This is a genomic window from Streptomyces sp. UF-297 (assembly GCF_058245575.1).
Map to the genome: position 1 here is coordinate 1 of NZ_JBSIBZ010000015.1, position 112,796 is coordinate 112,796.

At 71.7% G+C, this 112,796-nt stretch carries 99 protein-coding genes and 2 tRNA genes (1 of these 101 running past the window's edge); 34 read left to right on the forward strand and 67 right to left on the reverse strand.

Going from position 1 to position 112,796, the window contains the following annotated elements:
• Nucleotides 1–333: 333 nt before the first annotated feature.
• Nucleotides 334–975, forward strand: coding sequence for a GntR family transcriptional regulator (locus AC4IJH_RS11485; RefSeq protein ID WP_490851509.1), 642 nt, complete (start codon nt 334–336; stop codon nt 973–975).
• Nucleotides 976–1,056: 81 nt separating this feature from the next.
• Nucleotides 1,057–1,878 carry an SDR family NAD(P)-dependent oxidoreductase gene (locus AC4IJH_RS11490; protein ID WP_490851510.1) on the forward strand — a complete coding sequence of 274 codons (822 nt, stop codon included), beginning with the start codon at nt 1,057–1,059 and terminating at the stop codon, nt 1,876–1,878.
• Between the two features lie 61 nt (nt 1,879–1,939).
• Here AC4IJH_RS11490 and AC4IJH_RS11495 read toward each other — a convergent pair.
• A tRNA-Pro gene (locus AC4IJH_RS11495) sits at nt 1,940–2,013 on the reverse strand.
• A gap of 189 nt (nt 2,014–2,202) precedes the next feature.
• On the opposite strand from AC4IJH_RS11495, the gene AC4IJH_RS11500 reads away from it, so the two are divergent.
• Nucleotides 2,203–2,496 (forward strand): YiaA/YiaB family inner membrane protein, encoded by a 294-nt coding sequence (locus tag AC4IJH_RS11500; RefSeq protein WP_490851511.1) that lies wholly within the window; start codon nt 2,203–2,205, stop codon nt 2,494–2,496.
• Here AC4IJH_RS11500 and soxR read toward each other — a convergent pair.
• The gene (gene soxR, locus AC4IJH_RS11505; protein ID WP_490851512.1) at nt 2,477–2,959 is read right to left on the reverse strand and encodes a redox-sensitive transcriptional activator SoxR; all 483 of its coding nucleotides are present in this window, start codon (nt 2,957–2,959) and stop codon (nt 2,477–2,479) included. The genes AC4IJH_RS11500 and soxR overlap by 20 nt on opposite strands.
• A 55-nt stretch (nt 2,960–3,014) precedes the next feature.
• On the opposite strand from soxR, the gene AC4IJH_RS11510 reads away from it, so the two are divergent.
• Together AC4IJH_RS11510 and AC4IJH_RS11515 are read left to right on the forward strand one after the other, a co-directional pair.
• Nucleotides 3,015–3,776, forward strand: coding sequence for a thiamine pyrophosphate-binding protein (locus AC4IJH_RS11510; RefSeq protein WP_490851513.1), 762 nt, complete (start codon nt 3,015–3,017; stop codon nt 3,774–3,776).
• 98 nt (nt 3,777–3,874) lie between these two features.
• On the forward strand, nt 3,875–4,777 hold the full coding sequence (locus tag AC4IJH_RS11515) for a transketolase family protein (protein WP_490851514.1): 903 nt from the start codon (nt 3,875–3,877) through the stop codon (nt 4,775–4,777).
• 103 nt (nt 4,778–4,880) lie between these two features.
• On the opposite strand, the gene AC4IJH_RS11520 is transcribed toward AC4IJH_RS11515, so the two are convergent.
• On the reverse strand, nt 4,881–5,243 hold the full coding sequence (locus AC4IJH_RS11520) for an MmcQ/YjbR family DNA-binding protein (RefSeq protein ID WP_490851515.1): 363 nt from the start codon (nt 5,241–5,243) through the stop codon (nt 4,881–4,883).
• A gap of 46 nt (nt 5,244–5,289) precedes the next feature.
• Nucleotides 5,290–6,177, reverse strand: coding sequence for an alpha/beta fold hydrolase (locus tag AC4IJH_RS11525; RefSeq protein WP_490851613.1), 888 nt, complete (start codon nt 6,175–6,177; stop codon nt 5,290–5,292).
• Nucleotides 6,178–6,512: 335 nt separating this feature from the next.
• Between AC4IJH_RS11525 and AC4IJH_RS11530 the strand changes: the two genes are divergently transcribed.
• On the forward strand, nt 6,513–9,767 hold the full coding sequence (locus AC4IJH_RS11530; protein WP_490851516.1) for an amidohydrolase family protein: 3,255 nt from the start codon (nt 6,513–6,515) through the stop codon (nt 9,765–9,767).
• Between the two features lie 16 nt (nt 9,768–9,783).
• Here AC4IJH_RS11530 and AC4IJH_RS11535 read toward each other — a convergent pair whose 3' ends face one another.
• Nucleotides 9,784–10,968, reverse strand: a complete 1,185-nt coding sequence (locus tag AC4IJH_RS11535; RefSeq protein ID WP_490851517.1) for a Gfo/Idh/MocA family protein — start codon at nt 10,966–10,968, stop codon at nt 9,784–9,786.
• Nucleotides 10,969–11,514: 546 nt separating this feature from the next.
• On the opposite strand from AC4IJH_RS11535, the gene AC4IJH_RS11540 reads away from it, so the two are divergent.
• A complete protein-coding gene (locus AC4IJH_RS11540) occupies nt 11,515–12,765 on the forward strand; it encodes an acyl-CoA dehydrogenase family protein (RefSeq protein ID WP_490851518.1) in 1,251 nt (416 codons plus the stop codon).
• A gap of 34 nt (nt 12,766–12,799) precedes the next feature.
• On the opposite strand, the gene AC4IJH_RS11545 is transcribed toward AC4IJH_RS11540, so the two are convergent.
• The 8 genes from AC4IJH_RS11545 to AC4IJH_RS11580 form a co-directional block, all read right to left on the reverse strand.
• Entirely contained in the window at nt 12,800–13,423 is a 624-nt protein-coding gene (locus AC4IJH_RS11545; protein WP_490851519.1) for a GAF domain-containing protein, read from the reverse strand.
• Nucleotides 13,420–14,040, reverse strand: coding sequence for a GTP-binding protein (locus AC4IJH_RS11550; protein WP_490851520.1), 621 nt, complete (start codon nt 14,038–14,040; stop codon nt 13,420–13,422). The genes AC4IJH_RS11545 and AC4IJH_RS11550 overlap by 4 nt, the downstream gene beginning before the upstream one ends.
• Nucleotides 14,018–14,425, reverse strand: coding sequence for a DUF742 domain-containing protein (locus AC4IJH_RS11555; protein WP_490851521.1), 408 nt, complete (start codon nt 14,423–14,425; stop codon nt 14,018–14,020). The genes AC4IJH_RS11550 and AC4IJH_RS11555 overlap by 23 nt, the downstream gene beginning before the upstream one ends.
• Nucleotides 14,426–14,427: 2 nt before the next feature.
• Nucleotides 14,428–14,880, reverse strand: a complete 453-nt coding sequence (locus AC4IJH_RS11560) for a roadblock/LC7 domain-containing protein (protein WP_490851522.1) — start codon at nt 14,878–14,880, stop codon at nt 14,428–14,430.
• Complete coding sequence (locus AC4IJH_RS11565) at nt 14,870–16,927, reverse strand: sensor histidine kinase (RefSeq protein WP_490851523.1); 2,058 nt, start codon at nt 16,925–16,927, stop codon at nt 14,870–14,872. The genes AC4IJH_RS11560 and AC4IJH_RS11565 overlap by 11 nt, the downstream gene beginning before the upstream one ends.
• 156 nt (nt 16,928–17,083) lie before the next feature.
• Nucleotides 17,084–18,271 carry an MBL fold metallo-hydrolase gene (locus AC4IJH_RS11570; RefSeq protein ID WP_490851524.1) on the reverse strand — a complete coding sequence of 396 codons (1,188 nt, stop codon included), beginning with the start codon at nt 18,269–18,271 and terminating at the stop codon, nt 17,084–17,086.
• Between the two features lie 371 nt (nt 18,272–18,642).
• Entirely contained in the window at nt 18,643–19,503 is an 861-nt protein-coding gene (locus tag AC4IJH_RS11575; RefSeq protein WP_490851525.1) for a GNAT family N-acetyltransferase, read from the reverse strand.
• Nucleotides 19,504–19,575: 72 nt separating this feature from the next.
• On the reverse strand, nt 19,576–20,973 hold the full coding sequence (locus AC4IJH_RS11580) for an NAD(P)/FAD-dependent oxidoreductase (RefSeq protein ID WP_490851526.1): 1,398 nt from the start codon (nt 20,971–20,973) through the stop codon (nt 19,576–19,578).
• A 118-nt stretch (nt 20,974–21,091) separates the two neighbouring features.
• On the opposite strand from AC4IJH_RS11580, the gene AC4IJH_RS11585 reads away from it, so the two are divergent.
• Nucleotides 21,092–22,090, forward strand: coding sequence for a carbohydrate kinase family protein (locus tag AC4IJH_RS11585; RefSeq protein ID WP_490851527.1), 999 nt, complete (start codon nt 21,092–21,094; stop codon nt 22,088–22,090).
• On the opposite strand, the gene AC4IJH_RS11590 is transcribed toward AC4IJH_RS11585, so the two are convergent.
• The 3 genes from AC4IJH_RS11590 to AC4IJH_RS11600 are packed head-to-tail and all read right to left on the reverse strand — an operon-like array spanning nt 22,063 to nt 24,050.
• Nucleotides 22,063–22,836 carry an SAM-dependent methyltransferase gene (locus AC4IJH_RS11590; RefSeq protein ID WP_490851614.1) on the reverse strand — a complete coding sequence of 258 codons (774 nt, stop codon included), beginning with the start codon at nt 22,834–22,836 and terminating at the stop codon, nt 22,063–22,065. The two genes, AC4IJH_RS11585 and AC4IJH_RS11590, sit on opposite strands and share 28 nt — an antisense overlap.
• Nucleotides 22,837–22,895: 59 nt before the next feature.
• A complete protein-coding gene (locus tag AC4IJH_RS11595) occupies nt 22,896–23,180 on the reverse strand; it encodes a DUF397 domain-containing protein (RefSeq protein ID WP_490851528.1) in 285 nt (94 codons plus the stop codon).
• Nucleotides 23,181–23,183: 3 nt separating this feature from the next.
• Nucleotides 23,184–24,050 carry a Sco1979 family transcriptional regulator gene (locus AC4IJH_RS11600; protein WP_490851529.1) on the reverse strand — a complete coding sequence of 289 codons (867 nt, stop codon included), beginning with the start codon at nt 24,048–24,050 and terminating at the stop codon, nt 23,184–23,186.
• 135 nt (nt 24,051–24,185) lie between these two features.
• Between AC4IJH_RS11600 and AC4IJH_RS11605 the strand changes: the two genes are divergently transcribed.
• Entirely contained in the window at nt 24,186–24,638 is a 453-nt protein-coding gene (locus AC4IJH_RS11605) for an ATP-binding protein (RefSeq protein ID WP_490851530.1), read from the forward strand.
• 20 nt (nt 24,639–24,658) lie between these two features.
• Here AC4IJH_RS11605 and AC4IJH_RS11610 read toward each other — a convergent pair whose 3' ends face one another.
• Complete coding sequence (locus AC4IJH_RS11610) at nt 24,659–25,459, reverse strand: SGNH/GDSL hydrolase family protein (RefSeq protein ID WP_490851531.1); 801 nt, start codon at nt 25,457–25,459, stop codon at nt 24,659–24,661.
• A 275-nt stretch (nt 25,460–25,734) separates the two neighbouring features.
• Between AC4IJH_RS11610 and AC4IJH_RS11615 the strand changes: the two genes are divergently transcribed.
• Nucleotides 25,735–26,544, forward strand: a complete 810-nt coding sequence (locus AC4IJH_RS11615; RefSeq protein ID WP_490851532.1) for a tyrosine-protein phosphatase — start codon at nt 25,735–25,737, stop codon at nt 26,542–26,544.
• Here AC4IJH_RS11615 and AC4IJH_RS11620 read toward each other — a convergent pair.
• From AC4IJH_RS11620 to AC4IJH_RS11705, 18 genes are all read right to left on the reverse strand, one after another.
• Nucleotides 26,534–27,757, reverse strand: coding sequence for a serpin family protein (locus tag AC4IJH_RS11620; RefSeq protein ID WP_490851533.1), 1,224 nt, complete (start codon nt 27,755–27,757; stop codon nt 26,534–26,536). The two genes, AC4IJH_RS11615 and AC4IJH_RS11620, sit on opposite strands and share 11 nt — an antisense overlap.
• Nucleotides 27,754–29,136, reverse strand: coding sequence for an aspartate aminotransferase family protein (locus AC4IJH_RS11625; RefSeq protein WP_490851534.1), 1,383 nt, complete (start codon nt 29,134–29,136; stop codon nt 27,754–27,756). The genes AC4IJH_RS11620 and AC4IJH_RS11625 overlap by 4 nt, the downstream gene beginning before the upstream one ends.
• Entirely contained in the window at nt 29,133–31,034 is a 1,902-nt protein-coding gene (gene dxs / locus AC4IJH_RS11630; protein WP_490851535.1) for a 1-deoxy-D-xylulose-5-phosphate synthase, read from the reverse strand. Before dxs ends, AC4IJH_RS11625 begins: the two co-directional genes overlap by 4 nt.
• Nucleotides 31,035–31,072: 38 nt before the next feature.
• A complete protein-coding gene (ispG, locus tag AC4IJH_RS11635; RefSeq protein WP_490851536.1) occupies nt 31,073–32,239 on the reverse strand; it encodes a flavodoxin-dependent (E)-4-hydroxy-3-methylbut-2-enyl-diphosphate synthase in 1,167 nt (388 codons plus the stop codon).
• A 4-nt stretch (nt 32,240–32,243) separates the two neighbouring features.
• The gene (gene hpnH / locus AC4IJH_RS11640; protein ID WP_490851537.1) at nt 32,244–33,272 is read right to left on the reverse strand and encodes an adenosyl-hopene transferase HpnH; all 1,029 of its coding nucleotides are present in this window, start codon (nt 33,270–33,272) and stop codon (nt 32,244–32,246) included.
• 5 nt (nt 33,273–33,277) lie between these two features.
• Nucleotides 33,278–33,934, reverse strand: a complete 657-nt coding sequence (locus tag AC4IJH_RS11645; protein WP_490851538.1) for a phosphorylase family protein — start codon at nt 33,932–33,934, stop codon at nt 33,278–33,280.
• A gap of 5 nt (nt 33,935–33,939) precedes the next feature.
• Nucleotides 33,940–35,964 (reverse strand): squalene--hopene cyclase, encoded by a 2,025-nt coding sequence (shc, locus tag AC4IJH_RS11650; protein WP_490851539.1) that lies wholly within the window; start codon nt 35,962–35,964, stop codon nt 33,940–33,942.
• A 105-nt stretch (nt 35,965–36,069) separates the two neighbouring features.
• Complete coding sequence (locus tag AC4IJH_RS11655) at nt 36,070–37,185, reverse strand: polyprenyl synthetase family protein (RefSeq protein WP_490851540.1); 1,116 nt, start codon at nt 37,183–37,185, stop codon at nt 36,070–36,072.
• Nucleotides 37,182–38,627, reverse strand: a complete 1,446-nt coding sequence (gene hpnE, locus AC4IJH_RS11660) for a hydroxysqualene dehydroxylase HpnE (protein ID WP_490851615.1) — start codon at nt 38,625–38,627, stop codon at nt 37,182–37,184. The genes AC4IJH_RS11655 and hpnE overlap by 4 nt, the downstream gene beginning before the upstream one ends.
• A 112-nt stretch (nt 38,628–38,739) precedes the next feature.
• Entirely contained in the window at nt 38,740–39,693 is a 954-nt protein-coding gene (gene hpnD / locus AC4IJH_RS11665) for a presqualene diphosphate synthase HpnD (protein WP_490851541.1), read from the reverse strand.
• A complete protein-coding gene (gene hpnC / locus AC4IJH_RS11670; RefSeq protein WP_490851616.1) occupies nt 39,690–40,556 on the reverse strand; it encodes a squalene synthase HpnC in 867 nt (288 codons plus the stop codon). Before hpnC ends, hpnD begins: the two co-directional genes overlap by 4 nt.
• A 404-nt stretch (nt 40,557–40,960) precedes the next feature.
• On the reverse strand, nt 40,961–41,746 hold the full coding sequence (locus tag AC4IJH_RS11675; protein WP_490851542.1) for an ABC transporter ATP-binding protein: 786 nt from the start codon (nt 41,744–41,746) through the stop codon (nt 40,961–40,963).
• Nucleotides 41,739–42,668, reverse strand: a complete 930-nt coding sequence (locus AC4IJH_RS11680; RefSeq protein WP_490851543.1) for an ABC transporter permease — start codon at nt 42,666–42,668, stop codon at nt 41,739–41,741. The genes AC4IJH_RS11675 and AC4IJH_RS11680 overlap by 8 nt, the downstream gene beginning before the upstream one ends.
• A gap of 95 nt (nt 42,669–42,763) precedes the next feature.
• Nucleotides 42,764–43,636, reverse strand: a complete 873-nt coding sequence (locus AC4IJH_RS11685; protein WP_490851544.1) for a glycosyltransferase family 2 protein — start codon at nt 43,634–43,636, stop codon at nt 42,764–42,766.
• 14 nt (nt 43,637–43,650) lie between these two features.
• Nucleotides 43,651–44,430: a CDP-alcohol phosphatidyltransferase family protein gene (locus AC4IJH_RS11690; RefSeq protein WP_490851545.1), complete on the reverse strand. Its 780-nt coding sequence runs from the start codon at nt 44,428–44,430 to the stop codon at nt 43,651–43,653.
• Nucleotides 44,408–45,469, reverse strand: coding sequence for an iron-containing alcohol dehydrogenase family protein (locus tag AC4IJH_RS11695; RefSeq protein WP_490851546.1), 1,062 nt, complete (start codon nt 45,467–45,469; stop codon nt 44,408–44,410). The genes AC4IJH_RS11690 and AC4IJH_RS11695 overlap by 23 nt, the downstream gene beginning before the upstream one ends.
• Nucleotides 45,457–46,209, reverse strand: a complete 753-nt coding sequence (locus AC4IJH_RS11700; protein ID WP_490851547.1) for a phosphocholine cytidylyltransferase family protein — start codon at nt 46,207–46,209, stop codon at nt 45,457–45,459. Before AC4IJH_RS11700 ends, AC4IJH_RS11695 begins: the two co-directional genes overlap by 13 nt.
• Nucleotides 46,206–48,008, reverse strand: coding sequence for a DUF5941 domain-containing protein (locus AC4IJH_RS11705; RefSeq protein ID WP_490851617.1), 1,803 nt, complete (start codon nt 48,006–48,008; stop codon nt 46,206–46,208). The genes AC4IJH_RS11700 and AC4IJH_RS11705 overlap by 4 nt, the downstream gene beginning before the upstream one ends.
• A 565-nt stretch (nt 48,009–48,573) precedes the next feature.
• Between AC4IJH_RS11705 and AC4IJH_RS11710 the strand changes: the two genes are divergently transcribed.
• Both AC4IJH_RS11710 and idi read left to right on the forward strand, forming a co-directional pair.
• Nucleotides 48,574–49,521, forward strand: a complete 948-nt coding sequence (locus tag AC4IJH_RS11710) for a cation diffusion facilitator family transporter (RefSeq protein ID WP_490851548.1) — start codon at nt 48,574–48,576, stop codon at nt 49,519–49,521.
• A 53-nt stretch (nt 49,522–49,574) separates the two neighbouring features.
• A complete protein-coding gene (gene idi / locus AC4IJH_RS11715) occupies nt 49,575–50,186 on the forward strand; it encodes an isopentenyl-diphosphate Delta-isomerase (RefSeq protein ID WP_490851549.1) in 612 nt (203 codons plus the stop codon).
• Here idi and AC4IJH_RS11720 read toward each other — a convergent pair.
• The 4 genes from AC4IJH_RS11720 to AC4IJH_RS11735 all read right to left on the reverse strand — a co-directional run bounded on the left by AC4IJH_RS11720 (nt 50,161) and on the right by AC4IJH_RS11735 (nt 53,374).
• The gene (locus tag AC4IJH_RS11720; RefSeq protein WP_490851550.1) at nt 50,161–50,652 is read right to left on the reverse strand and encodes an ATP-binding protein; all 492 of its coding nucleotides are present in this window, start codon (nt 50,650–50,652) and stop codon (nt 50,161–50,163) included. The genes idi and AC4IJH_RS11720 overlap by 26 nt on opposite strands.
• A gap of 99 nt (nt 50,653–50,751) precedes the next feature.
• Nucleotides 50,752–51,450: an HdeD family acid-resistance protein gene (locus tag AC4IJH_RS11725; protein WP_490851551.1), complete on the reverse strand. Its 699-nt coding sequence runs from the start codon at nt 51,448–51,450 to the stop codon at nt 50,752–50,754.
• Between the two features lie 140 nt (nt 51,451–51,590).
• A tRNA-Met gene (locus AC4IJH_RS11730) sits at nt 51,591–51,664 on the reverse strand.
• A 63-nt stretch (nt 51,665–51,727) separates the two neighbouring features.
• Complete coding sequence (locus AC4IJH_RS11735; protein WP_490851552.1) at nt 51,728–53,374, reverse strand: ABC-F family ATP-binding cassette domain-containing protein; 1,647 nt, start codon at nt 53,372–53,374, stop codon at nt 51,728–51,730.
• Nucleotides 53,375–53,429: 55 nt separating this feature from the next.
• Here AC4IJH_RS11735 and AC4IJH_RS11740 point away from each other — a divergent pair, with 55 nt between their 5' ends.
• Nucleotides 53,430–54,191 carry an enoyl-CoA hydratase/isomerase family protein gene (locus AC4IJH_RS11740; protein ID WP_490851553.1) on the forward strand — a complete coding sequence of 254 codons (762 nt, stop codon included), beginning with the start codon at nt 53,430–53,432 and terminating at the stop codon, nt 54,189–54,191.
• A 111-nt stretch (nt 54,192–54,302) separates the two neighbouring features.
• Nucleotides 54,303–56,477, forward strand: a complete 2,175-nt coding sequence (locus AC4IJH_RS11745) for a hypothetical protein (protein ID WP_490851554.1) — start codon at nt 54,303–54,305, stop codon at nt 56,475–56,477.
• 52 nt (nt 56,478–56,529) lie between these two features.
• Here AC4IJH_RS11745 and AC4IJH_RS11750 read toward each other — a convergent pair whose 3' ends face one another.
• Nucleotides 56,530–57,168, reverse strand: coding sequence for a DJ-1/PfpI family protein (locus AC4IJH_RS11750; RefSeq protein WP_490851555.1), 639 nt, complete (start codon nt 57,166–57,168; stop codon nt 56,530–56,532).
• Between the two features lie 60 nt (nt 57,169–57,228).
• Entirely contained in the window at nt 57,229–58,278 is a 1,050-nt protein-coding gene (locus AC4IJH_RS11755; protein WP_490851556.1) for a GlxA family transcriptional regulator, read from the reverse strand.
• 191 nt (nt 58,279–58,469) lie between these two features.
• Between AC4IJH_RS11755 and AC4IJH_RS11760 the strand changes: the two genes are divergently transcribed.
• Entirely contained in the window at nt 58,470–59,354 is an 885-nt protein-coding gene (locus AC4IJH_RS11760; protein ID WP_490851557.1) for an SCO6745 family protein, read from the forward strand.
• A gap of 408 nt (nt 59,355–59,762) precedes the next feature.
• Entirely contained in the window at nt 59,763–62,237 is a 2,475-nt protein-coding gene (locus AC4IJH_RS11765; protein WP_490851618.1) for a Tex family protein, read from the forward strand.
• Between the two features lie 131 nt (nt 62,238–62,368).
• Here the strand turns inward: AC4IJH_RS11765 and AC4IJH_RS11770 are convergent, their stop codons facing one another.
• The 3 genes from AC4IJH_RS11770 to AC4IJH_RS11780 form a co-directional block, all read right to left on the reverse strand.
• Nucleotides 62,369–62,818 carry a lamin tail domain-containing protein gene (locus AC4IJH_RS11770; RefSeq protein WP_490851558.1) on the reverse strand — a complete coding sequence of 150 codons (450 nt, stop codon included), beginning with the start codon at nt 62,816–62,818 and terminating at the stop codon, nt 62,369–62,371.
• A 110-nt stretch (nt 62,819–62,928) separates the two neighbouring features.
• Complete coding sequence (locus AC4IJH_RS11775; RefSeq protein ID WP_490851559.1) at nt 62,929–64,887, reverse strand: FUSC family protein; 1,959 nt, start codon at nt 64,885–64,887, stop codon at nt 62,929–62,931.
• A 233-nt stretch (nt 64,888–65,120) separates the two neighbouring features.
• Entirely contained in the window at nt 65,121–66,164 is a 1,044-nt protein-coding gene (locus AC4IJH_RS11780) for an oxidoreductase (protein WP_490851560.1), read from the reverse strand.
• A gap of 283 nt (nt 66,165–66,447) precedes the next feature.
• Between AC4IJH_RS11780 and AC4IJH_RS11785 the strand changes: the two genes are divergently transcribed.
• Complete coding sequence (locus AC4IJH_RS11785) at nt 66,448–67,416, forward strand: FAD-dependent oxidoreductase (RefSeq protein WP_490851561.1); 969 nt, start codon at nt 66,448–66,450, stop codon at nt 67,414–67,416.
• A gap of 72 nt (nt 67,417–67,488) precedes the next feature.
• On the opposite strand, the gene AC4IJH_RS11790 is transcribed toward AC4IJH_RS11785, so the two are convergent.
• From AC4IJH_RS11790 to AC4IJH_RS11800, 3 genes are all read right to left on the reverse strand, one after another.
• The gene (locus AC4IJH_RS11790; RefSeq protein WP_490851562.1) at nt 67,489–69,261 is read right to left on the reverse strand and encodes a BCCT family transporter; all 1,773 of its coding nucleotides are present in this window, start codon (nt 69,259–69,261) and stop codon (nt 67,489–67,491) included.
• 75 nt (nt 69,262–69,336) lie between these two features.
• Nucleotides 69,337–70,677 carry a M14 family metallopeptidase gene (locus AC4IJH_RS11795; protein ID WP_490851563.1) on the reverse strand — a complete coding sequence of 447 codons (1,341 nt, stop codon included), beginning with the start codon at nt 70,675–70,677 and terminating at the stop codon, nt 69,337–69,339.
• 92 nt (nt 70,678–70,769) lie between these two features.
• Nucleotides 70,770–72,749, reverse strand: a complete 1,980-nt coding sequence (locus AC4IJH_RS11800; RefSeq protein ID WP_490851564.1) for a Xaa-Pro dipeptidyl-peptidase — start codon at nt 72,747–72,749, stop codon at nt 70,770–70,772.
• A gap of 163 nt (nt 72,750–72,912) precedes the next feature.
• Here AC4IJH_RS11800 and AC4IJH_RS11805 point away from each other — a divergent pair, with 163 nt between their 5' ends.
• Both AC4IJH_RS11805 and AC4IJH_RS11810 read left to right on the forward strand, forming a co-directional pair.
• Nucleotides 72,913–74,415, forward strand: coding sequence for a M1 family metallopeptidase (locus AC4IJH_RS11805; protein ID WP_490851565.1), 1,503 nt, complete (start codon nt 72,913–72,915; stop codon nt 74,413–74,415).
• 210 nt (nt 74,416–74,625) lie between these two features.
• Nucleotides 74,626–76,131: an aldehyde dehydrogenase family protein gene (locus AC4IJH_RS11810; protein ID WP_490851566.1), complete on the forward strand. Its 1,506-nt coding sequence runs from the start codon at nt 74,626–74,628 to the stop codon at nt 76,129–76,131.
• A gap of 150 nt (nt 76,132–76,281) precedes the next feature.
• Here AC4IJH_RS11810 and snpA read toward each other — a convergent pair whose 3' ends face one another.
• A complete protein-coding gene (snpA, locus tag AC4IJH_RS11815) occupies nt 76,282–76,983 on the reverse strand; it encodes a snapalysin (RefSeq protein ID WP_490851567.1) in 702 nt (233 codons plus the stop codon).
• A gap of 311 nt (nt 76,984–77,294) precedes the next feature.
• On the opposite strand from snpA, the gene sph reads away from it, so the two are divergent.
• Nucleotides 77,295–78,323, forward strand: coding sequence for a sphingomyelin phosphodiesterase (sph, locus tag AC4IJH_RS11820; protein ID WP_490851568.1), 1,029 nt, complete (start codon nt 77,295–77,297; stop codon nt 78,321–78,323).
• A gap of 134 nt (nt 78,324–78,457) precedes the next feature.
• Here sph and pip read toward each other — a convergent pair whose 3' ends face one another.
• From pip to AC4IJH_RS11835, 3 genes are all read right to left on the reverse strand, one after another.
• Complete coding sequence (gene pip, locus AC4IJH_RS11825) at nt 78,458–79,411, reverse strand: prolyl aminopeptidase (protein ID WP_490851569.1); 954 nt, start codon at nt 79,409–79,411, stop codon at nt 78,458–78,460.
• A gap of 159 nt (nt 79,412–79,570) precedes the next feature.
• Entirely contained in the window at nt 79,571–81,052 is a 1,482-nt protein-coding gene (locus AC4IJH_RS11830; RefSeq protein WP_490851570.1) for an amino acid permease, read from the reverse strand.
• 117 nt (nt 81,053–81,169) lie between these two features.
• The gene (locus AC4IJH_RS11835) at nt 81,170–82,999 is read right to left on the reverse strand and encodes an AMP-dependent synthetase/ligase (RefSeq protein WP_490851571.1); all 1,830 of its coding nucleotides are present in this window, start codon (nt 82,997–82,999) and stop codon (nt 81,170–81,172) included.
• A 92-nt stretch (nt 83,000–83,091) separates the two neighbouring features.
• Between AC4IJH_RS11835 and AC4IJH_RS11840 the strand changes: the two genes are divergently transcribed.
• Nucleotides 83,092–83,823, forward strand: coding sequence for a MerR family transcriptional regulator (locus AC4IJH_RS11840; protein ID WP_490851572.1), 732 nt, complete (start codon nt 83,092–83,094; stop codon nt 83,821–83,823).
• A gap of 51 nt (nt 83,824–83,874) precedes the next feature.
• On the opposite strand, the gene AC4IJH_RS11845 is transcribed toward AC4IJH_RS11840, so the two are convergent.
• The 5 genes from AC4IJH_RS11845 to AC4IJH_RS11865 form a co-directional block, all read right to left on the reverse strand.
• Nucleotides 83,875–86,061 (reverse strand): 3-hydroxyacyl-CoA dehydrogenase NAD-binding domain-containing protein, encoded by a 2,187-nt coding sequence (locus tag AC4IJH_RS11845; RefSeq protein WP_490851573.1) that lies wholly within the window; start codon nt 86,059–86,061, stop codon nt 83,875–83,877.
• A 32-nt stretch (nt 86,062–86,093) separates the two neighbouring features.
• The gene (locus AC4IJH_RS11850; protein WP_490851574.1) at nt 86,094–87,308 is read right to left on the reverse strand and encodes an acetyl-CoA C-acetyltransferase; all 1,215 of its coding nucleotides are present in this window, start codon (nt 87,306–87,308) and stop codon (nt 86,094–86,096) included.
• Between the two features lie 60 nt (nt 87,309–87,368).
• Complete coding sequence (locus AC4IJH_RS11855; RefSeq protein ID WP_490851619.1) at nt 87,369–88,511, reverse strand: acyl-CoA dehydrogenase family protein; 1,143 nt, start codon at nt 88,509–88,511, stop codon at nt 87,369–87,371.
• Nucleotides 88,512–88,535: 24 nt separating this feature from the next.
• Nucleotides 88,536–89,669 (reverse strand): CaiB/BaiF CoA transferase family protein, encoded by a 1,134-nt coding sequence (locus AC4IJH_RS11860; protein WP_490851575.1) that lies wholly within the window; start codon nt 89,667–89,669, stop codon nt 88,536–88,538.
• Between the two features lie 214 nt (nt 89,670–89,883).
• Nucleotides 89,884–90,264, reverse strand: a complete 381-nt coding sequence (locus tag AC4IJH_RS11865; RefSeq protein WP_490851576.1) for an MmcQ/YjbR family DNA-binding protein — start codon at nt 90,262–90,264, stop codon at nt 89,884–89,886.
• 148 nt (nt 90,265–90,412) lie between these two features.
• Between AC4IJH_RS11865 and AC4IJH_RS11870 the strand changes: the two genes are divergently transcribed.
• Nucleotides 90,413–91,165 (forward strand): MgtC/SapB family protein, encoded by a 753-nt coding sequence (locus AC4IJH_RS11870; protein ID WP_490851577.1) that lies wholly within the window; start codon nt 90,413–90,415, stop codon nt 91,163–91,165.
• A gap of 54 nt (nt 91,166–91,219) precedes the next feature.
• On the opposite strand, the gene AC4IJH_RS11875 is transcribed toward AC4IJH_RS11870, so the two are convergent.
• Together AC4IJH_RS11875 and AC4IJH_RS11880 are read right to left on the reverse strand one after the other, a co-directional pair.
• On the reverse strand, nt 91,220–92,716 hold the full coding sequence (locus AC4IJH_RS11875) for a sialate:H+ symport family MFS transporter (protein ID WP_490851578.1): 1,497 nt from the start codon (nt 92,714–92,716) through the stop codon (nt 91,220–91,222).
• Complete coding sequence (locus AC4IJH_RS11880; protein WP_490851579.1) at nt 92,713–93,654, reverse strand: dihydrodipicolinate synthase family protein; 942 nt, start codon at nt 93,652–93,654, stop codon at nt 92,713–92,715. The genes AC4IJH_RS11875 and AC4IJH_RS11880 overlap by 4 nt, the downstream gene beginning before the upstream one ends.
• Nucleotides 93,655–93,947: 293 nt before the next feature.
• Between AC4IJH_RS11880 and AC4IJH_RS11885 the strand changes: the two genes are divergently transcribed.
• Nucleotides 93,948–95,159, forward strand: coding sequence for a saccharopine dehydrogenase family protein (locus AC4IJH_RS11885; protein ID WP_490851580.1), 1,212 nt, complete (start codon nt 93,948–93,950; stop codon nt 95,157–95,159).
• Nucleotides 95,160–95,318: 159 nt separating this feature from the next.
• Here the strand turns inward: AC4IJH_RS11885 and AC4IJH_RS11890 are convergent, their stop codons facing one another.
• A complete protein-coding gene (locus AC4IJH_RS11890; protein WP_490851581.1) occupies nt 95,319–96,209 on the reverse strand; it encodes an endonuclease V in 891 nt (296 codons plus the stop codon).
• Between AC4IJH_RS11890 and AC4IJH_RS11895 the strand changes: the two genes are divergently transcribed.
• Nucleotides 96,208–96,507, forward strand: coding sequence for a YciI family protein (locus AC4IJH_RS11895; protein ID WP_490851582.1), 300 nt, complete (start codon nt 96,208–96,210; stop codon nt 96,505–96,507). The genes AC4IJH_RS11890 and AC4IJH_RS11895 overlap by 2 nt on opposite strands.
• A gap of 31 nt (nt 96,508–96,538) precedes the next feature.
• On the opposite strand, the gene AC4IJH_RS11900 is transcribed toward AC4IJH_RS11895, so the two are convergent.
• The gene (locus tag AC4IJH_RS11900) at nt 96,539–98,056 is read right to left on the reverse strand and encodes an MFS transporter (RefSeq protein WP_490851583.1); all 1,518 of its coding nucleotides are present in this window, start codon (nt 98,054–98,056) and stop codon (nt 96,539–96,541) included.
• Between the two features lie 249 nt (nt 98,057–98,305).
• On the opposite strand from AC4IJH_RS11900, the gene AC4IJH_RS11905 reads away from it, so the two are divergent.
• The 4 genes from AC4IJH_RS11905 (at nt 98,306) to AC4IJH_RS11920 (ending at nt 101,838) form a co-directional block, all read left to right on the forward strand.
• Nucleotides 98,306–98,878 (forward strand): MmyB family transcriptional regulator, encoded by a 573-nt coding sequence (locus tag AC4IJH_RS11905; protein WP_490851620.1) that lies wholly within the window; start codon nt 98,306–98,308, stop codon nt 98,876–98,878.
• 182 nt (nt 98,879–99,060) lie between these two features.
• Nucleotides 99,061–99,984 carry an SIS domain-containing protein gene (locus AC4IJH_RS11910; protein WP_490851584.1) on the forward strand — a complete coding sequence of 308 codons (924 nt, stop codon included), beginning with the start codon at nt 99,061–99,063 and terminating at the stop codon, nt 99,982–99,984.
• A gap of 107 nt (nt 99,985–100,091) precedes the next feature.
• Nucleotides 100,092–101,009, forward strand: coding sequence for a class II fructose-bisphosphate aldolase (locus AC4IJH_RS11915; protein WP_490851585.1), 918 nt, complete (start codon nt 100,092–100,094; stop codon nt 101,007–101,009).
• 31 nt (nt 101,010–101,040) lie between these two features.
• Nucleotides 101,041–101,838, forward strand: coding sequence for a DeoR/GlpR family DNA-binding transcription regulator (locus AC4IJH_RS11920; protein ID WP_490851586.1), 798 nt, complete (start codon nt 101,041–101,043; stop codon nt 101,836–101,838).
• A 66-nt stretch (nt 101,839–101,904) separates the two neighbouring features.
• On the opposite strand, the gene AC4IJH_RS11925 is transcribed toward AC4IJH_RS11920, so the two are convergent.
• A complete protein-coding gene (locus tag AC4IJH_RS11925; protein ID WP_490851587.1) occupies nt 101,905–102,786 on the reverse strand; it encodes a sigma-70 family RNA polymerase sigma factor in 882 nt (293 codons plus the stop codon).
• Nucleotides 102,787–102,860: 74 nt separating this feature from the next.
• Here AC4IJH_RS11925 and AC4IJH_RS11930 point away from each other — a divergent pair, with 74 nt between their 5' ends.
• Nucleotides 102,861–103,565 carry an FMN-dependent NADH-azoreductase gene (locus AC4IJH_RS11930; protein ID WP_490851588.1) on the forward strand — a complete coding sequence of 235 codons (705 nt, stop codon included), beginning with the start codon at nt 102,861–102,863 and terminating at the stop codon, nt 103,563–103,565.
• A 309-nt stretch (nt 103,566–103,874) separates the two neighbouring features.
• Here AC4IJH_RS11930 and AC4IJH_RS11935 read toward each other — a convergent pair whose 3' ends face one another.
• From AC4IJH_RS11935 to AC4IJH_RS11945, 3 genes are all read right to left on the reverse strand, one after another.
• Nucleotides 103,875–104,837, reverse strand: coding sequence for a COX15/CtaA family protein (locus tag AC4IJH_RS11935; RefSeq protein WP_490851589.1), 963 nt, complete (start codon nt 104,835–104,837; stop codon nt 103,875–103,877).
• A 183-nt stretch (nt 104,838–105,020) separates the two neighbouring features.
• The gene (locus AC4IJH_RS11940; protein ID WP_490851590.1) at nt 105,021–105,482 is read right to left on the reverse strand and encodes an SRPBCC family protein; all 462 of its coding nucleotides are present in this window, start codon (nt 105,480–105,482) and stop codon (nt 105,021–105,023) included.
• Complete coding sequence (locus tag AC4IJH_RS11945) at nt 105,479–106,255, reverse strand: SDR family oxidoreductase (RefSeq protein WP_490851591.1); 777 nt, start codon at nt 106,253–106,255, stop codon at nt 105,479–105,481. The genes AC4IJH_RS11940 and AC4IJH_RS11945 overlap by 4 nt, the downstream gene beginning before the upstream one ends.
• Before the next feature lie 167 nt (nt 106,256–106,422).
• On the opposite strand from AC4IJH_RS11945, the gene AC4IJH_RS11950 reads away from it, so the two are divergent.
• Nucleotides 106,423–107,028: a TetR/AcrR family transcriptional regulator gene (locus AC4IJH_RS11950; protein ID WP_490851592.1), complete on the forward strand. Its 606-nt coding sequence runs from the start codon at nt 106,423–106,425 to the stop codon at nt 107,026–107,028.
• Between the two features lie 7 nt (nt 107,029–107,035).
• Here the strand turns inward: AC4IJH_RS11950 and AC4IJH_RS11955 are convergent, their stop codons facing one another.
• Entirely contained in the window at nt 107,036–108,001 is a 966-nt protein-coding gene (locus AC4IJH_RS11955; protein WP_490851593.1) for an SDR family oxidoreductase, read from the reverse strand.
• Nucleotide 108,002: 1 nt separating this feature from the next.
• Nucleotides 108,003–108,851, reverse strand: coding sequence for an SDR family oxidoreductase (locus tag AC4IJH_RS11960; RefSeq protein WP_490851594.1), 849 nt, complete (start codon nt 108,849–108,851; stop codon nt 108,003–108,005).
• Nucleotides 108,852–108,940: 89 nt separating this feature from the next.
• Here AC4IJH_RS11960 and AC4IJH_RS11965 point away from each other — a divergent pair, with 89 nt between their 5' ends.
• Genes AC4IJH_RS11965 through AC4IJH_RS11980 form a run of 4 tightly spaced genes read left to right on the forward strand, consistent with a single transcriptional unit; the run spans nt 108,941 to nt 112,539 of the window.
• Entirely contained in the window at nt 108,941–109,729 is a 789-nt protein-coding gene (locus AC4IJH_RS11965; RefSeq protein WP_490851595.1) for an enoyl-CoA hydratase family protein, read from the forward strand.
• Nucleotides 109,730–109,757: 28 nt separating this feature from the next.
• Nucleotides 109,758–110,702, forward strand: coding sequence for a CoA transferase subunit A (locus tag AC4IJH_RS11970; RefSeq protein WP_490851621.1), 945 nt, complete (start codon nt 109,758–109,760; stop codon nt 110,700–110,702).
• On the forward strand, nt 110,699–111,451 hold the full coding sequence (locus AC4IJH_RS11975) for a CoA-transferase subunit beta (RefSeq protein WP_490851596.1): 753 nt from the start codon (nt 110,699–110,701) through the stop codon (nt 111,449–111,451). The genes AC4IJH_RS11970 and AC4IJH_RS11975 overlap by 4 nt, the downstream gene beginning before the upstream one ends.
• Nucleotides 111,448–112,539 (forward strand): NAD(P)H-dependent flavin oxidoreductase, encoded by a 1,092-nt coding sequence (locus tag AC4IJH_RS11980; RefSeq protein ID WP_490851597.1) that lies wholly within the window; start codon nt 111,448–111,450, stop codon nt 112,537–112,539. The genes AC4IJH_RS11975 and AC4IJH_RS11980 overlap by 4 nt, the downstream gene beginning before the upstream one ends.
• On the opposite strand, the gene AC4IJH_RS11985 is transcribed toward AC4IJH_RS11980, so the two are convergent.
• A protein-coding gene (locus AC4IJH_RS11985) for a sensor histidine kinase (RefSeq protein WP_490851598.1) crosses the window boundary here: on the reverse strand, nt 112,502–112,796 show its 3' end. 881 nt of this gene lie beyond the right edge of the window; only the last 295 of its 1,176 coding nucleotides appear in the window; its start codon lies beyond the right edge, outside the window; the stop codon is at nt 112,502–112,504. The two genes, AC4IJH_RS11980 and AC4IJH_RS11985, sit on opposite strands and share 38 nt — an antisense overlap.

The following is a 112,796-nucleotide window of genomic DNA, read 5'->3' on the forward strand; positions in this document are numbered from 1 at the left end:
CAGCCCCCCGCGGCGTGCTCGGCCGCGGCCGAGCACGCCAGCGAGGAGGCCACAACTGCCCTGCGTGCCGGTCCTGTTGGCACCGCATCCCCCTGCCGCCCGGGTTTCCCTCACCCCTGTGGTGTCGTGCTGTAATGCGGTGTGCCGTGATGCTGTATTCAGCACACTGAATGACGGTGTCGCCCGGCACAAGGTAGGCCCCGGGTGCCTCTCGGGAAACGCGCGTTTTGGCCAACACCGCGCACGACTCCCTGACGTACCATCAGTCACCGTGCGCCATCTGCTTGTTCCCCCCACACCGTCCGAGAGGAACGAGAGAAGAGAGCCGCCACCATGCCCATCGAACGGCGTCCGCTGCGCGAGCAGGTCAAGGAGGAACTCCTGGAGCGCCTGCGCCAGGGGGAGTTCACCACCGGCGAGACCATCAACGAACTGCGTCTGGCGGCCGAGCTGGGCGTCAGCCGCACCCCGCTGCGCGAGGCCCTGATCACGCTGGAGCGGGAGGGAGTGATCACCAGCGAGCGCGGCAAGGGCTTTCGCTTCGCACCGATGAGCCCACGGGAATTCTGCGAACTCACCGCGATCATGGCCGCTTTGGAGTCCCTCGCACTGGAGCTGAGCGACCCGGAACAGCTGCGCGCCACCGCCCCGCGCCTGCTGGCCGAGGCCCGCGCCTTCTCCTCCCACAACGCCCCGTACGAGGTCATCGAGCGCCACGACGACGCCTGGCACGACCTGCTGCTCTCCGGCTGCCCCAACGACCGGCTGATGGACCTGATCACCTCCCTCAAGCTCACCATGCACCGCTACCAGCGGGTGGTCGTCGGCGACCAGAACAGCCTGGAGCGCGCCGCGGAGGAACACGAGCGGATCGCCGACTGCCTGACCCACGGCGACCTCCCGGGCGCCGTCGCCGCCCTGAAGGCCAACTGGAACAGCGGCATGCAACGCATCCTGGCACGCCTCACCCCTTGACCACGCCGCCCCGCCCCTCCGGCCTCCCCCTACGTACGATCGAACCCCCTGCACCCGACCACCTGCGGAGGCTGAACGACCATGGCGGACCAGCGAGTTTTCATCGTCACCGGCGGAGGGACGGGGATCGGCGCCGCCACCGCCCGGCTCCTGTGCGAGGCCGGCCACCATGTGGTGATCTCCGGGCGGCGCCCCGAGCCGCTGCACCGCCTCGCCGAGGAGACCGGAGCGCTGGCCCACCCCGCCGACACCACCGACCCCGGCGCCGTCACCGGCCTGATCGAGGCGGCACTCGCCGCGCACGGCCGGATCGACGGGCTCGTCCTGAACGCGGGCGTGGCACGCGGCGGAGCCGTCGGCGACCTGTCGATGGAGGACTGGGAGACGGTCCTGACCACCAACCTCACCGGCCCCTTCCTGCTCCTGCGCACCGCACTCCCCCACCTGCTGGAGTCCCGCGGCTCGGTCGTCGCGGTCGCCTCCGTCTCCGCCCTGCGCAACGGCGTGGCCAACGCCGCCTACGCGGCCTCCAAGGCGGCCCTGCTCCAGCTCTGCCGCTCCCTGGCCGTCGACTACGGCCCCCGCGGCCTGCGCGCCAACACCGTCTGCCCCTCCTGGGTACGCACCGACATGGCCGACCGCCGCATGACCCGCTTCGCCGAAGAGGCCGCCCTCGGCGACGGCGGCAAGGACGCCGCGTACGAGGAGGCCTCCCGCCTGATCCCCGCCCGCCGCCCCGGCGAGCCCCACGAGGTGGCCGAGGCCATCGCCTGGCTGCTCTCCCCCGCCGCCTCCTTCGTCAACGGCGCCACCCTCACCGTCGACGGCGGCGTCACCGCCGTCGACCCGGGCACCGTCGCCTTCGACTTCCGCATCGACCCGCGCGCCGCAACGGGACGCTGAACAGCGAGAAGGCCGTATCGGATCTCTCCGATACGGCCTTCTCGCTCACGACTCGCAAAAGTCGGGACGACAGGATTTGAACCTGCGACCCCTTGACCCCCAGTCAAGTGCGCTACCAAGCTGCGCCACGTCCCGTTGCCCGTCCGGCCCGGGTTTTCCCCGGCTGGCCGCGCACGAGAACAATACCGCATGTCAGAGGGTGGGCGCCGCCAGGTTTGGGCACAGGGGGCCCGAAACCCGGCGCGGCGGGCCGACCGATCGGGCCATCGGCAGTTGAGTAGCCGTACTCATGTGCTCACCGCACGGCGCCGGGACGCTACGCGCATGACTACTCCTTCGATCCAGCGGCCGACCACCACCGCCTTCTTCGTGCAGGCCGCGATCTCCTTCGGACTGTCCCTGGTGGCGCTCATGATCGGGATTCTGCGGCTGCCCGTAGGGCCGTGGGAGCGGTCCTTTCTCGCGCTCGGTCTGGTCTTCGTGGTCTCGTCGGCCTTCACGCTGGCCAAGTGCGTACGGGACCGGCAGGAGGTCCAGGAGGTGACCAACCGCGTCGACAAGGCCCGGATCGACAAGATCCTCATCGAGCAGGACGTCTTCAAGTCCGGGCCGGTGTGACGCCCGCCGAGTCCGGGGTGTCACCCATCAGGTAGCGGGCGCCCGCACCCATGCCCGCCGCCTTGTCCTCGGGGTTGTAGAGGCCGCATTTACGCAGGCTCAGACAGCCGCAGCCGATACAGCTGCTCAACTGGCCGCGCAGACGCTGGAGTTCGGCGATCTGGTCGTCGATGCGGTGGGTCCAGGTGCGGGCGACGTTGTTCCACTCGCCCGCGTTGGGCGCGCGGTCCTGCGGGAGCTTGGCCAGGGCCGCCCGCGCCTCGTCCAGGGAGAGGCCGACGGTCTGGGCGGCGCGGATGAAGGCGATCCGGCGCAGCGTGGCGCGCTCGAAGCGGCGCTGCCCGCCGGCCGTGCGCTCGGAGCGGATCAGCCCCAGTTCCTCGTAGTAGCGCAGGGCGGAGGTGGCCAGTCCGCTGCGGGCCGCGAGCTCGCCGATCGGGAGGCGGTCGTGTTTGGAGGTCATGCACCGGAGAATAGCGCTTGACTTCAAGTCGGCTTGAAGTTGCAAGCTCTCTTGCATGACGAACGCGACGGCGAACCAGACGACGAACACCACGACGACACCGGTGCTGCCCCTCGCGCAGAAGCCGGTGCCCGCCCCTCCCGGCTTCGGCGACCTGCCCGCGCTGATGAGTCTGATGACCGGCGACGAGAAGCACGGCCCCGCCGCCACCTCCACCCTGGACGCGGTGTGGGTCCTCTACGACCGGGTGCTGCGCATCTCCCCCGAGACCGCCCAGGCCCCCGACCGGGACCGCTTCCTGCTCTCCAAGGGCCACGGCCCGATGGCCTACTACGCCGTACTGGCCGCCAAGGGCTTCTTCCCCACCTCCTGGCTGCCGGGCTTCGGCTCGTACGACTCGCCGCTGGGCCACCACCCGGACCGGATGCTCGTACCGGGCGCCGAGATCGGCAGCGGCTCGCTGGGGCACGGCCTGCCGCTGGCCGTCGGCACGGCGCTGGGCCTGCGCGCCCAGGGGCTGACCGACCCGGCGGTGTGGGTGCTGATCGGCGACGCCGAGCTGGACGAGGGCAGCAACCACGAGGCGATCGCCTACGCGGGCTCCGCGGGGCTTCAGCGGCTGCACACCCTGGTCATCGACAACTCCTCCGCCACCCACGGCTGGCGCGGCGGCATCGCCTCGCGCTTCGAGGCGGCGGGCTGGTCGGCCACCACCGTCGACGGCCGCGACCACCAGGCGCTGTACGAGGCCTTCACCGCCGAGCACCCGGGCCGGCCGCACGCGGTCGTGGCCCGTGTGGAGCCCAAGAACGGCTGAGCCGTCCCCTGGCCCCCCACATCCCCCGACACCGGACATCCCCCGGTACCGACTCCCCCGACACCGACAATCCAGAGCAGAACGAGAGGGTCTTCCTGATGGACACCATGCGTGAGCGCTTCGCCTCGGTCACCACCCGCCTGCTGGACGAGGACCCGCGGCTGGCCGTCGTCCTGGCCGAGATCGGCGTGGACGGCTTCGCCACGGCCAAGGAACGGCACCCCGACAGAGTGGTGAACGTCGGGATCAGGGAGCAGCTGCTGGTCGGCGTGGGCGGCGGGCTGGCCCTGACCGGGCTGCGCCCGATCATGCACACCTTCGCCTCCTTCCTGGTGGAGCGCCCCTTCGAGCAGGTCAAGCTGGACTTCGGCCACCAGGGCACCGGCGGGGTGCTGGTCAGCGCGGGCGCCTCCTACGACTGGCCGGCCGGCGGCTTCACGCACATGGCGCCGGGCGATGTCGCCCTGCTGGACACCCTGGACGGCTGGACCGTGCACGTCCCCGGCCACCCGGACGAGGCCGAGACGCTGCTGCGGCACGCCGCGGCGGCGGGGGACGACAAGGTCTACGTACGCCTGTCCGTACAGACCAACCAGGCGCCGCGGCCGGTGGACGGCAGCCGCTTCCTGACCCTGCGCGAGGGCCGCGCCGGGGTCGTGGTGGCCGTCGGGCCGATGCTGGACAACGTCCTGGCCGCGACCGAGGGCCTGGATGCGACGGTCCTGTACGCGACGACCGTGCGGCCCTTCGACGCCGAGACGCTGCGCACCGCCGTCGGTGCGGCCGACGCCGCCGATGTGGTGATCGTCGAGCCGTATCTCGCCGGCACCTCCACCGGCGCGGCGAACGACGCCCTGGCCGCCGTAGCGCACCGCGTCCTGGGCCTGGGCGTCGGCCGCCGGGAGCTGCGCACCTACGGGCAGCTCGACGAGCACCTGGCGGGGCAGGGGCTGGACGCGGGGGCGCTGCGGGAGCGGATCACGGCCTTCCTCGGCCGGTGACAGCTGCCGGTGACACGGGGGCCCTTCCCCCCCCGCCCACCCACCCCGCACCCCGCACCAGACTCCGTCCTACGCCGGCCCCCGCCCCACCTCCCCCTCAGGCTCAGCCTCCGGACGCCCCCCATGGATCAGGGTGGGCGTCCGCGAGTGTGCGCGGTGCCGTCTGGCGCCAGGCGTCCAGGAGGATGGAGCGCAGCTCCTCCTCGCTCTCCACGGCGGCCAGGCGCACCCGCAGCCAGGCGTAGTTGTCGTCGTGGCCGGGACGTATGGAGAACTTCTCCGGCTCGGCGGCGATCAGCTCCGCGCGGTCCTCCTTGGGGCACTTGACGCCCATGGAGGCATCGTCGTCGTCCAGAGCGGCGAAGATCTTGCCCCGGACGCGGAAGGTGGGCATCCCCCAGGCGAGCTTCTCCTCCGTCGCGGGGAGCCCGAGCGCCTGGGTGCGTACGTCATCGGCACTGACCATGGGAAAACGGTAGACCCGGGCACTGACAACGGCGCGTCCTCGCAGGTCACACCCGTTCCTCCAGCCAGGCCAGCAGGTCGCGCTGCACCTCGTCGCGGTTGGTCTCGTTCAGGATCTCGTGGCGGGCGCCGGGGTAGGCCTTCCAGGTGAGGTCGCGGGTGCCCAGGTAGCGGAAGTCCTCCAGGAGCTCGTTGACCAGGGTCAGACGCTGATGGCAGGGGTCCTGGTCGCCGACGGCGATGTGCACGGGCAGCTCGCGCGGGACGCGGGCGAGGTGGGCCGGGTCGTTGACCTTGCGCACCGCCCGTACCCAGTCCAGGGCCAGACCGGCGCAGAAGGGGAAGCCGCAGTTCCTATCGGCGGCGTAGCGCGCCACTTCCGCGGGATCGCGGGAGAGCCATTCGAAGCCGGTACGGGGCTCGTCGGGGTGGTGGTAGGGGTCGTTGAAGGACGCGAAGAGGCGGGGGATGAAGGGGGAGAGCGCGGTGCGGCCGCGGGCGGCGATCTCCGTCTCCAGCTCCGCGATGGAGGTCTCGACCTCGGCGGCGGGCAGCGAGCGGAAGGTCCCGGTGAGGATCAGCCCGGACAGCCCCGCCCCGTACTCCTGCGCGTAGTCGCGGGCCAGCATCGAGCCCATGCTGTGACCCAGCAGGACCAGCGGCAGGCCGGGGTGCGCGGCGCGGGCCGTATCGCCGATGGCCTTCAGGTCGGTGACGACGGCGCGCCAGGCGTCCTCGCCGACGACGCCGCGGCCTCCGGTGGACAAGGCGGTGGCGCCGTGACCGCGGTGGTCCGAGGCGACGACGGCGAAGCCGTGGCCGGTCAGGTGGCGGGCGAACCGGTCGTAGCGCAGGGCGTGTTCGGCGGCGCCGTGTGCGATCTGCACCACGGCGCGCGGGCGGGCGTGCGCCGGGAGCCAGGTGTACGTGGCGATCCGGACGCCGTCGAGGGACGGGTGGAAACCGTGGTGGGGCTGCGGGCCGGGCGCCCCTTGGGGCGCCCCCTGCGCCGTGGGGTCGCCGGGTGCGGCGCCGTAGGCGGTCACGATGGCGTCTCCTGTCTGTCGGAGGAGGTGGAAATGTCTGCCGGAGGGAGTGGAAACCGCAGCGGCGGAAAGAGCCGGGTGGACGGGAGCCACTCTCCCGTGGGCGGCGTGCGCGTCCAAGAGGCAGGTGGCACTGCGGTGTTGACCCCGGGGCCACGCCTCGTGACAAGATCGGGCGGTTCCACCCGCTCCTGAGCCACAACACCCTTGTCGCAGGAGGACCGTTGGACACCACGGACAGATCCGCAGCGTCGTTGCCCGACTCGCCCGACCCCGGCTCCCCCGGCTCCGCCCCGCGCCTGTCCCGGCGCGGATTCCTGCAGGGCACGGCATCGGCCGCCGCAGCGGTGGGCCTGGCCGGTATCGCCCCTCCCGCCACCGCCACCGCCGCCACCGCCGCCACCGCGGCGACCGGCACCAGCACCTCGCTGTCCTTCACCGGTGCCACCAACGGCGCCGCCACCCTCTCTCCCTCCGGCGACCGGCTGGTCGCCGAGGTCCAGAACGTCCTGTGGTCGCTGCCGCGCTCCGGCGGCGAGGCGGTGCCGCTCACCCCGGCAGACCTGGAGCCCACCCGGCCCGTCTTCTCGCCCGACGGGCGCCGCCTGGCCCTGTGCGCCTACAAGGGCGGCAACTTCCACCTCTGGACGCTGCGCCCGGACGGCTCCGGCCTGCGGCAGCTGACCGACGGCCCGTGGGACGACCGCGGCCCCGCCTGGTCCCCCGACGGCACCCGGCTCGCCTTCGCCTCCGAGCGCGGCGGCGACTCGGTGACCGGCAGCCCGTACCGCCTCTGGGTGCTGGACGTACGCAGCCACCGGCTGACCCGCGTCACCGGGCTCCCCGGCCAGGGCGGCCCTCATCAGGACGGCGCCTGGGAGGACTTCGACCCGGTCTGGTCCCCCGACGGCGAGCGCCTGTGGTTCGTGCGCGGGCGGCTGTCGGGGACCGCGCTGCTCTCCCGTACGGTCGCCTCCGTACGGGCCGACGGCAGCGGAGAGGTACGCACCGAGCACACCGAGACCGCCACGGCCCAGGTCCTGGCCCCGGCCCTGTCCCCGGCCGGGCGGCTGGCCTACCTGCGCACCACGGACTACCCGGGGCCCACCTGCACGCTGGTCGTGGACGGCGCCGCCGTGCCGGTGGACGGCGATGTGATGCCGGTGCCGCCGCGCTGGGTCTCGCGCGAGGAGCTGCTGCTGACCGTCGGCGGGCAGTTCCGGATTCTGCGGCCCGCCGCGCCCGGCGACGCGGGCGAGCGGATCCCGTTCGCCGCCCGGCTCCCCCTGGACCGGCCGCGCTACCGGGTCAAGGACTACGGCTTCGAGCGGACCGGCGTGCGGCCGGTGCGCGGCATCCACCTGCCCGCGCTCTCGCCCGACGGCCGCCAGGTGGCCTTCGCCGCCCTGAACTCCCTGTGGCTCGCGCCCACTTCGGGCGGCGGCGCGCCGCGCCGGATCGTACGGGCCGGTGCCACCCGCTATGTCACGGCCCCGAGCTGGTCGCGGGACGGCCGCCATCTGCTGTACGCGGACGACCGGGACGGGCTCTTCGCCGTCCGCCGCCGCGAGGTGGCCGGCGGGCAGGAGATCGTGCTCGCCACCGGGGGCCGGGTACAGCCGGCGCTGTCGCCGGACGGCAAGCGGCTCGCTGCCCTCGACATGTCCGGAAATCTCGTGGTACGCACCCTCGACGACGGCAAGGAGACGGTGGTCGCGACACCGATGGGCGCGGGCGGGCTGCCCGGCCGCCCCAGCTGGTCGCCCGACGGCCGCTATCTGGCCTTCTGCGACCGCGGCCGCCTCAACCGCCGCTTCCGCGAGGGCTACAACCTCATCCGCGTCGTCGACACCCGCGACGGCACGAGCCGGCTGCACGCCCTCGCCCCGCATGTGTCCGTGTCCGACCGCTACGACTCCGGACCGGTGTGGTCCCCGGACGGCAGGTGGCTGGCGGTGATCGCCGAATCGGCGCTGTGGCTGCTGCCCGTACGCCCCGACGGCACCCCCGACGGCGTGCCGCGCCGGCTGACCGACGAGCCCGCCGACCACCCGTCCTGGTCCGGCGACTCGCAGAGCCTGCTGTACCTCTCGGCCGGGCGGCTGCGGCTGACCGGTGTGCACGGCGGCACGGCGCGTACCGTCAACGTCCGTATCGACCACCGCGGTTCGGCGCCGCGGGACACGGTCGTGCACGCGGGACGCCTGTGGGACGGCACCGGCGAGCGGGTCCGCGAGGACGTCGACGTGGTGGTGCGGCGGGGCCGGATCACCGCCGTCGAGCCGCACCGCGCGAGCCGTACCCGCGCCGCTGCCCACGTGGTGGACGCCTCCGAACGGACCGTGATCCCCGGCCTGTGGGACTCCCACACCCACCCGTGGCAGATCACCTACGGCGGCCGCCAGATGGCGCTGCCGCTCGCGTACGGCATCACCACGACCGTCTCGCTGGGCGGCTTCTCCTACGAACAGGCCCGGCTGCGCGAGGCCATCACCTCCGGCACCCTGACCGGCCCGCGGCTGCTGACCAGCGGCGAGCTGCTGGACGGGTCCCGGGTGGCGTACAGCATGGGCCGCGCGCACCGCACTCGCGAGGGGCTGCGCCGCTCCCTGGAGCGCGGCGCGGCGCTGGACTGGGACTTCGTCAAGACCTATGTCCGCGCGCCCGGTTGGGTGATGGAGGAGGCGGCGCGCTTCGCGCACCGGCGTCTGGGCGTACGCGCCGGGAGCCATCTGCTCTCCCCCGGCGTCCAGCTGGGCCAGGATCTGACGACCCATCTGCAGGCAACCCAGCGCCTGGAGTTCGGGCACGCCGTCTCCGGCTCCGCACACTCCTACCAGGACGTACGGGAGATCTACACCGGCACCGACTTCCACCTCATCGCCACCCCCTTCTCCGCCGCGGCACTGCTCGGCCTGGACCCCGCGCTGGCCGAGGACCCGCGGGTCACCCGGCTGATGCCGCCGTGGGACGTGGCTTTGGTCCGCGAGGGGGCGCAGCAGAAACCCACCGACACCCAGCTGAGCGACATCGACACCGAGGTGGCGATCTACCGCGGGGTGCTGGACGGCGGCGGTCTGGTCGCGCTGGGGACGGACCAGCCGCTGGAGCCGGTGGGCCTCCATCTGCACCTGGCGCTGCGGGCGCTGCACCGCAGCGGGCTGACCGCCGCCCAGGCGTTGCGCACCGCGACGGTACTGCCCGCCCGGGTCTTCGGCGCCGACAAGGACCTGGGCACCCTTGAGGCCGGGAAGCTGGCCGACCTCACGGTCGTGGACGGCGACCCGTTCACCGACTTCGACTCCCTGACCCGTACGGTCTGTGTGCTGCGCGGCGGCCGCCGCTACGACCAGCGGGACCTGGTGAACTCCTTCCCCTCCCCCAACGGCCGCTCACCCGGGGCCGACGGGAAGGAGGAGGACTGGCTGGAGGTGGGGCGCCAGCACCGCAAGGAGTCCTGCTGCGGCCCTGAGCACTGACCCCGCGCCGCCTCCGTCACACCTGGCCCCGCTCGAAGTACGCCACGAGAGCGGGGTCCAGGCCGGGCACCTCGTGCGGGGCGCCGCCGGCGCGCAGCGAGGCGGTGGCCCGCTCCCCGGCGGCGACGGCCATCCGCGCCGCGACGGGCGAGGTGTCGGTGGGTCCCCCTTCGCGGACGAAGCGCAGGAATTCGTCCATCAGCAGGGGGTCGGCGCCGCCGTGCCCCGCCTCGTCGTCGACGAGCGGTACGCGGTGCTCCGCGTCCGCGTCCGTGCGGTACTCCGACTGGCGCGCGTTCCACACCTTCACCACCGCGCCCGGACCGTCGCCGAAGTTCTCCAGCCGCCCCGCGTCGCCGATGACGGTGTAGTTGCGCCAGTAGTCCGGGCTGAAGTGGCACTGCTGGTAGGCGGCCAGCACCCCGTTGTCCAGGCGCAGGTTGACCAGCGAGACGTCCTCGATGTCGATGACCGGGTTGAGTCCGCGCTGATCGCCCGGCGGCCAGTGCGCCGCGTGGTCCAGCCAGTCGGCGGGCCGCGGCTCCCCGGGCGCGCGCCGCATGGCGTGCGCGCCGTAGACCATCAAATCGCCCAGCGCCTGCACCGTGCGCGCGTACCCGCCCGCGAGCCAGTGCAGCACGTCCAGGTCGTGCGCGCCCTTCTGCAGCAACAGGCCGCCGGTGCAGCGGCGTTCGGCGTGCCAGTCCTTGAAGTAGTAGTCGCCGCCGTGCGAGACGAAGTGGCGTACCCACACCGTCCTGACCCGTCCGATGTCGCCGCGCGCGATCACCTCGCGCATCAGGCGGATCACCGGCATATGGCGCATGTTGTGGCCGACGTACAGGCGGGTGCCCGTCTCGCGCGCCGTGCGCAGGACCGTGTCACAGCGCGCCGCGGAGATCTCCAGCGGCTTCTCGACGAAGACCGGCACTCCGGCGCGCAACGCCCGGCAGGCGAGGTCGGCGTGGGTGTGGTCGGGGGTGAGCAGCAGGAGCGCGTCCAGGTCCTCGCTCCCGAGCAGTACGCCGGGGTCGGCGACCGTCCGCACACCGGGGATACGGCGGGCGGCGTGCTCCCGCGCTGCCGGGTCGGGGTCGGCCACGGCCACAACCCTGGCTCCGGCGCCGGGCCGGTGGGCGGTACGCACGAGGGATCCGCGCATACCGAAGCCGAGGACTCCAAGGCGCAGGTCGTCGGTCATGGCGCTACCTCCACGAGGGATGTCGTACGGGTGCGGTCAGGGTTCCAGGCGAAGTCAACAAGAGGCGACACCGCGGCGGGCCGGGACTGCGTATTCATTCCGCGCCACCCCACGCCACCCCGCCTTCGGGGCCGCCCCGGCGGCGCGGCAACCGGATCATCAGCCCCCTCGATCCCATGCGCCCCGCAGGGGGAATACCACAGGGGTGGTGAATCTTTACAGCGCACTCCAACTCTGCACATAAATGCAGGGAGTTGATGTTTTATGCGCTGTGCAGTAGGTATGCCAACGGGTATTGCACCGGGTAAGCATGACGCAACAGTCCGCAACGACCGAGGACCGGGAGCGGCCGGCCATCGGCGGGAGGTGCGACCGGCAACCGACCCGACAGCGACGCGACGGCAATCAGCCACGAAATCTGGTCCGGACCAAGGGTGCCCCAGGCATCAACCGGGCACCGGCCGGACAGTCTCAAGCGGCACCATCCGTGCCGCACAACGGCAAGGAGCAGCAAGCGCGGGGAAGTTCAGCGGAGGAGGGTTCGTCTTGCATCGCTACTTCACAGACCAGCGGCATGAAGCGCTTCGGCGCCGGGTCCGCGAGTTCGCCGAGTGCGAAGTCCGGCCCCGCATAGCCGAGATGGAGGCGACCCGTACCGTCTGCCACGACCTGTCGCGCCGCATCGCCCGCCAGGGGTGGATCGGCGTCACCGTGCACCGGGCCTACGGCGGCATGGGGGCGGGGCATCTGGCCAAGACCGTCGTCATCGAGGAGCTCTCGCGGGTCAGCGCAGCCATGGGAGCCATGGTCCAGGCGTCCCAGCTGGGAGCAGCGAAGATCATCCACTTCGGCAACGAGGAACAGCGCAAGACCTGGCTGCCCGCGATCGCCTCGGGCGACTGCCTGCCGACCATCGCCGTCACCGAGCCGCAGTCGGGCGGCCACGTACTGGGCATGACCAGCACGGCGGTGCGCGACGGCGACGACTACATCCTCAACGGCCGCAAGGTCTACGTCGGCAACAGCCACGTCGGCGATCTGCACGGCGTGGTCGTGCGCACCTCCGAGGGCCCCAAGGGCCTGTCGGCGTTCCTGGTGGAGTCGGACCGGCCCGGCTTCCACCTGGGCGAGCAGCGGCCCGCCATGGGGCTGCACGGCTTCAGTTTCGGCGAGCTGTTCTTCGACAACTGCCGCGTCCCGGCGGCCAATCTGCTCGGCCGGGAGGGCGACGGACTGTCCGTCGCGTACTCCTCCAGTGTGTTGTACGGGCGGCCGAATCTGACCGCTGTATCCCTGGGAATCCACCAGGCGGTCCTGGACGAGACCGCTCGCTTCTGCGCCGAACGGGAGCGTTACGGAAAGCCGCTGTCCAATCTGGCCAACATCAAGCTCAAGCTCGGGCGCATCCAGTCACGGCTGCTCATCGCCAGACTGGCCGCCTACCACGCCGTCCATCTCCTGGACCAAGGGGCGCCGTGCGACGCCGAGCTGATGAACGCCAAGCTGGTCAACGTGGAGTCCGCACTGGAGTCGGCGCGCGACGCGATGGACATCCACGCCGCGTGCGGGCTGTTCACCGACCGGCCCGTGGAGCGCTATCTGCGCGACGCGCACCACATCTTCGCACCGGCCGGCACCTCCGACGTCCAGCTGCTGCGGCTGGGCGAACTGGCGCTGGGCACGGCCAAGGGCGACTGGTCCAGCCGCCTGTCCGAGCTGGTGCGCCTGCCGGAGGAGGAGCACGGCATCCCGGCCCAGCGCACCGAATTCCACGCGGCGTTGGCGCCCGCGAGGTGAGGGCGCCCGCCGGCCGCGGGTGACACGCGAAAGGTCAGAGCTCGTCGGGCCGCTGCTGCCGCTCCATGCGGTGGATCTGCTCGACGAGCTCGGCGGCCATCGCCTTGATGGTCTCCAGGCCCTGCCGCCCCCAGGGCCTCGGCTCCAGGTCCACGACACAGACCGTGCCCAGCGCCATGCCGGTGTGCTCGATCAGCGGCGCGCCCAGATAGGAGCGGATACCGATCTCGTCCACGACCGGATTGCCCGCGAACCGCGGGTAGTCGCAGACGTCCTCCAGCACCAGCGCTTTGCGGCGCACGACCACATGCGGGCAGTAGCCGTGGTCGCGGGCCATGACCCGGCCCGGCTGGGCGCTGGGCGGCGCGGGTCCCAGCTCGACGGGCGCCTGGTCCTCGGAGGGGGTGTAGAGCCCGGCGAAGTACTGCCGGTGCTCGTCGATGAAGTTGACCATCGCGTACGGCGCGGCCGTCGTACGCGCCAGTTTGCGGGCGAACTCGTCGAAGGCCGGCAGCGGGGACTCGCCGATCCCCAGGGCGCGCAGCCGGGCCACCCGCGCCGGGGCCTCGTCGTCCTGAGGGGTCAGCAGCAGATGCCGGGTGGGGTCGTAGGACACGTACGGGACGCGGGACGCTGGGTAGTTCGCGGGCAGGTTCATGGCAGCTCCGGGGTCACGGCGAGGGCAGGAGTGAGCAGATGCTGGACGAGCGAGACCAGAACGCCGGTGGCGGAGCTGCACTGGCGGGCGTCGCACAGCACGACCGGCGTGTCGGGGTCCAGGTCTATGGCGGTGCGTACCTCGTCGGCGTCGTAGTGGTACGAGCCGTCGAACTCGTTCACGGCGATGATGAAACCGATGCCGCGCCGCTCGAAGAAGTCGACGGCGGCGAAGCACTGGTCCAGGCGCCGGGTGTCGGCCAGCACGACCGCGCCCAGCGCGCCGTTGGACAGTTCGTCCCACATGAACCAGAAGCGCTCCTGTCCGGGGGTCCCGAACAGGTACAGGATGTGCTCCTGGCTGATGGTGATCCGGCCGAAGTCCATGGCGACGGTCGTGGTGTTCTTCTCCTCGATGCCCGCCAGGTCGTCGTGGCCCACGCTGACCTGGGTCAGCAGTTCCTCCGTACTCAACGGCTCGATCTCGCTCACGGCCCCGACGAAGGTCGTCTTGCCCACGCCGAATCCGCCCGCGACCAGGATCTTGAGCGCGGACGGAAAGGGGTCCGGTGCCCCGGTGTCATAGGGCAGCAGGTCACAGCCGTTTACGGAGTCCATGCAGCACCGCCTCCAGAAGTGCTCGGTCGATAGTGGCGAGGGAACCGGCCGGGGCCTGGGCGGGAGCCCGCGCGGTGAGCGCGCCGCACTCGACGAGATCGGCGAGGAGCACTTTGGTGACCACGGCCGGCAGACGTATGTGGGCGGCGATCTCGGCGACCGACACCGGGCCACCGCATAATCCCAATACCTGCGCGTAGTCGGGTCCTTGGCAGCTGACGGGCCGCTGCCCGGTGGCCATCACCAAGGTCAGCAGATCGAGCTGGGCGGTCGGGTGCGTGCGGCCGTTGCTGACGGTGTAGGGGCGGACCAGACGGCCCGCCTCGTCGTCGAGCCAGGGCATCTCCTGGCCCGCCCGCCCGCGCCGACGGCGCCGCGCCGTCATGCTCAGCGACCGCCTGCCTGCGCCTGTTGCCGCACGGGTGTCGCCAAGTACGGCCGTACGCTCTTGACCAGCATGCCCATCTCGTAGCCGAGCACGGCCACATCGGCCTCCCGGTCGGCCAGTACCGCCAGACAGGCGCCCGATCCGGCCGTGGAGACGAACAGGAAGGTGGACTCCAGCTCGACGACGACCTGGAGGACCTCGTCGCCCCCCTCGCCGAAGCGCGCTCCGGCACTGCGGGCCAGGGAGTACAGGCCGGAGGCGAGCGCCGCCATGTGGTCCGCGCTGTCCGGGTCGAACCCGTGGGCGGCCTTGACCAGGCCGTCGGAGGACAGCAGGAGCGCGCTGGAGGCATGCGGCACGCGCTGCACCAGGCCGGTCAACAGCCAGGAAAGGTCATTCTGTTGGCCCGTCTGAAGCTGTGACTGAGCCTGCACACGCACATCACTCACCATGGTTGGGGTCGTCTCCTCGGGGGCGGACCTGCGGGGGGTCGTAGCTGGCGTCTCGGCCGCCGTCGTAATCGCCGTATCCGCCCTCGCGGGTGGCGGCGTAACTGTCGTCGGCGAGGCTGATGCCACGGCGGAAGGCGGCCATCAGGCCGGGGTCGTGCTCGGGTTCGGGCCCGCCGTCGGGCCGTCCCGCCGAGGGAAGGATGGGCTCGCCGCGCAGCTGCGGGACGAGGTGCTCCTGCTTGCGGCGGCGCGGGAGGGAGGGCCGGAGTCCGTCGGCGGGCGGCGCGGGCGGCAGCACGACCGGGCCGGGCCCGGTGTCCACCGTGGAGCGGTAGGCCGCGGATCCGGCCTCCGTCTCGGCGCCGCGGCCGTGGCCCGCGCTCTGCGCGCTGCCGCGGTCGGCCGCCGCGGTGGCGGCCAGGTGGGTGGCGGCCCGCTTGTCGGCGGCGTGCTGCGCGGTGGTGTGGGCGGTGTGGGCCATTCCGGCGTACGTTCCGCTCTGCCTCGCTGCGGTGGTGGTCTCCTCGGCGTACGAGGTGCCCGTGGACGCGTACCGGTCGGTGCCGGGCAGCTGGCCCTCGCCGCGGACGGTGGCCGGGGACTGCTCCCCGGTGCGCGGCGTCGGCGCGGGCAGGTCCGCCACGGGGTCGACGGCTGCGTGGGGGGCGCGCACCAGGCGGCGGCGCGGCTCCTCGGTGACGGCGGAGCGGCCGGACCGGGCGGCCCGGTGGTCCTCGGGAGCCGCTTCCTGGTCCTGCGGTACGCAGTCGGCGCCGAGCAGGCCCTGGGGCAGGATGAGGACGGCCTGGACGCCGCCGTAGATGTTGCTCTGCAGGCGGACGACGATGCCGTGCCGGCGGGCCAGGGAGGAGACCACGAACAGTCCGATGCGGCCGTCGCTGAGCAGCTCGGCGACATCGACGTGCTCGGGGTCGGCGAGCAGCGCGTTCATCTGGGCCTGCTCGTCCAGGGGCATGCCCAGGCCGCGGTCCTCGACCTCGACGGCGAGCCCCGCGGTGACCAGCTGGGCGCGCAGCAGGACGTGGGTCTGCGGGGCGGAGTAGACGGTGGCGTTCTCGACCAGCTCGGCCAGGAGGTGGATGACGTCGGCGACGGCGTGACCGCGCAGCGTGCCCTCGATGGGGGGTACGAGCTTGACCCTGGGGTACTGCTCGACCTCGGCGATGGAGGAGCGCAGCACCTCGGTCATGGTCACCGGGCGGCTCCACTGGCGGCGCGAGATGGCGCCGCCCAGGACGGCGAGGTTCTCGGCGTGCCGGCGGATGCGGGTGGCCAGGTGGTCGACGTGGAAGAGGCCCTTGAGCAGGTCGGGGTCCTCGACCTGGTTCTCCAGCTCGTCCAGCAGCTCGATCTCGCGGTGGACCAGGGACTGCAGGCGCCGGGCGAGGTTGACGAAGACCTCGACCTTCTGCTCGCTGCCGCTGGCGTTGGAGCGGGCGATGGCGACGGCGTCGATGACGGCGGACTCGGCCGCCCGGCCGGCCGCGGCGACCTCGTAGGCCAGCAGGTCCAGGGTGTCGCCGGAGGGCAGGGCGGGCGGCTGGTGGTCGCGCTGCTGGAGCCATTCGCCCTGCCGTACGCGGTGCAGCAGGTCGTACAGGTCGGACTGGCTGCGGGCGCAGACCTGGCGGAGCCGGGCGTAGCGGGTGACCTGGGCGCGCGCCTCGGCGCCCGCCGCGACGCCCGCCACCAGGACGATGCCGCAGACCAGCGCGAGGCCGCCGAGCAGCACCACCCAGTCCCTGGCGGCCAGTTGGGCGCCGCCGGCCCGTACGACGAAGGCCAGGGCGGCGGAGCAGGTGGCGGCGACCAGGAGGCAGGGGATGGCCGCCAGCCGTACCAGGCGGGACCGTATGGCCGAATCGGCGGCGGAGTCGCGCAGCAGGGACCGGCCGTGGCGGCCGCCCTCGCGCTCGCGGCGCCGTCCGCCCGAGGGCACGGCGGCTGCTCCCCGGGGGGCCTCGGTCCCATGGGGTCCCTGGGCCTCCTGGGACGTCGGGGTCCCTTGGGGGTATGGAGCAGGCATCGGCGCCCTCCGGATCGGCCGTCGGCAGTTCACGGAAGACGCACGCTAGTGGTTGCCGGGGCGGGGTTTAGACCCCCTTCCGGGTTTCGCTACCCCTCGCCACCTCCTTGGGAGGGGAAACCTCGCACTGGGTTTCGCTTCTATACGAACTACCGTTCATCCGGCGGGAGTTGAGGCCTCCCGATTGGCGCTCGGCAGCGCCCTGCGCGCCGGGGGCCAGCTCGGCCACCCCTGTACGGGGGGAACGGCGATGGCCCGCCACCACGGCTCCACGATCTGCTCGTCGGCCGGCTCGAAGGGCTTGCCGGGAGGGGGCGCGGCGACTTTCGCGCCCGTTGAGTGCGCCGCTGCAACCGTTCGCTCCACGGGGTCCGCCCACGGGTGCGGGGCGAGGTTGAACGTCCCCCAGTGGATGGGGAGCAGGGTGCCCGCCGGAGCGCCGCCGCCGAGGTCACCGTGGGCGCGCAGCCCTTCCTCGGGGGTCATGTGCACATCGGGCCAGAACTCGCTGTAGGCCCCGATCTGGATCATCGTGGCGTCGAACGGGCCGTGCTCGGCGCCGATCTGCGCGAAGCCGCCGAAATAACCGGTGTCGCCGCTGTGGTAGATGCGGTGCTCGGGCCCGGCGACCACCCAGGACGCCCACAGGGTGTGCTGCGGGCCGCGCAGCCCGCGGCCGCAGAAGTGCTGGGCGGGGGCGGCGGTCAGCCGCAGTCCGCCGAGCCGGGTGGACTCGTGCCAGTCCAGCTCGGTGATCCGCTCGGCCGGTACGCCCCAGAACTCCAGGTCGGCGCCGACGCCCAGCGGTACCACGAAGGCCGCGCCGGTGCCGCTCAGCGCCTGGACGGTGGACATGTCCAGGTGGTCGTAGTGGTCGTGCGAGATGACGACCACGTCCACCGGCGCCAGCTCGCCGAGATCGACGGGCACCGGGTGCAGCCGCTTGGGCCCGGCCCAGGTGAACGGCGAGCAGCGCTCGCCCCAGACCGGGTCGAAGAGCACCCGCTGCCCGTCGATCTCGGCGAGGACGCTGGAATGCCCCATCCAGGTGAGCCGCAGCCCGGAGGCGGGCGGGCGGCCCCAGTCCCGGCCGGTGGGCCGGTGCACGGGGATCGGGCCGACCGGCGCCCTGCGCAGCCGCCCCTCCCGGCTCAGCTGCGTACGGGCCATGGGCAGGGCGGATCCCTGGAGCAGCTGGCGGGTCGGCGCGGGGTTGCGGAACTGGCCGTCGACGAACTGCGGCGACCTGCGCATCCTGGCCAGCCGCTCCCCTGTGGGCTCGGCGCCGAAGCTCGCGGGGCGCAGGGCGGAAAGACTCACGCGTCGGGAGTGGGAACCGGTCACGGAACCTCCAGGATCGGGTGCGGTCGCGAGGAGAACGGGCCGCGTGGGCGGCGGGTTCCTGCAGGCCACAGCGGTGCGCGGCCGGTGGCGCGGGGGCGGCGCCACCCGGACACCACTCACCATCGCCCGTGGAGCCGAACCGCGCGACCGGCCGCCGCATTCCGCGCGGGGCGCCCGCGGCAACCGCCCCGCGGACGCGGCGGCGGCGCGCGCACGCCTCCCCGGGCCCGCAGGCGCCCACAGCCCGCACGCCGACCCTAGGGACGGGCGCTCACGCCCCACTCATGGCGCCCTCATGCCGCCGCACACCCCGGCCCGCTCCCGTACGCTCCGGACCGCCTCAGCGAGCCCCCCAGGGACCGTGAAGCCAGCTAGTCCGCCCGCACGGCCCCCAGGTCGAGGACGACGTGGTCCTCCACGGGGCGGTAGCCCAGCCGCTGGTAGAGGGCGTTGCTGGTGGGGTTGGCCAGGTCGGTGAAGAGCAGGACCTCCCGGGCCCCGGCCGCCAGCGCGCCGCGGGTCACGGCCGTGGTCACCGCGCTCGCATAGCCGCGGCCGCGCAGCTCGGGCGGGGTGTAGACGGGCGCGACCCGGGCCGTCCCCTCCAGGGTGCGGGTGGCCCCGGCCAGGGCCACGGGCCGGCCGCCGGCCTCCCACAGCGTGCATCCGCCGTAGGAGAGGCGGTCGTCGATCAGCCGGGTGTGCGGCTCGGGCGGCTGGCCGATGTCCCGGTTGAAGGCGGCGAACCAGTCGATCAGCAGCTCGCGGTCGGAGCGGGTGGCGACCCGGGCCGCACCGGGCGGCGGCACGGCAGGCGCGGTCAGCTCGCCCAGGCGGTACAGCCGGTGGCGGGCCCGGAGCCGCGCGCCTTCGCCGGTCCGGGCCCGCCACTGCGCGGCGAACGCCTCGGCCGCCTCCTGCCCGCCGTTGATCCCCGGCACCGGCTCCGGTCCGCCGGCCAGCGCCCCGGCCAGTTCGGCGGCGGCTTGCGCGGGCATCGGGGAGAGCAGTACGGGCCGGGGCGGGGTCCACACGAAGGCGCCCGCCGTCGCGCCGCCCGGCCCCCGCCACCAGCCGTACAGCGGGGCCGTGTCGCCGTACGCCCCGGGCCCGTTGGCGCGCAGTGCGGCCGTCACCGACAGCAGTACGGTGTGCCGGTCCGGCCGGGAGCGCACAAATCCCTGCGCCGCGGCCCGGAACTCCTCGATATCACCTGTCGTCGTCCATCCCATGCCTCACCCTCGCGGCTGCCGCCCGGCCGGTGCATCTGTATTTCCGCAGGATGAAGCGCCCCGGCGGCGCCCTCACGCCCGCTGCCGGGTGAGCCCGGCGGCCGGGGGCGGTGCGGGCAGGGCGCCGCGCCGTGGGAGCAGGAGGGTGCGCAGGGCGACGCGCGGGGACAGGAGGCGGGAGACGGGGGCGGTGAGGCAGAGGACGTCGCGGAAGGCGGCGCCGACGACGGGGTCGATGGCGGCGCGGGCGGTGAGGCGGTCCACGTACCGGGCACCCAGCCGCTCGCCGGGGCCCGGCCGGGTGTCCTGGGCGCCCGCGTAGGGGCGGTCGGCGCCGACGGCCGCGAGCCAGGCGGGGTCGGCGGCCCGGGCCACGGCGCGCTGGGCCCGCGCGGCGAGCCCGGGGCGCAGTCCGCCGCTCTCCAGGGCGGTGCGCAGCGCCAGCGCTCCGAGGGCGGCGACCGACATGCCCTGGCCGTAGACGGGGTTGAAGGTGCAGGTGGCGTCGCCCAGGACAACGAACCCCTCGGGCACGCCGCCGGGGCGCTCGTAGTGGCGGCGGCGGTTGAAGGTGTCGCGGAATCCGTGGATGGGCGAGATCGGCTCGGCGTGCGCGAGCAGCCGGTGGATGCAGGTGTCGCCGACGGTGGCGGTGAAGGCGGCGAACGGCTCCTCGTCGGTGGAGGGGTGGTGGCCGCGCACCCCGGACAGGGTCAGCATCCACTTGCCGTCCTCGACGGGGAGGTAGGCCGCGCCGCGCGGACTGGCGGGCCAGGCGGGGATGTTGATGCCGGCGCCGGGCGCGAGCGCCGGGTCGGTGGGCCGGAACATCCGGGTGGCGTAGGCGATTTCGGGGTCCAGCAGCTGTTCGTAGGGGGCGCTCCGGCCCAGTTCGGCGTACCAGCGCGGGGTGCGCGAGCCGCGCCCCGAGGCGTCCACGACGAGGGCCGCGGGCAGCTCGCGTCCGGCCGTCCGCCCCTGGCCGCCGCCCTCGCGCGGGCGGACGCGTACGCCGGTGACCCGGCCCGCGTCGCCGCACAGCCCGATCGCCTCGGTCGCCTCCAGCACCTCCACACGGGTGGGCGAGGCCGCGGCCGCCCGCAGCACCCGCTCGCGGACCACCGCGTCCAGTACGGGCCGGGTGACGCTCAGGCAGGGGTGGCGGCGCTCGTCGAAGGGGTGCTGCCAGCCAGTGGGGGTGCGGGTGAGGAGCTGGCCCGGCAGGTACAGGCGGCGCGCCCCGGCCCCGGTGAGGGCGGTGACGGTGCCGGGCAGCAGGCTCTCCAGGGCGCGCTGGCCGCCGCTGAGGAAGAGGTGCAGATGGCGGGCCTGCGGTACGCCCTTGCGGAAGGCGGGCCCGTCCGGATAGCGGTCGCGCTCGACGACGGTGACCGTATTGGCGTGCCCCAGCAGGGCGGCGACGGCGAGCATCCCGGCGAGCCCGCCGCCGATCACTACCACGTCCGGCATGCCATGCCCCTCTCGTCCCACGGACCGCCCTCACCCTTCCCTAAAATCCTCAAGGCGCTCCCCGGCCGGGGAGACTTCCCGCCACGGACACCCACCAGCCAGGCACGCGAGGACAGTTGTGACACTCCAGCAGGAAACCGCGCCGCACGATCCCTACGACGTGCTGGTCGTGGGCGGGTCGGGGGTGGACACGATCGTCAGCGTCGGCGCGCTCCCGGTGCCGCACGCCGACTCCTACGGCGTTCCCCCCATCCGCGAGTGGGCCGGGCACACGGGCACCGGCGTCGCTTTGGGCTGCGCCGCGCTCGGACTGGCCACCGGCTTCGTCGACTTCATCGGCGAGGACCACCCGGGCTCCCTGGTCCGCGAGCGGCTGGCGGGCACCGGCGTCGCCTTCCACCCGCTCCTCTCGCCGCACGGCACCCGGCGCGCCGTGAACCTGGTGGCGCCCGACGGCCGCCGCACCTCCTTCTACGACGCCCGGGACCCGCTCGATCTGCGGATGCCGCCCGAGCACTACCTGCCGCACCTGCGCCGCGCCCGCCACGTACACCTCTCGATCGTGCACTTCGCCCGTTTCCTGTACGACGACATCCAGGCGCTCCGGCTCCCGGTCTCCACCGACCTGCACGACTGGGACGGACTGGCCGACCACCACCGGGAGTTCGCGCTCCGCTCGGACCTGGTCTTCCTCAGCGCGGCGGGGGCCGGTGAGCGCATCGGCCAGGTGATGCGGGAGATCCTGCGCGAGGGGCGGGCCGAGGCGGTGATCGCCACGGCGGGGGCGGGCGGTTCCTATCTCCTGACCGCCGACGACAGCACGCCACGGCACATCCCGGCCGCCGCCGCGCCGGGCCCCGTCGTGGACAGCAACGGCGCGGGCGACGCCTTCGTCTGCGGCTTCCTGCACGGCCGGCTGGCGGGCCGCGCGCTGGAGGACTGCGCGCGCCTGGGCGCCGTCGCGGGCGCGTACGCCTGCACGACGCAGGGCACCCACACCTCGCTCATCAGCGCCGAGGAGCTCGCGGCCGCGGTCGGCGGGCAGGACGCCGGGCAGGTTCCCGCGCCCCCTGCCCCTGCGCCTGCCGCTCAGCCCTTCGTGCCCACCCCGCCGTAGAACACCACGTCGTTGATCTCCCGGGCGCCGGGCACCGCGGTGTCCGGGCGCCACAGCGGGACCCGTACGACCCCGGGGTCCAGCAGCTCGAACGGGCCGAAGAGCGGCTCGATCTCGGCCTTGGTGCGCAGGGTGAGCATGGCGGTGGCGTTCTTGTAGACGTCCAGCACCTCGTCGCGCCGCTCGACGTCCGTGCGGCCCTTCTCGTACTCCTCGTACGGCTCGCCGGTGGCGTGCGAGAGCACCAGGCAGCTGCCGCTGGGCAGCGCGTCGGCGAGGGTGGCGACGATCCGGGCCGGGTCCTCGGCGTCCTTGACGAAGTGGAGGACGGCGACGAGCATCAGCGCCACCGGCCGGTCGAAATCGATCAGTTCGCGGACCGTGGGGTGATCGAGGATGGACTTCGGGTCGCGCACATCGGCCAGGACGAATCCGGTGTCGGCGGTGTTGGTCAGCCGTGCCCCGGCGTGCGTGGCGACGATGGGGTCGTTGTCGACGTAGACGACCCGGACGTCCTCGGCGGCCTCGCGGGCGACCTCGTGGGTGTTGGGGGAGGTCGGGATGCCGGTGCCGATGTCGAGGATCTGCCGGATGCCGCCGCCGACCACCGTGCGCACCGCCCGGTGCAGGAAGGCGCGGTTGGCGCGGGCGCTGTCGCGGGCCTGCGGGTGGATCTGGATGACCCGTTCCGCGGCCAGCCGGTCCACCTCGTAGTTGTCCCGGCCGTCCAGGTAGTAGTCGTACATCCGCGCCGGATGCGGTCTGCTGGTGTCGATCTCCTCGGCCGCGAAGCCCCGTTCCGTACTCACGCCGTCCTCCGTTCGGTGCCCCTGCACGGTGCCGCGGTCAGCAGGAAGTCGGCCGCGCCGTTCTTCGCCCCGCGGATGAAGGTCTCGATCTCTCGGTGGGTGTAGATCAGGGCCGGGCCGTCCGGGTCGGTGGACTGGCGCAGCGCCACCCGGCCGTCGCTCAGCCGCATGACCTCGACGCACTCGCCGCCGTTGCCGCCGCTCCACGGCTTGTGCCAGCCCTCGGTGCCCAACTCCTTGGCGGGCATGCCGTTGTAGATGCGTATGCGATCCCGATCCATGGTTCAGATCTCCTTGCGAAAGCCACCCAGAAGGGCCTCGGTGGTGTGTGCCGGCGCGGCCTGCGCGCACATCCGGTCCAGGGCCTCCAGGAACTGTGAGACATCGTCGCGCTGGTCGAAGTACCGGGCGCTGACCAGGTCTTCGGAGTAGGCGATGTCCGGCAGCTCGGGGAGCGGGAACCGGAAGATGTGGAACGGCCCGTACATGGCGGGGTGCGGGCCCGCGGCGAACGGGATGATCTGCAGGCGCACGTTCGGCCGCTCGGCGGCTTCCATCAGACGGGTGATCTGGTCGCGCAGTACGCGCGTTCCGCCGATGGGGCGTCGAAAGACGGTCTCGTCCATGACGACCCACAGCATCGGGGCGTTCTCCCGGTCGAGCAGGGCCTGGCGTGCCATGCGCAGGTCGACCAGGCGGTCCAGCTCGGTGTCGGCGGCGTGCGGCATTCCGGCGCGCAGCACGGCGCGCGCGTAGTCCTGGGTCTGCAACAGGCCCGGGACGTAGTGTGGTTGGTAGGACCGGATCAGGTTGGCTGCGGTCTCCAGGCTGACGTAGGCGCTGAACCAGTCGGGCAGTACGTCCCTGAACTTGTGCCACCAGCCGGGGCGGTTGGCCTCGCGGGCCAGGCAGACGAAGCCGTCGATCTCGCCCTGGTCACACACTCCGTAGGTGGCCAGCAGCTTCTCGACGTACGGGATCTTGAGGCCGACCTCGGCCTTCTCCATGCGCCGTACGGTGGCGTGGGTGACGTCCAGGGCCGCGGCGGCCTGTTCGTAGGACAGTCCCGCCTTCTCGCGCAGGTCCTGGAGGCGCTTGCCGAGCACCACCCGCAGGACGGTGGGGGCGCCACCCGACCGTGCGTCCGCCACTGCTGATCCCCTCCAACCGGTCGAGTGATCAGCAGTGTGTCATGTCGCGGGCAACACGAACAGACTGTGGTTGCGATTCTGCAAATTACAGACTGATCCTTGCCATCGGTGACCAACATCGCACATAGTTTTGGCGTGGCTTACTCCGACAACGCTGCATCGTTCGGGCGCTGCGGCGGCTTTGTCGCCGAGCGACTCCAGAGCGCGTTCCATCTGCCGGCGCGGCGCACGTCCGTGCCGGAGGCGCGCAGACGCGTACTGGCGGCACTGGATGAATGGGGCGCGCACCAACAGGTGCGCGAGGACGCGGAGTTGGTGGTCTCCGAGCTGTTCACCAACGCGGTGTGCCACACCGAGAGCGAGAAGGTCTCCTGCGAACTGACCCTGTCCGGCGCGCGTTTGCGGGTCTCGGTCACCGACCAGGGCCGCGGCTGTTCCGTACCGCGCGCCCGCGTCGGCACCATGGACCAGGAGGGCGGGCGGGGCCTGCTGCTGGTCGGCGCCCTGTCCCGCGACTGGGGCGTACGGCCCGACGACACCGGCCGGGGCCGGGTCGTCTGGGCCGATCTTCCGTGTGACCGTATGTGACCGGAAGTGACCGCCGGTACCTACAGGGGCAGCAGGTTCGGGCGCTTCGGCTCGACGTGATCGCCGGAGGACTCGCCGCGCAGCCGGCGCCCGATCCACGGCACGAGGTGCTCCCGCGCCCAGTGGATGTTGTCCCGCCGCAGTTCGGAGGCGGACTTCTCGGCCTCCGGCGGCCAGGGCTGGTCCGGGTCGGCGGGCACGTCCAGGCCCAGCACCTGGGCCGCGCGCAGCGCCACCCGGGTGTGCCCGTCGGGTGACAGGTGGAGCCGGTCCTCGCTCCAGGCCCTGCGGTCCTGCACGGACTTCAGCGACCACAGGTCCAGCACCGGGCAGTCGTTGCGGTCCGCGATCGCCCGTACGTGTGCCGTGTACGTAGCGATCTTGCCGCGCAGATGCTTGAGCACCGGCATGTCGCGGGTGTCGAAACCGGTGCACACCAGCACCGTGCCGACCGACTCGCGCAGGCTGACCACGGCCCCCTCGTAACGCTCCGCGACGGCGTCCGGGTCGGAGCCGGGGCGCAGAATGTCATTGCCCCCGGCGCAAAAGGTCACGAGCTCGGGGCCGAGTTGCTTCGCGCGGGGCACCTGCTCCTCGATGATCTGGTCCAGGAGCCGTCCGCGCACCGCGAGATTGGCGTACCGGAAGTCGTGCTCCGCCCGCTCTTCCGACAGGAGAACCGCGAGGCGGTCCGCCCAGCCGATGTACGCCCCGTCACTGCCGGGGTCCCCGACCCCCTCGGTGAAGCTGTCCCCGACGGCTGCGTACGACCCGATGGCGCCACTGGCGCCACTTGCGTTGTTCTTCGAATCGTCTGCCACGTCAGAACATACTTCCTTCCTCGAAGTGACCTACGCCACCGTAACCAGGGGTTGACGGCAAGTGATTAATGCCACCTGGTCAAATTCTGATCAAGTCGGAATACGCGTCGGTCAGCATCCCGCCGATCCTTCCCCGGATCGGGTGTCGAACCCGCCCCAATCCTTCCGGGATCAGTACCTCTTCGCTCTGATTGCCGTTTGCACCAATGTCGTATCGTCAAAAGACCCCGAACTCGTCGACGAGCAGCGTCGGCGGCCGACACCGAGGAGTGCCCGTGACGCAGCAGACGCCGCAGGTCCCGTGTACCGAGCCCGAGCTCGCGGAGGTCCGTAATTTCCGCGATGTCGGTGGGCTTCCGACCACGGACGGGCGTCGGGTGCGCCATGGCCGGCTGTTCCGCAGCGGGCATCTGGCCCACGCCACCGAGGAGGACACCCGCTTCCTCGCGAGCCTGGGCCTGCACACCGTCTTCGACTTCCGCAACGCCGCCGACATCAAGCTGGAGGGCCCCGACGTCGCCCTCCCCGGCGTACGGAACATCAACATCCCGCTCACGGACCCGGCCGACGGCGCGGAGTTCTGGGCCATGGTGCGCGACGGCGCGCTGGGCGACCTGCGGACCGCGCTCGGCGACGGCCTGGCCGCGGGCCGGATGTCCGACACCTACCGCCACATCATCACCACCCGCACCGCCGACCACAGCAGAGTGCTGCACGCCCTCGCCGAGGACAGCGTCCCCGCGCTGATGCACTGCGCGGCGGGCAAGGACCGCGCGGGGCTCTCGATCGCCGTCACGCTCCTGGCCGTGGGCGTCGAGCGGGAGGCCGTGGAGGCCGACTACCTCCTGTCCAACGACCCCAGCCGCCGCTACAAGGTCCGCCGCGGCGACTCCTCCGCCGCCGGTATGTCGCCGGAGGTCATGGAGCTGCTCGCGCCGCTGTTCGACGCCCGCGCCGAGTACCTCGCCGCCGCCTTCGACACCATCGACCGCACCTGGGGCTCCACCGAGGACTACCTCACCCAGGGCCTGGGCCTCTCGCCCGAGACCCGCGAGCGCCTGCGCGACCAGCTGCTCACGGACTGAACCGGCCGAACCCGTCGGGGTCGGTGATCCACCCCGCGGCCGTCACCAGGCGCGAGGCCCGGTGCACGGCCAGGAAGCCGAAGGGCCGGTCGAAGTCGGCGCACACCCGCTTCGACCGGTACGGCGCCTCCACCGGGACGCCGCCGTAGCGCGTGCCCAGCGCGGTGACCGCGGCGGCCTCGAACCCCCGCGCGCCGAAGCTCGCGACCGCGCTCTGCCGCGCCGCCGACACCGCGAGCGGCACGTCACTGATGCCGGGGAAGTGGTCCGGCGCCGCCCGGCGCGCACTGCGCAGGCCGAACAGCCGCGCGTGGGCGAGCAGATCGTGCTCCCCCTCCACCGTGAACGCGGCGGTCCGCACATCGAGCCGGGCCTCGCGGTGGTGGCTCCTGGCCTCGGCCACGGTCAGCCCGGGCCCGGCCGTATCCCGCTCCCCGTACGGCAGTTCCGCGCCCCGCACGGTGGCGTACGAGCCGTCCAGCGCGGCCACGCCCCGCGCCAGCACCTCGCCGCCCGCCATCGCCTCGCCGCCCAGCAGCAGCCGCACGTCGATGCCGTTGCCGCCCTCCACCCGCAGCACCGTCAGCGGCCCGGACGGCGTGCGCACCACCGCGAGCGTGTCATCCAGGGCGCCGGTGCGCCGCAGCCCTGTGAGCTTGCGCCCGGCCCACGGCCCGCGCTGCACGCTCACCATCAGCTCGGTGAACGGCGCCCGCCATGTGGTCGCCACACGAAGGGCGTTGGCCAGCACCAGCAGGGTGTCCCCCGCGACCACCGGCGGCATCCGCTCGATCAGCCCGCCGGTGTGGCGGGCGGCCCACCGGCTCATCGCCGCCAGGTCCGCCGCGGCGTCGCCGGTCAGCTCTCCCTGGACGTCCAGGGGGAGTCCGTCCCGCCACGACTGCCTGACCGGCAGCTCCCGGCGGGTCCACAGGCCGATCGCGGCCTCCACGCCCGCCATCCGGCCCAGCGCGCCCAGCAGTTCACGGCCCTGCCCCGCGGCGTCCGCGGCGTCGGTGCCCAGCGCCGCGGACAGCTCCTGGCGCACCCGGCCGTGGGCCGGCCCCGCGAGCAGGGCCAGCAGCGGCCAGACACCGGCCGCGGTCAGGACCGTGCCGCGCTCCCCCACCGCCTCGCGCGCCCAGGCCGCCGTCATGGCGTTGACGGCGGCCACCGTCGCGGCGCCGGGGAGCCGCTCCCCCGCGGGCGTCACCGGTTGGCGACCGCCTGCTTGACCAACGTGCGGCCGAAGTCCCACATCAGCGAGCCGCCGCCGTGCGCGTCGTCCATGACGGCCGTGAACGCCTCGACGAAGCGGTCGACCTCCTTCTCACCGATGACCAGCGGCGGGATCAGCTTGATCACTTCGAGGTGATCGCCGGAGACCTGGGTCAGGATGCGGTGGCGCTGGAGCAGCGGAACCACCACCATCTGCGCGAACAGGCCCTTGCGCGCCGCCTGCAGCATCGCCCAACGGCTGCGCAGGCCCAGCGACTTGGGCTTGCCGAACTCGATGCCCACCATCAGTCCGCGGCCGCGCACATCGTGCAGCAGCTCGTACTTGGGGATCAGCTCGGCCAGCCGGCTGCGCAGCAGATCACCGGTGTGCCGGGCGTTGGCGACGATCTGCTCGTCCTCCATGACCGTCAGCACCGCCAGGCCCGCCGCCATGGCCTGGGCGTTGGACCCGAAGCTGGCGGAGTGCACCAGTACGCGGTCCATGGAGGAGTACACCTTCTTGAAGATCCACTCCTTGCCGAGGGTGGCGCTGACCGGCACATAGCCGCCCGAGAGCGACTTGGACACGCACACCAGGTCCGGCTCGACGCCGTCCTCGTGCTGGTAGGCGAAGAAGTCGCCGGTGCGGCCGAGCCCGGTCTGCACCTCGTCCGCGATCAGCAGCGCCTTGTGCTTGTGCAGCAGCTCCTGTGCGGCGCGCAGGAATCCGGGCGGGGTGGGGTGCACGCCCTTGCCCTGGATCGGCTCGACGACGAAGCCCGCCACGTCCCCGCGCTTCAACTCCCGCTCCAGCGCGGCCAGATCGCCCATCGCGATGGCGGTGTCCGGCAGCAGCGGCGCGAAGCCGTCGCGGAAGCCGTCCTCGCCGTTGACGGAGAGCGAGCCGGTGGTCAGTCCGTGGAAGGCGTGCGTGCAGTACAGCACGCGCGGCTTCCCCGTCGCACAGCGCGCGAACTTCAGGGCCGTCTCGACCGCTTCGGTGCCGCTGTTGCCGAAGAAGACCCGCTCCAGGTGCGGTGTGTAGCTCAGCAGCTTCTCGGCGAGCAGGCCCGGCAGCGGCTGGCAGTCGAAGCGGGTCAGATCGGCGAGGTTCGCGTCCAGTACGTCGTGCAGGGCCTGCCGTACGACCGGGTGGTGTCTGCCGACGCCCATCACACCGAAGCCCGCAAGCATGTCGAGGTAGTCCTGGCCCTCGGAGTCCCAGAAGTAGGCGCCCTCGGCCCGCTCGTAGACCTTGTCGAAGCCGATGGTGTGCAGCATGCGCGGCAGCTGGTGGTTGAGGTGCTTGGTGTGCAGGTCATAGCGCTCCCCGCCGCGCTCGGCGAGCAGTTTGCGCAGGTCGAATCCGGTCACGAGAGGTTCTCCTTACCCACCGCGATGGCCTCCTTGCGGGCCAGCGCGGCACTGATCTGCCCGGCGATCTCGGCCGGTGTCAGGCCGATGTCGGCCAGGACCTCGCCGCGCTTGGCGTGTGCGAGGAACTGCTCGGGGATGCCGAAGGTCCGCAGCGGGACGTCCACCTCGGCGTCGCGCAGCGCCTGCGCCACCGCCGAACCCACGCCGCCGTTACGGCTGTTGTCCTCCACGACCGCGGTGGCCGCGTGGTGCGCCGCGAGCCGGGGGATCGCGGCGTCGACGGGCTTGACCCAGCGCGGGTCCACGACCGTGCAGCCGATGCCCCGCGCGGCCAGCAGCTCCGCCACCTCCAGACAGACCGGGGCCATCACCCCCACCGCGACCAGCAGCACGTCCTCCCGCTCGCCGCGCGCCAGGACGTCCACGCCGCCGACCCGCTCCAGCGCCAAAAGCGGCTTGCCCACCGACTCCTTGGGGAAGCGGATCACCGTCGGCGCGTCGTCGACCTCGACCGCCTCGCGCAGCTGCGCCCGCAGCTGGTCGGCGTCGCGCGGCGCGGCTATCCGCAGACCCGGCACGACCGAGAGGATGGACATGTCCCACATGCCGTTGTGCGAGGCGCCGTCGGTGCCGGTGACCCCGGCCCGGTCCAGGACGAAGGTGACGCCGCATTTGTGCAGCGCCACGTCCATCAGGACCTGGTCGAAGGCGCGGTTGAGGAAGGTGGCGTAGACGGCGACCACCGGGTGCAGCCCGCCGGTCGCCAGCCCCGCGGCGGAGACCGCGGCGTGCTGCTCGGCGATGCCCACGTCCCACACCCGGTCGGGGTAGGCCTCGGCGAACTTCCCCAGGCCCACGGGCTGGAGCATCGCCGCCGTGATCGCCACGATGTCCGCGCGCTCGCGGCCCAGTTCGACCATCTCGTCGCCGAAGACGGAGGTCCACGACGGGCCGCTGGGCGGCGTCACCGGGGCGCAGGTGAGCGGGTCCATCACACCGACGCTGTGGAAGTGGTCCGCCTCGTCCTCCAGGGCGGGCTGGTAGCCGCGGCCCTTCTCCGTGAGGCAGTGCACCAGTACGGGGCCGTGGAAGCCGGCGGCGCGGCGCAGCGCGGCCTCCACGGCCGCGATGTCGTGCCCGTCGATGGGCCCCTCGTACTTCAGCCCCAGGTCCTCGAACATGCCCTGCGGGGCGAAGGCGTCCTTGAAGCCCTTCTTGGCGCCGTGCAGCGACTCGTACAGCGGCTGTCCCACCACGGGGGTGCGCTGGAGCACGTCCTTGCCCCAGGCCAGGAACCGCTCGTAGCCGTCGGTGGTGCGCAGTGTGGCCAGGTGGGCGGCCAGTCCGCCGATGGTCGGCGCGTAGGAGCGCTCGTTGTCGTTGACCACGATGATCAGCGGGCGGTCCTTGGCCGCGGCGATGTTGTTCAGCGCCTCCCAGGCCATGCCGCCGGTCAGCGCGCCGTCGCCGATGACGGCCACGACGTGGTCGTCCTCGCCTCTGACCTCGTTCGCCTTGGCCAGGCCGTCGGCCCAGCCCAGCACCGTGGAGGCGTGCGAGTTCTCGATGACGTCGTGCTCGGACTCCTCGCGCGAGGGGTAGCCGGACAGGCCGCCCTTGCCACGCAGCTTGGAGAAGTCCTGACGACCCGTCAAAAGCTTGTGTACGTACGACTGGTGGCCGGTGTCCCACAGGATGCGGTCGGCCGGCGAGTCGAAGACCCGGTGCAGCGCGATGGTCAGCTCGACCACCCCGAGGTTGGGTCCGAGATGGCCGCCGGTCCGGGCCACCGCGTGGACGAGGAACTGCCGGATCTCTTCGGCGAGTTCGTCCAGTTTTTCCCCGGGAAGCGCTTTGAGGTCGCGTGGTTCCCTGATGTTCTCCAGCATCGACATGCTCGGTCCCCCTCTACAGGCCTGCAAGCTCTACACGTTCAGCTGACGGTCACTTCGGGGGTGCCTGCCAATGCGCCCTCGGCTTCCATGGCGTCGGCGATCTTCATCGCCTCTTCGATCAGCGTTTCCACGATCTTGGACTCGGGGACCGTCTTGATGACCTCGCCCTTGACGAAGATCTGGCCCTTGCCGTTGCCGGAGGCGACCCCCAGGTCCGCCTCCCGCGCCTCGCCGGGACCGTTGACGACACAGCCCATCACCGCCACCCGCAGCGGCACTTCCATGCCCTCCAGCCCGGCCGTCACCTGGTCGGCGAGCTTGTAGACATCCACCTGGGCGCGGCCGCAGGACGGGCAGGAGACGATCTCCAGCCGGCGCCGGCGCAGCCCGAGCGACTCCAGGATCTGGATGCCGACCTTGACCTCCTCGGCGGGCGGGGCCGAGAGGGAGACGCGGATGGTGTCGCCGATGCCCTCGCTCAGCAGCGCGCCGAAGGCGACGGCCGACTTGATGGTGCCCTGGAAGGCCGGGCCCGCCTCGGTGACGCCGAGGTGGAGGGGGTAGTCGCTCTGCGCGGCGAGCTGGCGGTAGGCGTTGACCATCACGACCGGGTCGTTGTGCTTGACCGAGATCTTGATGTCGCGGAAGCCGTGCTCCTCGAAGAGGGAGGCCTCCCACAGCGCGGACTCCACCAGCGCCTCGGGGGTGGCCTTGCCGTACTTCCGCAGCAGCCGCTTGTCCAGCGAACCGGCGTTCACGCCGATACGGATGGGGACACCGGCGTCGGAGGCCGCTCTGGCGATCTCCTTGACCTTGTCGTCGAACTGCCGGATGTTGCCGGGGTTGACCCGGACCGCCGCACAGCCCGCGTCGATGGCGGCGAAGACGTACTTCGGCTGGAAGTGAATATCCGCGATCACCGGGATCTGCGACTTCTTCGCGATCACCGGCAGGGCGTCGGCGTCGTCCTGCGAGGGGCAGGCGACCCGGACTATCTGGCAGCCGGACGCGGTCAGCTCCGCGATCTGCTGGAGCGTGGCGCCGATGTCCGCCGTCACGGTGGTGGTCATCGACTGGACCGATACGGGCGCGTCCCCGCCCACCGCCACCGGCCCCACCTGGATACGGCGCGAGACGCGGCGCGTAGCCAGGGGGCGGGCCGGGACGTCGGGGAGCCCCAATGAGACAGGCTCACCAAGGGTCATCGTGTCACCCGGCGCGGTTGGATGCGACGGTCTCGGTGACGGCGCGCAGGGACTCCTTCAGTGAGCCCATGGTCGCCAGGACGGCGGTGGGCTCGTAGCCGCAGTGCGCCATGCAGTTGGCGCAGCGCGGGTCCTTGCCCCGGCCGTACTTCTCCCAGTCGGTCTTCTCGATCAGCTCGCGGTAGGTGGGGACGTAACCGTCGCTCATCAGGTAGCAGGGGCGCTGCCAGCCGAAGAGCGAGTAGTTGGGGATCGCCCACGCCGTGCAGTCGTAGTCGACCTTGCCTTCCAGGAAGTCCAGGAAGAGCGGGCTGTGGTTGAGCCGCCACTTGCGGCGGTTGCCGCCGGCGAAGGCCTTCTTGAACAGCTCGCGGGTCTGCTCGACCCCCAGGAAGTGCTCCTGGTCGGGAGCCTTCTCATAGGCATAGGCGGGCGAGAGCATCATCTCGTCCACCTTCAGCTCGTCATTGAGGAAGTTGAGCACCTCAATGATCGTCTGGGGGGTGTCGGTGTTGAAGAAAGTGGAGTTGGTGGTGACCCGGAATCCCCGCCGCTTGGCTTCCTTGATCGCCTCCACGGCCTCGTCGAAGACGCCTTCCTTGGCGACCGACTCGTCGTGGCGCTCGCGCATACCGTCGATGTGCACGGCGAAGGCGAAGTACGGCGAGGGCTTGAACTTGTCGATCTTCTTGCGCAGCAGCATCGCATTGGTGCACAGGAAGACGTACTTCTTCTTCGCAACGAGCTGCCGCACGATCTCGTCGATCTGCGGGTGCATCAGCGGTTCACCGCCCGCGATGGAGACCATCGGGGCGCCCGACTCCAGTACGGCGCCGACCGCCTGCGCGACCGGCATGCGCTGCTTGAGCACACCCGCGGGGTGCTGGATCTTGCCGCACCCCTCGCACTTGAGGTTGCAGGCGAACAGCGGCTCAAGTTCCACGATGAGCGGGAACTTTTCTCGCCGCCTGAGCATTTTCTGTTCAAAGAGGTACGTCCCGACCCGGATGGACTGTCGGAGCGGCATAGCCATCTAGCTCACCTCCTGGGGAGCAAAAAAGAACGGTGCCATTCGAAGAAAACAGGCAGGACAGAGCGCAGCACGCGAAAAGCAGTCATTCCACCGCGCAATGTCCCAATACGGACTAGTTCATGTTCTGGAGCGTCCACGACCACCCGTACGGCCGCAACCGGACGGTGCCCTGCCCGCGTAGCGGCGCGCAGGGTCGCGGCGGATTCCATGTCCACCGCGATCGCACCCGCCGTGTGCAGGTCACCGCGTTCGGTACCGCGTACGACATGGTCGGAGCCGCGCAGGAGGCCGGTGTGCACGGTCATGCCCCGTGCCTCCAGGGCCCGCAGCAACGGGCCGTTGTCGCGGCAGACCACGTCCGGCGCGTCCGGACGGTGATCGCGGGTCGCATCGGCGACGACCACGTCCCCGGGGCGCATCCCGGGGGCGAGGCCGGCGCAGAATCCGGTGGCGACCACCGGAGACCGCTCGGTGGCGGAACCTTCACGCAGCGCATGCGTGACGGCCTCCTCCGCCGCCTGTGGCCCCATTCCGGTGCGGAGTGTCACCACAGGTGCGCTCGCGCCGCTGCGGTCGCCGCCGCGCAGCGCGAACCTCTCGATGCCGAGCGCACAGGCGACCAGCAGCGGAGTCTCCGCTTCCGTTAAGGGCGTACGGGCCATGTGCTTCAGGCCCCCAACTGTGCACGGGCCGGTCCGCCGTTGACATAGCGGCCCAGGGCCGTCAGCGGGAAGACCTGGCGGTACAGGTGGTAGTTGATGGAGAAGTCCCAGGGGAAGCCCGTACCGGTGAAGTACGCCTCGTCCCAGGACCCGTCCTCGTTCTGGGTGTCGGTCAGGAAGCGGATGCCGCGCTCGACGGCCTTGCTCTCCCGCTCGCCGGCCGCCAGCAGCGCCATCAGCGCCCAGGCGGTCTGCGACGGGGTCGACTCACCGCGTCCGACCCACTCGCGCTTCTTGTAGGAGCGCTGGTCCTCGCCCCAGCCGCCGTCGTCGTTCTGCACGCTCTGAAGCCAGGCGACGGCCCGGCGCACCGCGGGGTGCGATCCGGGGATGCCGGCGGCGGCGAGCGCGGGCAGTACGGACCCGGTGCCGTAGAGGTAGTTGGTGCCCCAGCGGCCGAACCACGCGCCGTTGGGCTCCTGTTCTGACAGCAGCCACTCGATGCCGCGGCGGGTGCGCGGATCGTGGGTGCGGCCGACCTCGGCGAGCATCTCCACCACATGGGCGGTGACGTCGGAGGACGGCGGGTCGATGACCTCACCGAAGTCGCAGAACGGCAGCTTGTTGGGCAGCGGGCTGGTGTTGTCCGCGTCGAAGGCGCCCCAGGCGCCGTTCTTGGACTGCATGCCCAGGTTCCAGCGCACCCCGCGCTCGACGGCCGAGGCGACCTTCTGCGGGTCGGGGTGCTTGACCTTGCGCAGCGCGATGACGACCTCTGCGGTGTCGTCGATGTCCGGGTAGTTGTCGTTCTCGAACTCGAACGCCCAGCCCCCCGGCTGCAGTTCGGGGCGGCGCACCTTCCAGTCGCCGGGCCGGTCGATCTGCTCGGCGAGCATCCAGTCCGCCGCCTTGACCAGCTGCGGGTGGTCGGCGGGCACTCCGGCATCGGCCAGCGCGATGGTGGCCAGGCAGGTGTCCCACACCGGCGACTGGCAGGCCTCGATCATGCGGGAGCCGTCCTCGCGCCATACGGCGAAACGGTCCAGCGACTCAAGTCCCGTACGCAGCACGGGGTGGTCGATGTCGTAGCCCAGCAGGTGCAGGGCGATGATCGAGTACACCGCGGGCGGCTGGATACCGCCCCAGCAGCCGTCGTTCTCCTGGCGCTCGATGATCCAGCGCGCGGCGGAGCGCATGGCGGTGTGCCGCAGCTTGCGCAGGGCGACCTTGTGGTAGCCGTTGACCACCCTGTCCAGCCGCTGGAACAGGCCGTCCCAGGTGTTGGCCGGGGCGAACGGCCGCGCCGGGTTGGGGTTCTTCGGGTCGGTGTGCAGCTCGTCCAGCGCGAAGGGCGCCGGGCGTACGGGCCGCTTGGCCGAGACGATGGTCAGCGGAACGATGGTCTGCCGCGCCCACTGCCCGAAGGAGTAGATGTTCAGCGGGAACCACTTGGGGAAATACATCAGCTCCGGCGGGAGCTGCGGGGTGTCCTCCCACTTCCACCAACCGAAGAGCGCCAGCCACATCCGGGTGAACACGCGGGCGGAGGCGATGCCGCCTCTCTCGCGCACCCACGCGGAGGCCCTGGCCATGTGCGGGGCCTCGGGCTCGTCACCCGCCAGCCGCAGCGCGACATAGGCCTCGATGGTGGCGGACAGTTCGCCGGGCCCCTTGTAGAAGGTCGCCCAGGCGCCGTCCTCGCGCTGCTCGCTGCGGATGTAGCGGGCGGCGGCCTCGGTGGTCTTGGGGTCCTGTATACCCAGGAACTGACGGAGCAGCAGGTCCTCGGCGTCCATGGTGACGTTGGTCTCCAGGTCGCCTTTCCACCACCCCGAGGTGTCCTGGAGGGAGAGCAGGTAATCGGTGGCGCGGGAGGTGGCCCGCCGCGCCTGGTCCGCCGTCTCGTGCACAACGGCGGTGTCGGTCTTGCCGGTTGACTCAGTACGTTCGGTTGCTTCAGCGGTGGCATCGCTGGCCGAAGGGACGCGGGGAGGCAGGGCCCCGGTGCTTCCGTCGGTCGTCGCTGTCATGGCTTCCCCTTTCAACAGTTGGTCGTCTGCCGTGCTGGGGCTCCCGTCGGCCGGCCCCCCAAGGGCACCGGCCGGCGACTGCGATCTAGGTCGGTTTGATGGTGATCATCTCTCTCGTACGACGACGAAGTCCGCGAGCGCGACAAGCTGCGCGCGGACCGACTCGGGCATGTCCACCTCGTCCAGGGCGGCTACGGCAGTGGCGTGCTGGCGGCGGGCCTCCTGGGAGGTCCACTCGCGGCCACCGGCCTCCTCGATGAGGGCCGCGCGCGAGGCGAACTCCTCCTCGGTGAAGTCGGCGATCTCCGTCTCGCTCTTCTTGGCGTCGGCCGCCAGGATCTGGGCGAGCCGCTCGGAGGCCGGGCCGCCGGCGTCCAGCGCCGCGACGACCGGCAGCGACTTCTTGCGCTGGCGCAGGTCGCTCCAGGTCTGCTTGCCGGTGGCCTCCGGGTCGCCCCAGATGCCGAGCAGGTCGTCGACCGCCTGGAAGGCGAGGCCGAGGTGGTAGCCGTACTTCTCGAGGATGTCTGCGGTGCGGTCGTCGGCGCCGCCCAGCACGGCGCCGATGGAGACGGCGCACGCCAGCAGCGCACCCGTCTTGTTGCCCTCCATCTCCAGGCACTCGGCGACGGAGACCCGCTCGCGGTGCTCGTAGGAGATGTCCTGGGCCTGACCGTCGATCAGTTTGCGGGTGGCGAGGGTGAGCCGGCGCGTGGCGCGGCCAGCCTCCACCGTCCCCAGCTCCAGCAGGACCTCGTTGGCGAGCGCGAAGAGCGCATCGCCCACGAGGATGGCCTGCGCCGGGCCGTGCACCTTCCACACGGTGTCGCGGTGGCGGCGCTGCTCGTCGCCGTCCATCAGGTCGTCGTGCAGCAACGAGAAGTTGTGCACCAGCTCGACGGCGACGGCACCGGGGACGCCGACCTCGGGAGCCCTGCCCGCGACCTCGGCGGACAGCAGCGCGAGGGCGGGCCGGACGGCCTTGCCGCCGTCGCCCGCCGACGGGCGGCCCTCGGCGTCGATCCAGCCGAAGTGATAGGCGGCGACGGTGTCCATCGGGGGCGCCAGCCGGTCCACGGCGGCACGCAGCACCGGGGTGGCGAGCTTGCGCCCGCGCTCCAGCAGCGCGGTGACACTCTCGGTGTCGATAGCTGGGGAAGCCGGACTCACGGTTTCTCCTCTGTTTCCGATGCTCGTGCGTGCGCTCGTGCTCGTGGTCATGCCGCCTCCTGGGGCAACTGTCCCTGGGGGAAGCCGAGTTCGGACAGTGCCGCACGGGCGGCACTGATGCCGCTGCGCACAGCGCCCTCCATGGTCGCGGGCCACCCGGTGGCGGTCCACGCACCGGCCAGGTACAGGCCGGGAGTCTTGGTGGCGGCTGCGGGCCGCAGCCGGCCCACGCCCGGGGTGGGCGCGAAGGTCGCGGTGCGCTCACGGGTGACGAAGAAGTCCCGCACCCCTGCGCCCCTGGCGGCCGGCAACAGCCGCTCCAGCTCGGGAAGGTAACGCTCCCTCAGGGCGGCGACCGGCTGGTCGATCTCGTCCTGCGCGGCGGACTGCGACACCGCCAGGTACTGGCTGCCACTGCCTCCGGGGGAACTGAGCAGACCCGAAGCATCCGTACGGTCGAAGACCCACTGCACCGGCGAGCCGAGCGCCGCGAAGAAGGGGCGGCGCAGCACCTTGCGGTCGTAGACCACATGGAGGTTGAGGATCGGCGCGGTGCCGATGTCCAGCAGCCGGTCCTGGCCGTCCAGGGTGCCCTCGGGCAGCAGTGCGTGGGTCTCGCGCTGCGGCAGCGCGAAGACGACGGTGTCGGCCTCCAGCTGCTCGCGCCCGTGCGGCCCGTTGTCGACCGTCACCTGCCAACTGCCCTTGTCCGTACGGGAGACGGCGCTGGCGCGGGTACGCAGCTCGATGCGCACCCCCGCCTTCTCCAGGGCGGTGCGGGCCAGGGTGTCGTGCACATCGCCGAGCGGGACCCTGGACCAGCCGATGTCGGCGGCGCCCGGATCGGAGAGCAGTCCGGTCTTGAAGACCTTTGCCGCCAAACCCATTGACGCATCGTCAGCTCTGGCGTTGAGGGTGGCGACGCCCACCAGGTCCCACAGCGCCTCGATCGTCCGGTCGGACTGTCCGTGCCGGCGCAGCCAGCTGCCGAAGTCCACACCGTCCAGCGCCGGGTCGGCGGGGTCCAGCTTCTGCAGGGCCAAGGTGGCGCGCCCGACGCCCGCCCGCTCCGCGAGCGAGAGGTGCGGGTACAGGGCCAGGCTCTTGGCCAGGTGCAGCGGCACCGGCAGCGCGGTGCGCCGCAGCCTTCCCAGCCGCAGCCCTTCGGCGTCCAGTACGGGAACGTCCATGCGGTCCTGGAGCGGCACCAGGTGGCGGCCGCCCACGCGCTCCAGGAACCAGTCGTAGGCGGTGCAGCAGCGCAGGTAGACGTGCTGGCCGTTGTCGACGGTCAGCTCCCCCGCCGCCGAGTCGCGGCGGAAGGAGAAGACCAGTCCGCCCAGCCGCGGGCGGCCCTCCACGAGAGTGACCCGCAGGCCCGCGTCGGCCAGCGCCAACGCGGAGGTGATGCCCGCAAGACCGCCCCCAATGACCACCGCAGCCGCCCCCTGGGGACGGCCTGCCTCATGTGCACTGTGCCGGTCGGGCTGCATCTGAGATGTCATTCGCCCTCCCTGTGTTCCGCAATCATGGACGCGACTACCCGGCCGGGGGTTGCCCGCCTCCGTACGCCTGGTTGGTATGTCAAGTACGCCTCGCGGCGCATCACCCGCGCCTCCTGACGGCCTGCCGGCGGCCGATCGCCCGCGCGTCCAGACCGGAGAGCCCGCGTACCGCCACAAATGCCTTTTCCCTGCCGGGAAGTGAGACACGGCCTCGCAGTACGGCCTCGGGATCTGCGGCGATGCGGTCCAAAAGGCGGTGATAGATACCGGCCATGGCCGCAACACAAGCGCCACTGCGCCGGTCGAGCATGGGCAGCAGCTTGAAACCGTCGGCGAACAGGGCGCGGGCGCGCCTGACTTCGAAGTGGACCAGTCCGGAGAAGTCCGCGCCGGGCGGCGGTACCGGACTGTTGAAGCCCGCCGAGCAGCCGAACTTGGCGAGGTCGTCGGACGGGAGATACGTACGGCCGTTGCCCGCGTCCTCGCGTACGTCTCTCAGGATATTGGTCAGTTGAAGGGCCAGCCCCAGCGTATCGGCGTACTCGGCGGCGTGTTCGGCCTCCAGCGCGCCGGGAACAGTACCGAACACCCCCAGCGACAGCCGCCCGATGGCCCCGGCCACACAGCGGCAGTAGGCCTTCAGGTCGTCCCAGGTCTCGTACGTCTCGCCGCGTACGTCCATGAGCACGCCGTCGATCAACTCGTCCAGCCCGCCCAGCGGAACGGGAAAGCGCCGGGCGGCGTCCGCCAGCGCGACGGCGACCGGATCGGTGTCGTCCTCCTCCACGCCTCCCTCGCGCACGCGCGCGAGCAGAGCGCGGGTCTCTTCCAGCCGCCGCTGCTTGGCGTCGGGCTCCAGCACGCCGTCACCGATGTCGTCCACGCGCCGCGAAAAGGCGTACAGCGCCGACATGGCCTGCCGCTTGTCGGTCGGCAACAGCCGGATGCCATAGGCGAAGTTGCGGGCCTGCTGCCCGGTAACGGCCTCGCAGTAACGGTATGCAGCGAGCACCGGCGCGGACGTGTGAGCGATTGCCTCCACGGTCCGACTCACCCCTCTCTTCGCAATGTCGCCCCCACCTCGCGCAGCAGGCTGAGCTTGGTCGGCTTGGGCGGTCCAGGGAGTACGTCGTGATCGGCGGCCGCCACCGCCTTGAGAGCGGCGCGTCCTCCGGCCACGTAGCCGGCGAGCAGCAGCTTGAGCCTGCCGTGGACGCTACCCACCAGCGGGGTGCCTTCATTCAGCAGCTCGCGGGCGCGTTCCGCCTCGTACGCGATCAGCGCGCGCACCGATGCGCCCCCGCTGGGGGCGGCCAGATCGGCCTCGCTGACGCCGAAGCGTTTCATGTCCTCTGCGGGCAGGTAGATCCGGTCCCGGCCGAGGTCCTCGGCCACGTCCTGCAGATGTTCGACGATCTGCAAGGCGGTGCAGACCGCGTCCGAGCGCCGGATGCGCTCGGGGCTCGCCGTGCCGGTGACGCCGAGGACGAAGCGGCCGACGGGGTTGGCCGACAGCTTGCAGTAGTCGAGCAGTTCCTCGTAGGTGGCGTAGCGGCGCACCCGCTGGTCCTGCCGGTTGGCCTCGATCAGCCCGAGAAAGGGCTCGGGGGTCAGCTCCCGGCGCCGTACGGTCGGGCCGAGGCGGCGCATCAGCGGATGTCTGGGCCCCGGCGCCTTGTTGCTGAAGACCCGGTACAGGTCGGCCTCCAGCGCGTCCAGCATCGCGAGCCGGTCCTCGGTCTGCTCCCGCTCCAGCCCGAGGAGCACGGCGTCTCCCCCGCCCGGCGCCAGGTCGCCGTCACCGATGTCGTCGACCAGGCGCGAGAAGCCGTAGACCGCCATGAGATCGCTGCGCCAGGCGCGCGGCAGAAAAAACGGTGCGACCGGGAAATTCTCGTGCGCTGCCTTGTCGAGCACGGTGCGCGACTGCGCGTCCTCCTCCGGGCTCACCGGAGGCTGCCCGGCGCGTTTCGGAGCCGGAGAGTTCCAGTAGCCATTGCCGTCACGTCTCCCGTTCTACACCGCCAAGCTAAAACATCCCATTTCGGACACGCCGCAGGTCACGACCCGCCCCATCGGGCCCCCCATAGCCAGCGCACGCGAGACATTGCCCGACTTGTGTCACTTGTGCTGTTCAGCACCCGTACAGCTTACGCCGTACATCTCATCAGCGTCCGACGGGGTGCCGAACCGTGAAGCAACGATCCGGTCAACATCGAACCGGGTTTAACTGTTCCTCATCTCGGCGAAGTTGACCATCTATTAACAGCCAAGACCCCCGCGAGCCGGGCTCGCGGGGGTCTTGTGGCGCAGCGGGCGGGTTACTTGCCCGTTTCCTTCTCATACGCCTTGATCACTTCGTCGGTCGGGCCGTCCATCAACAGCTCTCCGCGCTCCAGCCACAGCACCCGGTCGCAGGTGTCCCTGATCGACTTGTTGTTGTGGCTGACCAGGAAGACCGTGCCGGCTTCCTTGCGCAGTTCACGAATCCGTGCTTCGGAGCGCTTCTGGAAGCTGCGGTCGCCGGTGGCCAGCGCCTCGTCGATCATCAGGACGTCGTGATCCTTGGCGGCGGCGATGGAGAACCGCAGCCGGGCCGCCATACCCGAGGAATAGGTGCGCATCGGCAGGGAGATGAAGTCGCCCTTGTCGTTGATGCCGGAGAAGTCGACGATGCCCTGGTAGCGCTCGCGGACCTGGTCGCGGGACATCCCCATGGCCAGTCCGCCCAGGATCACGTTGCGCTCGCCGGTCAGGTCGTTCATCAGCGCCGCGTTCACGCCCAGCAGCGAGGGCTGGCCGTGGGTGTAGACCTTGCCGCGCTCCGCGGGCAGCAGGCCGGCCACCGCCTTGAGCAGCGTGGACTTGCCGGAGCCGTTGGTGCCGATCAGACCGATCGACTCACCGCGGTAGGCGGTGAAGGTGACGCCCTTGACCGCGTGCACCTCGCGGACGCCCGCCGCGGGCCGACGGCGGATGATGCGGCTCAGCGCGGCCGTCGCGCTCCCCTTGCCGGTCTTCCCGCCGTTGACGCGGTAGACGATGTGCAGCTCGTCGGCGATGACGGTCGGAATGCGCGCCTCGGCGGCGCCTTTGTCGTCAGCCACGGCCGTACCGCTCCTCAGCCTTCCAGAAGTACACGAAGCCGCCGACGGCGACCAGCGCCGCCCAGCCGCACGCGACCGCCCAGACGTGCGGCGGCAGGTGATCGCGGCCGTACCCGTCGATCAGCGCGAAGCGCATCAGGTCCATGTAGATGGCGGCCGGGTTCCACTGCAGGACATCGGCGATCCACTGCGGGTGGCTCTCCAGCATCACGCGGATGGAGAACATCACGCCGGACGCGTACATCCACGTACGCATCACGAACGGCATCAGCTGCGCGAGGTCGGGGGTCTTGCTGCCCAGCCGGGCCATGATCAGCGCGAGACCGGTGTTGAAGAGGAACTGCAGCGCGAGGACCGGGACGATCAGCAGCCACGACAGCCGCGGGTAGCTGCCGAAGCTGACGCAGACGACGAAGACCACGATCATCGAGAACAGCAGCTGCTGGAGCTGCTGCAGCGAGAACGAGATGGGCAGCGAGGCGCGCGGGAAGTGCAGCGCGCGCACCAGGCCCAGGTTGCCCGAGATCGACCGGACGCCCGCCATCACCGAGCTCTGCGTGAAGGTGAAGACGAAGACTCCCGTGACCAGGAACGGGATGTAGACCTCGCGGTTCATGCCCTTGTCGGCCTTCAGGATCAGGCCGAAGATCAAGAAGTACACGAGCGCGTTGAGCAGCGGGGTCGCCACCTGCCAGAGCTGGCCGAGCTTGGCCTGGCTGTACTGGGCGGTGAGCTTCGCCTGAGAGAAGGCGAGGATGAAGTGACGGCGTCCCCACAGCTGGCGGACGTACTCGAAAAGTCCCGGCCGGGCACCACTGACGGTCAGGCCGTACTTGGCGGCCAGCTCGGCCGGGGAGAGCCCGTCATCGGGCGACGGTGGCGCGGTCACCGCGACTCCGCCGTCATGCGTTGTCTCACTCACGAGGGGAAACTTTCGTATTCAGATGCGCAACCGGTCGGGCATAGGCGTGGGCCAGGGACCGGGGTATGGCCCGAATGCTCTCAGACCCGAGCTTGTCAGATGACGGGAGGTCGGCCCAGTCGGGTCAGGCGCCAAACGGTACGCCACTTCATGGGACGCCTGGGACCGCACGGGCTGCTCCAGCCCTCCCGGAAGCCGCCCAGCCAGGCACGCAGCGCGGGCCGCGAGGGCCGGCGGGCCAGGGTGAGCAGGAACCAGACACCGAGATAGACCGGAACCAGCGGGGCCGGAAGGTTGCGGCGGGCCAGCCAGACGCGGTTGCGCGCCACCATGCGGTGGTAGACCGCGTGCCGGTTGGGGGCCGTGGTCGGGTGGAACAGGACCATGTCGGCCCGGTAGTCGATCATCCAGCCGGCGTTCAGGGCCCGCCAGGCCAGGTCGGTCTCCTCGTGCGCGTAGAAGAAGTCGTCGGGCAGCCCGCCGACCTCCTTGAAGACCGTGGTGCGCACGGCGTTGGCGCCGCCGAGGAAGGTGGTGACCCGGGAGGAGCGCATCGGGTCCGAGGCGCGCAGCCGCGGGACGTGGCGGCGCTGGGTCTGCCCGGTGTCCGGGTCGGCGATGCGGAAGCTGATGATGCCGAGCTTCTTGTCGCGGGCGAAGGCATGGCGGCACAGCTCGGCGGTGTCGGTGTTGGCCAGCAGACCGTCGTCGTCCAGGAAGAGCAGCGCGTCGACCTCGCTCCCGCCGGGGCCGAACGCCTCGATGCCGACGTTGCGGCCGGCCGGGATGCCGACGTTCTCGGGCAGCTCTACGGTCCGTACGCCCTCGGGGAGCTCGGGCAGCGGCGATCCGTTGCCCACGACCACGACCTCGATCGCGTCGCCTTCCTGTTTGGCGACGGAGTCGAGGAGCGCGCGCAGCTCCTCGGGGCGGTTGCCCATGGTCAGGACAACCGCGCCGAGCTTCATCTGGGGAACTCCCGTCACTTGAGCCTGCTGGAGGCGAGGATGGACACGAGGTGCAGCAGGGTCTGCAGGAGTGCGATGCCGGCGAGCACGGCGACGCCCAGGCGGGAGAAGAACAGGTCGCCCCTGACCTGGTCCACGATCGCGATGACGAGGATCAGCAAGGACGCCTCGACCCCGAGGATCAGCCGGTGGAACTTCAGCGCGGCGGCGGCCTTGCGGGCCAGCGCCATCCCGGAGGAGCGCGGCTCGGACGCCGCCTCCTTCACCGGCGGCTTCCCGGTCTGGTGGCGGGCGACGCCGACGAGGTCGGTCTCCGCCTTGATCAGGATGGCGCCGAGGGCGGCCAGGGTGCCGAGGAAGGCCCACAACCAGTCGATACGGCCCTGACCCCAGATGTCCGCGGCACGCAGACCGAAGCCGACCAGGACCGCGGCGTCGCACAGGTAGGCGGCGACCCGGTCCAGGTAGACCCCGGCCATCGAGTACTGCTTCTTCCAGCGGGCGATCTCGCCGTCGACGCAGTCGAGCAGCAGGTAGAGCTGGACCATCACCACGCCGAGCACCGCGCCCCAGATCCCCGGCACCAGCAGGGCCGGGGCCGCGAGGGCGCCCGCGACGGTCATCACGTAGGTCAGCTGGTTGGGCGTGACCCGGGTGTTCACCAGGTGCCGGTCGATGCGCAGGGAGATCTCGCGCATGTAGAGCCGGCCGGCCCAGTGCTCGCCGCTCCGCCGGTCCTTCACGCCCGGGGGGTGAACGACCGGGCGGAGTTCAGCTACCGATGGTTTTTGCATAGTCGGCGTATGCGTCCCTGATCTGGTCGGTGGACAGGTCCAGGTGCTCCAGGATCGTGTAACGACCGGGGCGGGTCTGCGGTGCGAACGCGACCGCCTTGACGAACTCCTCGTCGCTGAAGCCGATCTCGCCGGGGGTGACCGGCAGACCGTGGCGGCGCAGTACCTCGACCATCAGCGCGCCGGTCTCCCGGTCCCCGCGCAGGTGCGTGGCAAAGGCCGCGCCCAGGCCGCACTGCTCGCCGTGGCTCGCCGAGCGCTTGGGGTAGAGGATGTCCAGCGCGTGGTTGATCTCGTGGCAGGCGCCGGAGGCCGGGCGGCTGTCGCCGGCCACCGACATCGAGATGCCGGTCAGGACCAGGCCCTCGGCCAGGACCTGGAGGAAGCCGTCGTCGCCGACGCCCCCGGGGTGGCGCAGCACGGCCTCGCCGGCCTGCCGGGCCATGGCCGCGGCCAGGCCGTCGATGGCCTCGCCGGTCTCGCGGTGGGACAGCTCCCAGTCCGCGACGGCGGAGATGTTGGAGATCGCGTCACCGATGCCGGAGCGGACGAACCGGACCGGGGCCTCGCGGATCACATCGAGGTCGATCACCACGGCGATGGGGTTGGGCACGCCGTAGGAGCCGCGGCCCGCGTCGTTGTCGAGGGTCGCCACCGGCGAGCACAGGCCGTCGTGCGAGAGGTTGGTCGCGACCGCGACCAGCGGCAGGCCGATACGGGCCGCGGCGTACTTCGCACAGTCGATGATCTTGCCGCCGCCGAGGCCCACGACGGCGTCGTAGTGCCCCTTCTTCATGGCGTCGCCCAGCTTGATCGCGTCGTCCAGCGTGCCGCCGCCGACCTCGTACCAGTCGGCGCCGGGCAGCGCGGGGCACAGCCGCTCCCGCAGCCGGGCGCCCGAACCACCGCTGATGGCGATGGCGAGCTTCCCGGATGCGGAGATGCGCTGATCGGCCAGCAGGCCCGCCAGGTCGTCCAGTGCGCCGGCGCTGATGTCGACGACGACCGGGGACGGAATGAGGCGGGTCAGTACTGGCATGCGATCTCACGGCCCTTCGCGAGGTCGTCGTGGTTGTCGATCTCGACCCACTTGACGTCGCCGATGGGCGCCACGTCGACCTTGAAGCCGCGGTTGACCAGCTCCTGGTAGCCGTCCTCGTAGTAGAGGTCGGGGTCCCGCTCGAAGGTGGTCTTCAGGGCGTCGGCCAACTCCTCGGCGGCCTCGCCCTCGATGAGGGTGACGCCGATGTACTCACCGGTGGCCTCGGCCGGGTCCATCAGCTTGGTGATCTTCTGGACACCCTTGTCGGGGTCCACGACGACCTTCATCTCCTCGTCGGCCAGCTGCTTGACCGTGTCCAGCGCGAGGATGATCTTCTGGCCGTTGCCGCGGGCGGCGAGCAGGGTCTTCTCGACGGAGACCGGGTGCACGGTGTCGCCGTTGGCGAGGATCACGGTGTGCTTGATGGAGTCACGGCCGCACCACAGGGAGTAGGCGTTGTTCCACTCCTCGGCCTTGTCGTTGTCGATGAGGGTGAGCTTGAGGCCGTACTTGGCCTCCAGCGCCGCCTTGCGCTCGTACACGGCTTCCTTGCGGTAGCCGACGATGATCGCGACCTCGGTCAGGCCGATCTCGGCGAAGTTGCCGAGGGTCAGGTCGAGGATGGTCGTGGCCTCACCTTCCTTTTCAGGGCCTACCGGCACCAGTGCCTTGGGCAGGGTGTCGGTGTAGGGGCGAAGACGCCGTCCGGCGCCGGCTGCCAGCACGAGGCCGATCATGCGGGTTCTCCTTCATCGTGTACGGCGGGTGCATTGGAGGACACCCAGAAACGGATGCTCTCGAAGAGCACCAGCAGCGCCAGGACCACCGCGAGAGCGGTCAGGGCGATGGTGAAACCTGTGTCGGTCAGGGCGGCCGAGGCGATGGCCACGGCCAGGGTCCGTCCCTCGTGTCCGCCGGTCGCGCGCACCAGCCACTTCGGGGGCGCACCGGTGCCGCCACGGATGCGGTAGACCGTGTCGTAGTGATGGTAGGCGACCGCCGCGACCAGCCCGAACGCCGCCGGAAGCGCTCCGTCCGCGCCCGAGCGGGCCGCCAGCACCAGGATCGTGACGTACTCGCCGACGCGGAAGAGGGGCGGTACGAGCCAGTCCAGGGGGCCCTTGAGGGGGCGGGCGACGGCCGCGCCGGCGAAGAGCGCGTACACGGCGGCGCCGAGCACCGGCCACCAGCTTCCCGCGCTGTGCCAGAACAGCTGGGACAGCAGGAACGCCAGGCCCGCGAAGGCCGTCACCGGAGCGGTGACGCTGCCGCGCGCGGCCGGGCCCTTGGCCAGGAGCTCGGCGACCGGGCCGGTGTCGGCGAGGTCGGCGAGCGCCTGCGCCGCGCGGTCGGTGCGGCGGGCCCGCCGGGTCAGCGAGCGCAGCACGCGGCCCGCCGTGGTGTAGCAGGCGGCCAGCGCGCAGCCGATGAGCAGGGCGTAGAAGACGATGCGGGGCGTGGTCAGGGCCGTCAGGACGGCGATCATCGCCCAGCGCTCCCCGATGGGCAGCACTATCATCCGGCGCACCCAGACCGTCCAGCCGACGCTGTCCAGCTTGTCGGAGAGGGCGGCGGTCGGGCTGGTGTTGGCGGTCGCGACGATGCTTCCGACGTGCGCCTCGTTGAAGGAGAAGTCCACGACGTGGCGGCAGGTCTGCAGGACCATGGCGCCCAGCGCCAGCATCCAGACGTCGTCGCCGCCGCGGGCCGCGCCGAGGGCGAGCCCCGCGTAGTACGCGTACTCCTTGGCCCGGTCGAAGGTGGCGTCCAGCCAGGCGCCCATCGTGGAGTACTGCAGGGAGTAGCGGGCCAGCTGGCCGTCGGTGCAGTCCAGCACGAAGGAGAACAGCAGCAGCGCGCCGGCGGCGACGAAGCCGCCGCGGGTGCCGGTGGCCGCGCAGCCCGCCGCGATCAGCGCGGTGATCAGGGAGGCGGTGGTGACCTGGTTGGGGGTCAGTCCGCGGCGCGCGCACCAGCGGGCGATGTAGCGCGAGTACGGGCTGATGAAGAAGGTGGTGAAGAACCCGTCGCGGGACTTGACGGCGGTGCGCAGGCGCACGGCCTCCTCGTCGACCGCGGCGAGCGCCACCTGGGCGTCGGTGCGCTGGGCGGGGGTGAGCGGCACGGTGGCCACCAGGCTGCCCGGCTCCACGCGCTGCACGCCGACGCCTTCGCTCTCCAGCGCCTCGCTCAGCGCGTCGGGCAGGACGTCGGTGCGGTGGGCGCTGCCGGGGCCGGCCGGGACGGCACCGGCCACGCGGGTGAGCGCCGCGCGGGCCTCGGGCTGGGCGGTGAGGGCGCCCTGCACCGCGGCGACGGCAAAGCGGGGGTCGGTCAGTGCCAGCCGCAGGGCGTGCCGGTGTCCCACGAAGCGGGGGTCGACCAGGGCCACCCGCTCGTGCGCGGGGGCCGCGGCGAGGAGTTCGGCCGCCGTGGCGGGGTCGGGCGCCGTACGGACGTCGAAGCCCAGGGCACGCAGGTCACCCTCGAGCGGCGACCCGGCGACCGGCGGACCGGTGAGGATGGCGGTCGACAGACGAACTCACTCCTTGGAAGCTGACGAGGCCGTGCCGGTCGGTCCGCATTCGGACCGATCTACCCGGGCGTCGGACGTGGCACACCTCGGTGCCCGAGAGGGCGGGGACACGTCGGCAGAGGTTATCGGATCGCCGGATGCGGCCGTTCACCGCGCATTCACCGCACGATCGGGTGACCGACGGCTGCGCCTGCCGCGATCATCATGGTCGATCGGGCCGCCCATGAACAACTGGCGCCCGCCGGGGCGCCGGTGACGCTCCCGTGGGCCGTGGCCCGAAGCGGCCCCGCGAGGGTGGCGGGGGCGGCGGACGGGGCATCGGGAAGTTGACGGCCGGCCTTCCTGGGGCGCGCGGCGCGCTGCACCCGACTCGACCGGAACTGGATCCTCCGGATAACCGGCGCAGCGCATCTCCCCAGGTCGGCGCGGGGGATATCGTCGCAGGTCAGAGCACATGACAACGGTGTTCAGCGTCGCGTTGACACATACCCCCCGCCCGTATTTCACTGCCCACGTCGCCGGTGTCCGCCGCGCGGCCTGACAAGCACAGGGGAGGCGTACGGGCATGGGCGCAGGACACGATCACGGGCACTCGCACGGGGCGATGCCGGCCGGGACGACGGGCACCGCGGCCGCGGCCCACCGCAGCCGGCTGCGCATGGCGCTGGGCCTGACCGCGACGGTGATGATCGCCGAGATCGTCGGCAGCATCGTCACCGGCTCGCTCGCGCTGCTGGCGGACGCGGGGCACATGGCCACCGACGTGGTCGGCCTGATCATGGCGCTGGTGGCCATCCGCTTCGCCAACCGCCCGCCGTCCCAGCAGCGCACCTTCGGCTTCGCCCGCGCCGAGATCCTGGCGGCGCTGGCCAACGCGCTGCTGCTCTTCGGCGTCGGCGGCTATGTGCTGTTCACCGCGATACCCCGCTTCTTCGAGCCGGTCGAGGTCGAGGGCGGGCCGGCGATGGTCTTCGGCGTCATCGGCCTGGTGGCGAACCTGATCGCGATGGCGCTGCTGATGCGCGGGCAGAAGGAGAGCCTCAACGTCCGCGGCGCCTTCCTGGAGGTGATGTCGGACGCGCTGGGCTCGGTGGCGGTCATCGTGGCGGCGCTGCTGGTCACGTTGACGGGGTGGGCCCCGGCCGACCCGATCGCGGCCCTCGTCATCGGCCTCATGATCATCCCGCGGACCTGGAAGCTGTTCAGGGAGTCGATGGACGTCCTGCTGGAGGCCGCCCCCAAGGGCGTCGACATGACCGAGGTCCGTTCGCACATCCTGGCCCTGCCCGGGGTGGAGGCGGTGCACGATCTGCACGCCTGGACGATCACGTCGGGTATGCCCGTTCTCTCCGCGCATGTGGTGGTCAGTCAGGACGCACTGGACACCGTCGGGCACGAGCGGCTGCTGCACGACCTCCAGGGCTGCCTGGGCGACCACTTCGACCTCGAACACTGCACGTTCCAGCTCGAACCCGGCGGCCATGCGGAGCACGAGGCGAAACTGTGCCACTGATGCAGGCACGACTGAGGCAGACTGGGGCCCGAAGACCGACGACAAGGATGGGCATGCCGATCACACCTGCCAACGGACAGACCGCCGGGATCGCGGCGGTGAGCACACCGGACGGCTCCGCCGAGCCGATCATGCTGGAGCTGGTCGACGAGGACGGAACGACGATCGGCACCGCGGAGAAGCTCTCCGCTCATCAGCCCCCCGGCCAGTTGCACCGCGCGTTTTCGGTCTTTCTTTTCGACGACAAGGGCCGCCTGCTGCTCCAGCGCCGGGCGCTGGGCAAGTACCACTCCCCCGGCGTGTGGTCCAACACCTGCTGCGGCCACCCCTACCCGGGCGAGGAGCCGTTCGTGGCCGCCGCCCGGCGCACCGCCGAGGAGCTGGGCCTGGCGCCCGCGCTGCTGGCCGAGGCCGGCACGGTCCGCTACAACCACCCCGACCCCGCCTCCGGCCTGGTGGAGCAGGAGTACAACCACCTGTTCGTGGGTCTCGTACGCGCCACCGCCTCGCCCGACCCCGAGGAGGTCGGCGAGATCGCGTACGTGACCGCGCAGGAGCTGGCCGAGCGGCACGCCCAGGCGCCCTTCTCCGCGTGGTTCATGACCGTGCTGGACGCGGCGCGGCCCGCGGTGCGCGAGCTCACGGGGAACTCCGCCGGCTGGTAGGCAACGGGGCGAGCGGCAGTTCGGCCCACACCACCTTGCCGCCGCTCGCCGTGTGCTCCACATCGCACTTCCCGCCCGCCTCGATCGTGATCATCTTCACCAGCCAAAGGCCCCGCCCCCCGATGTCGGTCTCGTCCGCCTCCACGGCTTTGGGCCGGTAAGGGTGGTCGTCCTCGACGGCGACCCGCACCCAGTTCGGTCCGATGGACACCTCGACGGCGATCTCCGGGGAGAGCACGGCGGCGTGCTGCACGGAGTTCGTGACGAGTTCGGAGACGATCAGCAGCAGGCCGTCCATGATCTCGTGGGCGGCCGGTACGCGCTGTTCGGTGAGCAGATCCCGGACCGCGTGGCGCGCCTGCGGCACCGACGACACCAGTGCCGGAGCGGTGAACCTCCAGACACCTTCGTACGCGAGCGGGGAGGTCAGCTCCTCGGGGGGTTCGGCCGGGGGTCCGGAAGGCATCCTCACACTTCGAGTGTTGGGAATGCGTTGGTCCGTACCGACCCGCTGAACACAAGTCAGCGTCTATCGACGTTTTCTGACCGCTTCCGTGTGCCGTGATCAGCCCTGCGACTGGTCCTGATCTTTTTGCTTCGCGTTCAAGGACTGCCATGAGGCGGTCGCCTCCGGGGCAGCGGAATCCGGGGCACCGTCGGGCTCCGTTTCGCGCTCCGGGCGCTGCCGGTCGGCGACCATGCCGACGATGCGGCGGCCGCCGATCCCCATGGCCAGCAGGCCCAGCCCGTCGAAGAGCAGCGCCAGGGAGAAGAAGCAGCCCAGGACGTACAGGCTGCTGTGCGGCCAGTCGGCCAGCACCATGATGCCCAGCAGGATGCCGAAGGCGCCCTGGACCAGCGTCCAGCCGAACTGCGGGCCGCGCACCACCACCCCGCCGACCAGCCGGAAGACCCCGCCGGTCAGGAAGAGCAGCGCCGCGAACATCGTCAGGGCCTCGGCGGTGACCTCGGGGTTGCGGATGACGACCGCGCCCGCCGCGATGTTCAGCGCGGCCACGATCACACCGAGCCAGAAGAAGTTGGAGCCGCGCGACTGGACCGCGTGCAGCAGTCCGACCAGGCCGCCGACCATCAGCAGCCAGCCGAAGAGCAGCATCGAGGTGAGGGTCGCCAGCCCTACGTAGGCCAGGCCCACCAGGCCTGCGATGACCAGGATCACGCCGAGGGCGGCCAGCCAGCCGAAGCTGCGGCCCAGTTTCCTGACGGGCTGGTCGGGACGTGGGGTGGTGTCCTTGCCGGTCATTACCGCCTCCTCGGTCGGCCCCTACGTCCCGGTATACCCCTTTTCCGGCAAGGCGGCAGTTCTCGTGCACCCGCGGGCGCAGCGCACACAACGCAGCAGGCCCGGCGCTTGAATAAGCGCCGGGCCTGCTGCGTTGTCAGTAGCGGGGACAGGATTTGAACCTGCGACCTCTGGGTTATGAGCCCAGCGAGCTACCGAGCTGCTCCACCCCGCGTCGGTGAACCCCACCCTACGGGGTGCCGGAGCCAGGGCAAAATCCTTTTCCCGCGGCGGCCGCTCAGCGCTCGGCCACCCGGCCCGCCTCGACCTCGATACGGCGCGTGGTGTGCACCGCCTGGAGCATCCGCCGGTCGTGGGTGACCAGCAGCAGGGTGCCCTCGTAGGAGGCCAGGGCCGACTCCAGCTGCTCGATGGCGGGCAGGTCGAGGTGGTTGGTGGGCTCGTCCAGGACCAGAAGGTTGACGCCGCGGCCCTGGAGGAGGGCGAGGGCGGCGCGGGTGCGCTCACCCGGGGACAGCGTGGCCGCCGGGCGCAGCACATGGGCCGACTTCAGGCCGAATTTGGCGAGCAGGGTGCGGACGTCGGACGGCGCCATCTCCGGTACGCAGGCGCGGAAGGCGTCCATCAGTGCCTCCTCGCCGAGGAAGAGCCCACGGGCCTGGTCGACCTCGCCGACCACGACACCGGGGCCGAGCGAGGCCTGGCCCTCGTCCAGCGGGAGGCGGCCCAGCAGCGCGGCCAGGAGCGTGGACTTGCCCGAGCCGTTGGGGCCGGTGATGGCCACCCGGTCCGCCCAGTCGATCTGCAGGTCGACCGGGCCCAGGCGAAAGCCGCCGCGGCGCACCTCGGCGCCGCGCAGGGTGGCGACGACGGCGCCGGCGCGGGGTGCGGCGGCGATCTCCATCCGCAGCTCCCACTCCTTGCGCGGCTCCTCCACGACCTCCAGGCGCTCGATCAGACGCTGGGTCTGCCGGGCCTTGGCGGCCTGCTTCTCGGTCGACTCCGCGCGGAACTTGCGGCCGATCTTGTCGTTGTCGGTGGCCTTGCGCCGGGCGTTCTTGACGCCCTTCTCCATCCAGTTGCGCTGAATGCTGGCGCGGGCTTCGAGGCCGGCCCTGGTGTCGGCGTACTCCTCGTACTCCTCGCGGGCGTGCCTGCGGGCCCGCTCGCGCTCCTCCAGATAGGAGGCGTAGCCGCCGCCGTAGGTGTTGACCTGCTGCTGGGCCAGGTCGAGCTCCAGGACGCGGGTGACGGTGCGGGTCAGGAACTCGCGGTCGTGGCTGACCAGGACCGTTCCGGCGCGCAGGCCCGTGACGAACTCCTCCAGGCGGCGCAGGCCGTCCAGGTCGAGGTCGTTGGTGGGCTCGTCCAGGAGGAAGAGGTCGTAGCGCGAGAGCAGGAGGGAGGCCAGGGAGGCGCGGGCCGCCTGCCCGCCGGACAGGGAGGTCATGGGCTGGTCGAGGCTGACGGTCAGCCCGAGCTGGCCCGCGGTTTCCTCGGCGCGCTCGTCCAGGTCGGCGGCGCCGAGCGAGAGCCAGCGCTCCAGCGCGGTGGCGTAGGCGTCGTCCGCGCCGGGCTTCTCCTCGACCAGGGCCTGGGTGGCACCGTCCAGGGCGAGCTGTGCGGCGGCCACGCCGGTGCGGCGGGCGAGGAAGGCGCGTACGGACTCGCCGGGGCGGCGGTCCGGCTCCTGGGGGAGGTGGCCGACGGTGGCGGTGGGCGGGCTCAGGGACAGCGAGCCGTCCTCGGGGGTGTCCAGGCCGGCCAGCAGGCGCAGCAGCGTGGACTTGCCCGCGCCGTTGGCGCCGACGAGGCCGACGACGTCGCCGGGGGCGACGACCAGGTCGAGGCCGGAGAACAGGACGCGATCGCCGTGGCCGGCGGCGAGGTCTTTGGCGACAAGAGTGGTAGAGAGCGCAGACATCAGGTCAAGGATCGTATCCGTACCGGTGTCAGTGGCGCGCTCTAATATTCACGGCATGGAACCGGGCCTGAGGACGCATGTCGGCGACGGGACGGCGACCGTCACGATCGCCAACCCCGCCAAGCGGAACGCGATGACCAGCGGGATGTGGCGGGCGCTGCCGCCGCTGCTGGACCGGCTGGCGCGGGACGGTGCCGTACGGGCGCTGGTGCTGAAGGGGGAGGGCGGGACGTTCTGCGCGGGGGCCGACATCGCCTCGCTGCGGGAGTCGGCCGAGCAGGACAAGGGGCTGGCGGTGGCGGCGGAGGAGGCGCTGGCGGCGTTCCCCAAGCCGACGCTGGCGGCGGTGCAGGGCTACTGCGTGGGCGGCGGCTGCCAGTTGGCGGCGGCCTGCGATCTGCGCTTCGCCGAGGAGGGCGCGCTGTTCGGCGTCACACCCGCGAAGCTGGGGATCGTGTACGCGGCGGGCTCGACCCAGCGGCTGGTCCGCCTGATAGGCCCGTCGGCCACCAAGTACCTGCTGTTCTCCGGCGAGTTGGTGGACTGTGCGCGGGCGCTGCGCACGGGCCTGGTGGACGAGGTGCTGCCGGAGGGCGAACTGGACAAGCGCGTGGCGGAGTTCGCCTCGGTGCTGGCGCGCCGCTCGCAGCTGACGCAGGCGGCGGCAAAGGAATTCGCGGACGCGCCAGGCGGCGTCGCGGACGCGCGGCGGATGGCGTACTGGGAGGAGCAGGCGCGCGGCAGCGGCGACAGCGCGGAAGGCGTGGCCGCTTTCCTGGAGCGCAGGCAGCCGCGCTTCACGTGGACGGCCGGCTGAGGGCGGGAACGGGACGCCTGGCGGGACGGCTGTCCGAAACACAGCCCGCGCGCTGTGCGTCCCGCGACCGGCGGGGACCCGTTCAGGCCGTTTCCGGGCGATACTCGGAGCGTGAACGACCGGTTGGGCGACCGGCTCGCGACGGCGCGCGAACAGGGGTTTGTCGGCCGGCGCACACAGTCCGCCGTCTTCGCCCGGCTGTTGACCTCGCCGGCCGGCGCCGCGCTGTACGTCCACGGGCCCGGGGGCATCGGCAAGACCGCGCTGCTGCACCACTTCGCATATCTGGCAAGGGTGGCGGGACGCCCTGCCGTACGGCTGGACGTCAGCGAACTGCGCCTGTACGGGGAGGAGTTGACGGAGCACCTGCCGCAGTGCCCGCCGAACCGGCCGGGCCCGGTGCTGCTCCTGGACGGCCTGGACACGGCCCCCACGGCGCATGAGGCCCTGCGCCTGCAGCGCACGCTGCTGCCGCGGCTGCCCGCAGGCGCCCTGGTGGTGTGGGCCGGACGGGACGCGCCGGCGGCACGGCACCCCGGCCCTGCCCGGCAAGGCCCCTCCCACGCGCTGCCGCTGCGCGGGCTGGACGCAGCGGAGGGCCGCGAGCTGCTGCGCCGCCGCGGTGTGCCCGAGGACGCCCGGGAGGCGGCGCTGTCCTGCGCGCCGGGGAACCCCCTGGCGCTGGTGCTGGCCGCGGATGTCGTGGCGCACGCCGGGGCGGGCGCGCTGCCCGGCGGATCCCCGCACCTCGTGCCCGATCTGCTGGCCGCGCTGCTGGCGGCGGCTCCCTCGCCGCGGCACCGGAGCGCGCTGGAGGCCGCCGCCCAGGTGCTGACGACCACCGAGCCGCTGCTGGCCGCGCTGCTCGAAGTGGCCGATGCCCGCCCGTACTTCGAGTGGCTGCGCCGGCTGTCGGTCTTCGAGGGCGGGCCGGGCGGCATCCGCCCGCACGATGTGGTGCGCGAGGCGCTGGAGGCCGGGGTGAGGGCGGAGCGGCGCGCGCTGACCCACCGCCGCGCGAGCGTCTACTACCAGACGCTGTTCGCCCGGGCCCAGGAGCGGGCGGAGCAGCGGGCGGCGCTCGCGGACTTCGCGTATCTGCACCGCGGCAGCCCGGCCGTCGGCCGGCTGCTGGAGCCGGTGGTGCACGGCGCCGCGGTGGCGCGGGGGCTGGACCGGCTCACCGTGTCGGCGCGGCCCGCCGCGGGCGGGGAGCTGGTGGAGGCGTGCACCATCGCCGCGATACACGAAGGGAGCCAGTCGGCGCGGCTGGTGGAGAGCTGGTCGCACATCCCGGGCGCCCGTACGCACACGGTGCGCGGGCCCGACGGGGTCGCGGCGGGCTTCTACACGCTGATCGAACTGACCGGCACTCCCCCGCCCGGGGCGCCCCAGGACCCGGCGACGGCGGCCGTGTGCGGCTGGCTGGCCGGGCACGGCGGGCTGCGGGAGGGCGAGTTCGCGCTGCTGGTGCGGTTCTGGATGAGCCGTGACGAGTACCAGGCCCTCTCCCCCGTACAGACGCTGATCGCGGTGCGGCTGGCCGGGCACTGTCTGACGGACCGCCGTCCCGCGCTGACGCTGCTGCCGTTCGCCGACCCCGGGTTCTGGGCGCCGGGGTGCGCGCACGCCGACTTCGCGCGGCTGCCGGAGGCGGACTTCGCCGCCGGGGGCCGACGGTTCGGGATGTTCGTGCACGACTGGCGGCGGGTGCCGGGGCCGGCGTGGCTGGCGCTGCTGACCGAGCGCGGGCGGGCCGAGGACCCCTTCCGGCCCGGTGCCCCGGCCCGGCGGCAGCCGCCCGTGCTGGACCGGGACGCCTTCGCCTACGCGGTACGGGACGCGCTGCACGGCCTCGTACGGGCCGACGGCCTGGAGGAGTCGGCGCTGCTGCGGTCCCGGCTGGTGGCCGCGCGGTGCACGGCGGGCGCGGGTCCCCAGGAGCGGGTGGCGGCCCTGCGGGCGGCGCTGCACGCAGCGGCGGCCGCGCTGGGGGCCGTACCCGAGGACCGGCCCGCCTTCCGGGCGCTGGACCACACCTTCCTGCGGCCCGCCGGGTCACCGGCGCGCGCCGCCGAGCTGTTGCGCCTGCCGATGGCCGCGTACCGGCGTCAACTGGCCGCCGGGATCGGCCGGTTGACGGAGCTGCTGTGGCAGGAGGAACGGGCGGCGGAGGGAGGGGCGGACGGGGCGGAGACGGAGGATGCGGACGACGAGGCCGAAGGGGAAGCAGGGACCGAGGGGGCACCGGCGCGTGCCGGTGGCGCCCTCAGCCCGCCGGGGTGAACCCGGCCTTCGGGGTTCGCCCCCCCGGGGCGGGCTCAGCCCTTCAGGGTGATCAGCCCTTCAGGGTGAAGCGGGAGCGGCTGCGCAGCGCGGCCGTGATCTCGGCGGGGGCCTTGTCGGGGGAGCCCGCGTCGTACGGGGGCTGCGGGTCGTACTCGATGCCGAGCTGGAGGGACTGGGCGAGGGCGTCCCCGCCGATGCGGCCCGCCAGGGTCAGGGCCATGTCGATGCCGGAGGAGACACCGGCCGCGGTGACGTACTTGCCGTCCAGGACGACGCGTTCGCCGGTCGGCTCGGCGCCGAGCGCGGGGAGCTGGTCCAGGGCGAGCCAGTGCGAGGTGGCGCGGCGGCCCTTGAGGAGGCCCGCGGCGGCCAGGATGAGCGAGCCGGTGCACACCGAGGTCGTCCAGGTGGTGCGGGCGTCGACGGCGCGGATCCAGTCCAGCAGCGGCGCGTGGTCCATCAGGGCCGACTGTCCGGGGCCGCCGGGCACGACGAGGATGTCGGGGGCGGTGACCTCGGCGAGGGTGGCGTCGGCGGCCAGCGCGGCCGAGCCGTTGTCGTTGCGGTACAGGCCGGTGCGCTCGCCGACGAAGACCGTCTCGGCGTCGGGCAGCCGGCTGAGGACCTCGAACGGGCCGACGGCGTCCAGGATCGTGAAGCGGTCGTAGAGGAGGATCGCGATCTGCATGGGGCTCCTTGCCGGGTCGTTCTCACAGGGCACGGTCGGGAGGTGGGTCGTGGTTGCCCGCTAGCGGGTCGTGGCGGCGCGGCGGTTCGTCGCGGCGGCGCGGTGTGCCGCTTCGGTGCGGGCCGTGGTGCCGGACCGGGCCGGTGCGGCGGGCGGCGGCGCGGGGCGGAAGCGGCGGCGGTATTCGGCGGGCGCGGTGCCCAGGGTCCGTACGAACGCGCGGCGCATCGCCTCGGGAGTGCCGTAGCCGCAGCGCCGGGAGATCTCCTCGACGCCGCCCGCGGTGTCCTCCAGCATGCGGCGGGCGGCCTCCAGCCGTACGCGCTCGACATAGCGGCCCGGTGTCATGCCGACCTCCTCGCGGAAGGCACGGGCGAAGTGGCGGGGCGAGAGGGCGGCGCGCGCGGCGAGGGCCTCGACGGACAGGTCGGCCGCCGGGTGCTCGGTGATCCACTGCTGGACGTCGCGCAGCGGGCGGCGCTCGGCGGTCTGGGCGGCGAGCTGGGCGCTGAACTGCGTCTGATTGCCCGGGCGGCGCAAGAACACCACGAGGTGGCGGGCGATGGCCAGCGCGGCCTCGCGGCCCAGGTCCTCCTCCACCAGGGCCAGTGCGAGGTCGATGCCCGCGGTGACGCCCGCGGAGGTGGCCACCCGTCCGTCACGTACATAGATCGGCTCGGGGTCGACGCGCACCGCCGGGTAGCGCTCGGCGAGCTGGGCGCACAGCGTCCAGTGCGTCGTCGCCCGCAGGCCGTCCAGGAGCCCGGCCTCGGCCAGCAGCAGCGCGCCGCTGCACACCGACACCAGCCGGCCCGCCGCCGGGGCGTGCGCCCGCAGCCAGTCGATCAGACGGGCGTCGGGCAGCCGGGTGCCCCGGCCGCCGGGCACCAGCAGGAGGTCGGGGGCGGCGCCGGTCACGGTCAGCGCGAGGTCGGGGGTGAGCCGCAGGCCGCTGGAGGTACGGACCGGGGCGCCGTCCAGGGAGGCGGTGCGGACGCGGTACGCGCCGGGGACGCGCACCGACGCTCCGGTGAAGACCTCCAGGGGTCCGGTGACATCCAGGCTCTGGACGCCCTCGAAGAGGACGACGAGCACTTCTCGCGGTGACATGCCGCCCATCCTGGTCGGGGCGCGGGGATGGCGGCAATGACGTATTCCCCACCTTTACGGCCACGCGCGGGGCGGGCCGGGGTCTCCGGAGATACCCAACAGGGGCGCCGCGTAAAGATGTTGAGGCGGCTCAGGTCACGCCGGGGGACCCGGACGATCCCACATACCTACGGGTCGGTAGCCTGCCCGGCATGAACTCTACTTCTGGCACCACCCCGCTGCCGGAGCGCGCGGGCCGGCGCTGCCACACCGTCGTCAACGCGATCCACTCGACGGTCTACTTCTCCCCCGACCTGGCCACCGAGTTCGCCCGGATCGGCATCGAGGACTCCGGCGCCGCCTACTTCGTCGGGCGCGCCGCGGCGCTGGGCGCGGTCGGCCCCGGCACCATCGCCGCCACCTTCTACAACTTCAATCACGACTACATCGCCCGCCACATACCCCACGCCTGGTCGGTCGTCTCGCCCCAGCAGGTGCTGGACGCCCGGCTGCGGGCCGTGGACACCATGCTGCGGCGCCTGCTGGGCGAGGCCGTGGAGTCCGAGGAGATGGCCGAGGCCGCGAAGCTGGCGCTGCGCGCCGCCGAGGCCGGTGGCCGGCACGCCCGTCCGCTGTTCGCCGCGCACGCCGACCTGCCCGTGCCCCGGGCCCCGCACCTGGCGTACTGGCACGCGGCCACGCTGCTGCGCGAACACCGCGGCGACGGCCACCTGGTGGCGCTGCTGGACGCGGAACTGGACGGCGTGGAGGCCCTGGTCACCCACACCGCCAGCAGCAGCGGCATGAGCCGGGAGTGGGTCATGTCCTCGCGCGGCTGGACCGAGGCGGACTGGGCCGCGGGGCAGGAGCGGCTGCGCGGCCGCGGACTCCTGGACGCCGAGGGCGCCTTGACCGAGGCGGGCGTACGCCTGCGCGAGGAGCTGGAGGAGACCACCGACCGGCTGGACCGGGCGCCCTACGAGCACCTGGGCGCCGAGGGCGTGGCCCGCCTGACCGAGCTGGCGGGCGGCTTCGCCAAGGCCGCGATGGCCGCGGGGGCCTATCCCAGGGAGTTGTTCGGCAGCGGCAAGAACTGAGACGCCGCCGGGGCCTATCCCAAGGAGTTGTTCGGCAGCGGCAAGAACTGAGATGGCCGCGGGGGCTTATCCCAGGGAGTTGTTCGGCAGCGGCAAGAACTGAGACGCCGCCGGGGCCTGTCCCAGGGATCTGTTCGGCAGCGGCAAGAACCGGGGCGGCCGCGGGCTCTGAGCTGGGGCGCGCCGGGCCCCGCGGGTGACCTCGGCACGCACAGCTGGTACGGGTGTGCGTGCCGTGTCACGTGCGGCTTCTCACACCTGGCCGCTCTCGCCGGGGTCACGCGACAGGCCGCCCTGCCAACCTGCACAATGCAGGCTCAAGCAAGCGCTGGAAAGCGGGGCAGGATCATCGTGACGGCATCCACCGAGTCCACCGGGCCGACCGGAACCACGGGACTGACTGGTTCGATCAGTCCCATCAGTTCCATCGAAGCCAGGATCGCCGAGGAGCTCGGCGTCAAGGAACGGCAGGTGAAGGCCGCCGTCGAACTGCTGGACGGCGGCTCGACCGTGCCCTTCATCGCCCGGTACCGCAAGGAAGCCACCGAGATGCTCGACGACGCGCAGCTGCGCTCGTTGGAGGAGCGGCTGCGCTATCTGCGGGAACTGGAGGAGCGCCGCAGCGCGGTCCTGGAGTCCGTACGGTCCCAGGGCAAGCTGGACGCCGCCCTGGAGGCGCAGATCCGCGGCGCGGAGTCCAAAGCGCGCCTGGAGGACATCTATCTGCCCTACAAGCCCAAGCGGCGCACCAAGGCGCAGATCGCGCGCGAGGCGGGCCTGGAGCCGCTGGCGGACGGGCTGCTGGGCGACCCGTCGGTGGAACCGGCGGCCGCCGCCGCGGCGTTCGTGGACGCGGACAAGGGCGTCGCCGACGCGGCGGCCGCCCTGGAGGGCGCGCGGGCGATCCTGACCGAGCGGTTCGGCGAGGACGCCGACCTGATCGGCGAGCTGCGCGAGCGGATGTGGACGCGCGGGCAGGTGGCCGCCAAGGTGCGCGAGGGCAAGGAGGAGGCGGGCGCGAAGTTCGCCGACTACTTCGACTTCGCCGAGCCGTTCACCGAGTTGCCCTCGCACCGCGTGCTGGCGATGCTGCGCGGCGAGAAGGAGGAGATCCTCGACCTGTCGCTGGATCCCGACACCGAGCAGGTCGAGGGCCCGACGTCCTACGAGCAGGCCATCGCCCGCAAGTTCAACATCGCCGACCGTGGCCGCCCGGCCGACAAGTGGCTGGCCGACACGGTCCGCTGGGCCTGGCGCACCCGTATCCTGGTCCACCTCGGGATCGATCTGCGCACCCGGCTGCGGCAGGCGGCCGAGGACGAGGCGGTCCGCGTCTTCGCCTCCAACCTGCGCGATCTGCTGCTGGCGGCGCCGGCCGGGACCCGCGCGACGATGGGCCTGGACCCCGGTTTCCGTACGGGTGTCAAGGTCGCGGTCGTGGACGCGACGGGCAAGGTGGCCGCCACCGAGACGATCTATCCGCACGTCCCGCAGAACAAGTGGGACCAGTCGCTGGCCACGCTGGCGCGGCTGGCGCGCGAGCACGGCGTGGAACTCATCGCCATCGGCAACGGCACCGCGTCGCGGGAGACCGACAAGCTGGCGGCCGATCTGATCGCGGCGCAGCCGGAGTTGAAGCTGACGAAGGTGATGGTCTCGGAGGCGGGCGCCTCGGTGTACTCCGCCTCCGCCTTCGCCTCCCAGGAACTGCCCGAGCTGGATGTCTCGCTGCGCGGCGCGGTCTCCATCGCGCGCCGCCTGCAGGACCCCCTGGCCGAACTGGTCAAGATCGACCCGAAGTCGATCGGGGTCGGTCAGTACCAGCACGACCTGTCCGAGGTGAAGCTGTCGCGCTCGCTGGACGCCGTTGTGGAGGACTGTGTCAACGGCGTCGGCGTGGACGTCAACACCGCGTCCGCGCCGCTGCTTTCGCGGGTCTCCGGCATCAGCTCGGGGCTGGCCGACAACATCGTCGCCCACCGCGACGCCAACGGCCCCTTCCACACCCGTAAGGCGCTCAAGGACGTGGCACGGCTGGGCCCCAAGGCGTACGAGCAGTGCGCGGGCTTCCTGCGTATCCGCGACGGCGAGGACCCGCTGGACGCCTCCAGCGTGCACCCCGAGGCGTACCCGGTGGTGCGCCGGATGGTGAAGTCGGCGGGCAGCGAGGTCGCCGCGCTCATCGGCAACACCGCGGTGCTGCGCTCGCTGCGGCCCGCGGACTTCGTCGACGACTCCTTCGGCCTGCCGACGGTGACCGACATCCTCCAGGAGCTGGAGAAGCCGGGGCGCGACCCGCGGCCGGAATTCCGCACGGCCGCCTTCAAGGAGGGCGTGGAGAAGATCGGCGACCTGGAGCCGGGGATGCTGCTGGAGGGCGTGGTGACCAATGTCGCCGCCTTCGGCGCCTTCGTGGACGTGGGTGTCCACCAGGACGGGCTGGTCCATGTCTCGGCGATGTCGCGGACGTTCGTGAAGGACCCGCGCGATGTGGCCAAGCCGGGTGACATCGTGCGGGTGAAGGTCCTGGACGTGGACATCCCGCGCAAGCGCATCTCGCTGACGCTGCGGCTGGACGACGACCACACGGCCGCGGCATCCGGCCAAGGCGGCAGGCCCGCCTCCGGCGGCCAGCGCGAGCGCGGCGACCGCGGCAACGACCGCCGCGCCAGCGCCCCGCGCCAGCGTCAGGGCGGCAGTGGCGGCCAGCGCTCCGGTGGCCAGGGCGGCCAGCGTGGCGGCGACCGCCGCGGCGGCGGACGCGAGGCGGCCCCCGCCAACGGCGCCATGGCCGACGCGCTGCGCCGTGCGGGCCTCCTGGGCGCCGACGGCAAGAACGACAAGTCCGGCAAGTCCGACCCCAAGAACCGCGGCCGCCGCTGAGCGCTCCGCCAAAGGTGCGGTCGTACGGCTCCGGGCCGGTGGGGGCTTGTCGCGCCCACCGGCCCGGAGCCGCATATCGACACGGCCCCGCGCCCCTTACGGGCGCGGGGAGCTCACCGACTTCGGCACTCCTAGCAGCTCTTGGAGTCGTACGCCGAGCTGTTGTACGAGCAGGAGTCGATCCAAGTGCCCGCGGAGGTGCGCAGGGTGGCCTTGTCGCTGGTGTTGTTCCAGACGTACCAGGTGCGGCCCCAGTAGCGGTTGGCGGTGGTGTTGGTGCCCTTGCCGGTGCGGATGGTGACCGTCTTGCCGGCGCCGAGGGTGTAGGTGCCGAACTTGTAGGTGTAGCCGGTGTTGTCCTTGAGGGTCCAGCCGGTGAGGCGGACGCCGGTGCTCTTGGTGTTGCGGATCTGGACGTACTCGGCGTTCAGGCTGCTGTTGCTGCCGGTGTCCGAGCCCGGGCTGTCGTAGTAGATCTTGTAGAGGTGGACGGAGCCGGCGGCCTGGGCCGGGGTCGGCAGGGCGAGTACGGCAGCGCAGCCGGTGGCGAGAGCGGCGGCGGTGATGCGGGCTCGGGTCATGGACGTTCCTCGGGTCGGGCCGCACGCCCCGGGTGCGGCTGAAGCGCTCAGCGTAGGGAGCGGGCGCACCGTGACCGTGCCGTGTTACCGAAACGGGACACACCGGTGTCTCAGGCGGCTCCCGCGTGGCCCTTGATGCGTTCCAGTTCCGCCGCCACGTCGGTCAGGGTGGCGCAGCCCGGGACCTCGGCGGGTGCCGCGGGGCCGGTCAGGCGTGCGGCGCCGGTGCGGGGTGTGTCCAGGGCCTCTGCCGTACGGGAGAGGGCCTCGCACAGGCGCCGGCACTCCTCGGGGTCCGGGCGGTGCGCGCCGTGGTCCAGGCGTACGGCGCAGGCGGTGGCCGCGTCGGTGATGCGCTCGGCGGCGGTGACGATGCCCAGCCAGTCGGGGCTGCGGTCGCGGGCGGCGAGGAGTTCGGCGGCCGCGGTCTCGGCGGTGCTGCGGGCCTCGGCCAGCGCGCGGTAGGCGGCCCGGCGCAGGGTCAGGCGCTGGGCGGGGTCCTGGCCGGGGCCGGTGGCCAGGACGTGCCGCAGATAGGTCTCGGTGGCGCGCAGGGCCGTGGTGACCTTGTCGCCGACGCGGCGGCGCGGGTCGCCCAGGCGCGGCAGATGGCCGACCACGAGCACGATGGCGCAGGCGATGGAGGTGTCCACGATCCGCTCGGCCGCGGCCTGCGGATCGCCGCTGACGTGCACGAACGAGAGCACCATGACGGTGATGGCGGTGGTCTGCAGCGCGAAGTGGCGGGTGGCGAAGGGCAGCAGCGCGCCACCGGCCCCGGCGGCCAGCGCGGGCCACCACGACCCGGTCAGCAGCGCCCCGGCGGCGGCGAAGACGACGACGCCCGCGAGCGTGCCGGCGAAGCGGTTGACCGTACGGGAGAAGAGCGGGCCCAGGTCGGGCTTGACGAGGAAGGTGGCGGTGGCCGGGAGCCAGTACCAGTGGTCGGCACGCAGTGCGAGCGCGACGGCGGTGCTCGCGGCGATGCACAGGGCCACCCGCAGTCCGTAGTCGCGGCCGAGGGGGCCCAGGACGCTGCGGCCCCGACGGGTGCGCGGGCCGCCCCGGCGCAGCAGGCGCTCGACGGGGCCGCCGCTGCGTGGTGCGCTGACCTGCGCCGACGGCTCCGTACGGTCGAAGACGACCGCGGCGTCCAGGAGCGCGCGGTCGAAGGCCTCGCGGGCGGGGGTGCTGGCGGCGGGCGCGGGCAGCGCGCCGGGCGGGCGGCCGGTGCGCAGGGCTGCGGCGAAGCGGCGCGGGCCCTCGGCGATGCGCGGCGGCAGCGGGCTGCCCTCCCACAGCAGGGCGACGCTGGCCTCGCACAGTGCGGTGGCGGCGGCCATCCGGTCGGCGAGCAGCAGGTCGCCGGTACGCGGCCGGTGGCGCAGCAGACGGCGCAGGCGCAGCGCTTCGTCGGCGCGGTCCAGTGCGGTGGTGAGCCGGCGCCTGGCGGGCTCCGCCCCGGGGGTGCCCACGGCCTCCAGGGCGGCGGCGAGCGCGTCGAAGACGGCGGCGACGGCGGCCCGCTCGCCGCCGAGCGGGCCGCCCGCGGTGCGCGGCGGGCGCAGCACCAGCCGCAGGAGCAGCAGCCACAGGCAGCCGGCGAGGAGGTAGAGGGCCTTGGCCCAGGGGGTGCCGGGCAGTGGCATGCCCGCGCCCAGGACGGTGGTGGCCAGCATCTGCATGCCGGCGTTGGAGCGTACGGGCCCGGCGACGCTGCCCGCGCCGGAGACGAAGCCGACGGCGAACAGGGCGGGCACCACCCACCAGCCCGCGTCCGCGGCGGCCAGTGAGGCGCCCAGGAACATGCCCAGTGCGGAGGCGAGGGCCGGCAGGCCGATGTGGACGACGCCGGTGCGGCGCGTGCCGGGGCGGTCGTTGACGCCCGCGAGCATCGAGCCGAGCCCGGCCAGCACACCGGCCGCCGGGTGGCCCGTCGCGATGCCCGCGCCGAGCAGCGGTCCCGCGCACAGCGCGCCGCGGACGACGGCGGCCCAGGGGACGGGCAGCCGCTGCCAGCGGAAGGGGTGGGCGAGCCAGGCGGGCACGGCGCGCTGGGCGCGGGGCATGGGCCTCCTTCGACGGCCGGATCCGATGGCCCGGAGCGGTCCGGCCACGGCGGTGGTCCGAACGGATGCTCCGGTACGGACGGTCCGCAGCGGACGGGGGAACGAATCCGTTGGGCGTCATCGGCCGACGGTGCTGGTGACCAGCCTAGACCGCGGATTTGTCCGGTTCACTGCCGGAGGGTTACACCAAGATCACCAAAAGCGTCACGGGAGGTGGCGCGGGGTCCTGCCGGTCAGTGCCGCACCGTAGTGGTGAGCACGCTGCCCGGGGTGCGGGCGACGACGTACGACTCGCCCTTGGTCGCGCGCGCGTCGACCTCCAAGTGATGCTCCCCCGGCTCCAGTTGCCCCTCGAAGAGTTCGCTGGTGCCGGGGCGCAGCAGGCGGTCGGGGCGGTAGGCGGTCAGGCGTACCCGGCTGGGCAGGGCGACGGCGAGGACGACCGAGCCGCGGGCGGCGGTCAGGCGCAGCAGCCGTCGCTGGTCCTGGGGGCAGCGGTCCAGGGCCTGTTCGATCTGGGCGACGAGCAGGGGGACGATGGGGGCCAGGGCGTCGACCAGGACCGCGTCGGCGCCGGCCGCGGCGAAGGCGTCGCGTACGGCGCCGCGCTCGTCCTCGCCGACCGTCTCCCCGAACATCACCGCGCCGTAGATGCGCAGCTCCTCGGGGGAGGCGCCGACGGCGTCGCGGGTGATCTCGGCGCCGATCCCGATGCCGCGCAGCGCGGCGGCGAGCCGGGCCAGGATCGCCACCCGCCTGCCGACCAGCAGCACCCGGCGGGCGGCGGGGTGCGCGGCGGGCCCGTCGTCGTGGGAGAGCAGGTCCTGCAGTGCGGTGCGGTACTGCTCGCCGTGGAAGCGGAAGGGGCCTATGCCGGTGTAGGCGTTGCGTTCGAGGTCGGCGGGCCGCTCGGTCTGCCAGGCGAAGTCGCGCCAGACGATGTCGCCGCCGTCGCGCTCGATGACGGCGGTGACCGCCCCGCACTCCAGCCCCTCGCACTCGGGACAGCCGTAGATGACATAGCGTCCGCCGGCGAGCGGGGGTTCGGCCTCCAGCAGCAGCCTGCGCACATGGGCGGTGAAGAGGGAGGGCCCCACGTCGGAGGCGAGGGGCGAGACGGCGTCGAGGTCGTCCAGGCGCAGCAGCAGCGGCCTGCCGTCGACGATGAAGTCCAGGAAATCCCGGTGGACCTGATATGCGCCGTTGGCCAGCACGCCGCCGGCGCGCATCGCCGGCGCCAGCGCGAAGGTCGCGTACCCCGCAGATTCCGCAGACATGTCCTGAGTATCCCCACGCGGGACCCGATGTGTGCCCGGCGCAGGGCATTCCGCATACGGACCGTGGGGCACGCATCAACTCCCGTATACAAAAAGCGTGTTGAGCGTCGGAGTGGAGAAGCGGCGCGGGCACGAAAAGGAGCGGGGGCGGGAGCCGGGAGGTGGGGGACGGGGCTTCGGGAGCGGGAGCGCGAAAAGGGCGTGCGGGCGCGCTCCGGGCGCTGGGCCGCCCCGTCCTGGCCGGGCCCTCGTCCGGGGGCGCGGCGGCGGATAGCGTCCAGGCATGACGAACGATGTGATCGTGATCGGCGCCGGGGTCGCCGGACTGACGTCGGCCATCGCGCTGGCGGAGGCGGGCCACCGGGTGCGGGTGGTCAGCCGCGATCGGGCGGGGGAGACGACATCGGCCCTGGCGGGCGCGCTGTGCTGGCCCTATCGCATCCAGCCGGAGCGGCAGGCGGTGCAGTGGTCCGTGCGGACGTTCCACGCGCTCGCCGAGCTGGCCGGGCGGCCCGAGGAGACCGGGGTACGGATGGTGCCCGGCACCATGGTCGACGCCGGCGGGTGGGAGCCGGAGCAGTGGCTGGCGGCGGTTCCCGGAGTGCGCCCGGCCACCGGGCAGGAGCTGCCCGAGAGCCTGCGGGGCCACCCGGCGTGGCGGGCCCGTACGCCGCTGGTCGAGATGCCCGTCCATCTGCGCTATCTGCAACGGCGGTTGGCGGCGGCGGGCGGGAGCGTGGAGCGGCGCCCGTTCACCTCGCTGGCGGAGGCGGGCCGGGAGGCCGGGGTCGTGGTGAACTGCTCGGGCCTGGGGGCGCGCGAGCTGGTCCCGGATACGCGGGTGCACCCGGTCCAGGGGCAGTTGGTGATCGTGCAGAACCCTGGGATCGAGGAGTGGTTCGTCACGTCGGACGGGGACGCGGGGAGCACGACGTATGTGATGCCGCAGCCCTTCGGCGTGGTGCTGGGCGGCACGGCGCGGGAGCACGCCTGGTCGCGGGAGCCGGACCCGGCGGTGGCCGCGGCGATAGTGGAGCGCTGCGCCCTGATCCACCCAGAGCTGGCGCGGGCGCGGGTGCTGGCGCACCGCGTGGGCCTGCGCCCCGGACGCGCCCAGGTGCGGCTGGAGAGCGAGCGGCTGGACAACGGGGCGCTGTGCTTCCACAACTACGGGCACGGCGGGGCCGGTGTGACGGTGTCGTGGGGGTGCGCCCTGGAGGTCGCGGCGGCGGTGCGGGAGGCGGTGGCCTAGAGCACGGGGCCGGGCGCAGCGGCATGAGCGGAGGGCCGGGAAACCCGCCCTCCGCTCACCCCCGCACTGCGATCAGCCCGTCTCGGCCCCCGGGGCTCCCGAGGTCCCTGAAGCCCCGGAAGTCCCGGAAGCCCCTGCGGAGCCCGGGGGCTTGGAGGGCTCCGGCGCCTTGGACGCTTTTGCCGCGCCCGTGCCCGGGGCCCCGTTGCCCGGCCCGATCCGGATCTCGAAGTCGCCGTCGTAGCGCTTGTGGCCCTCGATCACCGCCGTCTCCACGGCCCTCTCGCCATGCTGCCCCCGTACGATCAGCGGGTCCCGGCGCAGGTCCTTCATCAGCGCCCAGCACATCGCGATCATGACGAGGGTGAAGGGCACCGCGACCAGGATCGTCAGATTCTGCAGCCCGGTCAGGGCGTCCCCCTTTCCGCCGCCGACCATCAGCATGATCGCGGCGACCGCGCCGGTGACCACGCCCCAGAAGACGACCACGAGCCGGGCCGGTTCGAAGGACCCCTTCTGCGACAGGGTGCCCATCACGATGGAGGCGGCATCCGCGCCGGAGACGAAGAAGATGCCGACCAGGATCATCACCAGGATGCTGGTGAGGGTGGCGATGGGGTACTGGTGCAGTACGTCGAAGAGCTGGCCCTCGGCCGTGCTCTCGCCGGACAGCTTCTTGCCGTCCTGCAGACGCATCGCCGAGCCGCCGAACACCGCGAACCACACCAGGCTCACCACGCTCGGCACCAGGATCACCCCGCCGACGAACTGACGGATCGTCCGGCCCCGGCTGATGCGCGCGATGAACATGCCCACGAACGGCGTCCAGGAGATCCACCACGCCCAGTAGAAGACCGTCCAGCTGCGCAGCCAGCTGCCGACGTCCGCGCCGCTGCTGGCCTCCGTACGGCCCGCCAGCTGCGGCAGTTCACCGATGTAGGTGCCGATCGAGGTGGGCAGCAGGTCCAGGATCAGCACGGTGGGGCCGACGACGAAGACGAAGACCGCGAGCGTCACCGCCAGCACCATGTTGATGTTGGACAGCCACTGGATGCCCTTGGCGATGCCGGAGACCGCGGAGAGCACGAACGCCACGGTCAGTACGGCGATGATGACGACCAGCAGGGTGGTGCTGACGCTGTCCATCCAGCCCAGCACCTTGATGCCGCTGCCGATCTGCAGCGCGCCCAGCCCGAGGGAGGCGGCCGAGCCGAAGAGGGTGGCGAAGATGGCGAGGATGTCGATGACCCGCCCGCCCCAGCCGTCCACCCGCCGCTTGCCCAGCAGCGGGGTGAACACCGCGCTGACCGTCTGCCGCCGCCCCTTGCGGAAGCAGCTGTACGCGATGGCCAGGCCGACCACCGCGTAGATCGCCCAGGGGTGCAGCGTCCAGTGGAAGAGGGTGGTGGCCATCGCGGTGTCCATGGCCTGGGCGGCGTCCTTGGGGTCGGTGCCCGGTGGTGGGGTGCCGAAGTGCCCGAGCGGTTCGCTGACGCCGTAGAACATCAATCCGATGCCCATGCCCGCGCTGAACATCATCGCGATCCAGGAGACCGTACGGAACTCCGGTTCCTCGCCCTCCTTTCCCAGCGTGATACGGCCGTACTTGCTGACGGCCAGCCAGATCGCGAAGACCACGAAGCCGGAGGCGGCGAGCACGAAGGCCCAGCCTCCGTTCCTGATCACCCAGTTCAGCATCGTGTTCGAGGCGTCCCTGAGGGTGCCCGTGGAGGTCGCGCCCCAGACGATGAAGGCGAGCGTGAGCAGTGCGGTGACGCCGAAGACGACGCGGTCGGTCTGTGGGGGGCCGGTCCGGTGCGGATCGCCGGGAAGGTCCGCCGTCACCGGCCCGCCCTCCCCGCCACCCGTTCCTTTGACTGTTTCCGACACGTGGTGACCTTTCAATCGGCCATATTTTTCCTACCTGTTACCCCCTATTACCACGCCGGAGCAGGCGTCCATGGGACGCGCGGCCGTGAGGTGGAAGGCGGCCCGCCCGTCCAGCAGCAGAGGCACCAGGGCGCGCAGCGGCTGACGCAGCGTCACCACCGCACCGTCGCCGGTGGGCCGTACCCGTACGCCGTGCAGGGCCAGTTCGTCGCCCACCTCGGCGTACTGGGCGGCGTCCAGGCGGTAGCCGCACGGAGGGTCCGTCAGGACCTTGTCGGCAGGGGCCGGTTCGTTGTCGGCGCCACCGAGGTAGACGGGTCCGCGGTCGGCGTACCCGGCCATCCGGGCGCGGGCGGTGGCCGCCTCGATACGGGGCCTGCGCTCATCGGCGAAGCCGAACAGGCCCTTGAGACCTGCCAGTTGGGAGTGCACCCGGCGCCGGTTGTTCAGGGCCGGGTCGGCCTTCTCGGCCTCGGTGAGGGCATCCACGCGGGTCTCCACGAGCAGGCCGACGGAGTGCTTGACCCCGGCGGTGTTGCGCAGGATGCGCTCCTGTCCGTCGCCCGCCACCTGCTTGACGGGCTCACCGGTGACCGGGTCGGTCCAGATGCCGTACACGCCGGTACTGAAGCCCGCCTCCTGGGCGCGCGCGAGGACGTGGTCCCGGGAGAGCACGGTGGATTCGCGGTGCACGGCCCGGTCGGCGTTCAGGTTGCGCGGCCACAGCGCGAGCACGTCCTTCATGTAGTACGGGACGGTCGGGCCGTACTCGTGCAGGTCGTAGATGCTGTCGGGCCGGTGGTCGCGGATGACGGCGGCCATCGCGCGGGCCTCGGCGGTCTTCAGCGCGAGGTGGTCGCGGTTGATGTCCACGCCGTCGGAGTTGCCGCGGGTGTCGGCGGCCCGGCCGTCGGGGTTGGCGGTGGGCACCACCAGCACGCTGGTGCGCTCCAGGAAGCGGCGGGTGGCGCGGTCCCGGGCGAAGGCCAGGTCACGGACCGTGGACAGACAGGCCTCGCGGCCGGAGGGCTCGTCGCCGTGCTGGGAGCAGATCAGGAGTACGGAGTTGCCGCGGCGGGTCTGCTCGGCGTCGCGCGGCGCCGGTGCGCCGATGCGTACCAGCTGGATCGGCCGTTGCTGCCCGGTCGTCGCGATGCGGTCCACCCGCACTCGGGCGCTGGCACGGTCCACGGCGGCCAGGAACCGCCGCTCCTCGGGCTGGGTGGTCCAGCGCGCGCCGTTGCTGATCTCGAAGCCCGTACGGATCCTGCCGGTGTCGGCGGCGGCGAGCGGGGAGGTGAGCAGCGCCGCGGTGAGCGCGGCGGCGAGGCTGCCGAGCACGAGGGCGCGGGGGTGGGAGCGGAGTCTCACGAGGGGGTGCCTCCCTGAAGTCGGACCGGGGTGGGGGGCCGGGGCCGCGCCGCGGGGGCGCGGCCCCGGACAGAGAGCGAGGACGGGTGGGCTCAGCCCGCGGCGGGAACGGGCGCGACGATACGCGGCGGGTCGACGCCGTCCAGCGGTGCGGGAGTTCGCGCGGCCGGGTGCGCCGGGCCCGAGGTGGCGCGCTTGAAGGCCTTGGCGCCGCCGACGACGGGCAGGTCGGCGGAGGTGCGGGCGAGGTCGAGGGTGAGCGAGGGGGTGGTGGAGGGCGGGTCGATCAGGCCCGCGTCCGTACCCGCGACGATCAGTGCGAGGCGGTGTCCGGCGGGCACGATGTGGTCACTGGCGGCCAGGTCGAGGGTGAGGGTGTATTTCTTGCCGGGCGTCAGCGGCCGGCCCTTGTGGGGGTCGGCGTAGTTGCCCAGGTCGGCCCAGCCTCGGCTGAAGACGGTGTGCTCCACCTTCTGGGTGTCGGCCGCCGTCTCCCGGAAGCAGGCGCTGTCGCCGGGGGCGCTCGCGCCCCAGCAGGTGCGCTGCGGCAGGGTGGTGATGCCCTCGCCGTCGGCCGCGTAGTTGCGGATGGTGTCGGGGCCCAGGTCCACCAGGACGGCGCTCAGGTGCGCGGTCGGCGTGGTGGGGGTGACGGTGACCTCGACGCTGCCGGAGCCGGACAGCCGCAGCGGCCGGTTCAGCGGCCGGGTGATGAATCCGGCCTTGGCGGGCGTGGAGCGGTCGATGTGCGCGGCCCAGTCGGCCTCGTTCAGCTTCGGGTCGTCGGTGAAGGTCTCGGTGGCGCCCTTGGGGGCGCGCCGGGTGCCGAGGACGCCGACGCCCGGTGCGCTGCCGCTGTCGGGGCGCAGGGTGGTGGCGCGGGTGCCGGGCGCGGGCCAGACGCGGTCGGTGGACCAGGAGTCGGGGCTGCGCTCGATGTCCGCCATCGGCTCGCGCTCGATGCCGTTGTCGTAGCCCATCAGGTAGTGGTCGAACCAGCGGTGCAGCGTGGGGACCCAGGCGGTGCGGCGGAAGTCGAAGGGGTCGACATGGCCGGTCTGGGAGAGCCAGATCTTGCGCTCGACGCCTTCCTCGGCCAGCGCGTCCCACCACTGGCCCGCGTGCTTCATGCGGACGTTGAGGTCCTGCATGCCGTGCACGAGGAAGACGCTCGCGGTGACCTTGCTCGCGTCCGGCACGTAGTCGCGCTCGGTCCACAGGTCCGTCCAGTCCCCGGTGCGCGGGGCGCCCTCGACCAGCTTCTTCTGTACGGCGGAGCAGCGGGCCCTGGCCTCGGGGCTCTCGACGTAGGTGGACAGCCGGTCGGGGCCCGAGGAGTACAGCGGGGCACCCTTGGCGAAGTAGTAGTCGTACCAGGAGGAGATGGCGGCGATGGGGACGATGGTCTTCAGTCCCTTGACGCCGGTGGCGGCGACGCCGTTGGCGATGGTGCCGTCCCAGCTCTTGCCGATCATTCCCGTACTGCCGTTGGTCCAGTCGGCGCGTACCGGAGTGCCGCCGGTACGGGAGCTGTAGGCGCGCGCCCGGCCGTTGAGCCAGTCGACCACGGCCCGCGCCGAGTGGATGTCATAGCGTCCGCCGACGTCCACACAGCCGTCGGAACGATTGGTTCCGGCGAGGTCGACCAGGACGGTCGCATAGCCGCGCGGGACGAAGTAGTTGTCGTAGAAGAGCGGGAACTGTACGGGCTTCCCGCTCGCGTCGTAGGTCTTCTTCTGACTGTCGTTGCCCCGCCCGCAGCAGGAGTAGTACGGGCTGGCATCCATGATCACCGGTATGCGGCGGCCCTGTTGGGCCGGTTCGCGGGGCCGGACGATGTCGACGGCGACCCGGTCGGTCCTGCCGTCCGAGTCGCCGTCGAGCCCGATGTCCACCCATACCGATTCGCGTATCGCGCGGTCATAGGAGTAAATCGGTCTACTCTCGCCCGATTTGACGGGTATCGCCTGGGCTGTGGCGGCCGGGCCGATGAGGGTGGCCAGCAGTGCGGCCAGGGCCGCAATGATCGGAATCTTCCACGGTATGCGGGAATTTCGCGCAGATATCGTCACGGGCGGACGGTAGCGCGGGTCAACTCCTGTGCAGAAGAGGGTCTTCACGGGACCGTGTCACCAAGATGTCGGTCATGTGTCAGCTGAGGCCATGGACATGACGGGTGGCGGCACAGTACATAAGGTCTGAAGAGATTCACCTCCCCTACGAGTTGGAGGACTCGTGCGTCACAGACTTATCGTCCCGGGCGCGGCCGCGCTCAGCCTGCTGCTGGCGATCCCGGCATCGGCGGCCAGCTTCGAGCCCGGGGCTCCGGGCGCGGGTGACTCCTACTACCCCGAGAGCGGGAACGGGGGATACGACGTCTCCCACTACGACCTGCGGCTGAAGTACCAGCCCAGGACGGACCTCCTGGAGGGCACGGCGACGCTGATCGCCAAGACCACCCAGGACCTCTCCCGCTTCAACCTGGACTTCGGCCTGAAGGTCAGCGAGGTCCGGATCAACGGCAAGAAGGCGAAGTTCGCCACCTCCGGCAAGCACGAGCTGGAGGTCACGCCCGAGGCGCCGCTGCCCAAGGGCAAGGCGATCAGCGTGGTCGTCCGGTACGCGGGCAAGCCCTCCGAGCTGAAGATCGACGGCTACACCGCCTGGGCCCGTACGCCCGACGGCGGCGTCGTGGCGCAGGAGCCGGACGCGGCCGTGTGGTGGTTCCCCAGCAACGACCACCCCACCGACAAGGCGACGTACGACATCTCCGTCTCGGTGCCGGACGGCACCCAGGCGCTCAGCAACGGCGTGCTGCTCTCGCAGAGCTCCAAGCTCGGCTGGACGCGCTACAACTGGCGCTCGGACAAGCCGCAGGCGACGTACCTGGCCACGCTCGCCATCGGCAAGTTCGACATCACCACCGACAAGACCGCAGGCGGTCTGCCGGTGATCAACGCCTTCAGCAAGGACCTGGGCTCCAACGAGGGTTCGGCGCGGGCGAGCCTGGAGCGCACCACCGAGATCACCGAGTGGCTGGAGTCCGTCTTCGGGCCCTACCCCTTCAACTCGGTGGGCGGGTACGTCCCCAACGTCCCGGCCGGGTACGCGCTGGAGACCCAGACGCGCCCGTTCTACGGCAAGAAGGCCTTCGACAACGGCACCAACGTCTCCGTGGTCGTGCACGAGCTGGCCCACCAGTGGTACGGCGACAGCGTGTCGCTCAAGGACTGGAAGGACATCTGGGTCAACGAGGGCTTCGCCCGCTACAGCCAGTGGCTGTGGTCGGAGAAGGAGGGCGAGGGCACCGGGCAGGAGCTGGCCGACTACGTCTACGACCAGCACCCGGCCGACGACCCCTTCTGGAAGGTCAAGCCGGGCGACCCGGGTCCGGACAACCAGTTCGACCTCGCCGTCTACGACCGCGGTGCGCTCACGCTCCAGGCGCTGCGCAACAAGGTCGGGGACAAGGTCTTCTTCGACCTCCTCAAGTCCTGGCCGACGGCGAACAAGTACGGCAACGCCTCGGTGAACGACTTCGTGAAGTTCGCCGAGAAGAAGTCGGGCAAGCCGCTGGCCGAGTTCTTCGACGTGTGGCTGTTCCAGCCGGTCAAGCCGGGCTCCCCGGCGGCCAAGCGCGCCGGGTTCGCCGCGCCGCAGCACTCGCCCGCCAAGGCCGTCGCCCAGCCCAAGTCGTGGAAGAAGATCGCCGCCACGAACCACGTGCACGAGCACTGAGCGCCGGGGCCTGACCGGCCTCTCGGGGCGGTGACCTCCGACTCCGACAGGGCCGACGGGTTCGGGTTCGCAGCCCTCGCCGCCGTCACGGAAGCGGAATCCGTGGCGGCGGCGCGTGCGTCGGCGCGGCGCGTGCGTCGGCGCGGCCGTAGGGTCCGTCCGGCGCCGGCCTCTTGCGCAACTCCCCTCCGAGGGGGCTTGCTGGGCGGCATGACGAGTGACCACAGCGGATCCGACGCACCCCCGCAGACCTTCACCTCCTACTCCCCCGCCACCGGACTCGCCGTGGGCGAGCACCCCGTGCACGGTCCCGAGGACGTCGGTGTGGCCGTCGCCAGGGCGCGTGAAGCCGCCCGGTCCTGGGCGGCCTGCGGCTGGGCCGGGCGGCGGGAGCGCCTGCTGGCCTGGAAGCGGTCGCTGGCCCGCCGTATGGACGAGGCCGCGGCACTGGTGTCCGCCGAGACCGGCAAACCGGAGCACGACGCGCGCACCGAAGTGCTGCTCGCGGTCGTCCACCTGGACTGGGCGGCACGCAACGCCCGGCGGGTGCTGGGCCGCCGCCGGGTGCCCTCCGGCGTCCTCTCCCTCCACCAGCGTTCCCTGCTCGCCCACCGCCCGCTCGGGGTGATCGGCGTCATCGGGCCGTGGAACTATCCGGTGTTCACCCCCATGGGGTCCATCGGCTACGCGCTGGCCGCGGGCAACGCCGTGGTGTTCAAACCCTCCGAACTCACCCCGGGCACCGGCGAGTTCCTCGCCCGCAGCTTCCGCGAGGCGGTGCCCGACCAGCCCTTCCTCCTCCAGACGGTCACCGGCCCCGGGGCCACCGGCGAGGCGCTGGCCCGCTCGGCGGTCGACAAGGTGGCGTTCACCGGCTCGCCCGGCACCGCCCGCAAGGTCGCGGCGGTCTGCGCCGAGCGGCTGACCCCGCTGCTGGCCGAGTGCGGCGGCAAGGACGCCGTGGTGGTGGACGCCTCGGCCGACCTGGAGGAGGCTGCCGAGGCGATCGTGTGGGGCGCGATGTCCAACGCGGGGCAGACCTGTGTGGGCGTCGAGCGGGTCTACGCCGTCGCCTCGGTGCACGCCGAGCTGTGCCGGCTGATCACGGCACGGGCCGGCGGACTGCGCCCGGGGCCCGACCCGGAGGCGGACTACGGGCCGCTCACCCTCCCCCGTCAACTGGACGTCGTCTCCCGGCACGTGAAGGAGGCGGTGGCGTCGGGGGCGCGGTCCGGGTACGGCGGCCCCGAGTCCGTACGGCCTCCGTACGTGCACCCGGTCGTGCTGGTCGACGTACCGGAGGACTCCCCCGCGATGTGCGAGGAGACGTTCGGGCCGACCGTCGCCGTCAACTCCGTACGGGACGTGGACGAGGCCGTGCACCGCGCGAACGCCGGTGCGTACGCGCTGGGCGCAGCGGTCTTCAGCGGCGACCGGCGCACCGGGCTGGCGATCGCCGAGCGGCTCAACTCCGGTGCGGTGTCGGTCAATTCGGTGATCGGCTTCGCTTCCGTGCCGTCCCTGCCCTTCGGCGGCACGGGCGAGTCGGGGTACGGGCGGATCCACGGGGACGAGGGGCTGCGGAGCTTCGCCGCGGCGCGCTCGATCACCGTACGCCGCTTCGCGCCGCTCGCCGATCTGACCTCCTACGCCACCGAGCGGCACAAGGCGGCCCGCGCGGTGGAACTGGGGCGCAGGCTGCACGCGCGCTGGTGAGACGGGCGGGGCGGTCGGGCACGGCCGGCCGGCGGGCGCAGGGTCCGCCCGCCGACCGTGGTCGTACAGGGCCGGGACTCCGGGGCCGGGAGGATCGGGGTCAGCCGTGCGGAGCCCGTCCGCCGACCGGGGACCCCGCCGCTGCCGGGGTCAGGACTTCGAGGCCTGGGCGGCGGCGAGGCCGTTGCGCCACAGCTGGTCCACGCGGGCGCGCTCCTGCGCGTTCGGGGTGGCGTTCTGGCAGGACGGGCCGGGGCCGCCGCCGGACATCAGCTCGCTGCACGGGCCCGAGTAGTGATCGGGCAGGCCCAGCACATGGCCCGTCTCGTGCGCGGTGACGCGGGTGGAGTTGTACTGCTGGTTCTGCCGGTAGTCCAGGAAGATGTAGCCGCGGCCGTGGCCGTCGGTGCTGGCGTAACTGCCGCGCGGGTCGTTGCCCTCGCGGTAGTAGAAGCTGCCCGAAGTGCCTTCCTGGAGCTTGACGTTGGTCACCGAGCTGTTCCAGATCTGCGTGCTGCGCGCTATCTGGGTGCGGAAGCTGGGGGCCCGGTTGGTGGTGTAGGTGACGGTGACGGCCTGGGCGCCGGGGTTCTTGGCCCGCTCGGCGGCCACCGCCTTCCAGACCGCCTTGAAGAAGGCCTGGTTGGAGGCTATCTCCGCCTTCAGCGCCGACGCGTTCTTGGTGACCTTCAGGTCCGAGGGGGGCGCGAAGGAGGCGTAGCCGGAACTCGCGGAGTGCGCGGCGGGGGCCGGCGCCGCGGCCGGAGCGGCGGTGGCGGCGGTCAGGGGCGCGGCACCCAGGGCGGCGGCGAGGCCGAACGCCGCCAGCAGCACGGGTCTGGTGCGTCTCATGGGGGGCTCCTCTTCATCGGTGAGAGGTTCGGTACCGCAGAGTGTCGGGGAGCCGGGCCCGGTGGAGGGCGACAGCACTTGGCGATAGCACCGCAACATCGCCCGGGTGACGACCCTGTTCGCCCAGGCAGTTGGGGCCGCGTCGATCCGGGCACCGCCGCCATGTCCTGCGCCCGTCCACTGTGCGCCGGCCCCGCGACGCCCGGTGTACGACCGCTTCCCGGCCACCGCGCCGGGCCGCCCGCAGCCGCCACCCGGCCGAAAACTTCCCCTTGCCTGGCTGTTACCCGAAGGTAACTCCGGCTGCTTTGATGAGCCGCACAGGTTCAGCCCCCACACCCTCACCGGGAGAATCCGTGCCGCTTCGCGCCCTGCCCAGATTCCGTACGGCCGCGCTCGCCGCCGCGCTCACCGCCGCGGGCCTCGCCGCCTCGGCTCCCGCCGCGACCGCCGCGAACGCCGCCGCGACCCCCTCCTTGAGGGTCCTCACCTACAACGCGTTCCTGTTCAGCAAGACCCTGTATCCCAACTGGGGCCAGGACCACCGCGCCAAGGAGATCCCCGCGGCGGACTTCTTCCGGGGCAAGGACGTCGTGGTCCTGCAGGAGGCGTTCGACAACTCCTCCTCCGAGGCGCTGAAGTCCAACGCCGCGGCGCAGTACCCGCACCAGACCCCGGTGATGGGCCGCGGCAAGAGCGGCTGGGACGCCACCGGCGGCGCGTACTCCTCCACCGCCCCGGAGGACGGCGGTGTCACCGTCCTGTCCAAGTGGCCCATCACGCACAAGGAGCAGTACGTCTACAAGGACGCCTGCGGCGCGGACTCCTACTCCAACAAGGGCTTCGTCTATGCCGTGCTGAACGTGAACGGCACCAAGGTGCATGTGGTCGGCACGCACGCCCAGTCCACCGACCCCGGCTGCAAGGCCGGCGAGGCGGCGGCGGTGCGCGCCAAGCAGCTGCGGGAGATGGACACCTTCCTGGACGCCAAGAAGATCCCGGCCGGTGAACAGGTCATCGCGGCGGGCGACTTCAACGTCGACTCGCGCAGCGCGGAGTACGCCGCCCTGCTCGACAACGCGGGCCTGGCCCCCGCGGACGGCCGCACCGGCCACCCGTACTCCTTCGACACCCAGGACAACTCCATCGCCAAGGAGCGCTACCCCAGCGATCCCCGCGAGGACCTGGACCACGTCCTGCACCGCCGGGGCCACGCCCGCCCGGCCACCTGGCACAACGAGGTGGTCAAGGAGAAGTCCGCGCCCTGGACGGTCTCCAGCTGGGGCAAGGACTACACGTACACCAACCTCTCCGACCACTACCCCGTGATCGGCGGCTGAGCGCTCCGCTGGATGTGCGGTGTGCCGTCTGCGGGTGCGTCGTGGCTGGCCGCGCAGTTCCCCGCGCCCTTTTGGGACGCGGGCGAGCGGGACCGGGCGGGCGCGAGTGAGGACCGGGGGCCAGGGGCAGGGGCTCAGCGGCGGGTGGCGAAGCGGTCCAGGGCCCCGAGGACCACCTCGGTCATCCCGCCGTGCCCGGCCTCCTCGACGAGTATCAGCTCGCTGTCGGGCCAGGCCCGGGAGAGCTCCCAGGCGACCTCCGGCGGGCTGCTCACATCCAGGCAGCCGTGCGCCAGCACCCCGGGGATGCCCGCGAGCTTGCCCGCCTCGCGCACCAGGACCCCCTCCTCCAGCCAGGCCGCATGCCGCCAGTAGTGCGTCACCAGCCGGGCGAAGACCATCCGGAACGCCGGGTCCGCATGGCGCAGGGAGCCGACGCGCTCGCTGGGCCGGATGGCGACATGGGTGTCCTCCCAGGTGCACCAGTCCTGGGCGGCGCGCTCGCGTACCGCGGGGTCGGGGTCGTGCAGCAGCCTGCTGTACGCGTCCACCAGACTGCCGTCCCGGTCGGCGGGCGGCACGCCGTCACGGAAGCGCGCCCACTCCTCGGGGAAGAGCCGGCCCACGTCCCGGGTGATCCACTCCACCTCTCTGCGGCTGGTGTTGGTGATGGAGAACAGCACGATCTCCGTGACCCGCCCGGGGTGCGCCTGTGCGTAGGCCAGCCCGAGCGTGGCGCCCCAGGAGGCGCCGAAGACCAGCCAGCGGTCGATGGCCAGATGCCGCCGCAGCTGCTCGATGTCGGCGACGAGGTGGTGTGTGGTGTTGGTGGACAGGTCGATGTCCGGCTCGTCGGCGCGCGGGGTGCTGCGGCCGCAGCCGCGCTGGTCGAACAGCACGATCCGGTACGCCTCGGGGTCGAAATACCGCCGCCACCCGGGGGTGCACCCCGACCCCGGCCCGCCGTGCAGCACCACCGCCGGCTTCCCCTCGGGATTCCCGCACACCTCCCAGTACACGAGATGCCCGTCCCCCACATCGAGCATCCCCTGCTCGTACGGCTCGATGTCCGGATACGTCCCGCTCATGTCCGTCCCTCCACGACGCAGCCACCTTCGGTCACGCATTCACAGTAAGTGACGGCACTGACAACGCGCGGTGGCCGCGTACCCGGGAGGGCGTACGCGGCCACCTGTGTCCGGCGGTCAGGGGCTACGGGGCCTGGCGCGGGGCCCGCGGCGCGGCACTCAGTCCTGCGCGGCGCCCTGCGCCGTGCGCTCCGCGGCGATGCGCTCGACCCGGCCGCGGACCACGTACCAGCCGATGACCAGGGCGATACCGATGACCGGCACCAGCATGACGGTCTGGCGTCCCACACCCTCGTCGTCGAACCACATCAGGACGATGACGCCCAGCAGAAAGGCGATGGTGGCGAGGTCGACGACCGGGGTGCCGGGCAGCCGGAACGCCGGCCGCCGCACCAGTCCGGCCCGTGCCCGCCGTACGAACACCATGTGGCAGATCATGATCGTCACCCAGGTGCTGATGATGCCCAGCGCCGCGATGTTCAGCACGATCTCGAACGCCTTGCCCGGCATCCAGTAGTTGAGCCCCACGCCCAGCACGCACACCGCGGAGGTGAGCATGATGCCGCCGTACGGCACCTGGTTGCGGTTCATCAGCCCCGCGAACTTGGGGGCCGAGCCCGCCATCGACATCGAGCGCAGGATGCGGCCGGTGGAGTAGAGGCCGGAGTTGAGGCTGGACATGGCGGCGGTGAGCACGACGAGGTTCATCACATCGCCCGCGGCCGGCACGCCGACCTTGGACAGCACGGTGACGAACGGGCTCTGGGTGCCCAGGTACTGGTCCCACGGCAGCAGCATCGCCAGCAGCACCACCGAGCCGACGTAGAAGACGCCCACCCGCCACATGATGGAGTTCACGGCCTTGGGGACGACCTTCTCCGGTTCGCTGGTCTCGCCCGCGGTCACCCCGACCAGCTCCACGGCGGAGTAGGCGAAGACCACACCCTGGAGCACGATCACCACGGGCAGCAGTCCGGTCGGAAAGAGCCCGCCGTGGTCGGTGATCAGGTTCAGCCCCGGTGTCTGCCCGCCGACCGGATGCTGGGTGGCCAGCAGGAAGATGCCGATGAGCATGAAGACGACCAGCGCGGCGACCTTGATGATCGCGAACCAGAACTCCAGCTCGCCGAAGATCTTGACCGAGATGAGGTTCACCGCGAGCACGACCGCCAGGGCTACCAGCGCCAGCACCCACTGCGGGATGGAGGTGAACAGGCTCCAGTAGTGCGTGTACAGCGCGATGGCCGTGATGTCCGCGATGCCGGTCGTCGACCAGTTCACCACGTACATCCAGCCCGCCGCGTACGCGCCCTTCTCGCCCAGGAACTCCCGCGCGTAGGACACGAAGGAGCCCGACGAGGGGCGGTGCAGCACCAGTTCACCCAGTGCCCGTACGACGAAGAAGGCGAACAGGCCGCAGACCGCGTAGGCGATGGCGAGCGCGGGCCCGGCGGAGGCGAGCCGGCCGCCGGCGCCCAGGAACAGGCCGGTACCGATCGCGCCGCCGATCGCGATCATGTTGATGTGGCGGCCCTTGAGGCCCTTGCTGTACCCGGCGTCGCCCGCATCCTGCGGGGCGGGGGCCCGGCCCGAGCCCGGTGGTGGCCTGTGGGCGTCGTCCTTGACGGCTTGCGTGCTCACAGCTGGTTCAACTCGCTTTCGGGCAGGCGACGGAGCCGGGGCCGGATGAAGCGGGTCACGCGATCCGGGCCGACGGCACACCTTCCCCCGAAGAGCGCCAACCGTCTGTGTGCTGGATCACAGCAGATACAAGCCATTAATGGTCTGGGCGTATTTCTCCTGAATAATCCGGCGCCTCAGCTTCAATGAAGGCGTCAGCTCGCCGCTCTGCGGGCTCCATTCCTCGCTCAGCAGCGAAAATCGCTTGACCTGTTCGGAACGGTTCAGTCGCGCATTGGCGGCCGCGACCGCCCGCTCGGCCTCCTCCCGTACCAGCGGGTGCACGGCCAGCTCGGGCAGCGAGCGGCCCCGGATTTTGCGCGCCGCCGCCCAGGCCGGGGCCAGCTCGTCGTCCAGGACCAGCAGCGCCACCAGGTACGGGCGCCCGTCGCCGTATGCCAGCGCCTGCCCGATCAGGGGGTGTTCCTTGAGGGTGTTCTCCACCAGCGCGGGCGAGACGTTCTTGCCGCCGGAGGTAATGATCATTTCCTTCTTGCGGTCGGTCACCCACAGGTAGCCGTCCGCGTCGATGCGGCCGATGTCGCCGGTGGCGAACCAGCCCTCGGCGTCCGTGGCCGGCTCCACCGTGCCGTCGGGCCGCAGATAGCCGTCGAAGAGCGTGGCGCCGCGTACCTCGATCTCGCCGTCCTGTGCCGTACGGATCTCCAGGCCCTCGATCGGCCTGCCCACCGATCCCAGGCGGAAGCCGTCGGGCCGGTTCGCGGTCGTGACGCCGACCGTCTCGGTCAGCCCCCACGCATCCATGATCACGATGCCCAGACCGGCCCAGAAGTCCACCACCTCGCGCGGCATCGGCGCCGACGCGCTGGAGGCCCGGGTCAGCCGCTCCAGTCCGGCCATCGACAGCAGCGGGTCCAGCACCTCGGCCTTGGCCCGCGCGTACGCGGCCGCCAGCTCGGCGGGCACCTCCTGGCCGCGCTCGCGGTGGGCGGCATGGGCGCGGGCCGTCTCCCCCGCCGCTTCCACCGCCGCCCGCCGCTCCTCGGGCAGCCGCGCCAGGGCCGCCTTCACCGCGGCGGCGAACTTCTCCCAGACCCGGGGAACCGCGAAGAACTGCACCGGATGCAGCTCCCGTACGGCCGCGGCGACCGCGGCCGGCTCCGCGCACAGGTAGACGTGCGAGGCGCGGAAGACGGCCAGATAGATGCCGAGCATGCGCTCGGCGATATGCGCGAGCGGCAGATAGCAGAGGTGCTCGCCGTGGTCGGGCATCTCCACGGCCCGGTCCAGCGCCACCGCGTTGCGCACGATGCCGCGGTGACTGACCACAACTCCCTTGGGGGTGCCGGTGGTTCCCGAGGTGTAGACGACGGTCAGCGGATCGCCCGCCCGCACCGCGCCGCGCGCCCGCTCCAGGGCTGCCCGGTCGAGCAGCCGCGCGCCCTGCTCGGCCAGCGACGCGTACGTACGGTGCCGCCCCGCCCCGCCGTCGCCCTCGTCCACCACCACCAGTTCGCTCAGCGCGTTGTCCGCCTCGTCCAGCAGCGGCTCCCACCGCTCGGCCCCGGCCGCCCCTTCGACCACGGCGAACCGGGCCCGGCTGTGCCGCACGATGTGCGCGATCTGCTCGGGGGCGGCGCTCCCGTACACGGAGACGGGGACGGCGCCCAGGTGCACCAGCGCCATGTCCGAGAGCCAGTGTTCGGGGCGGTTGGCCATCATCAGCAGGACGTGCTCGCCGCGCCGCACGCCCAGCGCGGCATAGGCCGAGGCCAGCAGCTCCACCTCGTGCAGGACCCCGGCCCAGGTGAGGGTGGTCCAGGCGCCCTCTTCGGGCCCGCGCCAGGAGAGCGCGGGCAGCTGCCCGTACTTCTCGGCGTTGCGTAACAGCAGGTCGACCAGGGTGACTTCGCCCGCCTCCGCGGGCAGCGGCTCGGTGGTACGCACGGTGGCCTCCTGGGCGGTGGGCGGGCGGCTGACCTCAGGGCTGCGCGCTCAGAAGGTTTCACAACACTGGTGAGACAGCAATACTGTTGAACATGATTGAGTCCGCCACCGACGGCCTGGGCCTGACCGTCGACGAGCTGGCCGCCCGCGCCGGCGTCACGGTCCGTACGATCCGCTTCTACAGCACCCGGGGCCTGCTGCCACCGCCGGAAATCGGCCCCCGCCGGGTGGGCCGCTACGGACCGGCCCACCTCTCCCGCCTCGCCCTGATCGAAGAGCTCCAGCACCACGGGATGACCCTGGCGGCCATCGAGCGCTACCTGGCCCAACTCCCGCCCGATCTGAGCGAACACGACCTCGCGATCCACCGCGCCCTGGTGGCCTCCTGGTCGCCCGACACCGCCGAGGAGACCACGCGCGCGCAGTTGGAGCGCCGCGCGGGGCGGCCCCTGTCCGAGGACGACATCGCCCGCCTGGCCGCGATGAACGTCCTGGAACCCACCGATGCCGACGACACCTTCCGGGTCGACCCGACCCTGCTTCACCTGGGCGTACGGCTCCTGGACGTGCCGATATCGCAGCAGACGATCCTCGCGGCCCGGCGCGTCGTACTGGAGCACACGCGCACGGCGGCACGGGAGTTGACCCGCCTCTTCCACGACGAGGTCTGGGAGCCCTACCGCTCGCGCGTCTCGGACCCCGAGCAGGTCGAGTCGATGAAGTCCCTCTCCGCCCATATGCAGCCGATGGTGGTGCAGGCCCTGGTCACCGCCTTCCAGCGCTCCATGAAGGAGGAGCTGAAGGCGACCTACGCCGAGGAGTGAGCGGGTCCGGGCCGCCCGGCACAACGGCCCGGACCCTCACGGGCGAGCCGGTCAGGCGTCGCTGAACTTCTCGCCCTTCTCGGCCTTTTCGACCAGGAGGGGGGACGGGGCGAAGCGGTCTCCGTAGGCGGCCTGGAGTTCGCGGGCGCGGGCCACGAAGCCGGGCAGACCTCCTTCGTAGCCGTTGATGTACTGCAGGACGCCGCCGGTCCAGCCGGGGAAGCCGATGCCCAGGATGGAGCCGATGTTGGCGTCGGCGACGGAGGTCAGGACGCCTTCTTCCAGGCAGCGGACCGTGTCCAGGGCCTCGGAGAAGAGCATCCGCTCCTGCATGTCCTTGAAGGGGATGGCGGCGTCGTCCTTCGCGAAGTGTTCGCGCAGGCCCGGCCACAGGCTCGTACGCCGGCCGTCGGGGCCGTAGTCGTAGAAGCCGCCACCGCCGCTGCGTCCCGTGCGCCCGAACTCGTCCACCATGCGGTCGATCACGGTGTCGGCGGGGTGGTCGGGCCAGGTGCCGCCGGCCGCCTCGATGGCGCGCTTGGACTCATTGCGGATCTTGCGCGGGAGGGTGAGGGTCAGCTCGTCCATCAGCGACAGGACCTTGGCGGGGTAGCCGGCCTGGGCCGCGGCCTGCTCGACGGAGGCGGGCTCGATGCCCTCGCCGACCATCGCCACGCCCTCGTTGATGAAGTGGCCGATGACGCGGGAGGTGAAGAAGCCGCGGGAGTCGTTGACGACGATGGGGGTCTTGCGGATCTGGCGCACCAGGTCGAAGGCGCGGGCCAGGGCCTCCTCGCCGGTCTTCTCGCCCTTGATGATCTCCACCAGCGGCATCTTGTCGACGGGCGAGAAGAAGTGCAGGCCGATGAAGTCGCCCGCGCGCTCGACGCCTTGGGCGAGGGTGGTGATGGGGAGGGTGGAGGTGTTGGAGCACAGCAGGGCGTCGGGGGCGACGATGTGCTGGATCTCCTGGAACACCTTGTGCTTGAGCGCCGGGTCCTCGAAGACGGCCTCGATGACGGCGTCGCAGCCCGCCAGGGCCTGCGGGTCGGCGGTCGGGGTGATGCGGGCGAGGAGCTCGTCGCGCTTCTTCTCGGTCGTACGGCCCCGGGAGAGCGCCTTGGCGAGCAGGCCCTCGGAGTACGCCTTGCCCTTCTGGGCCGCCTCCAGGGAGACGTCCTTGAGGACGACCTCGATGCCCGCCTTGGCGCAGGAGTAGGCGATGCCCGCGCCCATCATGCCGGCGCCCAGGACGGCGACCTTGGTGACCTTGCGGGGCGCGATGTCCTTGGGGCGGCTGCGGCCGGCGTTGACGGCCTGGAGGTCGAAGAAGAACGCCTGGATCATGTTCTTGGAGATCTGGCCGGTGGCCAGCTCGACGAAGTAGCGCGCCTCGATGGTCTGGGCGGTCTCGAAGTCGACCTGGGAGCCCTCGACGGCCGCGGCCAGGATGTTGCGCGGGGCCGGGTAGGGCGCGCCGTTGAGCTGCTTCTTCAAGTTGGCCGGGAAGGCGGGGAGGTTGGCGGCGAACTTGGGGTGGGAGGGGGTGCCGCCGGGGATCTTGTAGCCCTTCACGTCCCAGGGCTGCTGGGACTCGGGGTGGACGTCGATGAACGCCCGTGCCTTGGCGAGGAGTTCCTCGGGGGTGGCCGCGACGTCGTGGATCAGGCCGTTGTCCTTGGCGCGGGCGGCGTTGTACTGCGTGCCCTGCAGGAGGACCTTCAGCAGGGCGTCGGCGATGCCCAGCAGGCGGACCGTACGGGTGACGCCGCCGGCCGCGGGGAGCAGGCCGAGGGTGACCTCGGGCAGGCCGATCTTGGTGGCGGGGGTGTCGAGGGCGACGCGGTGGTGGCAGGCCAGCGCGAGCTCGTAACCGCCGCCCAGCGCGGCGCCGTTGATGGCGGCGACGACGGGCTTACCGAGGGTCTCGATGCGGCGCAGGTCGCGCTTGATGCCGTTGCCGGTCTCGAAGGCCTGCTGGGCGTACTCGGGGGTGATGGCGATCAGCTCGCGCAGGTCGCCGCCGGCGAAGAAGGTCTTCTTGGCGGAGGTGAAGATGATGCCGCGGATACTCTCCTGCTCGGCCTCCAGACGGTCGACGACGGCCGTCAGGGACGCCTGGAAGGCGCTGTTCATGGTGTTGGCCGACTGGTCGGGGTCGTCCAGGACGAGGGTGACGACGCCGGTCTCGTCCTGTTCCCAGCGAATGGTCGACGAAGCGGGGGGCTGGCTGCTCATGATGACTTCTCCGTTGAGGGGTGGGACGAGGGTCAGACGCGCTCGATGACGGTGGCGATGCCCATGCCGCCGCCGACGCACAGGGTGGCCAGGCCGTAGCGCTTGTCCTGCCGCTCCAGTTCGTCGAGGAGGGTGCCCAGGATCATCGCGCCGGTGGCCCCCAGCGGGTGGCCCAGGGCGATGGCGCCGCCGTTGACGTTGACCTTGTCCAGGCTCAGCCCCATGTCCTTGACGAAGCGCAGTACGACGGCGGCGAACGCCTCGTTGATCTCGACGAGGTCGATGTCCTCGATGGTCAGACCGGCCTTGGCCAGGGCCTTGCGGGAGGCGGGCGCGGGACCGGTGAGCATGATCGTCGGCTCGGATCCGGAGACGGCGGCGGAGAGGATGCGGGCCCGCGGGGTCAGGCCGTAGCGCTCGCCGACCTCCTTGGAGCCGATGGCGACCAGGGAGGCACCGTCCACGATGCCGGAGGAGTTGCCGGCGTGGTGGACATGGTCGATCTTCTCGACCCAGTGGTACTTCTGCAGGGCGACCGCGTCGAAGCCGCCCATGTCGCCGATGGTGGCGAAGGAGGGCTTCAGGGCCGCCAGGGAGTCGGCGGTGGTGCCGGGCCGCATGTGCTCGTCGTGGTCCAGGACCACCAGCCCGTTGCGGTCCTTGACGGGCACCACGGAGCGGTCGAAGCGGCCGTCCTTCCAGGCCGCGGCGGCGCGCTCCTGGGAGAGCGCGGCGAACTCGTCCACATCGCGCCGGGAGTACCCCCCGATGGTGGCGATCAGGTCGGCGCCGATGCCCTGCGGGACGAAGCCGGTGTCGAAGTTGGTCATCGGGTCGGCGAACCACGCGCCGCCGTCGGAGGCCATCGGGACCCGCGACATCGACTCCACGCCGCCGGCCAGCACCAGGTCCTCCCAGCCCGAACGGACCTTGGCGGCGGCCATGTTGACCGCCTCCAGGCCCGAGGCACAGAAGCGGTTCTCCTGCACGCCCGCCACCGTGTCCGGCAGTCCGGCGGCGATGGCCGCGATACGGGCGATGTCGGAGCCCTGGTCGCCGACCGGGCCCACCACGCCCAGCACGATGTCGTCGATCGCGGCCGGGTCCAGGTCGGGGAAGCGGCGGCGCACTTCGTGGATCAGGCCGACGACCAGGTCGATGGGCTTGGTGCCGTGCAGCGCGCCGTTGGCCTTGCCGCGGCCGCGCGGGGTACGGATCGCGTCGTATACGTACGCTTCGGAAGTCACGGGGAGAGCCTTTCAAAGGGTGGGGCCGGCCGCTCGTGGCGGGTGACCGGCCGGTGGTGGTCAGCCGAGCAGCGAACGGCCGATGATCTCCTTCATGATCTCGGTCGTGCCGCCGTAGATGGTCTGGATGCGGCCGTCGGTGAAGGCCTTGGCGACGCGGTACTCGGTCATGTAGCCGTATCCGCCGTGCAGTTGCAGACAGCGGTCGGCGACGCGTTTTTGCAGCTCGGTGGCCCACCACTTGGCCATGGAGGCGTGCACCGCGTCCAGTTCGCCCTTCGCGTGGTCCTCGATGCAGCGGTCCAGGAACGTACGGGTGACGGCGCACTCGGTGGCCATCTCGGCTATCTCGAAGCGGATGTGCTGGAGCTTGGCCAGCGGCCTGCCGAAGGCCTCGCGCTCCTTGACGTACTGGGTGGTGATCTCCAGGAGGTGTTCGGCGGCGGTGATTCCGGCGACCGCGATGCCCATCCGCTCCTGCGCGAGGTGGGTCATCAGGTGGACGAAGGCGCCGTTGAGCTCGCCGAGGAGGTTGTCCTTGGGCACGCGTACGTCGTTGAAGAACAGCTCGGCGGTGTCCTGGGACTTCTGGCCGATCTTGTCGAGGTTGCGGCCGCGCTCGAAGCCGTCCATGCCGCGCTCGACCACCAGCAGGCTCAGCCCGCGGGCCCCGCCCTCGGGGGTGGTCTTGGCGACGACGATGACGAGGTCGGCGAGGATGCCGTTGGAGATGAAGGTCTTGGAGCCGTTCAGCAGCCAGTGGTCGCCCCGGTCCTCGGCGGTGGTGCGGATGCCCTGGAGGTCGGAGCCGGCGCCCGGTTCGGTCATGGCGATGGCGGTGATGATCTCGCCGCTGCAGAAGCCCGGCAGCCAGCGGCGCTTCTGCTCCTCGGTGGCCAGGGAGGTCAGGTACGGCCCGATGATGTCGTTGTGCAGCCCGAGCGCGAGCCCGGCGGCGCCGGCCCGGGTGAACTCCTCGGCCAGTACGGCGCTGTAGCGGAAGTCGGCGTTGCCGCCGCCTCCGTACTCCTCGGGGACGGCGAAGCCCAGCAGCCCCTGTTTGCCGGCCGCCCGCCAGGCGTCCCGGCTGACGATGCCGTCCTTCTCCCACTGCTCGTAGTGGGGCGCGACCTCCTTGGTGAGGAAGGTGCGTACGGTCTCCCGGAAGGCCTCGTGGTCCTCGGTGAAGATGCGGCGCTTCATCGCGGTCATGGGTGCGGGCCCTCCTCAGAGCCAGTTCTCGGTCGGGAGCTGCCAGTCGCGGGCCACCTCGTCGGTGTCCGCGCCCGGTTGAGCGGGCGGGCGCCGTACGGCGCCCGGGGTGAGCGAGAAGCGCGGCGCGGGTGCGGGCTGGGTGATGCCGCTGTGGTCGACGAAGGTGCCGCGGGCCGCAAGATGCGGGTGCCCGGGCGCCTCGCGCAGCGAGAGCACCGGCGCGACACAGGCGTCGGAGTGCTCGAAGACGGCCGTCCACTCCTCGCGCGTACGGGTCTTGAAGCGGGCGGCGATGGCGGTGCGCAGCGCGTCCCAGGCGGCGAGGTCGTCGCGGGCGGGTGCCTCGTCCTGGATGCCCAGGAGCTGGATGAACTCGGCGTAGAAGCGCTGCTCCAGCGCGCCGACGGCCATATAGCCGCCGTCGGCGGTCTCGTAGGTGCCGTAGAAGGGGGTGGCGCCGTCCAGGAGGTTGGCGCCGCGCCGGTCCTGCCAGCCGCCGGCCGCCAGCATGCCGTGGATCATCGCCGTCAGGTGGGCCGTGCCGTCGACGATCGCGGCGTCCACCACCTGGCCCCTGCCGTCTTCGCCGCGGGCGTGCTGGAGCGCCGCCAGGACGCCGATGACGAGGTAGAGCGAGCCGCCCGCGTAGTCGCCGAGCAGGTTGGCGGGGACGGCGGGCGGGCCGTCGGCGGGGCCGATCATGCCGAGGGCGCCCGTGATGGCGATATAGCCGATGTCGTGGCCCGCGGTGTCGGCCAGCGGGCCCTGCTGGCCCCAGCCCGTCATCCGCCCGTACACCAGCTTCGGGTTGCGGGCCAGGCACTCCTCGGGTCCCACCCCCAGCCGTTCGGCGACGCCGGGGCGGTATCCCTCGATCAGCACATCGGCGCGCTCGACCAGGTCCAGCACCTGGCCCGGTCCCTCGGGGGCCTTCAGGTCGAGGAGCACGGACCGCTTGTTGCGGTTGGTGATGTCGCAGGCCGGGTCGATGCGCAGCCCCGCGCCGCCGGGCCGGTCCACCCGTACGACATCGGCGCCGAGGTCGGCCAGCAGCATCGCCGCGAACGGGCCGGGCCCGATCCCGGCCAGCTCCACCACGCGGACCCCGTCCAGCGGGCCGTGCGGGCCGTTTTCCGTCTCTGCCATCGAGCCCCCTGTGCTGTGGCCCCGTCGCGGCCGACACTGTGACACTACTGATGTAACACTCGTGATGTTAAGAACGTGTTCCACTTTCCACAAGCCCCCAGAACCAAGTAGCGGCGCCCAAGTGCCCAGCGGACAAAGGCCCGTGGCGACGAAGGTCAACTCCCATCGCCGCCACGGGCCTTCACTTGCCGCGCGCTGATACCTCCCGGCGCCGCTATCCCCCGTCGAGCTCGGCGATGAGCCTCTTGGGGGCTATGACGCGGTAGGACTCCTCGACCCAGTCGCACAGCAGCTCCGCCGAGGGGCCGCCCTTCTCCTCCAGCGGCACCCGCACCCAGCCGGACTTGCCCAGGCCGTACCCTGCGGGCTCGGCGCCGGGCGAACTCATCGCGTGGGCGTGCGCCTCGGGGTCCTTCAGCTTGAGCGTGAGACCCGCGGGGTGGTCGCCGTCCTCGGAGCCGAGGAAGACGAACACCTTCTTGTTGACCTTGGCGACGCACTCGCCCCAGGGGAACTCCTCCACGGCGCCGGGCAGGCCGAGCGCGAACTCCCGTACCTTCTCCCGCACCGCGAGCGCTTCTGTCGCCTTCGCCATCGGATCCTCCGCGCGCATCCGTCCGTACCGCCTGCCCTGCTCCTCAGACAGCCACAGGTGATTCGCCGTGTCCGCCGAGTGCTGTTTCCACGCTAACGGCGACCACTGACAACGGCGCGCGGGACGCCCACGGAGGGACAATCGACGCATGTCCTCCACGCACCTCGCCGCCCCCTTGTTCAACTTCCACAACGGCCAGGGCATGCGGCAGTTCACCGAACTGGCCATAGCCCTGCTGCTCTCCTCGCTCATCGGCCTGGAGCGGGAGGTGCGACAGAAGAGCGCGGGGCTGCGCACGCACACGCTGGTCGGCGTGGGCAGCGCGCTGTTCATGGAGGTGTCCATCCACGGCTTCGGCGCACTGCTGGGGACGGACGGCGTCGCGCTGGACCCGTCCCGGGTGGCGGCCCAGATCGTCTCGGGCATCGGCTTCATCGGCGGCGGACTGATCTTCGTGAAGAAGGACGCGGTACGCGGCCTGACCACCGCGGCCACGATCTGGCTGACCTGCGCCATCGGCATGGCCTGCGGCGGCGGCCTGCCCCTGCTGGCCATCGGGGCGACGGCGGTGCACTTCCTGATCGTGCGCGGCTTCCCCAAGCTCTTCGAGCGGCTGCCCTCCAAGCCGTCGGTGGAGCGGGTGGAGCTGCGGCTGACCTACCGCGCCCAGCACGGCCTGTTGGGGCAGATGCTCCAGGTGTGCACGCGCAGCGGCTTCCAGGTGACGGACGTACAGGTGGAGACGGGCGCGCCGGAGGACGGCGCGGCCGGGCGGGTCTCCGCGGAGGCGCTGCTGCGCCTTGAGGGCAAGGGCTCGGCGTACCCGCTGGTGGAGGAGCTGACCGAGATGGACGGGGTGCGCGGGGTGGCGCTGGGGCGGCATGCGGACAGTACGGAGTGAGGCGGGGAAGTCTGGAGTGAGGCGGGGGCCGTACGAAGTGAGGCGGGAGCGAGGTCAGCTCCGTACCTTCTGCGTGTGCTCGGCGGACGCCGGCACAAGGTGGTCCTCGGGAGCCGTACGGTCCAGGAGGCGGGTCAGCCGATACGGGACGTTCCCTCCGACCAGCACGATCACCACGAGGGTGAGCCCGAAGGTGAGCACGGCCAGGGACCGCCCCAGTGACATGCCCTCCGCCAGCCGGGCGCCCAGGACGGGGGCGACCGCGCCGCCCAGCGCTCCGACGTTGTAGACGAAGCCGAGCGAGGCGGCCCGGTTCCCGGTCGGGAAATGCCCGGCGATGTACTTCGGCAGGATTCCCGAGATGCCCTGGCTCAGCGCGAGCAGTCCGAACAGGAGCGCCCCGAGGCCCAGGAGGCTGTCCTGGACGGCGAATACGGGGAAGACGAAGGCGAGGGAGGCGAGCAGGGTGCAGGCGTAGGCGCGGCGGGTGCCGATCCAGTCGCCGACGAAGCCCGCCAGCCAGCAGCCCGCCATCGTGCCGAAGCCCGCGCAGAACATCACGTCGGTGACCTCGGCGGGCCGGTAGCCCAGTTCGGTCTTGAGGTAGGTGGGCAGCAGCGCCTGGATGGGCCAGCTGTAGAGGAACGCGCAGAAGACGGTGGCCATCAAGGAGACGTGGAGCACCCAGCGGCGGCGGCCGCCCAGTTGTACGGCGAACGCGATCAGGCACAGTGCGGCCAGTACGGACAGCCAGGGCAGGTGTCCGGCGCCGATCGGGGTGAACACACAGAACAGGGCGGCGCAGGCGGCCAGGGCCAGGGCGGTGTTGACGCCGGCCCGCAGCCGGCCGGAGAACAGCGGCGCGAAGGGGTTGGGGCGCGCCGCTTTGGCCGCCGTACCGATCTCGTCCCGCCAGTCGCCGGCCTCGGGCAGGGACCGGCGCACCCATAAGGCGACCAGGACCGGCAGCACACCGATCCAGAACATCCAGCGCCAGCCCCAGTTGGGCACCACCCACTTGTAGAGCTCGGCGGCGAGGACCGTGCCGCCCGCGTAGCCGGAGATCAGGAACCCGCTGGCCCGGTTGCGCACCCGGGCGGGCCAGGTCTCCAGCACGTAGGTGGAACTGGCGCTGTACTCCCCCGCCATGCCCATGCCGATGACCAGCCGGGCGACGAACAGGCTGGTGTAGTCCCAGGCGAATCCGCAGGCGAAGGTGCCCAGCGAGTAGAGCAGGATGCTGGCGATCATGGCCGCCTTGCGTCCGTAGCGGTCGCCCATCGCCCCCAACAGGGCGCCGCCGAGCCACCGGGTGATGAAGGCGCCCGACACCAGGCTCGCGGCGGTGGCCGTGCTCAGGCCGAAGTCGTCGGCGATCTCGGTCAGTACGAGGGTGATCAGGACGAAGTCGAAGCCGTCGAGGAGATAGCCGATCCAGGCGGCGAGCATCGCCTTCCACTGGCGCCGGGTGACCTCGCGATACCAGGGCACCGGACGGGTCTCCGGCGCCCCCGTAGGAGCCCGGCCCCCCACAGGGACCCGACCCCTCATAGGAGCCCGGCCTCCTCCAGGTGGCGGCGCACCGCCTTCAGCGCCGTGGCGTCCAGGGCGAGTTGGGGCGGGGCGGTCGCCGGGCAGTCGATGACGCCCAGGAGGTGGAGGGCGGCCTTGAAGGCACCGAGCGCGGAGGAGCTGCGGCCCATGGCGGCCGGATCTCCCGCTTCGGTGAGCGCGAACAGGGCGGCGAGCCGGTCCTGTTCGGCGGCGGCCTCGCGCCAGCGGCCCGCCCTGGCGTGCTCGTAGAGGCGTACGTAGCCGTGCGGGTCGACGTTGCCCAGGCCGGGTACGACGCCGTGCACACCCGCCAGCAGGGCGCCGTCGACACACAGCTCGGAGCCGGTGAGCACCGTGAACCCGGCTTTCAGGGCGCGGGTGCCGATCAGGAGGCGCCGCAGTGAACCCCCGTCCGCGCTGCTGTCCTTGATCCCGGACAGGACTCCGTCGGCGGCCAGGGCGAGCACGGTCGGCGCGGGGAGCTTGGTGTGCACGGCCACCGGGATGTCGTACGCGAACAGCGGCAGCTCCACCGCCTCGCGGATCCGGGTGAAGTGCGCGGCGATCTCGGCGGAGTGCGTGCGCGTATAGAAGGGCGCGGTGGCCACGAGGGCGTCGGCGCCCAGGCTCCGGGCCGTGCGGGCGTGGTCCAGGACGCGGGCCGTCGCCATGTCGATCACGCCCGCCAGTACGGGCAGGCGGCCCGCGGCGACGGTGACGACCGTCTCGATGACCGTACGGCGCTGCGCGTCCGTCAGACACGCGGCCTCCCCACTGGAGCCGAGCACGAACAGGCCGCTGACCCCGGCGCCGATGAGGTGCTCGGTGAGCGCGGCCAGCGACCGGGAGTCGACGCGGCCGTCGGGGGTGAGCGGGGTGCACAGGGGCGGCACGACGCCGGTGAGGGGCGTGGGGAGCGGCGCGGAACGGGGCATCGGGGCCAGCTTTCTGCGGCGGCCGGTGTGCGCGCTCGCCGTGGCGGGCTGCACACACGGCAAAAAGATGGGAGCACATCGGACATCGGATGTCCCATGTCTGCCGAAGAATCTGTAACAGCCACCCAGAGGTGTCAATACCTCGCACGGAGCTGTCACTTGTTGACTGATGGTCAACAACTCCTTAGCGTGGCGCACCGGTTCGCGTACACAGAAACGTTCGATCCCGCAGAAACTCTCGCTCCCGCAGGATCGGTTCATTCCCGCAGATTCGTCCACACAGAGGTGACGCGATGCGACAGCAGGACAGGTCGGCAAGGGCGCATGACATCGTCCTCTTCGGCGCGACCGGTTTCACCGGGACGCTCACCGCCGAATACCTGGCCCGCAACGCCCCCGAGGACTGCCGCTGGGCGCTGGCCGGCCGCAACGTCGCCAAACTGGAGCAGCTGCGCGACCGCCTCGTCCGCATCGATCCGCGCTGCGCCACGCTCCCGCTGCTGCACGCCGACAGCCACGACAGCGCCTCGCTGCGCGCGCTCGCCGCGGACACCCACGTCGTCGCCACCACCGTCGGCCCCTACCTCCTGCACGGCGAACCGCTGGTCGCGGCCTGCACCGAGGCGGGCACGGACTATGCGGACCTGTCCGGAGAGCCCGAATTCGTCGACCTGATGTACCTCCGCTACGACGCCCAGGCGCGCACGACGGGCGCCCGGCTCATCCACTCCTGCGGCTTCGACTCCGTCCCGCACGACCTGGGCGCCCACTTCACGGTGCAGCAGCTGCCCAAGAACGTTCCACTGCGCGTCGACGGCTTCGTACGCTCCAACGCGTTCATCTCCGGCGGCACCCTGGCGAGCGTCCTGCTCGCCCTCTCCCGGCCCGTGGGCATGGCGCGCGCGGCCCGTGAGCGGCAGCGCGTGGAACCGCGCCCCAAGGGCCGTACCGTACGGGCTCCGCTGGTGGCCGCGCCGCTGCACACGCTGGGCACCTGGGGCGTACCCCTGCCGACCCTCGACTCCCAGGTGGTCGCCCGCTCGGCCGCCGGGCTGGAGCGCTACGGCCCCGACTTCCGCTACCGCCACTATGCGGGGGTCAAGCGGCTGCCGGTCGCGGTGGCCGGGGTCCTGGGCGTCGGCGGCTTCTGCGGCCTGGCCCAACTGCCGCCCGCCCGGCGCTGGCTGTCGTCCCGCCTGGCGCCGGGCCAGGGACCCACTCCCGAGCGCCGCGCCAAGAGCTGGTTCTCCGTGCGCTTCATCGGCGAGGGCGGCGGCGAACGGGTGCTCACCGAAGTGGCGGGCGGCGACCCCGGCTACGACGAGACGGCGAAAATGCTCGCCGAGTCGGCGCTGTCCCTGGCCCTGGACGAACTGCCCACCACGGCGGGACAGGTCACACCGGCGGTCGCCATGGGGTCCGTGCTCCGGGAGCGGCTGGAGCGGGCGGGGGTGACGTTCCGGGTGGTGCGGCGGGGTGTGGCCGGGGGCACCGGGAGTCGGTGACCGCCGGTACGGGGGGGCGGGGCCGGTCCGTGGCGCCCTCTGCCTTCTCCCCCGTCCTCTTCAGGCTCGCTCGTTCGTCTTCTTGAGGCTCGTTCGTCTTCTGCAGACTCGCTCGTCTTCTTCAGGCTCGTTCGCCTTCTGCAGACTCGTTCGCCTTCTTCAGGCTCGCTCGGCGCCCTGTGCCTCCGTCAGCGCCCGGCGGCACAGGGCATCGGCGGCGCGGGTGGTCTCCGGGAGCCGGTAGGTGGCCGCGAGGCGGAGAGTATAGGCGCAGGCGCGGTCCAGGGTGGTGCGGTGCCCCACGGAGACGAAGACCGGTTTGATGCCCTTCTGGGTGCGCAGGGCGCGGCCGACCTCCTCGTCGCCGTCCAGTAGGGGCGCGGTGGCGCCGCGTTCCGGGGCGGGCTGCTCGTAGCGGAAGGTGAACGGGTTCTTGGCCACCCCGATCGTGGGCAGGCCGGTGAGTACGCCGAGGTGGCTGGCGAGGCCGAAACGGCGCGGGTGGGCCAGTCCGTAACCGTCGCAGACCACCAGGTCCGGGGTGCGGGCGAGGCGGTCCAGGGCTGCCAGGACGGTGGGGATCTCCCGGAAGGCGAGCAGCCCGGGGACGTACGGGAAGGAGATCCGGCCCACGGCGGTGGCCTCGTCGACGACGGTGAGGGTGTGCGCGTCCAGGGCGACGGCCGCCGCTGCCACGATGTCGTGGTCGTCGTCGTAGGCCACGTCGACGCCTACTACGGTGCCGGTGTCGGCGCCTGTGCCTCCGCCGCTCCCACGCCCGATGTCGCTACGGCTCCCGATGCCGATGACGTCCGGTGCGGGGCCCGATGCGTCCTGCCGTACGTACGGCCGCAGGCGGTCCTGGACGGCGCGGGCCGCGGCCTCGTCGGTGGGCCAGTGGCGCAGTTCCTGGTCGCGGAAGCGCGCGTGGGCGGGCGCGGCGGGCGGCGCGCCGGCGGACGGGGCGGCAGCGGAGGGAGTCGAGGCGGAGTTCTTCATGGTGACGGCCACGCTAGCGGTATCGAACGTGGAGCGTACGCTGGTGATCATGTTCGTACTTGAGCTGACCTACATCGCACCGCTGGAGCGCGTGGACGCCGCCCTCCCCGCACACGTGGAGTGGCTGGAGGCGCACTTCGCCGCCGGGAACTTCCTGGCGTCGGGCCGCAAGGTGCCGCGCGACGGCGGGCTGATCATCGCCGCCGTCGAGGACCGTGCCACGGCCGAGAAGATCGCGGCCGAGGACCCCTTCTCCGTCGCAGGTGTGTGCGAGTACCGCATCACGGAATTCGTGGCGACCAAGGTGGCGCCCGCGCTGGAGAACTACCGCCAGCAGCTGCCCTCTTGAGGTCCTTGAGATCTGCCCGTTGAGGGTCAATTCAAGGGCTGTCGCAGCGCTTGACTGACCCCTGAGACCGTGACCTCCGCGGATGCAGCAAGGCCAGCAGTACGGCCGTCAGCACGGACAGGGCGGACAGGGCGGACAGCACCAGCAGTGCCGCCGAGAATCCGGAGTCGTACCCTCTGGACGCGACGAACGCGGTGAACAGCCCGCCGATTCCCGCCACCCCGGCCGCTTCCGATGCCTGTACGGCGGTGAGGATTCCTCCGGAAGCGGCCCCGGCGTCCTGGGGTATGACGCCTTCCAGCACCATTCCGATCAGCGATGTCGCGACCACTCCGCCGCCGATTCCGTAAAGGACCAGCCCCGGCAGGAGAGTCAGCGCCTGCGGCGACACCATTACCGCCGCCCATATCGTCAGCAGTCCCACGGCCATGACCAGAGCGCCCGCCGGGACCACTCCCCGGCCGCATCGCGCGACAAGCCTGCCGCACACCATCGACGCCACTGACGTCACTATGGCCATCGGCGTGAATTCCAGCGCGGCGGCGAGCGGGGTGAAGCCCTGTGCGCGTTGCAGATAAACGGTGAGCAGGAAGACGAATGCGCCGTTCACACCGTGGAAGCAGAGTGCGGTGGGCAATCCGAGGGAGAAACTGCGCTGTGCGAACAGGCGCGGTGGCAGCAGCGGCGCTCCTCCGGCATGCGCCGTTCGGCGCTCCCAGAGGACGAAGAGCCCCAGCACAACAGTGGCCACGAGCGCTTCGCGTACGAGCAGCGCCGACCAGCCGCGCTCGGCACCGGTGATCAGTGGGTGCAGCAGGCCGAACAGCGCGAGTCCGAGCAGCGCGGCACCGGTCGGATCCAGGGCGGTACGGGGGCGGGGCACCGTGCTCCTGGGCAGGAGGCGGGCGCCGAGGGCCGTCAGCGCGCACAGCGGGAGATTGACGAGGAGTACGGCTCGCCACCCCAGGCCCGCGATATTCCACTGCACCAGGAAGCCGCCGACGATCTGTCCGCCGATCACGCCCAGACCGATGACCGCGCCGTAAAGGCCGATGGCCCTTGCCCGTTCTTCCTCACGCGCGAAAGTTGTACGGATCAGGGCCAGTACCTGGGGCAGCATCGCGGCCGCGGCGAATCCCTGGGCTATCCGGGCGCCGATGAGTACGCCAGGGGTGAGCGCGGCAGCGCAGGCGGCCGAGGTGAGCGCGAACGCGATGACGCCGCTCACGAAAAGGCGCCTGCGCCCGAAAATATCGCCGAGGCGGCCACCCGTCACCAGACCGGTGGCGTAGGCCAGGGTGTAACCGGCGGGCACCCACTGGATATCGGCGAAGGCCGCTCCCATATCCGCCTGGATGGAAGGTGCTGCGACATTCACGATGAAGATGTCGAGGAACCCCGTGAAGGCACCGAGCAGCAGAACGGCCAGTGCCGCCCATCGACGCCTGTCCGGGGCACCGGGTTCGTCCGCATGGCCCGTACGCGCCCCCTCACACGCTGCACGCCTGCCGCCCTTTTCCACGTACTCCGGCGCTTCTTCCGTTTCCACCTGTGCTGCCTCCACCTACGACGAACCCCGTTTCGCGTGCGGGGTGTCGCGAATCCGAGCACCGCTGAATCGCCGTACAGGAAAGGCCCGTTGCATGGACGGGCGGGACGGCGTCACATCAGTCTCAAGGGGCCGGTCGTGCGGGCCAAGTTGGCATTCGTGCTGTCGCTGTGACTACCACGCTGGGAGAGCCGGAGGGTTCGGGAGGCGCTGTGGCTCGACGGGACCGAGCGCGCGCACCTGTACCGCCTGGCCGGGCACACTCCCCCGCCGGCGCTCCGCGCTCACGGAGCACACCCCTCGGACGAAGGCGGCGTTCCTGAGCGAGTCGCGCGTATCGCCGAGGAGTGGATGCCCAATCCGGCTTACGTACTTGACCGCTATTGGCGAGTGCTGAGCACGAATGAGGCAATCCGGCGGGTGTTCGGTGGTGTCCGCAGCGGGCAGAGCTGCCTGGACGGCTTTGTGGCGGGCGGTACGCCTCGCGCATCGCTGCCCGAGTGGGAGTGGGTGGCTCCTTCGCTGGTCGCCGAGTTCCGCGCGGACGCGGCGCGCTACCCGGACGACCCGGGCTTCGCGCGGATCGTTGCCCGACTGTCCCGGCAGAGCGCGGAGTTCGCGCGGTCGTGGAAGCGGCAGGAAGTGCGGGAGACGGCACTGGGCTCCAAGACTGTCGCCCATCCGTCGGCCGGGCCGCTCCGCTTCGACCGTACGACGCTGCAGCTCACCGACCATCCGGATCTGCGGCTGGTGCTGCTCAGCCCGCAGCCGGGCACCGGCACACACGAGCGGCTCGACGGGTTGCTCGCCAGGACGGTCTGAACTCCACCTGCCGTTCTTTCTCATCTCCCGTCTGCGGCAAGGGAGATGAGGCAGGTTCAGCTGCCTGCGCGCTATTAGGGCGATACGCCCTCGCGGGGGATGACTGACGCAGCAGCGGCTGCGTAAAGTTGATTGCAGCAGCGCGGTACGTTGCAAAATTACGCAACATGGAAGGGTGAGCCATGAGCGGAACGTCGAACACCTCGCATCACTCCTACATGGAAGAGGAGTTGCGCAGTCAGCCCGAGACCTGGCGTCGGGCGGCGCGGCTCGGCGCGGAGGGTGGGCCGCTGCCGGAACCAGGGCAGCGCGTCGCCGTAATCGGCTGCGGCACCTCGTGGTTCATGGCCCAGTCCTACGCGGCGCTGCGCGAGAGTGCGGGCCTGGGGGTCACGGATGCGTTCGCCGCCTCCGAGGCCGCCCTCGGCGAGGAGCGCGGGTACGACGCGGTGCTGGCGATAACGCGCTCGGGCACCACCACCGAGGTGCTGCGGGTATTGGAGGCGGTCAAGGGACGCGTGCCGACGGTGACCGTGCTCGGGGACCCCGACACTCCGGCCACGCAACTCTCCGACGCCACCGTGACCTTGCCCTTCGCCGACGAGCAGTCGGTGGTGCAGACGCGCTTCGCGACCACCGCACTGGCACTGCTGCGGGCCCATCTCGGCGAGGATCTGTCGAAGGCGGTCGAGGACGCCGAGGAGACGTTGCGCGCGGAGGTGAAACAGGAGTGGGTGTCGGCCGAGCAGTTCTCCTTCCTGGGCACGGGGTGGACGTTCGGACTGGCCAATGAGGCGGCACTCAAGATGCGGGAGGCGTCGCAGAGCTGGACGGAGTCCTATCCTGCGATGGAGTACCGCCACGGCCCGATATCCATAGCCGCGCCCGGGCGGGTCACCTGGCTCTTCGGGCAGGCGCCGGAGGGTCTGGCAGAAGAAGTCCACAAGACGGGCGCCCAGTTCGTCGCCCATGCGCGCGACCCGCTCGCCGATCTGGTGTTGGTGCAGCGCATGGCCCTGGAGCGGGCCCGCGCCAGGGGACTGAACCCGGATGCCCCGCGCAACCTGACCCGCTCGGTCATGCTCCAGACACCGCCCGCGAGCTAGACATACCCCCGGCAGCTCACAGCTCACAGCTCACAGCTCACAGCTCACAGCTCACAGCTCACAGCTCACAGCTCACAGCTCACAGCTCACAAGGGAGTCTGAATCCCATGCCCCTGGTGACCACTTCGTCGATCGTCGATGCCGCGCGCGAGGCACGGGCCGGTGCCGTGGCGTTCAACGTCATACACCTGGAGACCGCCGAGGCCCTCGTCACGGCCGCCGAGCGGACCGGCATCCCGCTCATCCTCCAGATCAGCGAGAACTGCGTGCGCTATCACGACAGTCTGCTGCCCATCACCCGTGCGACCCTCGCCCTGGCCGAGGCGTCCACCGCCCGTCTATCCGTGCACCTGGACCACATCACCGACATGGCTCTCGTACACGAGGGAGTCGACGCCGGCGCAGGTTCGGTGATGGTCGACGCCTCCGCGCTGCCGTACGAGGAGAACGTCGCGACCACCGCCGAGGTCACCGCCTGGTGCCATGAGCGGGGGGTGTACGTCGAGGCGGAGCTGGGCGAGGTGGGCGGCAAGGACGGTGTGCACGCGCCCGGGGTGCGTACCGATCCGGACGAGGCACTGGCATTCATACGGGCCACGGGCGTGGACGCGCTCGCTGTCGCCGTCGGTTCCTCGCACGCGATGCATGAGCGGACGGCCGTACTGGACAAGGAGTTGATCGCCGCGCTGCGCGAGCGGCTGCCGGTGCCGCTGGTGCTGCACGGCTCTTCGGGCGTACCGGACGACGAACTGCGCCGGGCGATAGCCGCCGGCATGACGAAGATCAACATATCCACGCATCTGGTCTCGGTCTTCACCCGCTCCATACGGGAGTCGCTGAGCGCGGACGCGGGGCTGGTCGACTCACGCAAGTACGTCAAGCCGGCCCGGGAGGCCGTGGCCCGGGAGGCGGCGCGCCTGCTGGAGGTACTCGGCGCTCCGGCGACGGCCCCGGGCCGGTCCGCGCCGGCACACGGACTCCCCGATCAGCACGGCCCTCGGACGTACGACTCCCAGCCCAAGTAGCTTCAGTGGCCTCAGGAATTAGGCTCGCGCCATGAAGCGCCATGAACGGATGAATGCCCTGCTCGAACTGCTCGGTGAGCGGGGCCGGGTGGAGGTCGAGGAGGCCGCGACGGCGCTGGAGGTCTCGGCGGCGACGATGCGGCGCGACATGGACACCCTGGCCGAGCAGCAGTTGCTGACCCGCACCCGGGGCGGGGCGGTGCTCGGTTCGGTCACGTACGACCTGCCCATCCGGTACAAGCACGCACACCGTGCCGATGAGAAGGAAGCGGTGGCACAGGCCGCGGCGAAGCTGGTCGGGCGCGGCGATGTCGTCGGGCTGAGCGGTGGCACGACGACCACCGGTATCGCGCGGGTGCTGGCGACCCGTCCCGATTTCGCGGAGGCCGGGCCGCAGCCGCACCTGACCATCGTCACCAATTCCCTCAACATCGCCAATGAGTTGGCGGTGCGTCCACAGATCAAGATCGTACTGACGGGAGGTGTTGCCCAGTCCCGGTCCTTCGAGCTGGTGGGGCCGTTCAGCGAGTTGGTGTTGCAGCAGGTCTCGCTGGATATCGCGTTCATCGGCGCCAATGGTGTCGATCCGGTGACAGGGGCCACGGTGCACGACGAGGCGGAGGCCCGGGTCAATCGCCTTATGGCCGAACGTGCCCGGCGCGCAGTGATCGTCGCGGACTCCTCGAAGGTCGGCCGGCGCTGCTTCGCCCGGGTCGGCGACACCGACGTCTTCGACACCCTCATCACGGACCACAAAGCGCAGCCGTCCGCGCAACGCGAGTTCACCGAGCTCGGCCTGCGGGTGATCACGGCCGGTGCCGGGGGGTGAGAGGGCGCCCAGCTGAGCGGGGGCGCGGTGCCCAGCATGTCCATCGTCATCGGCGCTCCTCCCCCGTCAGACGAGGACGGCGAGGTCGAGGCGCTGGAGGCGTGCGGGGTCGGCGATCACGTCGTACGCGGTGATCACGCCATCGTCGATGGTGAAGGTGAGCGCGAAGAGAAGGCGGCCGCGCGGAGCGACGATGAGGCCCACCCTGCCGTCGACCAGCGCCAGTTCGGCCAGTCGGGACCGGCGGGAGAAGGCGACCGTGCCCTGGGCCACGGCCCGGGCACCGCGTACCTCCGTCGCTCCGCCCGGCGGCAGGGCTGCGGGGTCGGCGCGGCGCACGACGTCAGGGGCCAGCACCGCGAGGATCGCGGCGAGGTCACCGGCCCTCGCGGCGGAGAGGAAGGCCGCTACGACCTCACGGTGCCGGGCGAGTTCGGCCGCGGGGACCACGGGGGTGCCCTGGACCTTGTGGCGTGCGCGACTGGCGAGCTTCTTCGTGGCGACCGGGGTGCGTGCCACGATGGGCGCGATCTCCTTGAACGGCACGGCGAACATGTCGTGCAGCACCAGCGCGATCCGTTCCACGGGCTCCAGCGTGTCCAGCACCACCAGGAGCGCGTCGCTGACCGAGTCGGCCAGCAAGGCCTCGTCTTCCGGACGGCTCCCCCGAGCGGCGTCCGGGACCTCGTCGAGCACGTCCTGCTCGGTCAGGTCTTCCCTTCGTGACCTGCGAGAACGGAGCATGTCCAGGCAGATGCGCGTCACCACGGTCCGCAGCCAGCCGGCGAGGTTGTCCACATCGCCGATGTCGATGCGGCTCAGGCGGAGCCATGTCTCCTGTACGGCGTCTTCGGCCTCGTCCACCGAGCCGAGCATCCGGTAGGCCACCGCGCGCAGCTGACCGCGCTGCGCCTCGAAACGTTCCGCGGGCCCCTGACGATCGTCCACCGGTCACCTTTCTCCGTTCTGCTCCGTCACCTCTCATGACGAACGCGACGCAACCGAAGTGACAGGAGATATCGATGGCGTCCTTGCTGCACCTGGATTCCAGTGCCCATCGTTGCGACGAGTCGGTCAGCAGGCAGCTGACCGCGCTGTTCGCGGACACCTGGCGGGCCGTCAACGGCCCGGCCGGATATCGCTACCGTGACCTGGCCGCCGACCCCGTCCCCCCGCTGGATACCGCCTACTGCTCGCTCGGCCGACGGCTGGAGAAGCACGGCCTCGTCCCGCCGTCCGCAGTGGACGCGCTGACCGAGGGTCCGGCCGAGAGCCGGGCGTGGGCGCTGACCCGCCCGCTGATCACCGAGCTGCTGCAGGCCGACACGGTGGTGATCGGGGCCCCGATGTACAACTACTCGATCGCCGCCGCACTCAAGGCCTGGATCGACCGGGTGAGCTTCCCCGGCGCGTTCACCGACCCGGACACCGGGCACGGTCTGCTGCGGGGTACGAGGGTCGTGGTGATCAGTACGCGGGGCGGCGCCTACGGTCCGGGCACCCCGCACGAGGCATGGGACTTCCAGACCCCCTACCTGCGGGCGTACTTCGCAAAGCAGGGGGTCGAGGAGGAGGACATACGCTTCGTCAGCGCCGAGATGACCATGGCCGCTCTGGTCCCGCACCTGGCCCGCTTCCAGCCGCTGGCGGCGAACTCGCTGGCAGCGGCACGAGCCGAGGTGACCACGCTGGCGTCCGCCCGGCCGCCGGTCCGGGCAACGTCGTGAGGAGAGCACGTAGCTCGGGCCTGTCGTCAACGTCCCGTCGTTCGCCCGGAGGGCGGGCCTGGCGGCGTCTGGTGCACTCCGCTGGTGCACTCCGCTCGCTTCGCGAGCTGCGTCTCGGCTCTTTGCATCGTTCTACGGATGCCGAGCGCTCTCGCAAGGCGGAGGGTCGCCGGGTTGTACCGGGGCGAGCCCGACAACGCGGCGAGCGTGCGTGCCAGGCGTCGCCAGGCGGCAGACGGGACGTTGACGACAGGCCCCAGGAAAGCGCCTCACGAAGGGAGCGCCTGCCTCGTGTGGCTGGTGCTCACGTCAGCGAAGGGACGCCGAGGGCTTTCGTCCGAGGTCCGCCTGCGCGCCCTGCCCGCTCAGGGAAGCCGTCCCACTGCCGGGGTTGCCGCCGCCGGCGGGAGTGGGCGCGGGGACCGGGAGGCGGGTCGCGAGGTGGAGCCGGACGGTTCCGGCCCAGGTGAGGGCCGCACCCAGGAGGTGGAGGATGACGACCAGTTCGGGAAGGCCGGTCACGGACTGGACCAGGCCGATCAGACCCTGGGCAAGGACGATCGCGAGCAGGATGCCGGCTCGCTTACGCGCCGGACCGGGGTGGTTCTTGGGCAGGGTGGCCAGGAGGTAGCCGATCAGGGCGAGGGCCGCCGCGCCGAGGACGCCGTGCAGCGTGGTGACGAAGACCCAGTTGAAGGGCATCCGCTGCACGTCGGAGGAGTCACCTGCGTGCGGTCCGGATCCGGTGACCAGAGTGCCCACCACGACCAGCAGTGATGTCACCACCAGCAGCAGGGTCGATGCGGTGCGGCAGCGCTGGGGCAGGGGTGCCGGCTGGTGCGGTCCGGCGGCCTGTTCGCGGCGGACCCGGTCCCAGGTGATCACGGCCGTGGCGAGCAGCATCATCGCGGCGAGGAGGTGCGCGGCGACGACGTACGGGCTCAGTCGCATCCATACGGTGATGCCGCCGACCACGGCGTTCAGGACGACGATCCAGAACTGCGCCCAGGCGCCCCGGAGCACGGCCCGGGAGGGCTTGCTCTGCAGCCGGGCCGCGATGATGACCCAGCCGACGATCACGCAGATCACGGAGGTGAGCATCCTGTTGCTGAACTCGATCACACCGTGCAGGCCCATCTCCGCCGTGGGCGCCAGGGTCTCCGCCGTACACATCGGCCACTCCGTGCAGCCGAGTCCGGACCCCGTGACCCGGACGACGCCGCCGGTCACGACGATGCCGATGCCCGCCAGGACCGAGGCGACCGACGCCATGCGGACGCTCCTCGGCCCGAGCGAATACCGTGCGGCCAGCCAGGAGAAAGGTGTGTGCACCGTCGGCCTTCCCTGATTCGTGGATGCGCCGGAACCGGGGATCGCCAAAGGCACCGGATCCGCTGCGCAATGCGGCCCGGTCAGCCTACGCCGCGCCCCGAAGCCGTCGAACGGGTGGTCGGGTCAGGTGCGTTGCGCAGGGTCCGGCGGCGCCGTGAAGCGTTCGCGCAGGGCGGCCAGGCCGGTGCTGTAGACGCCGTCGCCGAAGAGTTGCTCGATCCGGGCCGCGGTGTCGTCCGTCGCCTGGTACGTGCCGACCCAGCGGACCTCCGCGCCCTGCGGGTGCGGATGGACGGACAGGGTGGCTTCGTAACCGGTGATGGCCATGCCGGGGGCCTGGAAGCCATAGCGGTAGGAGCGGCCCGCGTGATCCTTGGCCAGCAGTTCTTCGCGCGCCACGACCACGCCGTCGTGCTCGAAGGTCCGCACCGCGCCCGGGGTTTCGGCGTCGCCCTCGATGGTCGACGGCGGTACGAGAGGGTGCCAGTCGGGGAAGGTGCCGAAGTCGCCGATCACCTGCCAGACCTCGTCGGGCGTGGCGGGCAGCACGGCGGTACGGACGAGGGTCTGCGCGGTGGCGGTCACCAGGCGCCGTCCCCGCGCAGTACGGCGTCGGCGCCGCCGTCGATGAAGACGACCTGGCCCGTGACATGGGTGTTCTCGGGGGAAGTGAGCCAGGTCAGCAGGGGCGCGATCTGCTCGGGCCTGGCGTGGCCGTGCAGCGGCATCGGGACGTGGGTGTCCACGACCTCGCGCATCGCGGGGTCGTGGAGCATGCCCTCGGTCATGGGGGTGAGGACGGTGCCGGGAGCGATGGCGTTGAGCGGGATGCCCGCTCCTGCCCAGGCTTCGGTGACGGCGGTACGGCGCACCCAGCGGACGAGGGCGTTCTTGGAGGAGCCGTAGATCCCGTACCCCTCGCCGCGGTCCACGGCGGCCTGGGCGGCGGCGACCGCGGCGTCCTCGTCGCCGTCGAGGGCGGCCTGGATGACGGCCGGGTCGCCGGGGTGCACCGAGGCGACGGAGGCGATGACGGCGGCCCGCGGGTCGCTGCCGGCGGCCAGCAGCGGGCGCAGGCCCTCCAGGGTGGCCAGGGCGCCGAAGTAGTTGACCTTGACGGTGAGCGGGTCAAAGCCGGCCAGTCCGGCCCCGGCGATCACCGCGTCCAGACGGCCGCCGGTCAACTCCCGGGCGCGGTCGACCAGTTCCCCGCGCCCTTCGGCGGTGGCGAGGTCGGCGTGGATGTCGGCGTCCTTGAGGTCGGCGCCGATCACGGTGTGGCCCCGCTCACGGAGGTGGGCGGCGGTGGCCCTGCCGATGCCGGAGGCCGCTCCGGTGACGAGATAGGTACGGGACATGCCCGGCTCCTTCGCTGTCGCGTGGTGCGCTCAACATACGCTTTTTTGGCACGCCATGCCAGAAATTATTTCCGCGCCGGCCACGCCCCCCGTGGCAGAGTGAGCAGTCGGGATGAAGAAGGACGGAGGGACCGGGACCTCCAGCGCAACGGCGAGGAGAGACGTCGATGGCAGCAACGCGGGGCCGCCCCTCGCTGACCGAGCGGCGGCGGCAGCAGACCCGTCTGGAGATCGCGGAGGCCGCGGCCACGCTGTTCGCCGGGCGCGGGTACGAGGAGACGACGGTCGAGGACATCGCCTCGGCGGCCGGTATTTCGCTGCGTACCTTCTACCGCTACTGCCCGGCCAAGGAGGACGCCCTCGGCCCCCTCCTGACCTCGGGCGTCGCCCAGCTGGTCGGTGAGATCGCCGCCCGTCCCGCCGACGAGCCCCTCGGCACTGCGGTGGCCGCCGCCTTCTCGGGGACGACCGCCGAGCGGCGGCTGTCGGACGCCGGGCGGGCACGCGACCTGATCCGCGTCATGGGCACCGTCCCCGCGATCCGCACCCGCTGGCTCGCGGCCGGGCGGGAGATGCAGGACCAGCTCGCCCCGGTGCTCGCGCCGCGCACGGGCAAGCCCGCCGACAGCCTGGAGACGCGCCTGCTCGCCACCTCACTGATCACCGCGCTGTCCGTGGCGATGGAGCAGTGGGCCTGGCAGGAGAGCGAGACCCCCGGCATCGAGGAACTCACCTCCCGCGCCATGGATTTCCTTCGCCTGAACGATTTCTGACGAGAGGTCAGGTCGCAGCGCGGGAGCGGGCCGACGCCGCCGGCTGTGCCCCGTACACCGGCCGGGGCGGCTCGGCGGCGGCGAGCAGCTCACGGGCCGCCTCCCCCGCCTGCTCCGGGCTCCATCGGGCCCCCTTGTCGGCGCTCGGCCCGGGGCGCCAGCCCTCCATCACGGTGATACGGCCACCCTCGGCCTCGAAGACCCGCCCGGTGACGCCTTCCGAGGCGGCCGACCCGAGCCAGACGACCAGCGGTGAGACGTTCTCGGGGGCCATCGCGTCGAAGGCGCCGTCCGCCGGTGCGGCCATGGTCTGTGCGAAGGTCCGCTCGGTCATACGGGTACGGGCGGCCGGTGCGATGGCGTTGACGTGGATGCCGTAGCGGCCCAGCTCGGCGGCCGAGACCAGGGTCAGCCCGACGATGCCCGCCTTGGCCGCGGAGTAGTTGCCCTGCCCGACGCTCCCCAACAGCCCTGCTCCTGAACTGGTGTTGACGATGCGCGCGACGGACCTGCGCCCCTCCTTGGCCTGCGCGCGCCAGTGCGCCGCGGCGTGCTGGAGCGGGAGGAAGTGCCCCTTGAGGTGGACGCGCACCACCGCGTCCCACTCGTCCTCCGTCAAGTTGACCAGCATGCGGTCGCGCAGAAAACCCGCGTTGTTCACCAGGGTGTCCAGCGCTCCATAGGTGCCCAGGGCGGTGGCGACGAGGGAGGCCGCGCCTGCCGTCGTGGCGATGTCGCCGGTGTGGGCGACCGCCTCGCCGCCTGTCGCGCGGATCTCGCGTACGACCTCGTCGGCGGGGCCCGGGCCCGATCCAGCGCCGTCCGGCCCGACGCCCAGGTCGTTCACGACGACCTGGGCGCCCGCGGCGGCGAAGGCGAGGGCGTGCGCACGCCCCAGTCCGCGGCCCGCGCCGGTGACGGCGACCACGCGCCCCTCGCACAGCCCGCCTCGCCGGGCGTTCGCGTCACTCATCTCAACTCTCCTCATCGGTACGGGTGTTACGGTCCACGGCCGCTTCCCCTGCGCCCCCTCCGCTCACCGCGTCCGCGTTCGCCGCGTCCAGGAAGGCGGGCCGCTCCCCGCCCCCGTGCACCAGCAGGCTCGCGCCGCTCACGTACGCCGACAGGTCACTGGCCAAGAAGGCGCAGGCCGCGCCGATTTCGTCCGGCACCGCGAGCCGCCCGAGCGGGACGGTGCGCTGCACGGCCTCGATGCCGCGCTCGTCCCCGTAGTGCAGGTGGGCGAGTTCGGTGCGGACCATGCCCAGGACCAGGGTGTTGACGCGGATGTGCGGTGCCCACTCCACGGCCATGGTGCGGGCGAGGTTCTCCAGTCCGGCCTTGGCGGCGCCATAGGCGGCCGTGCCGGGCGAGGGCCGGGTTCCGCTCACGCTGCCGACCATGATGATCGAGGCGCCCGCGGCCGGTACCGGGGGCTGGGTCATCACCTCGTGGGCGGCGAGCGAGGTGGTCAGCGGGGTGATCAGGTTCAGTTCCACGGTCCGGGCCGCCCGTCCTGGTGTGGAGTCGGCCAGGGTGCGGTACGGGGTGCCGCCCGCGTTGTTGACGAGGGTGTCCAGGCGGCCGTGTTCGGCGCGTACACGGCGCAGGAAGGCGGCGGTCGCGGCGGGATCGCGCAGGTCGACCGGCTCGAAGCGGGCCGCGTGGCCCGCTGCCTCCACGGGGCGCTCCGGGGGTCGGCGGGCGCAGACGACGACCTGCGCGCCGGCCGTCAGCAGGGTGCGCGCGATGCCCGCGCCGACCCCGCGGGTGCCGCCGGTGACCACCGCGACGCGTCCGGACAGATCGATGCTGAGCGCCAATGGGCACCTCCCGCAGCGCGCCTCGCGCTGCTACCTTCTCAACCGACAGCGCCTAACAAACGTTTGGTGGAAAGGTAGCTGATCCGCTCATGGGTGTCTGCACCACGCGCCCCCAAGAGGGCATCACACAGGTCACCGTCGACTTCCCACCGGTCAACGCCCTTCCCGTACAAGGCTGGTACGACCTGGCCGACGCCCTACGGGAGGCCGGCCGCGACCCGGACACCCGCTGCGTGGTCCTCACCGCCGCCGGGCGCGGCTTCAACGCGGGCGTCGACATCAAGGAGATGCAGCAGACCCCCGGGCACTCCGCGCTGATCGGCGCCAACCACGGCTGCTACCAGGCCTTTTCGGCCGTCTACGACTGCGAGGTGCCGGTGGTGGCCGCCGTACACGGCTTCTGCCTGGGCGGCGGGATCGGACTGGTGGGCAACGCGGACGCGATCGTGGCCGGTGACGACGCGACCTTCGGACTGCCGGAGCTGGACCGTGGCGCGCTGGGCGCGGCCACCCATCTCGCCCGGCTCGTCCCCGCCCATCTGATGCGCACGCTGTACTACACCTCACGCACCGTCACGGCCCGCGAGCTGCACCGCCACGGATCGGTGTGGGAGGTGGTGCCGGCCGAGCGGGTCCTGCCCGCCGCACTCGCGCTGGCGGGCGAAATCGCCTCCAAGGACGGCTACTTGCTGCGTATGGCCAAGGCCGCCATCAACGGCATCGACCCGGTCGACGTCCACCGCAGCTACCGCTTCGAGCAGGGCTTCACCTTCGAGGCCAACCTCAGCGGCGTCGCCGACCGGATACGCGACACCTTCGGTTCCGACGGCAGAAGGCCGCCTGCGGACACCAACACCCCTCAAACACCCGGGCCTTGAAGGAGGAACTGCTGTGCGCGACAAGACCATGACGGCCGATCAGGTCGTGGCCCGGCTGGAGAGCGGTATGACCATCGGCATCGGCGGCTGGGGTTCCCGGCGCAAACCGATGGCGCTGGTACGGGCGATCCTGCGCTCCGACCTGACGGATCTGACGCTGGTGTCCTACGGCGGTCCGGACGTGGGACTGCTGGCCGCCGCGGGCAAACTCCGCAAGCTGGTCACCGCCTTCGTCACCCTCGACTCGATCCCCCTGGAGCCGCACTTCCGGGCCGCCCGCGAGCGCGGCGGCCTCGAACTGACCGAGCTGGACGAGGCGATGTTCATGTGGGGCCTGACGGCCGCGGGCCAGCGGCTGCCGTTCATGCCCGTACGCTCCGGACTCGGCTCGGACGTGCTGCGGGTCAACCCCTGGCTGCGTACCGTGACGTCGCCGTACGAGGACGGGGAGGAACTGGTCGCGGCGCCCGCGCTGCGCCTGGACGCCGCACTGGTGCATCTGAACCGGGCCGACGCGTACGGAAACGGCCAGTACCTGGGCCCCGACCCGTACTTCGACGACCTCTTCTGCCAGGCCGCCGATGCCGCGTACCTCTCCTGCGAGCGGATCGTGGACGGCGCGCGGCTGCTCCAAGAGGGCGCCGCACAGACGCTGTTGGTCGCGAGGGCGTTCGTCACCGGGGTGGTGGAGGCGCCGCACGGCGCGCACTTCACCTCCTGCGTACCGGATTACGGGCGGGACGAGGCGTTCCAGCGGGAGTACGCGCGGGCGGCGGCGGACCCCGGGCAGTGGGCGGCCTTCGTCGAGCGTTTTCTGTCGGGCGGGGAGAAGGAGTACCAGGCGGCAGTGGCGGAGTTCCGGGCGGCAGTGGCGGATTTCCGGGCAGCGGCGGAAGCGAAGGCGAAGGCAGAGGCGGACGGGCCTGGTCAGAAAGCTGCGCAGCCCGCCGTGCGGAAAGGGCCGCGATCATGACGGTGACCAGGGCCGAATACTGTGTCGTGGCGTGCGCCGAGGCCTGGCGCGGCGCGGGCGAGATTCTCGCGAGCCCCATGGGCACCATTCCCTCCATCGGCGCCCGGCTGGCCAAGCTCACCTTCTCCCCCGACCTGCTGCTGACCGACGGCGAGGCGCTGCTGATCGGCGACGTCCCGGCGGTCGGCGCCACGGCCGAGGTGACCGAGGGGTGGCTGCCCTACCGTCAGCATCTGGCGCTGGTGGCCACGGGGCGTCGGCAGGTGATGATGGGCGCGAGCCAGATCGACCGGCACGGCAACCAGAACATCTCCTGCATCGGAGCGTGGGAGCAGCCCCGCCGCCAGCTGCTCGGAGTACGGGGCGCGCCCGCCAACACCCTGAACAATCCCACCAGTTACTGGATTCCGCGGCACTCCCCCAGGTCGTTCGTGGAGCGGGTCGACATGGTCTGCGGCGTCGGCCACGACCGGGCCGCCGCGGCCGGACCGTCCGCGACGCGCTTCCACAGCATCCGCGAGGTCATCAGCGACCTGGGCGTCTTCGACTTCGCCACACCGGACCGTTCCCTGCGCATCCGCACCCTGCACCCGGGAGTGACGATGGATCAGGTCACGGCGGCCACGGGCTTCGCACTCCCGGTACCACAGGACGTACCGCGCACCCGGGAGCCCTCGGCAGCCGAACTCCGCCTGATCCGCGAACACCTCGACCCGTCCGGGCTGCGCGAGAAGGAAGTACGCCCATGAGGACCGCGCTCACCGAACTGGTCGGCGTGCGCTACCCGTTGGTCCAGACGGGAATGGGCTGGGTCGCCGGCCCCCGGCTGGTCTCCGCCACGGCCGCTGCGGGAGCGCTGGGCATTCTGGCCTCGGCCACCATGACCGTACGGGAGCTGCGGGAGGCCGTACGAGAGGTCAAGTCCCGTACCCCGCAGCCGTTCGGGGTGAATCTGCGGGCGGATGCGCAGGACGCCGGGGAGCGGGTGCAGGTCATCATCGAGGAGGGGGTACGGGTCGCCTCCTTCGCGCTGGCGCCCTCCCGTGAGCTGATCGCCCGGCTCAAGGACGCGGGGGTGGTGGTGATCCCCTCCATCGGCGCGCGGCGGCACGCGGAGAAGGTCGCCGCCTGGGGCGCGGACGCGATCGTCGTACAGGGGGCGGAGGGCGGCGGACACACCGGAGAGGTGGCCACCTCCGTGCTGCTCCCCCAGGTCGTGGACGCGGTGGAGATTCCCGTGATCGCGGCCGGCGGCTTCCACGACGGGCGCGGCCTGGTGGCCGCCCTGGCCTTCGGCGCCTCCGGGGTCGCGATGGGCACCCGTTTCCTGCTCACCTCCGACAGCACCGTGCCGGACGCGGTCAAGGCGCGCTATCTGGCGGCCTCCGTCAACGACATCACCGTGACGCGGGCGGTCGACGGGCTGCCGCACCGGATGCTCCGTACCGAACTGGTCGCCTCGCTCGAACGGTCGGGGCGCGCGACGGCTCTCCTGCGGGCCGTACGGCATGCGGCGGCGCTGCGCAGGCAGTCGGGCTCTGGCTGGATTCGGATGGTGCGTGACGGCCTGTCCCTCAAGCACGGACGGGATTTGACGTGGAGTCAGGTCCTGATGGCGGCCAACACCCCGATGATGCTGCGGGCTTCGATGGTCGAGGGGCGGCCGGACCGCGGGGTGATGGCCGCCGGTCAGGTGGCGGGGGTGATCGAGGATCTGCCGTCGTGCGCGGAGCTGGTGGAGCGGATCATGGCGGAGGCGTACGGGACGCTGGGCCGCCTCCCCGCGCCCGTGCCGTGTGCTACTCCCCCCGCGGCGCTGCGCCCGTCGGAAGGGTGAAGCGCACCTCGAATCCCCCGTCGGGCCGCGCCCCGGCGGACAGCTCACCGCCGCAGACCCTGACGCGTTCGCGCATACCGATCAGCCCGGGCCCGGAGCCCGTAAAGGACACGGCCGTCGCCTTCTTGCCCTCGTCCCGTACGACGACACACAGGCGGTCCGGCAGATACCCGATGCTCAGCTCGGCCCCCGCCCGCCCCGCGTGCTTGATCACATTGGTCAGCGCCTCCTGGATCACGCGGTACGCACACAGTTCG

Excerpts from the sequence above, each read along its gene's own strand:
- AC4IJH_RS11485 (WP_490851509.1), top strand. The coding sequence starts at position 334 with ATGCCCATCGAACGGCGTCCGCTGCGCGAGCAGGTCAAGGAGGAACTC.
- AC4IJH_RS11490 (WP_490851510.1), top strand. The coding sequence starts at position 1,057 with ATGGCGGACCAGCGAGTTTTCATCGTCACCGGCGGAGGGACGGGGATC.
- AC4IJH_RS11500 (WP_490851511.1), top strand. The coding sequence starts at position 2,203 with ATGACTACTCCTTCGATCCAGCGGCCGACCACCACCGCCTTCTTCGTG.
- soxR (WP_490851512.1), bottom strand. The coding sequence starts at position 2,959 with ATGACCTCCAAACACGACCGCCTCCCGATCGGCGAGCTCGCGGCCCGC.
- AC4IJH_RS11510 (WP_490851513.1), top strand. The coding sequence starts at position 3,015 with ATGACGAACGCGACGGCGAACCAGACGACGAACACCACGACGACACCG.
- AC4IJH_RS11515 (WP_490851514.1), top strand. The coding sequence starts at position 3,875 with ATGGACACCATGCGTGAGCGCTTCGCCTCGGTCACCACCCGCCTGCTG.
- AC4IJH_RS11520 (WP_490851515.1), bottom strand. The coding sequence starts at position 5,243 with ATGGTCAGTGCCGATGACGTACGCACCCAGGCGCTCGGGCTCCCCGCG.
- AC4IJH_RS11535 (WP_490851517.1), bottom strand. The coding sequence starts at position 10,968 with ATGACCGACGACCTGCGCCTTGGAGTCCTCGGCTTCGGTATGCGCGGA.
- AC4IJH_RS11545 (WP_490851519.1), bottom strand. The coding sequence starts at position 13,423 with ATGAACCTGCCCGCGAACTACCCAGCGTCCCGCGTCCCGTACGTGTCC.
- AC4IJH_RS11550 (WP_490851520.1), bottom strand. The coding sequence starts at position 14,040 with ATGGACTCCGTAAACGGCTGTGACCTGCTGCCCTATGACACCGGGGCA.
- AC4IJH_RS11555 (WP_490851521.1), bottom strand. The coding sequence starts at position 14,425 with ATGACGGCGCGGCGCCGTCGGCGCGGGCGGGCGGGCCAGGAGATGCCC.
- AC4IJH_RS11560 (WP_490851522.1), bottom strand. The coding sequence starts at position 14,880 with ATGGTGAGTGATGTGCGTGTGCAGGCTCAGTCACAGCTTCAGACGGGC.
- AC4IJH_RS11565 (WP_490851523.1), bottom strand. The coding sequence starts at position 16,927 with ATGCCTGCTCCATACCCCCAAGGGACCCCGACGTCCCAGGAGGCCCAG.
- AC4IJH_RS11575 (WP_490851525.1), bottom strand. The coding sequence starts at position 19,503 with ATGGGATGGACGACGACAGGTGATATCGAGGAGTTCCGGGCCGCGGCG.
- AC4IJH_RS11580 (WP_490851526.1), bottom strand. The coding sequence starts at position 20,973 with ATGCCGGACGTGGTAGTGATCGGCGGCGGGCTCGCCGGGATGCTCGCC.
- AC4IJH_RS11590 (WP_490851614.1), bottom strand. The coding sequence starts at position 22,836 with ATGTACGACTACTACCTGGACGGCCGGGACAACTACGAGGTGGACCGG.
- AC4IJH_RS11595 (WP_490851528.1), bottom strand. The coding sequence starts at position 23,180 with ATGGATCGGGATCGCATACGCATCTACAACGGCATGCCCGCCAAGGAG.
- dxs (WP_490851535.1), bottom strand. The coding sequence starts at position 31,034 with ATGTCGATGCTGGAGAACATCAGGGAACCACGCGACCTCAAAGCGCTT.
- ispG (WP_490851536.1), bottom strand. The coding sequence starts at position 32,239 with ATGACCCTTGGTGAGCCTGTCTCATTGGGGCTCCCCGACGTCCCGGCC.
- hpnH (WP_490851537.1), bottom strand. The coding sequence starts at position 33,272 with ATGGCTATGCCGCTCCGACAGTCCATCCGGGTCGGGACGTACCTCTTT.
- AC4IJH_RS11645 (WP_490851538.1), bottom strand. The coding sequence starts at position 33,934 with ATGGCCCGTACGCCCTTAACGGAAGCGGAGACTCCGCTGCTGGTCGCC.
- shc (WP_490851539.1), bottom strand. The coding sequence starts at position 35,964 with ATGACAGCGACGACCGACGGAAGCACCGGGGCCCTGCCTCCCCGCGTC.
- AC4IJH_RS11655 (WP_490851540.1), bottom strand. The coding sequence starts at position 37,185 with ATGACCACGAGCACGAGCGCACGCACGAGCATCGGAAACAGAGGAGAA.
- hpnE (WP_490851615.1), bottom strand. The coding sequence starts at position 38,627 with ATGCAGCCCGACCGGCACAGTGCACATGAGGCAGGCCGTCCCCAGGGG.
- AC4IJH_RS11685 (WP_490851544.1), bottom strand. The coding sequence starts at position 43,636 with ATGAAGCTCGGCGCGGTTGTCCTGACCATGGGCAACCGCCCCGAGGAG.
- AC4IJH_RS11690 (WP_490851545.1), bottom strand. The coding sequence starts at position 44,430 with ATGCAAAAACCATCGGTAGCTGAACTCCGCCCGGTCGTTCACCCCCCG.
- AC4IJH_RS11695 (WP_490851546.1), bottom strand. The coding sequence starts at position 45,469 with ATGCCAGTACTGACCCGCCTCATTCCGTCCCCGGTCGTCGTCGACATC.
- AC4IJH_RS11700 (WP_490851547.1), bottom strand. The coding sequence starts at position 46,209 with ATGATCGGCCTCGTGCTGGCAGCCGGCGCCGGACGGCGTCTTCGCCCC.
- AC4IJH_RS11710 (WP_490851548.1), top strand. The coding sequence starts at position 48,574 with ATGGGCGCAGGACACGATCACGGGCACTCGCACGGGGCGATGCCGGCC.
- idi (WP_490851549.1), top strand. The coding sequence starts at position 49,575 with ATGCCGATCACACCTGCCAACGGACAGACCGCCGGGATCGCGGCGGTG.
- AC4IJH_RS11720 (WP_490851550.1), bottom strand. The coding sequence starts at position 50,652 with ATGCCTTCCGGACCCCCGGCCGAACCCCCCGAGGAGCTGACCTCCCCG.
- AC4IJH_RS11725 (WP_490851551.1), bottom strand. The coding sequence starts at position 51,450 with ATGACCGGCAAGGACACCACCCCACGTCCCGACCAGCCCGTCAGGAAA.
- AC4IJH_RS11735 (WP_490851552.1), bottom strand. The coding sequence starts at position 53,374 with ATGTCTGCGCTCTCTACCACTCTTGTCGCCAAAGACCTCGCCGCCGGC.
- AC4IJH_RS11740 (WP_490851553.1), top strand. The coding sequence starts at position 53,430 with ATGGAACCGGGCCTGAGGACGCATGTCGGCGACGGGACGGCGACCGTC.
- AC4IJH_RS11750 (WP_490851555.1), bottom strand. The coding sequence starts at position 57,168 with ATGCAGATCGCGATCCTCCTCTACGACCGCTTCACGATCCTGGACGCC.
- AC4IJH_RS11755 (WP_490851556.1), bottom strand. The coding sequence starts at position 58,278 with ATGTCACCGCGAGAAGTGCTCGTCGTCCTCTTCGAGGGCGTCCAGAGC.
- AC4IJH_RS11760 (WP_490851557.1), top strand. The coding sequence starts at position 58,470 with ATGAACTCTACTTCTGGCACCACCCCGCTGCCGGAGCGCGCGGGCCGG.
- AC4IJH_RS11770 (WP_490851558.1), bottom strand. The coding sequence starts at position 62,818 with ATGACCCGAGCCCGCATCACCGCCGCCGCTCTCGCCACCGGCTGCGCT.
- AC4IJH_RS11775 (WP_490851559.1), bottom strand. The coding sequence starts at position 64,887 with ATGCCCCGCGCCCAGCGCGCCGTGCCCGCCTGGCTCGCCCACCCCTTC.
- AC4IJH_RS11780 (WP_490851560.1), bottom strand. The coding sequence starts at position 66,164 with ATGTCTGCGGAATCTGCGGGGTACGCGACCTTCGCGCTGGCGCCGGCG.
- AC4IJH_RS11785 (WP_490851561.1), top strand. The coding sequence starts at position 66,448 with ATGACGAACGATGTGATCGTGATCGGCGCCGGGGTCGCCGGACTGACG.
- AC4IJH_RS11810 (WP_490851566.1), top strand. The coding sequence starts at position 74,626 with ATGACGAGTGACCACAGCGGATCCGACGCACCCCCGCAGACCTTCACC.
- snpA (WP_490851567.1), bottom strand. The coding sequence starts at position 76,983 with ATGAGACGCACCAGACCCGTGCTGCTGGCGGCGTTCGGCCTCGCCGCC.
- sph (WP_490851568.1), top strand. The coding sequence starts at position 77,295 with ATGAGCCGCACAGGTTCAGCCCCCACACCCTCACCGGGAGAATCCGTG.
- pip (WP_490851569.1), bottom strand. The coding sequence starts at position 79,411 with ATGAGCGGGACGTATCCGGACATCGAGCCGTACGAGCAGGGGATGCTC.
- AC4IJH_RS11840 (WP_490851572.1), top strand. The coding sequence starts at position 83,092 with ATGATTGAGTCCGCCACCGACGGCCTGGGCCTGACCGTCGACGAGCTG.
- AC4IJH_RS11845 (WP_490851573.1), bottom strand. The coding sequence starts at position 86,061 with ATGAGCAGCCAGCCCCCCGCTTCGTCGACCATTCGCTGGGAACAGGAC.
- AC4IJH_RS11855 (WP_490851619.1), bottom strand. The coding sequence starts at position 88,511 with ATGAAGCGCCGCATCTTCACCGAGGACCACGAGGCCTTCCGGGAGACC.
- AC4IJH_RS11860 (WP_490851575.1), bottom strand. The coding sequence starts at position 89,669 with ATGGCAGAGACGGAAAACGGCCCGCACGGCCCGCTGGACGGGGTCCGC.
- AC4IJH_RS11865 (WP_490851576.1), bottom strand. The coding sequence starts at position 90,264 with ATGGCGAAGGCGACAGAAGCGCTCGCGGTGCGGGAGAAGGTACGGGAG.
- AC4IJH_RS11870 (WP_490851577.1), top strand. The coding sequence starts at position 90,413 with ATGTCCTCCACGCACCTCGCCGCCCCCTTGTTCAACTTCCACAACGGC.
- AC4IJH_RS11875 (WP_490851578.1), bottom strand. The coding sequence starts at position 92,716 with ATGAGGGGTCGGGTCCCTGTGGGGGGCCGGGCTCCTACGGGGGCGCCG.
- AC4IJH_RS11880 (WP_490851579.1), bottom strand. The coding sequence starts at position 93,654 with ATGCCCCGTTCCGCGCCGCTCCCCACGCCCCTCACCGGCGTCGTGCCG.
- AC4IJH_RS11885 (WP_490851580.1), top strand. The coding sequence starts at position 93,948 with ATGCGACAGCAGGACAGGTCGGCAAGGGCGCATGACATCGTCCTCTTC.
- AC4IJH_RS11895 (WP_490851582.1), top strand. The coding sequence starts at position 96,208 with ATGTTCGTACTTGAGCTGACCTACATCGCACCGCTGGAGCGCGTGGAC.
- AC4IJH_RS11890 (WP_490851581.1), bottom strand. The coding sequence starts at position 96,209 with ATGATCACCAGCGTACGCTCCACGTTCGATACCGCTAGCGTGGCCGTC.
- AC4IJH_RS11910 (WP_490851584.1), top strand. The coding sequence starts at position 99,061 with ATGAGCGGAACGTCGAACACCTCGCATCACTCCTACATGGAAGAGGAG.
- AC4IJH_RS11915 (WP_490851585.1), top strand. The coding sequence starts at position 100,092 with ATGCCCCTGGTGACCACTTCGTCGATCGTCGATGCCGCGCGCGAGGCA.
- AC4IJH_RS11920 (WP_490851586.1), top strand. The coding sequence starts at position 101,041 with ATGAAGCGCCATGAACGGATGAATGCCCTGCTCGAACTGCTCGGTGAG.
- AC4IJH_RS11930 (WP_490851588.1), top strand. The coding sequence starts at position 102,861 with ATGGCGTCCTTGCTGCACCTGGATTCCAGTGCCCATCGTTGCGACGAG.
- AC4IJH_RS11935 (WP_490851589.1), bottom strand. The coding sequence starts at position 104,837 with ATGGCGTCGGTCGCCTCGGTCCTGGCGGGCATCGGCATCGTCGTGACC.
- AC4IJH_RS11945 (WP_490851591.1), bottom strand. The coding sequence starts at position 106,255 with ATGTCCCGTACCTATCTCGTCACCGGAGCGGCCTCCGGCATCGGCAGG.
- AC4IJH_RS11950 (WP_490851592.1), top strand. The coding sequence starts at position 106,423 with ATGGCAGCAACGCGGGGCCGCCCCTCGCTGACCGAGCGGCGGCGGCAG.
- AC4IJH_RS11955 (WP_490851593.1), bottom strand. The coding sequence starts at position 108,001 with ATGAGTGACGCGAACGCCCGGCGAGGCGGGCTGTGCGAGGGGCGCGTG.
- AC4IJH_RS11965 (WP_490851595.1), top strand. The coding sequence starts at position 108,941 with ATGGGTGTCTGCACCACGCGCCCCCAAGAGGGCATCACACAGGTCACC.
- AC4IJH_RS11970 (WP_490851621.1), top strand. The coding sequence starts at position 109,758 with ATGACGGCCGATCAGGTCGTGGCCCGGCTGGAGAGCGGTATGACCATC.
- AC4IJH_RS11975 (WP_490851596.1), top strand. The coding sequence starts at position 110,699 with ATGACGGTGACCAGGGCCGAATACTGTGTCGTGGCGTGCGCCGAGGCC.
- AC4IJH_RS11980 (WP_490851597.1), top strand. The coding sequence starts at position 111,448 with ATGAGGACCGCGCTCACCGAACTGGTCGGCGTGCGCTACCCGTTGGTC.